The following is a 97660-nucleotide window of genomic DNA, read 5'->3' as shown; positions in this document are numbered from 1 at the left end:
CCTCCCGCCCCGCCCCCCCGGCCGTACCCGAGGGGAGCCATGAGCGACGCAGCCATCCACACCCAGGGGCTGACCAAGACCTTCCGCGGCGGACAGGTGGCCGTGGACCATCTGGGACTGACGGTTCCCGGCGGCAGCGTCTTCGGCTTCCTCGGCCCGAACGGCTCGGGCAAGACCACCACCATCCGCATGCTGATGGGTCTGATCGAGCCGACCTCGGGCACGGCCCAGGTCCTCGGCCGGCCCATGCCGCGCTCCGCCCGGACCGTCCTCCCGCACGTCGGCGCGCTCATCGAGGGGCCCGCGCTGTACGGGTTCCTCTCCGGCCGCGACAACCTGCTCCGCTACGACTCCGCCGACCCGACCGCCGACCCGCGCACCCGGCGTACGCGGGTCGCGGCCGCCCTCGACCGGGTGGGGCTCGCGGCCGCCGCCGGCAAGAAGGCGAAGGCGTACTCGCTGGGCATGAAACAGCGGCTGGGCCTCGCGGCGGCCCTGCTCCAGCCGCGTCGGCTCCTCGTCCTCGACGAGCCGACGAACGGGCTCGACCCACAGGGGATGCGTGAGATCCGCACCCTGGTACGGGAGTTGGCGTCCGACGGCACCACCGTCTTCCTCTCCTCCCACCTCCTCGACGAGATCGAGCAGGTGTGCACGCACGCCGCCGTCATGGCGCGGGGCCGGCTCATCGTCCAGGGCGCGGTCGCCGACCTGGCCGCCGGCGCACGTGGCCGTCTCGTCGTCACCACCCCCGACACGGCGGACGCGGCCCGGGTGCTCAAGGAGCAGGGAGTCGCCGACGTGGTCGTGGTCGAGGGGGCGGAGGGTGCCGGGACCGAGACGGGAGGCCGGGTGACGGCGGAACCGCCGCCGCCCGGCCGGGACCTCGCCGAACTGAACGCCGCACTGGTCACCGCGGGCGTGCGCGTCCGCGGGTTCACCCTCGAACGCGCCTCCCTGGAGGACGCGTTCGTGGCACTCACGGGGGAGGGTTTCGATGTCGCGGGCTGACACACCGGGGGCAAAGGCCCTGCCGGAGACCACCGCGCAGGCCGCCACCACACACGTCACCCCCGGGCCGACCGCCCCCGTCCGTGCGCCCAGCCTCCTGTGGACCTTCGGGCTGTTCCGCAGCGAGTTGCTGACGACCTTCCGGCGGTGGCGGACGATCGCGCTGCTGGGTGTGCTCGCGGCGGTGCCGATCCTCGTCGGGATCGCGGTGCGGATCGAGACGGGCGACGGGTCGTCGATGGGCGGCGGACCGGACGGAGGGGGCGGCGGTGGTGGTGGGCCCGCGTTCATCGCGCAGATCACCAACAACGGCCTGTTCCTGGTGTTCACGGCGCTGGCCGCGACGCTCCCCTTCTTCCTGCCGATGGCCGTCGGCGTGATCGCCGGGGACGCGATCGCGGGCGTGGGTGCTCAAGGCCGGCACCATGTGCGATGTCATCAAACCGGCGGTGATCGCCGCGCAGATCGAGGCCGAGTCGGGCTGGAACCCGAACGCCAAGTCCCCGGTCGGCGCCGAGGGGCTGAGCCAGTTCATGCCCGGCACCTGGCCGAGCTGGGGCAAGGACGACGACGGCAACGGCCGTGTCTCGCCGTACGACCCCGGCGACGCGATCATGGCTCAGGGCCGCTACGACTGTGCCCTCGCCAAGCAGGTCCAGGGCTACAAGGACAGCGGCCAGGCGACCGGCGAGACCCTCGATCTGGCGCTCGCCGCGTACAACGCCGGTCCGGGAGCCGTGCAGAAGTACGGCGGCATCCCGCCCTACACCGAGACCCAGAACTACGTCGCCCGCATCAAGTCCCTGATCTCCAAGTACGAGTCGGTCGACGACCCGCCGGGCAAACTCCCGGCCGGCCGGGAGATGGCGATGCCGCTCCCCGGCAACCCGCCCGTGACCTCACCGTACGGCTGGCGCATGCACCCCACGCTCGGGGTCCGCAAACTCCACACCGGCATCGACTTCGGCGCGGCCGCCGGCACGCCGGTCCTCGCCGCCCGTGACGGCGAGGTCACCTTCGCCGGCTGGAGCAACGGCTACGGCAACCGTGTCGTCATCTCCCACGGCACCATCAACGGCGACACCATCTCCACCACCTACAACCACATGCTGTCCGGCCTCAACGTCGGCGTCGGTGACAAGGTCAAGGTCGGCCAACGCGTCGGTCTCGTCGGCTCGACCGGCTACTCGACGGGCGCCCATCTCCACTTCGAGGTGCAGCAGAACGGGGCGTACGTGAATCCGGCGCCGTGGCTGGGGCTGTAGTGGTGACGAGGGCGAAGTGGGCGGCGCGGAACCGCCGTTCGGCGTGGACGACCGGTTCGACGGGGCAGGACACTGAGGTGAGCAGGGGAACGAGGGTGAACACGATGCGTGATGCACGCGGGGGGCGCGAGGAGCGTGACGCGCGCGGGGAAGCGCGGGTGCAGGGCGGACCGCACCTGCCCGGTGCCCGGTACGGAACCGGTGGCGGGCTGATCCGACGAGCCGGCGTTGTCCGACGAGCCGGCGTTGTCCGACGAGCCGGCGTTGTCCGTCGGGCGGGTGTGGCCGTGCTCGCGACGGTGACCGGTGTGGCCGTCCTCACCGCCTGCGGCCTGGAGGACCACCGCGAGACGGCGGGCGGCTCCACGGCCACGTCCGAACCGCCGTTCACCCCCAAGGCCCCCCTCCCCTCCGGGAAGTCGCTCGGCCCGGACGCCCACGTCCCGAGCCCCACCGGCGTCGACGAGACGGACGCGACCGCCGTGGCCGAGGCCTGGACCGAGGTCGCGTACGGCTACGACACCAAGTACGACACCGGCCCGCACGACGCCGTCCTGCGCTCCGCGCGCTGGTTCACCGCCGCCAAGGCGAAGGCCGAGCGCTCGTACCGCCCCGCGAGCGGCGCCGGTGAACAGTGGAACTCCTGGGCCGCGCACAAGGCGTGGACCACGGTCGACGTGGAACCGGACGACGACGGGGACGCGCCCTCCGACTCGGCCAGGGACGCCTACCGTGCCCTCTTCGTCGACGGCACGGCACACGGCCGCGACGGCTGGACGGGGACCGGCCCTCAGGCCACGGTGTACGTGAAGCTGGTGCGCGCGGGCAAGGGCGAGCCGTGGCGGGTCGACGAAGTGCGTACGGTGGAGGCAGCGATACCGACACCGGACCCGTCCAACCCGGCCTCAGCCGCCACCCCCACAGCTCCTCTTCCTCCTTCTCCTTCTGCCCGACCCGAGTGAGGGAACGATGACTCGACTCAGCCGCGAACAGAAGCGGGAACTCAAGCGCGCGGGACGTGGGCCGGCCGGGCTCACTCCGATCGACGTCCGTGTCTCGGCCGAGGCCGGTGCGACGGTCGGCGGCATGCCGGTACCGCCGGCCGCCGGGGAGTCCCTCCAGAGCGCCGCCCTCGACTACCTCCACCGCCTGGCCCTCGCCACCGGCCATCCCGTCCTCGCCACCGTCCACGACGAACGCATCGGCTTCGTCGTCCCCCTCCAGATCCACGTCGACGGCTCCAGCAACTACGCCGGCGAGCCGGTGCGGGTGGGCGAGCCGAGGGGGTTCGCGGCAGAGGGGGCGTCAGCCATGCGCGAGGGCGCGGCGGTACGCGAGGGAGAGGGGCGGATCGCGCCGGGTACGGCCGCGCCGGCCCACCTCGGCGAGGGCACGGCCGCGTGGACAGCACCGGAACCGCCTGCTCCTGCTCCTGCCCCTGCTCCTGCCCCTGCCCAAGCCCCGCGCCGCGACAGGTCGACGCATGTGCTGCGCGCGGTGCCGGAGTCGGCGGCGGCAGGCCAACTCCCGCAGGAACAGGGCGACTCGCACGGCGCACACCTGCGGGAACAGGGCGGCCCGCACCCCGCACACCCGCAGGCTCACACCTCGGCACACCCTCACCAGGACCCGAACCGGCAACCCCGCCCCGTGCAGCACGAGCAGGCCGACCCCGGGCGGGAGCCGCAGGGTCGGCCCGGGCGGGAGCCGCAGGTCGACGGTGAGCCACGGGCTCGGTCGGCCGAGTGGCAGGCACAGTCGGTCGGGCAGGCCCCGGCCCGGGTTCCGTCCCAGCCCGAGGCGCAGCAGGAGTGGCAGCCTCAGGCGGGGCCGGAGGGTTCGGCGTACCCCGAGCAGCACCGACCGCGCCAGCAGCCGACCGCCCAGCCCGACGCACGGCCGGACGCGCGGCCCGAGTCGCAGGCGCACTCCCAGGGGCAGGCGAAGCGGGAGCCGAGCACGATGCGGTTGGCCGCGGGTGAACCGGCGCCCTCGGCGGAGCCGGTCGCCGCCACCCCGCAACCCGAGCGCCCGAAGCGAGAGCCCAGCACCCTTCCGCTGACGGCGGCGAAGCCCACACCCGCGCCCACACCCGAGTCGGCCGTGGCTTCCCCGTCTGCCGTGGCTTCCCCGTCGGAGGCGGCGCAGCCCGTGAAGCGGGAGCCGCGGACGATGCCGCTCACGGCGGCGAAGGAGAAGCAGGGCGAGCAGGAGGCACAGGGCGTGCAGGGCGACGCGCCCCGCCCGGCGTCGGGCGGGGTCGTTCCGTCGACCTTCGTGCTGCGCGCGGTGCCGGAACCGAAGGACGGACCCTTGGCGCGGCCACCGCACACCCCGGGCCTCCCCCTCACCCTGCCGGGCGTCCCGGTGGACTCGGAGGCCCGACCCTCGGCACCCGAGCCCGCCCAGGACCTCGCCCCGGCCGTCGGCACCGTCTCGCCCCCGACCGGCGAGTTCGGCCCGCTCACGGACCCCGAACCGGCCCCGACCGGGACGGACTCCCCGTCCTGGCACCAGGACCGAGCCGCAGCTCCGCCTGAGCCTCCGACCACCCCCACCAGCGCCCCCCGCTCGGCCCCGGCCTCCCTGAACCCGCAGCCGTGGCCCCCGGCCCCGACCGACGCCCCCACCCCGGAGCCGACACACACCCCGTCCCAAGGTCCCACCCCGGAGTCCGGGCCCGCCTCGCTGGAACCCCAGCCCTGGCCGCCGACTCCGGCACCGGCCCCGATGCCGATCCACCCGCAGCCCACCGCCCCCACCCCGGAACCCGCACCCCCCACCACCCTGGCCCCTCCGGCGGAGTCCGCGTCCGACGCGTACTCCGCCCCCGAGTGGAAGGTGCTGGAGGAGGACACCGCGCCGAAACCCGCGCCGGTACGGGAGTTCGACGCGGTGGCCGAGGCGGTGCTGGACCCGGCGGAGGAGGACGGCGGCACCCCGTCACCGTTCGCGGAGCCCGTCTCGCGCATCAACGAGGCCGTGAAACTGGGCCGGATCCAGGAAGCCGCGGAGATGGCCGAGCAGACGGTCGCACAGGCGACGGCGGCGCTGGGCCCCCAGCACCCCGAGGTCCTGAAACTCCGCGAACTCACCGCCTACATCGCCTACTTGGCGGGTGACGCCCTCCGCTCGTTCCACCTCTCCCTCGACCTCGCTGGTCTCCGCCACCGCATGCGCGACCAGCGTGCCGCGTACGGCAACATCCAGAGCGCGGCGGCCGCCTGGCGGGCGGTCCGCGACCCGCTCCAGGGTCTGCACCTGGGCCGCGACCTGATCGCCGTCTGGACCGACCTCGCCGCGGACGCGGGCCCCGCCGCCGACGACCTGGAGCAACTGGAGAAGGCCCGCACCCGCATGACCCGCCTCACCGACCGGGCCCGCGCCCTCGACTCCGCCCCCTACGCCCATGGCCAGTAACGCCGACAACTCCGGCAATCCCAGTAACCCCACCGGAGGCCACCGACATCGCCCCGGCCGCGCGTCCGACGGCCCCGGCGACGCGCTCGGGCGCCCCGGCCGCGCCCCCGACATCTCCGACATCTCCGACGACGCACTCCACGGTCCGACCGACCGGTCCCGCGCGGCCCGCCACCGTTCCCTCTCCCCAGCGTCCCCAGCGTCCCCGACGTCCCCGACGTCCACCGGACACCACCCCGGACCGCGTCCCCGAGTCGAGGTCACCGTCAACGAGCTGACCGGCACCGTGAGTTGGCGCACCCTCGCCCGCCCGACACACGCCCCGGCCGCCCAGGACGGCACCCCCGGTACCGTCGGCGCGCCCGGCACTCCTCACCGCCGTACGACCGCGACGGAGCCCCAAGCGGCCGCCCCCTCCAGCGCCCGCGCCGCAGCCTTCCGCTCCGCCGGCCTCGACCCCTCCCGCGCCCCCGCGAAGGGCGCCGCCCCCATCCCGACGCACCCCGGAGCCGTACGGGCCGCGCTGAGTGCCGACGTAGGAGCGCTCACCCCGGAGCGTGGCAGCAGCCGGCTGGCCCGGATCGGCGCGCTCCGCTCCGCCGTGGCCGCCGACCTCGCCCGCGGTGCCGGTATGCCCACCTCGGTCGCGTCCCGCCTCAGGTCGACGACCGCGACCCCGGCACACACCCACGCCCTCACGGCCCGCCACGCCACGGCCGTGACCCGCCCTCCGACCCCTGCCCCCACCCACCACCGGTCTCTCTGACCCGCACGCGCACCCGTGCCCGCACGCGCACCCGTGCCCGCACGCGCACCCGTGCCCGCATCCGCGCACCCTCCCGCCCGGGCACACCCGCCCCCACGCGCCCGGGGCCGACCGCGGCGCTCCCCACCGCCGGCCGACCCCGGAACGACAACCGTCCCCCGGAGCGTCACCTACCGGGCGTCACAGCTCACTGACAACCTCACTCCCAGGTCACGCCGACCTCACTCCGACAACTCCCACACCGCGTACGCCAGCGCGTCCCCGTTCCGGTCGAGTGCCGTGTCGTTGATGTTGGCCGTGGTGTCGCAGGACGAGTGGTAGCAGCGGTCGAAGGCCTGGCCGGAGGTACCGCCCCACTTGGCGACCTGCGCGGCGGTCTTCGTACGGCTCGCCCCCGTGAAGAGCCCGCCGACGGGCACGCCGGCGCTCTTGAACGGCGCGTGGTCGGAGCGGCCGTCGCCCTCGGTCTCGATCTCGGTCGCGACGCCGATCCCCGCGAAGTAGTCCTTGAAGGTCTGTTCGATGACGGGGTTGTCGTCGTAGACGAAGTACCCGGGGTTCGGCGAGCCGATCATGTCGAAGTTGAGGTAGCCGCTGATGCGGGCCCGGTTCGCGGCGGAGAGGTTGTTGACGTAGTAGCGGGACCCGACGAGGCCCAGCTCCTCGGCGCCCCACCAGGCGAACCGCAGATGCTTCGTGGGCTGGTAGTTCGTGCGCGCCACGGCCAGCGCGGCCTCCAGCACGGCGGCGGACCCGCTCCCGTTGTCGTTGATGCCCGCGCCCGAGGAGACACTGTCCAGGTGTGAACCGGCCATGACAACCTGATTCGCGTCGCCGCCGGGCCAGTCCGCGATCAGGTTGTAGCCGGTGCGCCCGCCGGAGGTGAAGGACTGCACGGTCGTGGTGAAGCCCACCGCGTCGAGCTTGCCCTTCACGTAGTTCAGTGACGCGAGGTAGCCGGCCCGGCCGTGCGCTCTGTTGCCGCCGTTGGCGGCGGCGATGGACTGGAACTGGGTCAGGTGGGCCTTGACGTTGGCCACGGGCAGGTCCGGTGCCGCGGCGATCGTCGCGGAGGGAGCGGCGGGAGCGGTGTCCGCCCGGTCGGGGGCGGGGGCCGCCCCCGCTATGGAACCGGTGGTGAACAGCGTGGCCACCGTGACGGCGGCGGCGACGGCGGCACGTCCCGTGACTGGAACGGAGAGCTTCATAGTGGGGGGCTCCGAATTCCATGGGTCCGCCCCGGACGACACTGTTGATGTGTCCATGGCAAACCCGGTGAATGAGGTGCCTGGATGGTGCGGTCGGGACTGACTCTCCGTCAAGGGTGCTATTTGGCCAGCGGGGTTCGCGCCTCGACGGCCTCCGGGGCGACGCTCAGCTCCTCCAGCCGCCTCCGCGCCGTCCGGGCCGTCCGCAGCGCGTCCCACGTCAGCAGGGACAGTGCCAGCCACACCAGCGCGAAGCCCGCCCACCGCTCGGGCGGCATGGCCTCACCGAAGTAGAGGACGCCCAGCAGGAACTGGAACACCGGCGCCAGATACTGCAGCAGCCCCAGCGTGGACAGGGGCACCCGGATCGCGGCCGCCCCGAAGCAGACCAGCGGCAGGGCGGTCACCAGTCCGGTCGCGGCGAGCAGCAGCGCGTGCCCCGTCCCCTCCGGGCCGAAGGTGGCCTGCCCGCGCGATCCCAGCCACAGCAGAAAGGCCAGCGCGGGCAGGAACTGGACCGCGGTCTCGGCGGCGAGCGACTCCACGCCGCCGAGGTTGACCTTCTTCTTCACCAGCCCGTACGTGGCGAAGGAGAAGGCGAGGCAGAGGGAGATCCACGGCGGCCGTCCGTAGCCGATCGTGAGGACGAGGACCGCCGCGAAGCCCACACCGACCGCCGTCCACTGCACGGGCCGCAGCCGTTCCTTCAGCAGCAGGACGCCGATGGCGATGGTGACGAGCGGGTTGATGAAGTACCCGAGGGAGGCCTCGACGACCTGGTGGGCGTTGACGGCCCAGATGTAGACGCCCCAGTTGACGGTGATCGTGGCCGCCGCGACCGTGATCAGCCCGAGCCTGCGCGGCTGTCGCAGCAGCTCGCCGGCCCAGGACCAGCGCCGCAGCACCAGCAGCACGACAGCGACGACCGCGAGGGACCAGACCATGCGGTGGGCGAGGATCTCCAGCGCGCCGGAGGGCTTCAGCAGGGGCCAGAAGAGCGGGACGAGCCCCCACATCCCGTACGCGGCGAAGCCGTTCAGCAGCCCTATCCGGTGTTCGCCCCTCGACTGCGCCGCCACGGCCCCTCCTCCTCGCCCGGCCGCACCGCCGCGACCCCGAACCCTCGGTCTCCCGAAGGTAACGCCGAGCACCCCCAGCTGTCATGCCCGTATCGGGATACGGTCATGACAGCCGGGGGTGGGTGCCCGGAGGGGGAGTCCGGGGGGTCGGCCGGGGCGCGCGGCCCGGGGTGCGGAGGCTCAGCCCCGGCCGGTCACGCCTTCAGCGCCGCCGTGATCGACTCCTCGATCGGCGTGGTCGGGCGGCCGATCAGGCGGGAGAGGTCGCCGGAGGAGACGACCAGCTCGCCCTTGGCGGCGGCCGCGTCGACGCCCGCGAGGATCTCGGCGAGGAACCCGGGGAGCCCGGCGCCGGTCAGGATGCCGGTGAGCACCTCGACGGGGACGGGGTTGTTCGCTATCTCCTTGCCGGTCTGCTTGCTCAGCTCGGCCGCGTACTCGCCGAAGCTCCACGCGGTGTCGCCGCCCAGCTCGTAGGTCTGGTTCTCGTGGCCCTCGCCGGTCAGCACGGCGACGGCGGCGGCCGCGTAGTCGGCGCGGGCCGCGGAGGAGACCCGGCCCTCGCCGGCGGCGTGGGTGACGGCGTTGTACTCCAGCACGGGTGCGAGCTGCTCGGTGTAGTTCTCGTTGTACCAGCCGTTGCGCAGCAGGGTGTACGGCAGCCCGGAGGCGAGCAGTGCCTTCTCGGTGGCCCGGTGGTCGTCGGCGAGCGCGGCCTTCAGGCTGCCCGGAGCGCTGGTGTACGCGAGGAGCGCCACGCCCGCGGCCTTGGCGGCGTCGATCACGACCTTGTGCTGGCCCACCCGGTCGCCGCCGAGCTCGCTGCCGGAGATCAGCAGCACCTTGTCACCGGCGGCGAACACGCCGTCGAAGGTCTCGGGGGCGCTGTAGTCGGCCACGGCGATCTTCACGCCGCGCGCCGCGAATCCGGCGGCCTTCTCCTCGCTGCGGACGACGGCCGTGATCTGCTCGGCCGGTACCTTCTCCAGCAGGCCCTCGATGACGAATGTGCCGAGGTGGCCGGTGGCTCCGGTGACGACGATGCTCATGGTGAAACTCCTCCAGGGGGGCGGGTGCGTCACTCACCCTAGGGGGTGCACTAACTCTTCGAAAGTACCCACTTTGAAGTAAGGTACTGGCATGGCCGTAAGCAAGGTGTCACCGCAGCCCGTGAACACGTCCGAGACGGGCGTCGAGGGGATGTGCCCCTATCGCCTCGTCCTGGAGCACGTCACCAGCCGCTGGGGCGTCCTCGTCCTGATCGAGCTGCTGGAGCGGCCGTACCGCTTCAGCGAGCTGCGCCGGGCCATCGGCCGGGTCAGCGAGAAGATGCTCACCCAGACCCTGCAGACCCTGGAGCGCGACGGCCTCGTCCACCGCGACGCCAAGCCCGTCATCCCGCCCCGCGTCGACTACTCCCTCACCGACCTCGGCCGCGAGGCCGCCGAACAGGTGCGCGCCCTGGCGGGTTGGACGAAGGACCGCATGGACGAGGTGGAGCGGGCCCGGCGGGCGTACGACGAGGCCCGGGGCTGATCCTGCCCCGGGCCTCGTCGCTCCGTCGTCGTCCTCGGTGGTCGGCCGCGGCTCAGCCGACCACCGTCCAGGTGTCCCCGCCGGCCAGCAGCGCCGAGAGGTCGCCCTTGCCGAACCGGTCGACGGCCGAGTCGAGCTGGTCGGCCATCTGCGTGTCGTAGACGGGCCGTTCGACGGACCGCAGGACACCGATCGGGGTGTGGTGCAGGGTGTCCGGATCGGCCAGCCGCGACAGTGCGAACGCGGTGGTGGGCGACTCCGCGTGCGCGTCGTGGACCAGGATCCGGGACTCGTTCTCCGCGGTCACGGTGACCACCTTCAGATCACCGGTCACCTCGTCCCGCACGACGCCCCGGCCCCCGTCCGCCCCGAAGCGGATCGGCTCGCCGTGCACCAGCCGGATCACGGCCTCCTCGGCCTGCTGCCGGTCCTTGAGGACCTCGAAGGCGCCGTCGTTGAAGATGTTGCAGTTCTGGTAGATCTCGACGAGCGCCGTGCCCGGATGGGCTGCGGCCTGCCGCAGCACCTCCGTCAGATGCTTGCGGTCGGAGTCCACGGTCCGCGCCACGAACGACGCCTCCGCCCCGAGCGCCAGCGACACCGGGTTGAACGGCGCGTCCAGCGATCCCATCGGCGTCGACTTGGTGATCTTCCCGACCTCCGACGTGGGGGAGTACTGCCCCTTCGTCAGACCGTAGATCCGGTTGTTGAAGAGCAGGATCTTCAGATTCACATTGCGCCGCAGGGCATGGATCAGGTGGTTTCCGCCGATGGAGAGCGCGTCCCCGTCTCCGGTCACCACCCAGACGGACAGATCACGCCGCGAGGTGGCGAGCCCGGTCGCGATCGCCGGCGCCCGCCCGTGGATGGAGTGCATCCCGTAGGTGTCCATGTAGTACGGGAAGCGCGAGGAGCAGCCGATGCCCGAGACGAAGACGATGTTCTCCCTGGCCAGACCCAGTTCGGGCATGAAGCCCTGGACGGCCGCGAGGATCGCGTAGTCACCGCAGCCGGGGCACCAGCGCACTTCCTGGTCGGACTTGAAGTCCTTCATGGACTGCCGGGCCGTGGCCTTGGGCACGAGGGAGAGCGCCTCGATCGTGCCGCCCGTACCCGCGGTCTCCGTGGACCTCTCAGCCATCGATCGCCTCCTTGAGAGCCGTGGCGAGCTGCTCCGCCTTGAACGGCATGCCGTTCACCTGGTTGTACGAGTGGGCGTCGACCAGGTACTTCGCCCGGACCAGCGTGGCGAGCTGCCCGAGGTTCATCTCGGGGATCACCACCTTGTCGTAATGCCGCAGCACCGCACCGAGATTCCGCGGGAAGGGGTTGAGGTGCCGCAGATGGGCCTGCGCGATGGACTCCCCGGCCGTACGCAGCCGCCGTACCGCCGCCGTGATCGGCCCGTACGTCGATCCCCAGCCCAGCACCAGCGTGCGCGCCTCGTGCGGATCGTCGACCTCGACGTCGGGCACGTCGATCCCGTCGATCTTCGCCTGCCGGGTGCGCACCATGAAGTCGTGGTTGGCCGGGTCGTAGGAGATGTTGCCCGTGCCGTCCTGCTTCTCGATGCCGCCGATCCGGTGTTCCAGCCCCGGCGTCCCCGGCACGGCCCACGGCCGGGCCAGGGTCTGCGGGTCGCGCTTGTACGGCCAGAAGACCTCGGTGCCGTCGTCGAGCGTGTGGTTGGGCCCCTGGGTGAACTGCACGGTGAGGTCCGGCAGTTCGTCGAGCTCGGGGATGCGCCAGGGCTCGCTGCCGTTGGCCAGGTAGCCGTCCGACAGCAGGAACACGGGCGTGCGGTACGTCAGCGCGATCCGGGCGGCCTCCAGGGCCGCGTCGAAACAGTCGGCCGGGGTGCGCGGCGCGACCACCGGCACCGGGGCCTCGCCGTTGCGCCCGTACATGGCCTGGAGCAGATCGGCCTGCTCGGTCTTGGTCGGCAGCCCGGTGGACGGGCCGCCGCGCTGGATGTCGACGACGAGGAGCGGCAGTTCGAGCGAGACGGCGAGCCCGATGGTCTCCGACTTCAGCGCCACACCCGGCCCGGAGGTCGTCGTGACCGCGAGGGACCCCCCGAAAGCGGCCCCCAGCGCGGCCCCGATGCCCGCGATCTCGTCCTCCGCCTGGAAGGTCCGCACACCGAAGTTCTTGTGCCGGCTCAGCTCGTGCAGGATGTCCGAGGCCGGGGTGATCGGGTACGAGCCCAGGTAGAGCGGCAGATCCGCCTGCCGCGAGGCCGCGATCAGCCCGTACGACAGGGCCAGGTTCCCGGAGATGTTCCGGTACGTCCCCACCGGGAACGCCTGGGTCGCCGGGGCGATCTCGTAACTGACCGCGAAGTCCTCGGTGGTCTCCCCGAAGTTCCAGCCCGCGCGGAAGGCGGCGAGGTTGGCGGCCGCGATGGCCGGCTTCTTGGCGAACTTGGCCGCCAGGAACTTCTCCGTGCCCTCGGTCGGCCGGTGGTACATCCATGACAGGAGGCCGAGCGCGAACATGTTCTTGCTGCGCTCGGCCTCCTTGCGACTGAGGTCGAATTCCTTGAGTGCCTCGACGGTGAGGGTGGTCAGCGGCACCGGATGGAGGCTGTACCCGTCCAGCGAACCGTCCTCCAGCGGGCTGGTCGCGTACCCGACCTTCTGCATCGCCCGTTTGGTGAACTCGTCCGTGTTGACGATGACCTCCGCGCCGCGCGGCACGTCCCCGATGTTCGCCTTGAGAGCGGCCGGGTTCATCGCGACGAGCACATTGGGCGCGTCACCCGGGGTGAGGATGTCGTGGTCGGCGAAGTGCAGCTGGAAGCTGGAGACGCCCGGCAGGGTGCCGGCGGGGGCGCGGATCTCGGCGGGGAAGTTCGGCAGGGTGGAGAGGTCGTTGCCGAAGGTGGCGGTCTCGGAGGTGAAGCGGTCGCCGGTGAGCTGCATACCGTCACCGGAGTCCCCGGCGAACCGAATGATCACCCGATCGAGTCGACGGACGTCCTTCGTTCCCGCCGGATTGCGCTGTTCCCTCAGTTCTCCCAGAGCGGACTCGTCGGCCTGCTCCGCTGGGCTGCTGACCTGGCTGGTCACTGAACTGGACCTCCCTTGAGGCGGCTGTCCGGGAACGGCCGTCCCGCCGACCCTCCCAAGACCAACCCTACGTCGGGGAGGCTGGAGGATGCCTCGATCGCCCCATCTGACACGGTGTCAGACAATCATGAATTCAGATAGGTGAGCACCGCCAGAACCCGGCGGTGGTCCCCGTCGCTCGGGGACAGCCCGAGCTTCAGGAAGATATTGCTGACGTGCTTCTCGACGGCCCCGTCGCTGACGACCAGCTGCCGGGCGATCGCCGAGTTGGTCCGCCCCTCCGCCATCAGCCCCAGCACCTCACGCTCCCGAGGGGTGAGCCCCGTGAGCACGTCCTGCTTCCGGCTCCGCCCGAGCAACTGCGCGACCACCTCCGGGTCCAGCGCCGTACCGCCCCGCGCCACCCGCACCACGGCGTCGACGAACTCCCGTACCTCGGCCACCCGGTCCTTCAGCAGGTACCCGACGCCACGACTGGACCCCGCGAGCAACTCGGTGGCGTACCGCTCCTCCACGTACTGCGACAGCACGAGCACGCCCAGCTCCGGATGCGACTTCCGCAGCTGTACGGCGGCCCGCACGCCCTCGTCGGTGTGGGTCGGCGGCATCCGCACATCCGCGACGACCACGTCGGGGAGGTCCCCCTGCGCCGCGAACTCGGTGATCGTCTTGATCAGGGCGTTCCCGTCCCCGACCCCCGCGACGACATCGTGCCCCCGGTCGGTCAGCAGGCGCGTCAGCCCCTCTCGCAACAGCACCGAATCCTCGGCGATGACCACCCGCACCCTGTCCTCCACGCCTGTTTCCCCCCACTGCACCCCGCACTGCACCCGCAGTGCGACAGCCCCCAGCATTCCAGCATCGGAACGCCCGGGATCGGCTCCGGTGAGAAAACAGGGGTAGGAAACGCGCACGCCGGGATGAAAAGCAAGGGGCGTAGCCCCTGCTTCCCAGGGGCGCGGGGAACTGCGCGAGAAGCCCCACGCACCCGCACCCACCCACGGCGACAAACCACCCACGGCCCCGCAGGGAGTCGCTCAGGCCGCCCGCCAGGGCAGCTCCGCCGTCACCCGGGTCGGGCCGCCGGTCGGCGAGTCGACGACCAGGATGCCGTCGACCGCGCCGATCCGCTCGGCGAGCCCCGCCAGCCCCGAACCGCCCCCCGTGGCGGCGCCGCCGACGCCGTCGTCCATGACCTGGAGCATCAGCCGGTTCTCGACCCTCCAGACGTCCACGGTCGCCCGCGAGGCCCCCGCGTGCTTGCTGACGTTCTGCAGCAGCTCGGACACGGTGAAGTACGCGATGCCCTCGATCGCCGGCACCGGTCGCGCCGGCAGGTCCACCTCCACCACCACCGGCACCGCGCACCGCGAGGCGACCGCCGACAGCGCCGCGTCGAGGCCCCGGTCGGTCAGCACCGCGGGATGGATCCCCCGCGCCAGATCCCGCAGCTCCCGCAGCGCCGTCTTGACCTCCCCGTGGGCCGAGTCGACCATCACCGCCGCCGCCCGCGGGTCCTCCGCCAGCTTCTCCTTCGCCAGCCCCAGATCCATCGCCAGCGCCACCAGCCGGGCCTGCGCCCCGTCGTGCAGATCCCGCTCGATCCGCCGCAGATCGGCCGCCGCCGTGTCGACCACGACCCCACGATCCGACTCCAGCTCGACGACCCGCGCCCCCAGCCGCGACGGCCCCAGCAGCGTGACCACCATGCCCCGGTCGACCATGGTCAGACCCCGCACGATCCACGGCGTGGCCATCGTGAAGAGCAGCCCCACCAGCGCGGTCACGGTCACCTCGAACGGATTGTCCAGATACACGGAGTGCGTCTCGTCCCCGTAGAGCTGCAGCCCGTCCTGCCCGACCCACACGGGGAACACCCAGAACCACAGCGGATACGTCAGTGCTGCCCACCCGTACGTCCAGAAGGTCACCGCCACCACGAACGAGAACACCGACCACGGGAACTGCGCGACCGCGTACAGCAACTGCCGCCACGACGACCCGCTGCGCAGCACGGCGCCCATCCACGCCATCGCCCCGCGCCCCCTCGTCCGCAGCGGCTCCGGCGCGGCCACCTCCACCCCGAGCAGCGCCCGCGCCCGCGCCCGCTCCATCGCGCCGAACCCCCGGCACCCGGCCAGCCCCGCCGCCAGCACCGGCACCCCGAGGAACGTGATCAGCAGCCCGGCACCGACCGACACCATCGTCACGGCGTACGTGAACAGCAGGATCCCGACCGGCAGCCCCAGCAGCACGTACCCGAACTCCCGCCAGCTGCGCGCCTCGAACGGCGCCCGCAGCCCGGCCGGCATCCGATGCCGCCGCTCCTCGCCCCAACCCCCGTACCCGTGTCCGTGCCCGTACTCCGTGGCCATGACGTCGCCCGCCTCCGCTGATCCCGCACTCCCGATGTCGTACCCCTACCTTGCTGGCCCCCGCCCGACGGGACCATGGAGCGGGTCGGCGTCTCGGTAGGGGGGTTTTCCCCACCCTGCTTCTCAGGGGCGCGGGGAACTGCGCGAGAAGCCCCAAGCACCCGCACCGGGACCCGCATCGCACCAGCACCCGCACCCGCACCGGGCCCTGCACCCGCACCGGCACTCGCACCCGCACCGGCGCCCGCACCCGGACCCGCACCGGGCCCCGCGCCGGCACCCGCACCCGCACCCGCACCCGCACCCGCGCACGCCGGAGGGGCGCCTACGACGAGTAGGCGCCCCTCCCCACCGCTGCGCGCGCTACCGCCCCCGCCAGGGCAGCTCCGCGGTCACCGTCGTCGGCCCACCCACCGGCGACTCGATCACGAACAACCCGTCGACCGCGTCGAGCCGCTCCGCCAGCCCGGCGATCCCGCTCCCCCCGTCGAGCCGCGCACCCCCACGCCCGTCGTCCCACACCTGGATCAACAGCCGCTCGTCGGACCGCCACACGTCCACCGCCGCGGCCTTCGCCCCGCTGTGCTTGCTGACGTTCTGCAACAGCTCCGAGACCGTGAAGTACGCGATCCCCTCGATCGCCGCGGCGGGCCGCGCGGGCAGATCCACGGTCACCTTCACCGGCGCCGTACACCGCGAGGCGACCGCGGACAGTGCCGCGTCGAGGCCCCGGTCGGTCAGCACCGCCGGATGGATCCCCCGCGCCAGGTCCCGCAGCTCCTGCAGCGCCAGCTTCACCTCGCCGTGCGCCTCCTCCACCATCGTGGCGGCCGCGTCGGGATCCTCCAGCAACTTCTCCTTCGCGAGCCCGAGCCCCATCGCCAGATTCACCAGCCGGGCCTGCGCCCCGTCGTGCAGGTCCCGCTCGATCCGCCGCAGATCGGCCGCGGCCGTATCGACGACGACCCCCCGATCGGACTCCAACTCGGCGATCCGCCGCTCCAGTTCGTCGGACGGCGACAACAGCGACCGCACCATCACCCGGTCCACGTTCGTCAGCCCCCGCACGATGTACGGCAGCACCGGCCACGCCACGAACAACCCCGTCAGAGTGATGACGAACGTCGCGACGGCCCACGGCATCCGGATCAGCTCGTACAGCATCGAACGCCAGCCGACCGGATCCTTCACGCTCATCCACACCTGCGCGATGAAGCCCTCGTCGGCCCGCCGCCCGCTCCCACGGAACGGCAGCGGACTCGGCTCGTCCACCCGCACCCGCAGCAACGCCCGCGCCCGCATCCGCTCCAGCCGCCCCAACTGCCTGGCGCCCATCAGGGCGGCGGCGAGCAGCGGAAAACCGATCACCGTCAGTGTCAGGAAGGCGCTGGTGAACAGCACCGTCGTCACGTACACGAACCCGAGCAGCGCGAACGGCAGATTCGCCAGCAGATGCGCGATCTCCCGCCAGGTCTGCCCGCCGAACGCGAACCGCGCGGGCGGCAGCGGATCGGAGGGCGTGTGACTGGAGGGCAGCGGACGGCCGTGCGGCCGTCCGGAGCCGGTCGGAGAGGAGAGGGGTTCGGTCATGCCCACCAGCCTGCCCGCCCGCTCACGCCCCGCGCCATGAGGCGGACCGCCCCGGCCGCCCTGGGGAAAACCCCACCCCGTTCCATTCCCGCCCCCTCCCGACCCGATCACGGCGGCACTCGGGCGTGCCGACCTGTGACGGGCTGCTTACGCTCTCTTTAGCAGGGCCTAGACTCCCGTGCGTACAGATCGTCGAACAGCGAAGTACGTACGGCGTCCCACATCCCGTACGTACGTATCGCCAGGCCAGGGAGCGAGGGACGGACGTGCCGGAACCGACCGTCGCCGTAGCGGCAGAGCCGAGCGTCGCCGTAGCGGCGGACTACTTCCAGTCCTACTCGGTGGTCGGACTGCTCGCCGCCGTGGGCGTGCTCTTCGTCGCCGTCGCCTTCGGCGCGGGACGCCTGCTGCGCCCCGAGGTCCCCACCCGGGAGAAGCTCCTGACGTACGAGTGTGGCGTCGACCCCGTCGGCGAGGGCTGGGCCCACACCCAGGTCCGCTACTACGTCTACGCCTTCCTCTACGTCATCTTCGCCATCGACTCGATCTTCCTCTTCCCCTGGGCGACGGTCTTCGCCGACCCCGGCTACGGCGCGACCACCCTCGTCGAGATGTTCGTCTTCCTCGGATTCCTCGCCGTGGGCCTGCTCTACGCATACAAGAAGGGCGTCCTGACATGGACGTGACGCCAGAAGTGAACCCGCCGGAGCCGGGTGCCGCGCAGCCGGTCCTCCTCCCGGAGCCGAAGCGGCTGGGCGCGCTCGCCCGCCTCGCCCCCGAGCCGATGAAGGTGATCCTGAACTGGGGCCGCCGCTACTCGCTCTGGGTCTTCAACTTCGGTCTCGCCTGCTGCGCGATCGAGTTCATCGCCGCGTCCATGGCCCGCCACGACTTCATCCGCCTCGGCGTCATCCCGTTCGCCCCCGGCCCGCGCCAGGCGGACCTCATGGTCGTCTCGGGCACGGTGACGGACAAGATGGCCCCGGCCGTGAAGCGCCTTTACGAGCAGATGCCCGAGCCGAAGTACGTCATCTCCTTCGGCGCCTGCTCGAACTGCGGCGGCCCCTACTGGGACTCCTACTCCGTCACCAAGGGCGTCGACCAGATCATCCCGGTCGACGTCTACGTCCCCGGCTGCCCGCCCCGCCCCGAGGCCCTCCTCCAAGGCATCCTGAAACTCCAGGAGAAGATCGCCAGGGAATCCCTCGGCGAGCGCTACGGCACGGCCCCCCGCCCGTCGACGGCGGCACTGCAGAGCGCGCTGGTGCAGCCACCGACGACGACCGAGGCGCGAGCGGGGGACAAGTGACCGGCTGGCTGCCCACCCCCGTCGAGGAACTCTTCGGCCCCGAGGCCACGGCCGAGGAGTCCTACGACGTCCTCACCGTGGACGTCCCGCCCGCATCATGGACCGAGGCGCTGCGCACGGCCCACTCCACCCTGGGCTGCACGTACTTCGACTGGTTGAGCGCGGTGGACGAGCCGGGCACGGGCTTCCGCGTCGCGGCCCACGTGGTGGCCCTGGCCCCGGTCCGACGCCTCCTGCTGCGCACCACGGTCCCCCACTCCGACCCGCTCCTGCCGACCGCCGTCGACGTCTACGCCGGCGCGGCCTGGCACGAACGCGAGACGCACGAAATGTTCGGCGTCCGCTTCGAGGGCCACCCCGCCCTGGACCACCTCCTCCTCCCGGAGAACTTCGAGGGCCACCCCCTCCGCAAGGACTTCGTCCTGGCCGCCCGGGTGGCCAAGGCCTGGCCCGGGGCGAAGGAGCCGGGGGAGTCCGCGGCAGGTGCGGCCCATGGCGGCCCCAGGCGCCGCCAGATGCTCCCTCCCGGCGTCCCCGACCCCAACGAGTGGGGTCCCCTCAAGGGCCAGCTCCCCCCGGCCCCGGCCCGCCCCGCCCGAGGCGCGACCGCCGACCGCCCGACTCGCCGCACCCGCTCGGCAACATCAGGCTCAGCGAGCCAGCCTGCCTCCGGGCCCACTTCCGAATCCCCGACCACCTCTCCACCCACGCCACCGCGCCGGGCGCGCTCGACGGCGGACGGTTCGACAAGCCAGCCTGCCTCCGGGCCGGCTTCGGACGCTCCGTCCACGTCCGCGTCGACGCCGCCGCGTCGGGCGGGTTCGGCGGCGGATGGTTCGGCGAGCCAGTCGGCGGCTGGGTCGGCTTCGGATGCTCCGGTCGGTTCTGCGTCGACGCCGCTGCGTCGGGGTCGTTCGGCGGCGGACGGTTCGGCGAGCCAGTCGGCATCCGGCGCGACCTCCGACGCGCCGGAGAGCCCCACACGCCCGCGCCGCGCCCGCACCGCGTCGGAGGGCTCGACGAGTCAGCGCGCCACCCCCGCCCCCTCGCCCCAGCCACGCCGCACCTCGGGCAGCCCGGACGCCCCCTGGCACCACGCCCGCCCGGCTTTCGACACTCCCACGACGGAGCCGGAGGCGACTGCGGGAGCAGGGCCGGAGGCGCAGCCGAAGCCCGAGACCGGGCGGGAGCCCGCGCCGGAGTCACAGTCCGCGCCGGAGCCGGAGCCGGAGTCGCAGTCCGCGCCCGCGCCGCAGCCCACGTTGAAGCCGAAGCCGAAGCCGGCGACCGGGCTGGAGACCGGGCCAAAGCCCGAGCCGGAGTCAGGTGCGGAGCCGACGCCCGCGCTCGCGCCGTCCCCCGAGCCGGAGCCGGAGCCGGAGCCGCAGCACGAGCCGGAGCCCGAGCGGGAGTCAGGTGCGGAGCCAACGCCCGCGCCCGCGCCGTCCCCCGAGCCGAACCCGGAGCCGCAGCCCCAGCCGAAGCCCGAGCCGAAGTCAGGTGCGGAGCCGAAGGCTGCGCCCGCACCGCCCAGCGACCCCGACCCCGACGGAACGCCCGCCGAGCCCACCCCCGCCGAGCCCGACCCCGAACCCCCCACCGGAGGCACGCAGTGAACGACGCTCTGGACGTCGCCCTGCGACTCCTCATCGTCTTCGTCGTCTTTCTGACCTTCCCCTTGATCATCGGCCAGACCGAACACAAGGTGATGGCCCACATGCAGGGCCGCCTCGGCCCCATGTACGCCGGCGGCTTCCACGGCTGGGCCCAACTCGTCGCGGACGGCGTCAAGTTCGCCCAGAAGGAAGACGTCGTCCCGGCCGGGGCGGACCGCCGGGTCTTCCAACTCGCCCCGGCCGTCGCCCTCCTCCCCTACCTCCTCGTCCTCCTCGCCATCCCGATCGGCCCGGGCGAGGGTGCCGTCGGCGAGGTCATCGACGCGGGCGTCTTCTTCGTCCTCGCCGTGATGGGCGTGGGCGTCCTCGGCTCACTGATGGCCGGCTGGGCCTCCGCCAACAAGTTCTCCCTCCTCGGCGGCCTGCGCACCGCCGCCCAGCTGCTCGCCTACGAACTCCCGATGCTGCTCACGGCGGCCTCCGTGGCGATGGCGGCCGGCACGGTCTCCCTCGTCGGCATCGTCGACGCCTTCGAGTGGTGGTGGCTGCCCTGGCAGATCGTCGGCGCGATCGTCTTCTTCGTCGCCGGCCTCGCCGAACTCCAGCGCCCGCCCTTCGACATGCCCGTCGCCGACTCGGAGATCATCTTCGGCGCCTACACCGAGTACACCGGCCTCCGCTTCGCCCTGTTCCTCCTCGCCGAGTACGCCGGCATCGTCGTCCTGTGCGGTCTGACCACCGTCCTCTTCCTCGGTGGCTGGCACGGCCCGTGGGGCGCCGAGGGCCTCGGCTGGGTCTGGACCCTCCTGAAGGCCGCCGTCCTCGCCTTCGTCGTCATCTGGCTCCGCGTGACCTACCCCCGCCTGCGCGAGGACCAGCTCCAGAAGCTCTCCTGGACCCTCCTCGTCCCCCTCTCCCTCGCCCAGATCGCCCTCACCGGCACCATCAAGGTGGTGTTCCTCTGATGTCCCGCCCGTCGCCAGACCACCACCCCGCAACGACGCCCTCCGGGCGGCCCCGTCCGTCGATCCCTGGCTCCGGCCTCGCCAAGGGCCTGGCCGTCACCCTGCGCACGATGACGCGCAAGACCGTCACCGAGCAGTACCCGGACGTGCAGCCGGAGCTTCCGCCCCGCACCCGTGGCGTCATCGGGCTCTTCGAGGAGAACTGCACGGTCTGCATGCTGTGCGCCCGCGAGTGCCCGGACTGGTGCATCTACATCGACTCCCACAAGGAGACGGTCCCGCCCGCCGCCCCCGGCGGCCGCGAGCGCAGCCGCAACGTCCTGGACCGTTTCGCCATCGACTTCTCCCTCTGCATGTACTGCGGTATCTGCATCGAGGTCTGCCCCTTCGACGCCCTCTTCTGGTCCCCGGAGTTCGAGTACGCGGAGACCGACATCCACGAACTCACCCACGAACGCGACAAGCTCCGCGAGTGGATGTGGACCGTCCCCTCGCCACCGGCCCTCGACCCGGCCGCCGAGGAACCCAAGGAAGTGACCGCCGCCCGCAAGACAGCCGAGAAGCTCGCGGCCGCCCAGGCCGAACCGGCCGACACCGAGGGAGAAGCCACATGACCCTCACCCGGGCACCTCACAGCCTCCTCGCCCAGGCACCGCAAGGCTTCCTGTCCCCGACGGGGGTCGAGGTCGCCTTCGTCCTCGTCGGCCTCGTCACCTTCGGCGCCGCGCTCGTCACCGTCACCACCCGGCAGCTCGTGCACGCCGCCCTGTGGCTGGTGGTGGCGCTCGGCGGACTCGCCGTCGAGTACCTTCTGCTCACCGCCGAGTTCATCGCCTGGGTACAGGTGCTCATCTACGTCGGTTCCGTCGTCGTCCTCCTCCTCTTCGGCTTGATGCTCACCAAGGCCCCCATCGGCCGCTCCCCGGACGCCGACTCCGGCAACCGCTGGGCCGCCCTCACGGTGGCCGTCGCCTCGGCCGCCGCCCTCGTCTGGGTCGTCGTCGACGCCTTCCGCACCACCTGGATCGACCTGGACGGCCCCGCCGCCGGCTCCACCGAGGCCACCGGCGAGAGCCTCTTCCAGAACTGGGTCCTCCCCTTCGAGGCCCTCTCGGTCCTCCTGTTGGCCGCCCTGGTCGGCGCGATCGTCCTCTCCCGCAAGGCGAAAGCGGACACGCCCCCCACGGACAAGGCCCGCGAGACCCCGAAGATCCCGAAAGCCCCCACCGAGCCCACAGCCTCCACCGAGCCAGCGGCCTCCACCGAGCCCACAGCCTCCACCGAGCCAGCGGCCTCCACCGAGCCGAAGGCACCCGCCACACCCACGGCACCCACCGCACTCACCGATTCCACGGCACCCACCGACCCCACGGCACCCACCGACCCCACAGGCCCCGCGTCAGCCAAGGGAGGCGCCCGCTGATGCACCTCGCCTATCCCGTCGTGCTCTCCGCCCTCCTCTTCTGCACGGGCCTGTACGGCGTCCTCGCCCGCCGCAACGCGATCCTCGTCCTGATGTCCGTCGAACTGATGCTCAACGCGGTCAACCTCAACCTCGTCGCCTTCGACGTCTGGCTCAGCAGGACCGCCGAGGAGACCCTGCACTCCGGGCAGGCCCTGACGCTCTTCACGATCACCATCGCCGCCGCCGAGATCGGCATCGGCCTGGCGATCGTCCTCGCGGTCCACCGCAACCGAGGCACCGCGGACATCGACAAGCTCCGCGACACCGCCGAGCACCCCGACGACCCGGACGGCACCCCCGACCCCGACGGCACCCGGAAGCACGGCCTGCCCGGCCGACCCGAGCGGAGCGAGAAGGCTGAGGCCACCGCGTGACCACGACCACCCTCGCCGTCCTCGTCCCCCTCCTCCCGTTCCTCGGCGCCGCCGCCGGCCTGCTCCTCGGCCGCACCGCCCCCGGCTTCGTCCGCCCCCTCGCCGTACTGCCCACCCTGACGGCCTTCGCCCTGGCCGTCCTGGTCGCCGTACGCCAGGGCGGCGACAAGCCCCTCGACGCGGCCACGCAGCTCACCCCGACCGGCTCGGTCCCGATCGACCTCGCCCTGCACATCGACGGCTTCGCCGCCCTCGTGGCCGTCCTGGTCGGCCTGGTCGCCACCTGTGTGCAGATCTACTCGACCGGCTATCTCCGCGACGACCCGCGCTACCCCTCCTACGCCGCCCTCGTCTCCCTCTTCACCTCCGCGATGCTGCTCGTCGTCTACTCCGGCGACCTGATGGTGCTCCTGGTCGGCTGGGAGATCATGGGCATCTGCTCGTACTTCCTGGTCGGCCACTACTGGGAGACCCCGGAGGCCCGCGCCGCCTCCCTGAAGGCCTTCCTGGTCACCAAGCTCGGTGACGTCCCCTTCCTGATCGGTCTGTTCGCCCTCGCCACGGACGCCGGGTCGTTCCGCATCACGCGGATCCTCGCCACCGTCGCCGACGGCGGCCTCGACCACCCCACCCTCGTCGCCCTCCTGCTCCTCGCCGGAGTCGCCGGCAAGTCGGCACAGTTCCCCCTCCACACCTGGCTCCCGGACGCGATGGCGGGCCCCACGCCCGTCTCCGCGCTGATCCACGCCGCGACGATGGTCGCCGCCGGTGTCTACTTCGTCGCCCGTCTCCTCCCGGTCTTCGCCGCCTCCTCGGCGGCCCTGGTCGTCCTCGCCGTCATGGCCGCGCTCACCATGGCGGGCTCGGGGCTCGCCGCACTCGCCCAGGACGACATCAAGCGCGTCCTCGCCTACTCGACCATCGGCCAGCTCGGCTACATGACCGGCGCCCTCGCCGTCGGCGACCGCGGCGCGGCCGTCTTCCACCTCCTCTCGCACGGCGCCTTCAAGGCCCTGCTGTTCCTCGCGGCCGGCGTGATCATCCACGCGTCCGGCACCAACTCCCTGGCCGCCATGTCCCGCATGAGCCATCTGCGCGCCCGCGTCCCCGACGCCTTCTGGACGATGACCGTGGCGCTGCTCGCCCTCGCGGCGATCCCACCCTTCAGCGGCTTCTTCTCCAAGGAGTCCGTCCTCGGAGCCGCCGAGCACGCTGCCACCGGCCACACCCTCACCGGCCCCGTCGAGCACGTCCCGGCCGCCGCCGGCTGGACCGTCCTGGTCGCCGGCCTCCTCACGGCCCTGCTCACCGCCGCCTACGCCGCCCGCCTGTGGCTGCTCGCCTTCCGCGGCCAGGGCACCGACGCCCCCGACCACGGCCGGCAGCCGCTCCCCATGACGGTCGTCCTGTGGGTGCTCGCCGTCCCCTCCCTCGCCCTCGGCAGCCTCGCCTACGGCAGGCTCCCCGACTGGTTCGACGGCGACGACCTGGCCCCCACCCTCACCACGTCCGTCCTCGGCACGGGCGCCGCCCTGATCGGCGCCCTGGCGACGTACGCGGCCTGGCGCTCCGCCAGGGCCCGGGCGGCGCGCGCACCGCTGGGCGCCGTCGCGGCCCACCCCGACGCGGACGCAGCCACCGTCGAGGCGGAGGCCATCGCCAGCCACACCCCCGCCTACGGGGACGTGGCCTCGGCACCCGACCCGGCGGACCCGGGCCGCCTCCTGCTCGGCCCGCTGCACCGCCACGCCGCAGTCGGCTTCCACCTGGACGCCGTCTACTCGGCGCTCTTCGTCCGCCCGGTCCGGGCCGGCGCGAGTCTCGTCCGGTTCCTCGACCGCGAGGTCGTCGACACCTACGTGAGCGGCGCGGGCGCCCTGCCCCGCCTGCTGGGCGCGGCCGTACGCAAGGCCCAGACCGGCAACGTCCAGACCTATGTGAGCGCGCTGCTCGCCGGCACCGTCGTCCTGGTGGTCGCCGCCCTCGTCGTCGCCACGGGAGCGTGAGCAGGCGTGATCGATATCAACGAGTCCGTGATGCAGGTCCTTCTGGCGTTGATCGTCGTCGGGCCGCTCCTCGGCGCCGCCGCCGCTCTGCTGCCGGCTCCGCCCGGACTGAAGGGGAAGTCACCGGAGCAGGCCGTGCTGCGCCACGGGACGACCGTGACCGGCGTGGTCCTCATCGCCGCGATCGTCCTCGCGCTCGGCTTCGACCACGACCAGCCGTCGAAGATGCAGGCGAGCACGGACATCAGCTGGATCCCGGCACTCGACGTGCGCATCCACCTCGGCATCGACGGCATCTCCCTCCCCCTCCTGGTCCTGACCGCGCTGCTGACCTTCCTCTGCGCGCTCTACTCCTACTTCAAGCTGCCCACGGGGCCCTCCCCGAAGGCGTTCGTCGCGCTCCTGCTCGTCCTGGAGTCCGGCACCCTCGCGACCTTCGCCGTCCTCGATCTGCTGCTGTTCTTCCTCGCGTTCGAGATGGTGCTCATCCCGATGTACTTCCTCATCGCCCGCTGGGGCGGTGAGCAACGCACCCGGGCCGCCTGGAAGTTCATCCTCTACACCCTGCTCGGTTCCGTGGTCATGCTGCTCGGCCTGCTCCTGATCGGACTCAGGGCGGGCACATTCGACATGGTGGCACTCGCCACTGACAGTCACCCCGCGCTGACCGCATCCGTGCAGGTCATCGCCGTTCTGTCGATCGGGATCGGACTCGCGGTCAAGACCCCGATGTGGCCGCTGCACAGCTGGCTGCCGGACGCCCACACCGCCGCCCCGACCGTCGGTTCGGTCCTGCTGGCCGGCGTCCTGCTGAAGATGGGCACGTACGGGTTCGTGCGGATCCTGCTGCCGATCACACCCGACGGGTTCCGCACCTTCGCGCCGTACCTCGCCGCCTTCGCGGTCGTCGGCATCATCTACGGTTCCCTCGCCTGCCTCGCCCTCGCCCGGCAGGGCGCCAAGGGCGACCTCAAGCGCCTGATCGCGTACTCCTCCGTCGGCCACATGGGCTTCGTGCTCCTCGGCATCGCCACGATGACCCCGACCGGCGTGAACGGCGCGCTCTTCGCCAACATCGCCCACGGCCTCATCACCGGTCTGCTGTTCTTCCTGGTCGGCGCGTTGAAGGACCGCACGGGCACCACCGACCTCGACACCCTCGCGCAGGAGACCGGCGCCGCCCTCTACGGCAGGGCCCCCCGCCTAGGCGGCCTGCTGGCCTTCGCCGCCGTCGCCTCCCTGGGCCTCCCCGGACTCGCCGGGTTCTGGGGCGAGATGCTGGCCCTGTTCGGCGCGTTCGAGCCCGCCGAGGGCCTCAGCCGCCCGGCCTTCCTCACCTTCATGACGATCGCCGCGTTCGGCACGCTCCTCACCGCCGCGTACCTGCTGATCGTGGTCCGCCGCGTCTGCATGGGCGCCGTCCCCAAGGAACCACAGCAGGGGGCGCGACTCGCGGACGTACAGACGTACGAGTTCGCGGCCTGGACCCCGCTCGTCGCCCTCACCGTCCTCGCCGGCCTCTGGCCCGCGGCCCTCCTCGGTCTGACCGACCCGGCCGTGCAGCAGCTCCTCGCAGGAGGCACCCGTTGAGCCCCTTGGCCCAGCCGCCGGTCCAGGCCCAGACCCACGACCTGCCCCAGACCCTGGCCGAGTCGGTCGTCCAGTCCGTCGACTGGCTCGCGATCGCGCCGCCCACCGTCGCGGCCGTCGTGGGCCTCGCGGTGCTCGTCGCCGACCTCTTCACGGACGACCGCAGGAAGGCCCTGCTCGGCTGGGCCTCCGTCGCGGGCCTCGCCGTCTCCCTGCTGGCCCTCGTGCCCCTCCTGGACGCCGACCGCGCCACCTTCTGCCTGACCGGTGACCCGGACGTGTGCAGCTACACCGCCGACCGGTTCACCCTCGTCGTCCAGTTCCTCGTCCTCGGCGGCGCCCTCCTCGCCGCCCTGCTGTCCATGACGGCCCTGAAGGACGACCGGAAGAACCTCCCCGAAGGGGAGTTCTGGTTCCTGCTGCTGTCGTCCGCGGCGGGAGCCGCGCTCCTGCCCGCCTCGCGCGACCTCGCGACCCTCGTCGTCGCCCTGGAGGTCGCCTCCCTGCCCGCCTTCGCCCTCGTCGGCATCCGACAGGGCGACAGACGGTCCTCCGAGGCGGCTCTGAAGTTCTTCCTGTCGTCCGTGACCGCGACCGCCGTCAGCCTCCTGGGCATCAGCTTCGTCTACGCCACGACAGGAACCCTCTACCTCACCGAGATCGCCGACCGAATCCAGGACGTCGACGGCCAGCTGCACACCCTCACCCAGGCCGGCGTCGTCCTGACCCTCATCGGCTTCGCCTTCAAGACGGCCGCCGTCCCCTTCCACTTCTGGGTCCCCGACACCTATGTGGGCGCGCCCCTGCCCGTCGCCGCCTACCTCTCCGTGGTCGGCAAGGCGGTCGGGTTCTCCGGCCTCATCCTCGTCACCGTCGTCGCCCTCCCGTCGTACGCCGACGTCTGGGGCCCCGCCGTGGCCGTGCTGGCAGCCCTCACCATGACCGTCGGCAACGTCGGCGCGCTCGCACAGCGCTCCACGCGCGCGTACAGCGCGGTCCGGCTGCTCGCCTGGTCCTCCGTCGGCCAGGCCGGCTACCTCCTCGTACCGATCGCGGCGGCGGCGTACGCCGACGACACCGCCGACGCCGAGAAGGCCGTCGGCTCCACCGTCGCCTACGCCCTGATGTACGCCGCCGTGAACCTCGGCGCCTTCGCCGTGGCCGCCCTCGTCGGCCGTACGAAGTCCCTGAACCGGCTGAGCGACTACCGGGGCCTCTACGCGTCGAGCCCACTGTCCGCCCTGCTCCTGGCCTTCTTCCTGCTCTGCCTCGCCGGACTGCCGCCGGGGATCATCGGCCTGTTCGCCAAGGTCACCGTCTTCTCGGCGGCCGTGGACGCGGGCCTCGGCTGGCTCGCCGTCGTGATGGCCGTCAACGTGGTGATCGCCCTCTTCTACTACCTCCAGTGGACGGCCCTGCTGTTCCGCGCCCCGCAGGGCGACACCGGCGGCGCCCCCGAACCGCACCGAGTCCCCGCCCCGCTCACCCTGGCCCTCGCCCTCACCGGAGTCGTCGGCATCGCCCTGTCCGGCGCCCCCCAGCTCGTCCTGCGCTTCGCCGACATCGGCCTCTTCTAGCGCACGCGGGCCTCGCCCTCACCCGCCCGGCCCACCGGCCGGGCCGGGCGCACCAGGGAACTCGCGCTCCCCACCTGGCGTTGACCAGTACGGGAGGGTCCACTGAGTAGTGGAGTCGACAGCAACAGCGAGCAAAGGGTTCCCCTGCCGCACGACCTGGAGGGCGTACCGTGCACCGCCGGCACAACGGGCTCAGGACCGCCGTACTCCTCGGGGGACTGTCCGCACTCATCATCGTCATCGGAAGCCTCTTCGGCCGTACGGGCCTGATCGTCGCGGTCTTCGTCGCCCTCGGCACGAACGCGTACGCGTACTGGAACAGCGACAAGCTGGCTCTACGCGCGATGCGCGCGCGCCCGGTCAGCGAGTTCGAGGCGCCGGCGCTCTACCGCATGGTCCGCGAGCTCTCCATGCAGGCCCGCCAGCCGATGCCGCGCCTGTACATCTCCCCGACGGACGCCCCGAACGCGTTCGCCACCGGCCGCAACCCGCGCAACGCGGCCGTGTGCTGCACCGACGGCATCCTCCGCCTGCTCGACGAGCGCGAACTGCGCGGTGTCATCGGCCACGAGCTGAGCCATGTCTACAACCGCGACATCCTCATCTCGTCGGTCGCCGGCGCCCTCGCCTCCGTGATCATGTTCCTGGTGAACTTCGCCTGGCTGATCCCCATCGGCCGCTCGGACGACGACGACGGCCCCGGCCTCCTCGGCATGCTGCTGATCATGATCCTGGGGCCGCTCGCCGCGTCCCTCATCCAGCTCGCGATCAGCCGCTCCCGGGAGTACGAGGCGGACGCCTCCGGCGCCCAGCTCACCGGTGATCCACTTGCTCTCGCCAGTGCCCTTCGCAAACTGGAAACGGGTACCAAGCAGCTTCCGCTGCCCCCCGAGCCCCGGATCGAGACCGCGAGCCACATGATGATCGCGAACCCCTTCCGGCCCGGCCGGGGATTCTCCAAGATGTTCTCGACCCACCCGCCCATGGCGGAACGCATCGCCCGACTCGAGAAGATGGCAGGTCCCCCGCAGTGAAGACCGTACTGAACATCATCTGGCTGATCCTCAGCGGCTTCTGGCTCTTCCTCGGCTACCTGTTCGCAGGGTTGCTTCTGTGCATCACGATCATCGGCATCCCGTTCGGCATCGCGTCGTTCCGCATCGGCCTCTACGCCCTGTGGCCCTTCGGGTACAGCGCCGTCGAGCGCCGTGACGCGGGAGCGCCCTCCTGCCTGGGCAACGTCCTGTGGCTGATCCTGGCGGGCTGGTGGCTGGCGCTGACCCACATCGTCACCGGCCTCGTCCTGTGCGTCACGATCATCGGCATCCCCTTCGGCATCGCCAACTTCAAGCTCGTCCCGGTCTCGCTGATGCCCCTGGGCCGCGAGATCGTCCGCTCCGACCAGCCATTCGCCCAGCAGCGCTGGTAGCGCGTCAGGCGTCCCGTACCGACACGTCGGCAGCGCGGCGGCGCGGCACACGCACACCCCGGTCGAGCCGGCCGGCTCAGCCGCTCCCCACCGGCCCCCGCCGCGCCCACCACCGCCGTACGCCGTACACGGCCGCCCCCACACCCAGTACGGCCGCCCCCACGCCCACCGACGACGAGGGCAGCGAGAACGCCAGGACAGCGCACCCGACGAGCCCGACCACGGGCACCACCCGGGCCACCGGCGCCGGACTCAGCGTCCAGGCGGACGCGTTGGCGACCGCGTAGTACGCGAGGACCCCGAAGGACGAGAACCCGATCGCGCCGCGCACGTCGACCGTGGCGGCCAGGACGGCGACCACCGCTCCGACGGCCAGCTCGGCCCGGTGCGGCACCTGGAAACGGGGGTGCACGGCGGCGAGCGAGGCGGGCAGGTGCCGGTCGCGGGCCATCGCGAGGGTCGTGCGGGAGACACCCAGGATGAGCGCCAGCAGCGACCCGAGTGCGGCCACCGCGGCCCCCACCCGCACCACGGGCACCAATCCCGGCACCCCGGCCGCCCGTACCGCGTCGGCCAGCGGAGCCGAGGCCCGTCCCAGCCCACCGGAGCCCAGCACGGCCAGGGCGGCGACCGCCACGGCCGCGTACACCACCAGCGCGATGCCCAGCGCGAGCGGGATCGCGCGCGGAATGGTGCGCGCCGGGTCCCGTACCTCCTCACCGAGGGTCGCGATCCGCGCGTACCCGGCGAACGCGAAGAACAGCAGCCCGGCCGCCTGCAGCACCCCGCCCACGCCGCCCGACGCGCCGATGTCCAGCCGCCCCGCGTCGGCTTCGCCGGACCCCAGGCACACGACCACGACGGCGGCGAGGACGGCCAGCACGACGGCCACGATCGCCCGCGTCAGCCAGGCCGACTTCTGCACGCCGCCGTAGTTCACCGCCGTCAGCGCCACCACGGCCGCCACCGCGACGGCGTGCGCCTGCCCCGGCCACACGTACGCCCCCACGGTCAGCGCCATCGCCGCGCACGAGGCCGTCTTGCCCACGACGAACGACCAGCCGGCCAGATACCCCCAGAACTCGCCGAGCCGCTCACGCCCGTACACATAGGTGCCGCCCGACGCCGGATACACGGCCGCCAGCCGCGCCGACGACATCGCGTTGCAGTACGCGACCACCGCCGCGATCCCGAGTCCGAGCAGCAGCCCCGACCCGGCGGCGCGCGCCGCCGGGCCCAGCGCGGCGAAGATCCCCGCGCCGACCATCGCCCCGAGTCCGACGACCACCGCGTCCCCGACGCCGAGCGTGCGGCGCAGCCCGGCGCCCGATCCGGCTTGTGTCATGTGCCGCACCCTACTGATCAGCGCAACCACCAGGTGTCACGGAGACGTCCTCGCGGACAACAAGGGCAGGACAGACATCAGGCACGGCCGGGCCGTCCGTCCGCTGCGGGGGGAAACACAGCACAGGCAAGGCACGAAAGGGCAGGTGCACCGCATGAGCATCATCGGCTGGATCGTTCTGGGGCTGTTGGCCGGCGCCATCGCCAAGTTCCTGCTGCCGGGCCGCGACCCGGGTGGCTTCATCGGCACGACCCTCATCGGCGTCGCGGGCGCCTTCATCGGAGGCTGGATCTCCGCCCGCTGGCTGGACCACCCGATCTCCGAGAACTTCTACGACGGCGCCACCTGGGCGGCCGCGATCGGCGGTTCCCTGGTCCTGCTGGTGGGCTACCGCATCCTGTTCGGCCACTCCCGCCGCTGACCGCGCATCACACGCACGAAATGGGTGGGCACCACGGCGACACCGTGAGGCCCACCCTTTCGTCGTACGGGCTCTACCTGCCGCTCGTCACCGGTAGTTGACGAACTGCACCGCGAAGTCGAAGTCCTTGCCCTTGAGCAGGGAGATCACGGCCTGCAGGTCGTCGCGGCTCTTGGAGCTGACGCGGAGCTCGTCACCCTGGACCTGGGCCTTGACGCCCTTGGGACCCTCGTCACGAATGATCTTCGCCACCTTCTTGGCGTTCTCCTGGGAGATGCCCTCCTCGATCGACGCGAAGATCTTGTACTCCTTGCCGGACAGCTGGGGCTCACCCGCGTCCAGCGACTTCAGGGAGATCCCGCGCTTGATCAGCTTGGACTGGAAGACGTCGAGGATGGCCTTCACCCGGTCCTCGGAGTTCGCCTCCATGAGGATCTTCTCGCCGGACCACGAGATCGAGGCGCCGACGCCCTTGAAGTCGTAGCGCTGCGAGATCTCCTTGGCGGCCTGGTTGAGGGCGTTGTCGACCTCCTGCCGCTCGACCTTCGAGACGATGTCGAAACTGGAGTCGGCCATGTCCTGTGGCTCCTTGTATCGGTGTATCAGGGGGCGACAAGCCTAGCCACCCAGCCCCCGCGAGTACTGATCAATCAGGTGGCGAAGCACCCCCGAGCATCAGGTATCGTTTACGTCGTCGCCACGGAGCACCGCCGAAAAGCGGTTCGAAGGGCGACGAATCCCAGGCGGTGTGCCCGAGTGGCCAATGGGAGCGGACTGTAAATCCGTCGGCTTAGCCTACCCAGGTTCGAATCCTGGCGCCGCCACGTGGAAAAGACGGCCCCTGAGCTGCGGAAACGCAGCGCAGGGGCCGTCTGTGTATGGGGCGCGAGTCGGCTGGACTGTCTCGCCGTGTCTCGCTCTTTCCCGCTCTCTACCAGTAGTTCTGGACGGGGCGTGGACGGGGATTTGAGCCCCGACCAGGGGTTATGAGGGTGGTGGGCCCTCAGCCGTCCAGACGGGCGGAGATCTTGGCGTTGGCGGCATCGTCTCCACCCCGGAGGAACTTCGCGTACACCCGGAAGAGGACGGCCACACTGTGCCCGGCGCGGGCGGCCACGATCTGCGGTTCGACTCCAGCACTGAGCCACGTGGACACGGCAGTGTGCCGAAGATCATATGGACGCTTGGCAAGCTTCGTCGCGCACTCCTGCGGACTCAGCACCTCTTGCCGAGCGCTCGCCCACACCTCGCCGTAGCCGCTCTCCTGCACCATGCCGCCGCGCGCCGTACGGAACAGTCGGCCGTCGGGCGCGACGCCGTGGACGGTGATGTGCCAGCGGAGGAGCGCCACCAGCCGGGGCGGGATGGGTACCGGCCGCACGGCCTTGCGGGAACGGTGCTTGAGCCCTTTCCTGTCGTGAGCCTCGCCGGAGTCGGTCCATGGTCGGCCGGCTCGCGGTCGGCTTTCTCGGAGCATGATCCGGCCCCACCCGCGACGGGGCAGATGTACGTCTGACTCCAGCAGGCCGACCGTTTCGCCGGGGCGCGCCGCTGAGTAGAGGATGCAGCCGAAGAACGCTTCCAGGTGGCGACCGCGGGCCCCTTGCGCGCGCACGCCGGCCAGGAGCCGTTCCGCCATCTCCGGATCAGGGACGCACTCGGGGTCGACTTCCTCGTCTACCTTCTCGGGTGCCTTCCACTGGAGTGCATGCATGGGGTTCTCAGCCAGCATCTCCGCGTCGACCGCGTAGCCGAGAGCCTGATGGAAGATGGCTCGCTTCCTGGCGATCACGGACCCTGCGGAAGTCTTGCCGTCCATCCGCTTGGTGCAGGCATTCAACGCCCGGCGGACCAGCATCTTTTCCGAGAGAGCCGAGACGGGAAGCGACTTCCGCTCGAACCACGCCAACACATCCTTGACCTCCGGCGGTGGCTCCTCGTCCCACCGCTTGACGTTGAAGGCCCAGCTATAGAGTGCGCGTCGCACGAGATGGTGATCCGCCATGCCTCGCGTGTCCTTCACGATGATGGGGGTCACGGTGGCCATGGCCTCAGCGAGGTTCTTGCGGGTGGTCGCCGGCGAGTGGTCCCACTTCATCTCGATGTAGTCCCGAGCGTGCTGGTACCAGGGGATGTCTTTCTCCTTCTGGACCATCGACTTGGGCAAACCGCTCTCCACGTCGAACGGCTCGCCCTCCCGTGTCGCCGTGACGAGCTGGGCTCGCCTGCTCTCGGCGAGCCCGGAAGTGAGGAACGATTCCGAGTGCGGGCGGGTGCCGACCTGCCAGCGGAGCTGATAGGGCTTGCGGTACGGGCGCTTGCGGATCGCCCAGATCCGCACGGTGTAGCTCCACTCGGTCACGCGACCTCCAGATCGTTGAGAAAGGCGTCTAGGACGCTTCGGCGCATGCGTAGGTGGCCGTTCGGCAGACGGCGGACTTCCGGGGCGTAGCCCCGGTCGCGCCAGCGGTAGTAGGTGGCGCGGCTGATGCCGATTTCATCGAGAGCATCGGACAGCGGAACCCATGGATCGGCAGGGGAGCGGCGCCGACGGGATGCGGCAGACATGGCGAGATCTCCTCAGGGTGTGAAGAGGGCAACCAGGGGATGTGATGGGAGCGAGATCAGGGGTGAATGCCGCCGCACAAACCGCAATATCCGCAGAAAACCCGGGGAGGGGCGTTGACCTGCGGTGATGTGGTGCGCGGGTGGCGGCGGGCGGTGCTCCGCAGAAATCCGCGATATTCCGCAAAAATCAGGGGCGGCCGTCGGCCGGTCCCGGCGGGCGGGGGCGCTCGACTTTTTTGCGGAATATCGCGGGATTGTGCGACGGACCCTCGCCCCACCCCGGAGCGGGGGTCCGTCGCAGGTCAGCGGGGGTGTCCTGGGTTTCTGCGGATTTTGCGGTTTGTGCGGGACGGGTCGTGTGCGCGGGCGGGGTCACCGGCCGCCGTGGCGCAGGGACGGGTGGGCAGTGAGGCGGGGTGCCGGTGGGCGTCCGCGCTTGCCGGTGCGCTCGGGCTGGTAGGACCGCAGGTATCCGTGGTCTTCCAGCAGCGCGAGGGCCGGTTCGAGGTCCGCGACGGTCGGTACCTCGCTGCGGGACAAGACGGTGAACACATCCCGCCGGCTGACGTCCTCCCATCCGTTGTCCCTCAGCGCTTCCAGCACGCTGCGGGCGCGGGACAGGACAGGGTCGGCGCCCATGACGTCGAACACAGCGAGGGCATGGGCGGTGTAGTAGTCACCCAGCTCGATTGCCGCGCGCATGGTGTCTTCGGTGACGGGGTGGGCGTAGCCGTTGCCGCCGTGTTCGGCGAGGTGCAGCAGCGCGGCCATGCGGGCGGTCGCCCCGGCAAGCTTTCCGGCCCAGTTGGAGATGTGGCCCAGCTTGCCGCCGCGTGCCTTGAGCTGCGGTTCGATGCGCTTCTGATAGGCGATCAGGGCCGCGTCGGCTTCCGGGGTGAGCTGGATGACGGCCGGGTCGGTCCACTCCGCCAGGGACAGGGTGAGGTCGATGACCCGGGCGGTGTAGGTAGCGGCCGTCGCTTCCGGGACCGGGTCGGTGATGATCTCGCGGTCACCGACCGTGGACACCGGCAGGGAGTACAGGAAGCGGGCCAGTAGTCCGCGTCCCTCGAACCCCTTCACCTTCCCGATGTCCCGCAGCACGTCCGGCTGTACGGCGAGGCCGATGGTCAGGGCGGGGGCGTCGATGTACTCGCGGCGGGTCTGCCGGTTCACCCTCAGCCGGTCCCCGGCATGCCCCTTCAGGAAGACTTCCATGTTGGGGGCCCCGGAGTAGCGGCCGGCGATGATGTCGAAGATGCCGCCCTCCGCACTCATCACCGACAACCGCCCGCCCTGTTCGGCCATGAGCGAGGTGACCGTCTCGGGTGTGGAGTCGTCCGCCAACAGGACCGGTTCGGCCGGGACGGTGAGCGTGTCGGCGGTCTGCGCGAGGCCGACGGCGGTGGCCACCATGTCATCGCGTTTGTCGCCGTCTGCGGACGCGGCCTTGGCGGCGGCCTTGTCCGCCGCTTCCTTGGCCAGCCTCGCCGTCAGCTCCGCTTCCACGATCACGGGCTTCATCGCGGTCTTGAGCTGTTTCTCCGCCTCGTACAGGGGGTTGGTCAGCAGTGCGAAGACGGCGGACTTGCGGTTGGCGGGCGGGAGCGCCACCACGGTGTAGAGGTTGGTGGGCTCTCGCCAGTTGCCGCGTACGTGGACCACCGACCGGCCGCCGGCGGCCGTGGCGAGCACGGCAAGGGCAACCGATCCGGCGAGATCCACCGGGGTCTGTGTCTCCTCCGCGACCGCCGTCACGAACTCCCCCAACCAGGCGGGCAGCACGTGAGCAGGGAACGACGGACGCTCACGGCGGCCGGTGAGGGGAATGGGGTCCTCCCACACGTCCGGGGCCGTGTCGTCCTCGCCGGGCGGGTCTTCCAGGGTGGGCAGTCCGGCCCACAGGTCGGGGCTGTCCACAGGCTGTGGAGTCATGAGGCCGCCCTCCCCTCGGCGGTGGTGGTGTGGGGGCAGATGCCGACGATGACGCGGGCTTGCAAGGCGATGACGGCGGCGCGGCCCCGTGCGCGTTCGTGGTGCCCACAGGCGCAGAGCCAGTCCGCGACCGGTACGCCGTCGCACTGGATCTGAATCCCCGGGGTGATGCCGGTGACGGTGACCGTCTGCGGGTCAGAACCGACGGCAGAAAGGACGCCCTTGCGGGCGACGCCCTTCGGTTCGCCCACGGTCAGCCGTGGCGGGCCCTGCACTGCGTTCTGAGGGCAGTTCGAGGGGGTTCGGGATGCTTTGTTCATGCCGCACGCTCCACAGCCGTCTCAAGGCCGTTGGCGACCGCGCGGCGCGCGTAAGCCTCCGGGACGCCCACGGCGACGGCGGCCGTCACGATCTCCTCTCCGATCGCCGCGAGTCCGCAGGGTCCGGGACAGGCGGTGTGCTGGGCAGCGAGGAACCGGGCAACGCCGAACGCCTGTGATCCGGCGCCGGTTTCGGTGCGGGCACGTACGAGGGCGAGGCCGCGTTCCAGGCCGGTGCGGACGTAGCGCTCGGTGTGTCGGCACCCGGTGGCCACCTGCCGCGACCACGGGGTGCGGGTGGGAAGGGAAGAGGCCACCTTCCCCGGGGCGGGGGTGGTGTCTTCCTTCACCAACAGGGCGCGCATGGCCGCCGGGAGGATGGCCATTGGCCCGGTGCCGGGTCCGAGCCAACGGGCGTACTGCATGAGCGACTTGACGTCGACACCGGGCCGGACGGCGTTCGCGGACGGCATGGCGCCCCGGTAGAGCCAGTGCTCACCGCGAGTCGTCGGCACGACGCGGGTGGCGGGCAGGCTCTCGCGGGCCCATTCGACGGCCGCCGCGTTGTCCAGGTCGACGACGGTGAGCCCGGCCCCTCCGGGGTGGTAGGCGACGGCCACAGCCTCACGCCACACCGGCGCCCACACGGGCGAGGTGAGAACGTGCGGGTCGGTGGTCCCGGCGGCCCACGCGTGGCACGGCGCCGGGCAACGGCAGGGCCCCGCGCTCTTCATGTTCGGCCGTCCGCCGCACCGGGGCGGGCGACCCGCGCAGGTACGGCAGTTGCCGAACGGGACCTTGCCCCGACGCAGCGGCAGGACCGGGACGCCGGCCGCCGCGAGGGCGAGGGCGACCCGCAGAGGTTCGGGCGTCGCGCTCATGCCGCCGCCCCCAATGTTCCGGTGGCCGCGAAGTAGGCGCGGCCGATGAACTCTGTGTAGGCGGGCGGGATCGCCTCCGTCAGTTCCTCGCGCAAGTCGGTCCACGTGATGCCCATGGCCGTCTGGAGTTCGGGGACGGACGGCTTGCCGCCGCCGTTGCCGTACGCGGCCACGTACGGGCCGTCGTAGAAGCGGCCATGCCGGTAGCCGCGTACGCGTCCCCGATGCGGGACGTGCGCCGGCCGCGCGGCCGTCCATCCGCCCAACTCGAAGTTGCGGTGACGGATGACCCCGAGACCGAACATCTCGCCACACAGCGTCAAGTCCTTGCGGATCTTCGCGCGGCCGTTCGGTTGCTCGATCACGTACGGCAGACCGGTCGCGTCCAAGAGGTCACGGACGGGGGCCACCAGGTCGACGTGCGTGCGGCCCCACCCCTGTGAGGCATTGGTGCCCACGGTCAGGGCGCACCCGTGCTGGCACGGCGGCGAGGCATGGACGAACACGTACCGGCGGATCTCGCCCGACTCGATCAGGTCGGCGAGGTAGGCGAGGGCATCGCCCCGGTGCTGGGGGAAGGGGTAGTTCGGACGGGCGGCGATGTCGCAACCGTCCACCGCGAACCCGGCGCGGTGGTAGCCCATCGCGGCACCACCGGCACACGAGAACAGATCCAGCAGACGCGGCCGGGAGGCACCTCGCCGGATCGGGATGGGTTGGGTCATGCTGGGGGTCTCCTGTTTCTGTCGAAGGGACGGAGAACCGGGCGGGCGCGGTCTTTGGCGAGAGGCGCCCGCCCGGGTGCAGCTACTCGGGGCGGTGTGCGGCGCGGCGGATCAGGCTCGCGATGGTGGCCACGGTGGGGTAGTCCCACCCGGCGATCCACTCCACGATCCGGTGGTCGTAGGTGCCCAGTTCGACGCCCGCGTTGTCGAGTTCGGCGTACAGGGCCTCGCGCTGCAAAGACTCGGGCGAGAAGCCGAACGGGGCGCCGTTGAGCGGGCCGTCAGAGATGGGGTCGTTGCCGCGGTAAGACATCGGGCTCCCTCTGTCAGCCGTAGAACTTGTTGCGCTTGATGACGGCCTTGCGGATGTTGACCGTGGTTCCGCCGCCGTGGCCGCCCGCGCTGAACACCTGCACGGCGATCCAGCCGCCGAAGACGACGGCGGCGAGGATGACGAGCTGGGTCACCAGCGCGGTCAGGGCGGTGATGAACGTGGTGAGCATGAGCAGTCCGCCGCACACGGCGAGGAACCCCACGCCCCCGAGCGCGATGTTCACCGCCGCCCGGGAGACGGCCGGCTTGTGCGCGACCGGTTCGGGCTTGGCCGGCTCGATGGCGTAGCCGGTGACGACGCGGCCGTCGGGGAGGACGACGCTCGCCACGGCCGGGATGGTGCCCGGCTGCATGGGCATGAGCGGGGCGGTGTGGGCGGGGGCGAGCGGGGTGGGGGTGTGGACTTCCACGGCCGCCGTCTCGTGTCCGGCGGTCCGGCCGTACGGGGTGGGTTCGTTCACGGTGCTGGTCTCCCTTCGGATCAGCGGGTGATGCCGGGTAGGGCGTCGGTGAACGCGGTGACGAGCTGGTTGACGGTGTCGGCCGCGCCGGTGTGAGCGAGGTAGAAGCCGAAGAGCGCGACGACGACGGCCGCCCCGGCGCCTACTGCCTTGAAGCGCAGCAGCAGCGCGACGCCGACGGCGAGCAGCAGAACGAGCGAGATGGTGATGTCCACGGGACCTCCGGGGGTCAGCGGTGGGTGCCGGCGCGGTAGGTGCGCGCGGCGCGGTTGTAGATCCAGCGGCCGACGCGTATGCGCTTGCCGGTGGCGTGGCAGCGGCGGCAGTCACGGCCGCGCTTGGCCTTGCCCTTGCGGTCGGTCTTGAAGCCGTGGCCCATGCCGTCGCACTTGCGGCAGTCCCCGAACGGGCTCAGCCAGCACTTGACGATGTAACCGAGGGTGACTGTCAGGAGGAATGCGGTAGCGAGGGCTGCAAGGCTCATCAGGGGCCTTTCAGAGGGGGTTGATGGGGTTTTCGCAGGTGGGCCGCTATGTGCTAGCGGCCTGATCAGGGGCGGTTTGGGTCGCTAGCAGGGTTGCTACCGGTAGCGACGTCTGCCGCTACCGGTAGCAGACTGTGAGACCTATCCGGCGTCCCTCTTTTGGTTGCGCTGTGTAATCACGGTGGCGATGTCGTCGCGCTTGATGCCGCGCTTGTTGAGCTGTTCGCCGTCAATGCGGCGGCTGATCTGCACCGTGCCGATCCCGAACGGCTTGAGCGCGGCGGTGAGCGCTTCCGCCTTGGGTTTGGCCTCCAGCTCCGCCCACGGCCCGTAGACCTCCGGGCGCAGGTCGGCAAGCCGGTCCACGATGGTCTCCGACCACACCTTGGCCTCGCCCTTGCCCAGCACGGCCGCGACGTCGTCGAGGATGGTCGCGGATGTCTCGGGGGCGGGGGCTTCGCCGGCCGCGTCGCCGGACAGCGTTCCCTCGGCCTCGCGCAGCGCGGCGGCGCGGCTGAGGATGCGTTCGGCGTCGCGGCCGTCGGCGAGGTACGTGCGCACGATCCCGGCATCGTCGGACATGCCCTTGAGCAGACCCACGCCCTTGTGGGACTTCAGCAGCTTGGACGCGTCCAACCCCTCCGAGTAGGAACCCGCACCGAGGATGGTGTCCGAGACCTGGTAGGCGCCGACCCGCAGGGCGAACCGGGCCTGATGCTGGTCGCGCAGCTCCGACGGGCACGCCTTGTCGTCCGGCTTCTGCGTCGCCGTCATCACCGACACACCCACCGCCGGGGCGACCCGGGCGAGGTAGACCATGAGGGACAGGATCTCCTTGCCGTGTTCGGGGTGGGTCAGGTACTCCTGCACCTCGTCCACCACGAACAGCGTGAGCGGCATGTTCAGCTTCTTGTCCCGGCTGATCTCCGGGGTGAGCTTGCCCTCGGGGCAGACGTGCAGCGGCAGTTCGGAGAGCCGGTGGTACCGGTCTTCGACGTCCGCCTTCAACTCGCGCAGCGAGGTCAGCAGATGCGAGACGGGGTCGATCCCGTTCTTCGGGACGATGCCGAACCCGACGCGGTGAGCGACCTTGGTGAACGCCCGCCAGTCCGGCGACGCCTTGCCGTCGAACACGTACAACCTGACGTACGGGTCCAACGCGGCGGCGAGCGCGATCGTGCGGGCAGAGAACGTCTTGCCCTGACGCGGCACGGCGCCCACCAGCAGCGACAGCCACAGCATCGTGGCCATGACCGGGTTGCCGCGCTCGTCGACACCCCACGGGAACGGCTTCCAGAAGTCCACCCGCGTCGCCCCCAGCAACGGGGACTTCCCCGACGGCACGGCGAGCGGGTCACGGTCGGCGATCCAGTACGACACCCGCCGCCCACTCGTCTCGTCCTTGTCGAGGAAGAGCTGAGTCGGGGCGATGTCCATACCGGAGGCGAGCCGTGCGTGAGCCTTCATGGCGTCCTCGAACGTCTTGCCGTACGGCAGATCCACCACCACCCGCCAGCCGTCCCCGTCCCGGCCGATTGGCCGGGGGAAGGCGATCGTCTGATCCCTGGTGGTCAGTCCGGACGCGTCGTGTGCGCGGATGACGATGTCGGAGGACAGTTTGCGCTTGCGGAACGTCACCTTGGCCAGGTCGATCAGCGGCCGGTCGGCCGGCGCCCCGACCACACCGAGGGTGGTGGTCAGCGTCGCCACGGCCAGCATGAGCAGCCACGACGGCGCCATGACGTACAGGGTCAACGCGGCGGCCAGACCGACGAACCCGCCCACGGTGGCCACGATCCCGCGCAGACGGACACGGTCGTTGCGCTGCCGCGACAGCTTCAGGTACTCCGCCGCGTCCTCGTTCGCCACGGACGCTAGGCGCAGGGCCTTGCCCTCCGCGTCGAACACCCACCGGCCGATCGCCGTCGACCACCGCCATGCCCCGCGCGGCGAGTAGGCGCAGACCTTCGGGGTGTAGACGAACGGCAGCCGCACGGCGTGATAGCCGACCACGGCGGAGTAGTGCCGGAACGCCCACTTACGGACGGCCGCGCGCTGGTCAGGGAGCTTGACCCAGTCCGGCAGCACCGGCATACGGGCCTTGTCCTTGGCCTCCATCCACTCCGCCACCGAGGGCGGGTAGACCTCGCGCGGCGGGTCGACCGGGGCCCCCTCGCTCAGTCCGTCGGCCTCCGGGTCGTCGGTGTCGGGGAGTTCGGCCTCCCACTCACCCGGCTTGGCCTCGCCCTCGCCGGGCGCGGCCGGGTCGGTCGGGGCGGGCTTCTTCAGAGGGAACGGCACGATGTCGGCCGTCCGCTGTTCGGTGCCCTCCGGGTCCTGAGGGGGCGGGAAGGCGGTGGTTTCCGTCACGACGTACCTACTCCTTCGGGAGTCGAAGGGTCCGGCCGGCTTGCTGTGGAAGGTCGGGCGGCCGGACCCGAGAACGATCGTGAAGCCCTGCAAGGGCCGTAACTAGCCTGGGTTTGGGCTAATTCTGGCCTTAGCTTCACTCTGCGTGTTCGTCGAATTGGTAGTACTCAGGCAGCGCGCTGTTCCTCGGGGTAGGCGCAGGTCACGCAGGTTCCGAGCGTGGGCGGGATGACGTATCCGGCGTCCTGGCCGCACTCGGGGCAGCGGCGGCGGGCGGCATTGGCCTTGGCGAGCGCCGCCCACCTCGCGGGGGTCATCGGCCGCACCGGGCGGGCGAGGTCGACCCGGTACAGGTACGCGGTCAGCGGTTCGCGCCGACGGCGCGGCCTGAGGATCTGAGCGGCGATGTCCTGACCTCCCGGCCGCAGTCCCCGGACGCGGAGTTGGCGGCGGGTGGCCAAGTCGTCGGGGGCGTAGCGCCACGGGTAGGTGGGGATGCCGAAGCGCTCGCCGGTGGGGTCGAAGCAGTCGGCGAGGGTCAGCCGGCTCATGCGGCTTCAGCGCCGTCGGCGGCGCGCTCAGCGAGGATCGTGTCCCGCAGCGTCCGCGCGTTCGCTGGCGAGGTGTGGATCTCGCGGCGGATGCCCTCCGCTGTGATCCGGCTGTCCGGCCAATCGGCGGTCGCGGTGCGGGCCTCAGCCAGCAACTGATCCGCTGTCCGCTTCGGCCGGGGCGGCCGGGCCACGGCGGGAACCTTGCCGGTCGCCCGACGGGATCGGGGAGAGTCGGCCGCCACCGCCCGCCGACCGGTCGACGCCGGATCGGCCTTGACCGGGTCGGCCGCCGGGGCGATCGCGGGTACGGGCTTGAGCGGGAGGGTCGGCTTCACGAAGTCGACCGCCACCGGATCGGGCACCGAGAATCGAGTCAGTACGACCGACGGCGCGGGGGCCGATTCCCGCAGGTCAGCCATAGACCGTTTCCTCGTGGTCTCGGTGGATTCCTCCGCATTCGCGTGTGGGGTGGGGATCGGGTCGGTGCCGCCGAACATCGAGGCGAGCGCGGCGTTCGCACCGGCGGTGACGCGGTCGCGCTGGACGTCCAGCAGCCTCGATCCGAGTGCGGTGTCCCCGACTCCGACCTTGCGGGCCAGACGCCATGACTTGCGCTCCGACCACCACTTGACCCGGTCACTGGGGTGGTGGGCGGCGCGGGCCTGGTGGTAGGCGAGGGCCTGGACGATGTCGGCGTTACGGCGCTCGGTCTCCGCGTCGCGGCCGTCGGTGTGGACCACGATGCGGCGGGCGAGGAACGCCATGCCCTCCGCAGAGACGGACATGCCCATGGGGGTCAGGGCGTAGATGACGGTGCGGCCCAGGTCCGGTGCGGCCATGGCGCCCATGACCGACGCGGCGGCCGGCAGCGCCCACAGCCCGATACGGACGACGTGCGGGGAGGACTGGCCCAGCATGGTCAGTCCCAGCAGAACCAGGGCCAGGACGGCGGTCGCGCCCTCACCGGCGGCGAGCGCCCCGAGCGCGGTGCCCTTGCCGTAGGAGTGCCCGATGTTGCTGTACGTGCCGATACCGCCGATCACACCCGTGGCCAGCATCGGCACGAACGCGGCCGACAGCACACCGATCTGAACCTTCGTCAAAGGCTTGCGGGTCTCGCTCATGCCGCACCCCCCACGGCGAACACGACAGCCAGGATGAGCAGAGCGCCGCCCGCGCACGTCAGGTCGACGGCACGGCGCAGGCAGGTGAACTTGGCGACCGCCAGACGGGACAGGCCCGCGATGTCGGCAGCGAGGTCCCGGGACGCGGCAACGTCGGTGATCTCCTGCGCGGTGAGCGTGGCCCACAGCGGGAAACCGTGCCGCCCCTTGATGTTGGGTCGCACCGACCGCAGCAACAGCCCGGCCGCCGCGACCAGCACCGCCAACCCGCACCCGCCCGCCACGTAGGCCGGGACGTTCAGTGGCAGGTCACGGGCGACCGTCCACGCGCCGGCGAGCACCGCGCCGACGAACGCCAGCAACAGCGCGGTCTTGGCGTCGGTCCGCACGATCTCCGCCTTCACCTCAGCGTGCGCGGCCGTCAGGTTCTGCGTAGTGGCGGTGTTCATGCCGCTTCCCCCGTCCCCGACCGGTGGCCGCGAACGGAACGCAGGAACGGAACCGTACGGGTCAGCGCGTCGGCGTACAGGGCGTCCCAACCGGCGATCTCGTCACCGGCCTCGCCCATCGCGACCAGGTCGGCGAACACGTCACGGGCCGCGTCCTCACGGGCCGCACGCTCGTCGTCCGTCTCAAACTCCAGCGGGCCCCGGAACAGGTCGATGTCGATACCGAGGGCCAGTTCAGCGAACTCGGCCTCACCGTGGGCCTCTTGGCCCCCCACAAAGGTGCGCATGCGCATGACAGAACTCCTGACGTCGAAGGGATGCCGGTGCGGTCGCGGTCCTTGGCGAGAGGCGACCGCCCGGAAAGCCGGGCCGCGAATGCGGCGGAAGGTGGGGCACTGTTCCGGCTCCCCTCCACCCCGCCCGTACGAGTCCCGCGCAGTACGCGGATCCGGACGGGCGAGGGAGGCAACCGGCCGCAGCGCTAGCCGCTGCGATAGCAGGAAGAGATCGGACCGGATTGGCCGTGAGCGCGCGTTCCGCTCACGGACCGAGAGGTCGTACAGGCGCCGCCGACCGGTCCGTCACGGCGGCGCCCAACGCGTTCGTCGGTACACCAGGGGTCCACTCAGTCGAGATCAACAGGGGTGAAGCACTGCAAGGGGGACCGTGTCCCCACTCTCCGGCCGTTGCTCGCGGTCGCCGGGCCACCTCGCCAATACGGGCCGAAACCCTGTTGTGCATGGCCTTTAGCGGGATTGCAGCGTCCCCGCCCTCTGCGTTTGCGCGCCGTGAATCGGTTGCGATCCCTGTATCTGGTGCGCACCAGAAGGTTGGCATCTGGTGCGCACCAGAGTCAAGGGGCTTCCCTGGTTCGGGCGGGAGTTGCTCGCCCTGGCGCACTTCCAGGAGACAGTTCGAGACGGGGGTTCCGGTAGCCAACAGGGCTTAACATCGGCCCTGTTAACCCCTGTTGACCTGCGGCGATGTGAGGCATGCTGGCAAGGGCAGCGAGTGAACCTATTGCCGGACGGTGGCTTGTGAGTTCAGGACTTCGAAGCGCGCGAACGGGGCGAGGCTGGTCTCAGGAACGACTGGTTCGCGAGATCGAGCAGTACGCCCGACGGCATGTCACCGATGTGGCGTCGACCGCGAGTTTGCGGGTGTACGTGTCCGAGTGGGAGAACGGAAAGCGCACGATCTCGGATCGATACGCGGCGATACTGCGACAGCTCTTGGGCGTGACAGACACAGAGCTGAGAGGTGGCCCAACGGCGGTCGCTCTGCCGGTGGCCGACGGGTACGACGAACTCCTCAGCAGGATCGATTCGGCGAGCAGCGTCGACGAATCCATGGTTCAGGCGTTCAATGATCAGACCGAACTACTGCGAACCATGGACCGACGAATGGGCGCAGCGAGCCTTGTCGACCAGGTGGCAGGTCATCTCGCCGCCCTTGAAGACGCGCTGAGCTTCGCCGTACTGCCCCACACACGCCGCCCCGTGGCCCTCGCCCTCGCCGGGGCGTCAACGATGGCTGCATGGCAGGCAATCGACGCAGGGGCGGTGGAACGGGCTTGGCGACACTACGAGTTGGCGAAGCGGGCGGCACGCGATGCAGAGTCACCGATGTACCTCGCCCACGCCATGGCAGAACAGGCGTACGTACTGTGCGAGGCTGGTCGGCCGGCGCTCGGCGTCGATCTGGTCCGTGACGCGCAGCGGACCCTTGGCCAAGCCGGATCACGTCGCCTCAGGGCGTGGCTGTATGCCGCTGAAGCCGAGATGTGCGCCCACGCCGGAATGCCGGACGACTGTCGACGCGCCCTCGATTCGGCCGTCGCGAGCATTCCGGCGGGTCCCGTCGACCGCGACCCGGACATGTTGAGCATCTTCCTCAACGGCTCACACCTGGCTCGATGGCGCGGAAACGTGCTCGCCTTGCTTGGCGACGACGAAGCGGTGACCAGCCTGTATGACGCCCTGGAAGTGGCGGATCCGACCTTCGTCCGAGCGAAGGCCGGATTGCACACGGATCTCGCACAGGCCCACCTGGCGCGAGACGAGTACGACGACGCGAACACCCATCTCCGCCAAGCGCGGTTACTGGCGAGCCGTACGGGCTCCGTACGGCAACGGCGCCGCGTCGATCTCCTCAGTGAGCGGCTGTAATCCCTTGCTTGCCCCGGCTCGCCAGGATGTGAAGCAGGGCAACGAGGGTGCCGGAACCCATCAGCTCACCGCGCGCCATCAGCCCGGGAATATCGGCGAGGGGCACCCACTCGATGTGCCCCGCTTCTTCGAGGTCCGTGGGCGAGCCCACTTGCTCGGCCCCATGGCCCACGAAGATCTCGTGAGGAGAGTCCACCATGCCGATCATGGGCTGATACGTGACGACGTGTTCCAGCTTCTTCGGGCGCCAACCGGTCTCTTCTACGAACTCCCTCAGCGCCGTGTCGGCGGGGTCCTCGCCGGCGTCGACGATGCCGCCGGGGAGTTCCCATCCCCATTGCTGCGGGACGAACCGGTACCGCCACATCATCAACACGCGTTCCTGATCGTCCAGGACTGCGGTGATGGCCACGTGGTGCAGCTTCACCACGTGATGCTCGAAGCGCTCCACGCCGGGTGGCTCCACGTCCCAAAGCTGAAGCTTGACCCAACGGTTGTCGTAGAGATCCCGCTCGCCGTGGATGCGCCACGGTTCGAGCCCCTCGGGCGCCTTGACGCTCACACCGCCAGGCACCCGGTACGAACTCCGGCCCCGCACTTCCAGGGCACCCTCAGTCAGGAGTCGGGCCAAGACCTGCCGCAGGGCCGTTCGGCCAATTCCGAGTTCCTCGGCGAGTGTCCGCTCTGAGGGCATCTTGTCACCGGGTGCGTACTCGCCTGACGCGAGCCGCGCACGAATCGTTTCGTAGACCTTCGCCGTCTTGGGACCCATCCCGGGAACACTCTCCTATCTGCCGTGGTGCGTACCAGCGTAGCGGCGAACTGGACCTGTCAGATAGATCTAACCCTCGGGTAGGAAAGTGGTCAGTGGTGCATCAAACCTGCCTTCGGTGAGCCTGAGGATGTTGGAGTGGGCCAGAACTGTACCGACGCTAGTGAGGGACAATTGACCAAATGAGGTGGATTGCCATTTCTCGCCGAGGTCGATTATTCCTGGAATGGTTTCCTCCATTTCTCGAAGCACGTCATCCTCGCTCATCAGGTTTGCCGTCAGCAGGTTTTCCAGCATTGCTCGTTCATCAGGGTCCGCCCCCATGCTTTTCATCTTCGCTTCAAGCAATTCTTCATCCACGCTGGATACTTGTGTCTTCTGTCCATCCCTGAGGCAGGGAATGAAGTAGGGGGCGGGAATTTTCTTTACGGCTGGATTGTCCAACTCGAAGCCGAGGGAGAAGAACCCTGGGTACGTTCCTAGGGCGAATCGCGGGATGCTGGTGGATATGGGGTGTAGGGTGGCGCATCCAGTCGCAACTAGGTGTTGCGCGTCTGTGCGCGTGACGGCTGCCTCCGTAATTACGGGCGCGAGATTGTCGCGCCACTTCTCATGTAGCCCCTTGATTGTCTGAGCGCCAAATTTGACATGACGGAGAAGGAAGATGAGTGACAATGAAGAGTACTGGCGAAACGTGAGTTTCTGTGCGACGTTGATGGACTCGCTGAGTGCCAGTTGGACAACGTTCCGTTCCATGGTGACAGTTCGCTGAGCAAGGATGTCTACAAGGAGCGACCCGAGGTCGTCGTCCCCGGTCTTTGCGTATGCTGCTTCTGCCTCCAGAATTGCGGCCTGAACGCCTGGATCTTTGATGTTTTCGATCGCCTTCGGCGAGTCCTTTATGAGTTGCTCAATGTACGTCTGAGCGAAGACTTCGACTCGCTCCTTCATTACCTGGAAAGCATCTCTGGAGTAAGCCGAGAAAACTTCCATTGCCATATTCTTTGAGATGTACTCGACGTCCTGTACGCCGAGCCCAATGTTAATGTTATTGGCCTGCAATAGAGCCGAGTTATCTCCGCCCCGCTGGCGTTGCCACATCATCTTCCGCCGAACTTGTTGTTATTGCCGATGTTGATGTCATTGGTTGATTGGATATTGACGGAGTTCGGTCCGCTGTGCTGAGTTTGCCTTGACGGGCTCTGTGCGGGGGGATTGGCCGATCTGGCTTGTACAATCGATACGGTCGAAATTCCGATCCCGATGAGCGAAAGAAACGGGCCCGAGATTCCGGCCAGTTGATTCGACTTTTCTAGCCCCACGTGAAGGAAGTAGGCGCCCAGCGCTGCCATCGCTAGGCCCAGTACGGCACCGCCGATCCACAGCCATCTACGAGTCCTCTGTGTCATGGCGCTCATTGTGACGGAAAGCGCCCATGCAGATGGGGGGTTTGCGGCCTTCCTGGGGCCTCAGCCGCGCGGCTCGCCAGCAAGCGCGCGCTAGCTGTGTGGACGAGGTGTGGACGAGGAAGGCCCCAGGCGTGGGCAGAAGAGAGATGTGCGCAGGTCAGAGGCGGTCTTCTCGTCGCGTCCACGGAAGTCTGTAAATCCGTCGGCTTAGCCTACCCAGGTTCGAATCCTGGCGCCGCCACGCGGAGAGAAGCCCCTTCCTGACTGTGAGAGCAGTTCGGAAGGGGCTTCTTCGTGTACGGCGCCGGTGGGGGCCGTCGGCGGCCAGGCACACTGACTGCATGTCATCGCGTCGCAGGAACTGCCCCGAGTGCCGTCGTGAGATCGCCGTCGTGGCGGGGCGGTTCGCGCGGCACGATCCGCCGGGGGCGAGCGGGGAACTGGTGTCGTGTCCCGGGTCACGCAGGCCGGCCCGGATCGGGGCGGCCCAGCCCGCGCTCGACGGTTTCGTGGTCCCTGAGTTCCCCGGTCAGCTGCCCCTGTTCTGACCCGAGGCGCCGCAGGTCCGGGCCGAGGCGCCGCAGGTCCGGGCCGAGGCGCCTCGGGGCGTCCCGTTCAGTTTCCCGCCACCGACTTCACCGCCACCGACACCGGCGTCGAGCCGCTGATCAGCTCCAGCGTCAGGCCGGCGGTGGCGGGGGTGTCGAGGAGTTCGACGAGCGTCGCGGCCACGTCGTCGCGGGGGATGGGACCGCGTCCGGTGGACGCCTCCAGACGTACGAGGCCCGTGCCGGCGTCGTCGGTCAGCATGCCGGGCCGCAGGATCGTCCAGTCCAGGGCGTCCAGGCCACGCACATAGGCGTCGGCCTCGCCCTTCGCCCGCTGGTACACGTCGAAGACGTCGTCACCCTCGTGCTCCGGGTCCGCTCCCATGGACGAGACGACCAGGTGACGTCGTACGCGCGTCCGCACCGCGGCGTCCGCGAACAGGACTGCCGCCCCGCGGTCGACCGTGTCCTTGCGGGCCGTCCCACTGCCCGGACCGGCGCCCGCCGCGAACACGGCCGCGTCCGCGCCCTGCAGATGCGCGGCGACCTCCTCCACCGACGCCGACTCCAGATCGCACAGCACCGGTTCGGCACCGACCGCGCGCAGATCGTCCGTCTGTTCGGCGCGGCGGATGAGCCCCGCGACCTCGTCACCACGCGCGGCGAGCAACCGCTCCAGCCGCAGCGCGATCTGACCATGACCTCCAGCGATGACAATGCGCATGTTTCCGACCGTACGCCCGACGGGACGCGTTTGCCGCGCAACCATTCGGCCGTCCCGGGTGTCTCAACGATGTTCGCCGTAGCGGCGAGCGCCGGAAATCACGGGGGGACCCAGCACCGTCATGTCTCATGCCATGCCCACGACCGTCGTACGTACGTCCATGAAGCGCGCATCCGTCGCGGCTGCACCCGCGGCCCGCCGGGCCTTCACCGGGGTCGGCTGTGCCGCGGCCGTGCTCGTCACGGTGGCGGCCTGCGGCACCGTGCAGAACCTGACCGCCGGCCAGAAGGTCGACAACGCCGTCGAACAGCTGGGCGAGCAGAAGTCGTTGGCCTTCGGCATGCGGCTCGACGCCGACCCGGACGACCTCGTCGCGCTGATGGGCGAGGACAGCGAGGAGGCGCCGCCGGAGATGGCGGAGTTCTTCACCGGACTGCGCGTCGACGTGTCCGTCAGGTCGAAGAAGCCGCTGGCCGACTCCGGTGAGAAGGACGTCACCGGAATGGGCATGAAGATCTCGGGCAAGGAGGGCGTGTTCGCCGAGTACCGACTCGTCGGCGACTACACGTACTACCGCGCCGACATGCAGGCCATGGGCGACGCGATGGGCATGCCCTTCCCCACCGCCGACGAGCTCGACGACCTCCCGGAGAGCGAGCAGCACATGCGGCCGCTCCTGGAGGGCGACTGGGTCAAGGTCAACACGGCCGACCTGCAGGACGCCGCCGAGGACGCGGGCGCCGGCTCCGGCTCGGGCGGCTCCGACGAACTCGACGCCAAGACCCAGAAGAAGATCCTCGACGCCGTCCGCGGGGTCGTCGCCCGCGAGGTCGACTTCAAGACGAAGAACGGCGAGGACGGCACCGAGGTCATCACCGCCAAGGCGAACTTCCGCGACCTGCTCACCGGAATCGTCGACAAGCTCCAGCCCATCGAGGGCGATCTCCCGCCGGGCGCCGAACTCCCCACGGGCGAGGACATGAAGGACGTCCCGAACAAGAAGGTGGCGGTCGACTTCACCCTCAAGAACGGCGACCTCACCCGGATCGAGACCGACCTCGCGGTGCTCGCCGACGACGCGAAGGGCGCCAAGGCCCCCCTCGTCCTCACCTTCGGCAAGGCCGGCGACATCAGCGCGCCCAAGGGCGCCTCGGAGATCCCGGTCGAGGAGTTCGGCGGCCCGTTCGGCAGCGGCATGTTCAGCGTCTGACCGGCTGCGTCCGCAGGCACGCGCGCGTGGAGACCTACGCAACTCACGCGCGCGTGCCCGCACGCCCCCGCGCGCTTCTCACCACGGCCCGCACCGCCACCCCACCACCCGGCTCCACCCCACCCCTCAGGACGGCTCCCCCCGCCCCTGCCGAGGCAGCTCCGGTGCCGCGCTCGTCGCCCAGCCGCAGTACTCGCGCACCGCGCTGGTGCGCGCCACGACGCGCCCCCGGTGCACGACGATCCGGCTGTACGCCAGGGACAGCACGCCCGCGAGCCGCGCCCCTCGCACGGCGAGAAGTTCGGCGGGGAAGCCGGCCTCGACGCGGACCTCGGGAAGGCCCAGGGCGGCACGCGCGGCCCCGCTGACGGTCTCGTACGCCTCCTCGGGCCGCAGCCCGTACCGCGAGGCCAGCAGGTACGCCGCCTCCAGGGGGTCGCCGCGGCCGACCGGGTTCGACATGTCCCGCAGCGCCCCGCTGCCCGCCGCGACGCGCACCCCGGCCGCGCGCAGCAGCCGTACGGGCGCGGTGCCCCGGCGGTCCACGCTGCCGCAGCCGCCCTGGGGGAGGCAGACGACGGTCACCCCCGCCGCCGCGAGCTGGTCGGCGGCGCGGCCGGCGGCCTGGGAGGGAAGGCGGGCCAGGCCGCCGCACGGGCCGAGCGTCACGCCGGGCCGCAGACCGCCCGCCATGGCCGCGAGCCGCGCGAGCCGGGCCGGGTCGTCGCCCTCGGTGTGCAGGTCGACCGGGCAGTCGTGCTCGGAGGCGATCTCCAGGACGGCCTCCACGTACCCGGTGGGATCGGGGTCCAGATCCGGGCAGCCGCCGACCACCGAGGCGCCCATCTTCACCGCGTCCCGCAGGATCGCGAGCCCGTCCGCCCCGGCCACCCCGGTCAGCACGCGGGGCATCGCCACCGTCGTCACCTCGACGAGGCCACGCAGCGCCCGCCGCGCCTGGAGCACCGCGGCCAGCGCCCCCAGCCCCTGCACGCCGCCCACGTGGACGTGCGAGCGCAAGGCCGTCGCGCCGTGCCCGAGTTGCAGCAGCGCGGCCTCGGTGGCCCGCCGCTGGACGTCCAGGTCGTCGTACGGGACGGGCCCCTCGAAGTCGGCCGACAGGGCCGTGTCGCCGTGCGCGTGCGGCTCGACGGGGGCCGGCAGCAGCAGATGGCCGCCGAGGTCCACCCGGGCGGCGGACACCCCGGACGCGGCGGGCCCGGGGCTCAGGCTGCCCGCCGTGCCGACCGCCTCGATCCGCCCGCCGCCCAGCCGTACGTCCACCACCCGGCCGTCGGTCAGTCGCGCCCCGCACAGCAGCAGGGCACCGGCCTCGTCCGGGCCCGACGGCGGGCCGGAGGAGGAGGGGGACGGCTGCGGGCGGCTGTCGGGCATCGCGCTCCTGGGGCTACAAGATCACGCAGAGTGAGTCGAGCCTAGGCGGGCCGCCCGCCCTCGTCGCGGAGGAGCGCAATAGTCGTACCGGTGCGGTTCACCTGCCGGGAGCCGGCGGGCGGACCGCCGGGAGAGCTGGGAACCGTGGTGTGCGTGAGACCCGCGCGGCCTGCGGAAACACGGTGGACGGTGGCTCCCGGAGCCTCGGCGAAGGCCCGTGGACGACGTGTGGACGGCCCCGGGACGGGCCATGGATGCGGGCCGGGAAACGGATTTGGGTGAACGGCGGTGGGGCGTGTAATGTCTTCATCGCTCGCCCCAATAGCTCAGTCGGCAGAGCGTCTCCATGGTAAGGAGAAGGTCTACGGTTCGATTCCGTATTGGGGCTCTGGTGTGAATGGTTCCCGTCGCGAGACGGGATCCGCTCGCATCACAGCGGTGTAGCTCAGTCGGTAGAGCAAGCGGCTCATAATCGCTGTGTCACCGGTTCAAGTCCGGTCACCGCTACTGACAGTAGCCGATTGCGGGGTCGGTCCTTCGATCGGCTACTCTTCTGTGCGTTGAACCCTGTCCCATCCGTTCGTCAAGGAGCACTCACGTGGCTGCCACCGACGTCCGCCCGAAGATCACGCTGGCCTGCGTGGAGTGCAAGGAGCGGAACTACATCACCAAGAAGAACCGGCGTAACAACCCGGACCGACTGGAGATGAAGAAGCACTGCCCGCGTTGCAACGCGCACACCGCGCACCGCGAAACGCGATAAAACAGGCTCGTACACGAGGCCGTCCCCGAGTGATCGGGGGCGGCCTCGCGTCGTTAGATCGACCGGTACCGGTCAGTACCGCCGTATCCGCAGCAAGCAGGAGGTAGCGAGCCCATGGCGCTCGACCAGTCCTTCGTGGGGCGTTCCTACCCGCCCACCGACCCCTACGAGGTCGGCCGGGAGAAGATCCGCGAGTTCGCGGAGGCCGTGGGGGACACCAACCCCGTGTACACGGACCCCGAGGCGGCCAAGGCGCTCGGGTACGCCGATGTGATCGCCCCGCCGACCTTCGTGTTCTCCATCACCTTCAAGGCGGCGGGACAGGTCGTCCAGGACCCTCAGCTGGGCCTCGACTACAGCCGGGTGGTGCACGGCGACCAGAAGTTCGCCCACAAGCGCCCGGTGCGCGCCGGTGACCGCCTCACCGTCACCTCCACCATCGAGGCGATCAAGTCCCTCGCGGGCAACGACATCCTGGACATCCGCGGCGAGGTCCACGACGAGTCCGGCGAGCACGTCGTGACCGCCTGGACCAAGCTCGTGGCCCGCGCGGCCGAGGAGGCGTGAGAACCCGATGACCGCGAAGATCTCCTACGACGACGTCGAGGTCGGCACCGAACTGCCTGCCCAGACCTTCGACGTGACCCGCGCCACCCTCGTCCGGTACGCGGGTGCCTCCGGCGACTTCAACCCGATCCACTGGAACGAGAAGTTCGCCAAGGAGGTCGGCCTCCCGGACGTCATCGCGCACGGCATGTTCACCATGGCCGAGGCGATCCGCGTCGTCACCGACTGGACCGGTGACCCGGGCGCGGTCCTCGAGTACGGCGTCCGCTTCACCAAGCCCGTCGTCGTCCCCAACGACGACGAGGGCGCCACCATCGAGGTCAGCGCCAAGGTCGGCGCCAAGCTCGACGACCACACCGTCCGCGTGGACCTCACGGCCATGAGCGGCGGCCAGAAGGTCCTCGGCATGTCCAGGGCGGTCGTACGACTGGCCTGACGGCCCCCGCGGCGCGGCCGCACCCCACGGTCCCCCGCCCCTCCCGGGTGCGGGGGTCTCGTACTCTTGAGCCCGTGCAGGAACTCCACGACGCCCCCCTCGCCCCGCTGACCACCTTCCGGCTGGGCGGGCCCGCGCGGCGGCTGATCACCGCGACCACCGACGACGAGGTCGTCGCCGCCGTCCGCGAGGCCGACGACACGGGTACGCCGCTGCTGCTCATCGGGGGCGGCTCCAACCTGGTGATCGGGGACCAGGGCTTCGCCGGAACCGCGCTGGTCCTCGCCACGAAGGGCTTCGCGCTCGACGGGACGCGGCTGGAATTGGCGGCCGGCGAGGTGTGGACCGACGCGGTCGCCCGGACCGTCGAGGCCGGGCTCGCCGGGATCGAGTGCCTGGCCGGCATCCCCGGCTCCGCGGGCGCCACACCGATCCAGAACGTCGGGGCGTACGGCCAGGAGGTCGCCTCCACCATCACCGAGGTCGTCGCCTACGACCGCCGCACCCGCGAGACGGTCACCGTCCCGAACACCGAGTGCGCCTTCTCGTACCGCCACAGCCGCTTCAAGGACGAGCCCGAGCGGTACGTCGTCCTGCGGGTCCGGTTCGAACTGGAGGACGCGGGCGGCCTCTCAGGACCGATCAAGTACGCCGAGACGGCACGCACGCTCGGCGTCGAACCCGGCGACCGGGTGCCCCTCGCCGACGCCCGCGAGACCGTGCTGAAGCTGCGCGCGGGGAAGGGCATGGTGCTCGACCCCGAGGACCACGACACCTGGTCCGCCGGATCGTTCTTCACCAACCCGATCCTCACCGCCGAGCAGTTCGCCGCGTTCCACGCGCGCGTGCGCGAGCGCCTCGGGGACGACGTCACCCCGCCCGCCTACGCCGCCGGCGACGGCCACACCAAGACCTCCGCCGCCTGGCTGATCGACAAGGCGGGCTTCACCAAGGGATACGGCACCGGCCCCGCCCGGATCTCCACCAAGCACACCCTGGCCCTCACCAACCGGGGCGCCGCCACCACCGAGGACCTGCTCGCCCTGGCCCGCGAGGTCGTCACCGGGGTCCGGGACGCCTTCGGGATCACCCTGGTCAACGAGCCGGTGACAGTCGGCGTCCGCCTCTAGGACGCCCCGGCCGGGCGGGCGAGCCAGTCGTCCACCCCGGACAGCAGCTTCGTCCGCTCCAGCTCCGGTGCCGCCGACGCCCGGATCGACTGACGGGCCAGCTCCGCCAACTCCTCGTCCGTGAAGCCGTGGTGGTGGCGGGCGATCTCGTACTGAGCCGCGAGGCGCGAGCCGAACAACAGCGGGTCGTCCGCGCCGAGCGCCATCGGCACACCGGCCTCGAACAGAGTTCGCAAGGGGACGTCCTGGTGTTTCTCGTAGACACCGAGCGCGACGTTCGAGGCCGGGCAGACCTCGCAGGTGATCCCCTGCTCGGCGAGCCGCTTCAGCAGGCGCGGGTGCTCCGCCGCCCGTACCCCGTGGCCCAGCCGGTCCGCGTGCAGGTCGTCCAGGCAGTCCCGCACCGACGACGGTCCGCTCAGCTCACCGCCGTGCGGCGCCGACAGCAGGCCACCCTCACGGGCGATCGCGAACGCCCGGTCGAAGTCGCGCGCCATGCCCCGGCGCTCGTCGTTGGAGAGCCCGAATCCGACCACGCCCCGGTCCGCGTACCGCACCGCGAGCCGGGCCAGCGTGCGCGCGTCCAGCGGGTGTTTCATCCGGTTCGCCGCCACCAGCACCCGCATCCCCAGCCCGGTCTCCCGCGACGTCCTGTCGACCGCGTCCAGGATGACCTCCAGCGCCGGGATCAGTCCGCCCAGCCGGGGCGCGTACGACGTCGGGTCCACCTGGATCTCCAGCCAGCCCGAACCGTCCCGCACATCCTCCTCCGCGGCCTCCCGCACCAGCCGCTGGATGTCGTCGGGCTCCCTGACGCACGAGCGCGCCGCGTCGTACAGCCGCTGGAACCGGAACCACCCTCGCTCGTCCGTGGCCCGGAGCTTCGGCGGTTCGCCGCTGGTCAGCGCCTCCGTCAGCGCCTCGGGCAGCCGCACCCCGTACTTGTCGGCCAGTTCCAGCACGGTCGTGGGCCGCATCGACCCGGTGAAGTGCAGATGCAGATGGGCCTTGGGCAGTTCAGAGAGATCACGTACACGCTCCATCGCCCGATCCTGCCGCACCTTCACGCCGTCCCGGAAGCGGAATCCTCGAACGTGGTCTTGCTCGCACACGGACTCGCCCACGGCAAAGGGCGGGTCACCCCCGAAATTTCGGAGGTGACCCGCCCCGGTGAGCAGCGCGCGACGTCAGTCCGTCGCCTCCGCCAGCAGCTTCTGGATGCGGGAGACGCCCTCGACGAGATCCTCGTCACCCAGGGCGTACGACAGACGCAGATAGCCGGGGGTGCCGAAGGCCTCACCGGGGACGACCGCGACCTCGGCCTCCTCCAGGATCAGCGCGGCCAGCTCGACCGTGTTCTGCGGGCGCCGGCCCCGGATCTCCTTGCCGACGAGGTCCTTCACCGACGGGTAGGCGTAGAACGCACCCTCGGGCTCCGGGCAGAGGACACCGTCGATCTCGTTGAGCATCCGCACGATCGTCCTGCGGCGGCGGTCGAAGGCCTCCTTCATCTTCTCGACGGCCGACAGGTCGCCGGAGACGGCGGCCAGCGCGGCCACCTGCGCCACGTTGGAGACGTTCGACGTGGCGTGCGACTGGAGGTTGGTCGCGGCCTTGACGACGTCCTTGGGGCCGATGACCCAGCCCACGCGCCAGCCGGTCATCGCGTACGTCTTCGCGACACCGTTGACCACGATCGTCTTGTCCGCGAGCTCGGGCACGACCACCGGCAGCGAGTGGAACTCCGCGTCGCCGTAGACCAGGTGCTCGTAGATCTCGTCGGTCAGGACCCACAGGCCCTTCTCGGCGGCCCAGCGGCCGATCTCCTCGACCTGCGCGCGGGTGTAGACGGCGCCGGTCGGGTTGGAGGGGGAGACGAAGAGGAGCACCTTCGTGTTCTCCGTGCGGGCCGCCTCCAGCTGCTCGACGGAGACCCGGTAGCCGGTGGTCTCGTCGGCGACCACCTCGACCGGGACACCGCCGGCGAGACGGATCGACTCCGGATACGTCGTCCAGTACGGCGCCGGGACGATGACCTCGTCGCCCGGGTCGAGGATCGCGGCGAACGCCTCGTAGATGGCCTGCTTTCCGCCGTTGGTGACGAGGACCTGCGAGGCGTCGACCGCGTAGCCGGAGTCGCGCAGGGTCTTCGCGGCGATCGCGGCCTTCAGCTCCGGCAGACCGCCCGCCGGCGTATAGCGGTGGTACTTCGGGTTCTTGCAGGCCTCGACGGCCGCCTCGACGATGTAGTCCGGGGTCGGGAAGTCGGGCTCACCGGCGCCGAAGCCGATCACCGGGCGCCCGGCGGCCTTGAGTGCCTTGGCCTTGGCGTCCACGGCGAGGGTGGCGGACTCGGAGATCGCGCCGATGCGCGCGGAGACCCGGCGCTCGGTGGGAGGGGTTGCAGGGCTCATGGACCCCATCGTTTCAGACAGGAAACGCGCCGGGCACGCGGGTTTCACAGACTGAACAGGCACGGAACAACCGTCCGTATCCGCGGCCGGAAACAGTCGATCTTCGACGAGCAACGCCCCTGCGGACGCTTTCTGTTCGACGACAGGCCTCGGACCACGTATGCTCTCTCCTCGTTGGCCTTCACCGGCCGCGCCCGGCAGGTGCACACCGAGCACTCGGTCGGATGCGGTACGTTGGGGGAGAACCGCAAAGGGTCGTAGCTCAATTGGTAGAGCACTGGTCTCCAAAACCAGCGGTTGGGGGTTCAAGTCCCTCCGGCCCTGCTACACACTCCTCACGCCAGGATGTGTGCGCATGTACGTACAGCAATGTTCCGCCGTGCGGCTCAGACCGGGCGCGGCACGGCCACGACCCGGACCGGAATCAGGTGAGGATGAATGACGGACGCCGTGGGCTCCATCGACACGCCTGATGCCCAGGACGAGGTGCCCGAGGACAAGAAGAAGACCCGCAAGGGCGGCAAGCGTGCCAAGAAGGGCCCGCTGAAGCGCCTCGCGCTCTTCTACCGCCAGATCGTCGCGGAGCTGCGGAAGGTCGTCTGGCCGACCCGCTCCCAGCTGACGACCTACACCACGGTGGTCATCGTCTTCGTCGTCATCATGATCGGTCTTGTCACCGTGATTGACTTCGGCCTCGACAAGGCCGCCAAGTACGTCTTCGGCTGAGCCGAGAGCGAAGGGCGCCGTTACCTGGCGCCCCTTTCGCGTGTTCCACCCCCATGATCCAGGAAGAAGCAGCCACGTGTCTGACCCGAACCTGAAGGACGCCATGGAGCCTCGCGGTGAAGGTGCCGAGTCCGTGGACGACGAACTCGACATCGTCGAGGGAGCAGACTCCGAGGACGGTGTCGACGAGTTCGAGGCTGCCGAGGCCGAGGCGGGGGAGCCGGCCGAGGAAGAAGCCCTGCACGTCGAGGACGACTCCGCCGAGGCGGACGCCGACGAGGACGAGGACGAGGCGACCGAGGAGGTCGCCGAGGAGGAGCCCGAGCCGGTCGACCCCGTCGAGGCCCTCCGTGAGGAACTGCGGACCCTGCCCGGCGAGTGGTACGTCATCCACACGTACGCCGGTTACGAGAACCGTGTGAAGACCAACCTCGAACAGCGTGCCGTCTCGCTGAACGTCGAGGACTTCATCTTCCAGGCCGAAGTGCCGCAGGAAGAGGTCGCGCAGATCAAGAACGGCGAGCGCAAGACGATCCGCCAGAACAAGCTTCCCGGATACGTCCTGGTCCGCATGGACCTGACGAACGAATCCTGGGGCGTCGTCCGCAACACCCCCGGCGTCACCGGCTTCGTGGGCAACGCCTACGACCCGTACCCGCTGACCCTGGACGAGATCGTCAAGATGCTCGCGCCGGAGGCCGAGGAGAAGGCCGCCCGCGAGGCCGCCGAGGCCGAGGGCAAGCCGGCGCCCGCCCGCAAGCTCGAGGTCCAGGTGCTGGACTTCGAGGTCGGCGACTCGGTCACCGTCACCGACGGCCCGTTCGCCACGCTGCAGGCGACCATCAACGAGATCAACGCGGACTCGAAGAAGGTCAAGGGCCTCGTGGAGATCTTCGGCCGCGAGACCCCGGTCGAGCTGTCGTTCGACCAGATCCAGAAGAACTGAGTTCTTCGGGGCGATACAACCCACGCTTCCGACCAGGTCGGACAAGCTCTCCGCAGCTTGTCTGACCTGCTCGGTTTTTGGCCGCGCATCTATACCCGCTATCGTTGTGCGGTATGCCTTCATCTGGCCGCGAACCGGATGAGGGCGCACTCGAATCGAAAGGACCCGGAGAGTAATGCCTCCCAAGAAGAAGAAGGTCACGGGGCTCATCAAGCTCCAGATCCAGGCCGGTGCGGCCAACCCGGCTCCGCCGGTCGGCCCGGCCCTGGGTCAGCACGGCGTCAACATCATGGAGTTCTGCAAGGCCTACAACGCCGCGACCGAGTCGCAGCGCGGGTGGGTCATCCCGGTGGAGATCACGGTCTACGAGGACCGCTCCTTCACCTTCGTCACCAAGACGCCCCCGGCCGCCAAGATGATCCTCAAGGCCGCGGGTATCGAGAAGGGCTCCGGCGAGCCGCACAAGACCAAGGTCGCCAAGATCACCGAGGCGCAGGTCCGCGAGATCGCCACGACGAAGATGCCCGACCTCAACGCCAACGACCTGGACGCCGCCGCGAAGATCATCGCCGGTACCGCGCGTTCCATGGGCGTCACGGTCGAGGGCTGAATCCCACCTTCGTAGAACCATGCGGCTCACGGAGCCGCACGTGGTAGGGCCTGCTCGGTCCGTACACCACGACTCCTTTCAGAACACACAGGAGCAGTTGTGAGCAAGCGCAGCAAGGCTCTCCGCGCTGCGGACGCCAAGGTCGACCGGGACAAGCTCTACGCCCCGCTCGAGGCCGTCCGTCTCGCCAAGGAGACCTCCACGTCCAAGTTCGACGGCACCGTCGAGGTCGCCTTCCGTCTGGGTGTCGACCCGCGCAAGGCCGACCAGATGGTTCGTGGCACCGTGAACCTCCCGCACGGCACCGGTAAGACCGCCCGGGTCCTGGTCTTCGCGACCGGTGACCGTGCCGAGGCCGCCACCGCCGCCGGCGCCGACATCGTCGGCTCCGACGAACTGATCGACGAGGTGGCGAAGGGCCGTCTGGACTTCGACGCCGTCGTCGCCACCCCGGACCTCATGGGCAAGGTCGGCCGCCTCGGCCGCGTGCTCGGTCCCCGTGGTCTCATGCCGAACCCCAAGACCGGCACCGTGACCCCGGACGTCGTGAAGGCCGTCAACGACATCAAGGGCGGCAAGATCGAGTTCCGCGTCGACAAGCACTCGAACCTGCACTTCATCATCGGCAAGACGTCGTTCGACGACACCAAGCTGGTGGAGAACTACGCCGCGGCGCTGGAGGAGATCCTCCGTCTGAAGCCGTCGGCCGCCAAGGGTCGTTACATCAAGAAGGCCGCGATCAGCACCACGATCGGCCCCGGCATTCCGATCGACTCCAACCGCACCCGCAACCTCCTCGTCGAGGAGGACCCGGCCGCCGTCTGAGCCTGACGCTCACCGGCAGCCGCGTCGCGGACGCAGAGTCCGAGGACGAGCCCCGCACCTTTCGAGGTGTGGGGCTCGTCCCTTTCCGGCATACGGGCCCGGTGCGGGTCTTTCGGCGTACGGGTGGGCATACGCGCGCGAATGTGCTGCCCTGGTGTGCGGAGCACGGTGAATCTCCCGGGGGGTGGGGACGGATGACCAGGACGACCACGTGTCGCCGTACGGCTGTGTCGTTCGCGGTGGTGGCCGCGCTGACGGGGGTGGTGGCCTGCGGCTCCTCGGACTCGGGCGGGGACGGCGGGGGTGATCCGTTCGCGGCGCTGAGGCTCGCGGACGAATCCACCCGCGACGCCGACTCGTCGCGGATCGAGTCCACCGGCGACCTGGGCGAGCTGATGTCCATCGAGGCGGACGGAGAGGTCGACTGGGCCGACGGCCTGGACGGCACCATGACCATCACCTACACGGGCGGCCAGGCGGCCGACCAGATGCGCCGGCTGGGCATCACCTCGACCGAGGCCCGCTATCTGCCGGACGCCTACTACGCGGACATGGGCGATCTGTTCGCCGGGCAGTACGGCGGCAAGCGGTGGATCAGGTACGCGTACGAGGACATGGACGAGATGATCGGCGGGGCCTCCGGCGCCTATGTGCAGGAGCACTTCAAGAGCGTCACACCGAACCAGTCCGTCCGGCTCCTGCTGGCCTCCGGTGATGTCGAGAACGTCGGCGAGGAGGACGTACGCGGGGAGCGGACCACGCACTACTCCGGCACCGTGGACGTCGCCGACCTCCAGGAGCGGAACGCGAACCTCGGCGAGGAGATGCGGGCCCAGTTGGAGGAGCAGCTCAAGGCGTCCGGCATCACCACCGTCGACATCGACCTCTGGATCGACGGCGACGACCTGCTGGTCAAGAAGGTCGAGAACGCCGACACCGCGAACGGCACGGTGAACTCCACGGTCCACTACAGCGACTACGGCGTCGACGTCTCCACCGAGGAGCCGCCGGCCGCCGAGACGGTCGACTACAAGGACCTGATGAGCGGCCTGCCGACGAGCTGAATTCGCAGGACAGCCACATTCGGGTGGCGCTAGTGTCCCAGCCGTCCCGCAAGGGTGGGGCGTGAGGTACGAGGGGGACACATGAGGTTTGCCGCACGCGACTCCGTAGGTCGTCGCAGAGCTGTCGGCATCGCCGTGGTGGCCGCGCTGTTCGGCGGTGCCACCGCCTGCGGCACACAGGCGGTGGCCGAGGCGGAACCGAGGACGCCCGCCGAGGCCGTGGCCCGGGCCGCCGAGCGGACGACGGACGTCGCGTCGCTGCGGTACCGGGTGAGCGGGACGCTGCCGGAGCACGGGAAGCTGCGGGTCGAGGCGGCGATGACCGTACGGCCGACGGCCATGCGTATGGAACTGACCGGACTGGGCGAGAGCGGGAAGAAGCCCCTGGACGTGCGGTTCGCCGACGGGGTGATCTACGCCGAGGGGGACGCGGCCGCCGTCGGCGGCCCGGCGGACAAGGAATGGATCAGCGCCGGCCCGGCCGTGTGGGGACGTGGCGCGGCGGACAACAACACGTACCGCGTCCTGCCCGCGCCGCTGGAGGCGAGTCCGCTCGCGCAGTCCACGCTCCTGACCGGCGCGAAGGAGGTCCGCGAGGTCGGAGCCGAGACGGTCGACGGAAGCGGGACCACGCACTACCGGGGCACGGTCACCACGAAGAGCCTGCGGGCCGCCCAGTCGGCCGCCCCCGACGAGCCGACCCGGAAGCTGCGGACGGACAGCCTCGACCAGTTCATGATGCTGGGCATCGAGGAGACGCTCACCGTGGACCTGTGGGTCGACGACGACGGCCGGGCCGAGCGGTACCGGCTGCGGGGCGAGACCCACGCCCTGAAGGAGGGCCGCCTGGTCGACACGGGCCCGCTCGACCTGACCGTCACCCTCCTGGACGTCGACCGGCCGGTGACCGTCGAGACCCCGGCGGCCGAGGACACCGTGGACCTCGCCGAGCGGGTGGACGGGGCGGGAGAGGGCTGAGTGGCGGCCTCCGGGAGCGGATTTGCTTGACAGGGATACGGTCCCGTACTCTTCCGGAGAAGCCAAAGACCGCTGGTCGTTGCCGTGTGCTCGTGAGAGGGCGCGGTGGCCGAAGGATCCGCTGAACTGCGGACGACCCGCGCAGGTGACTGTGGAAGTTGCTCCTGGTCCGGTTCCGTGATCGTACGGAATTCGTCCGGTCGAGCTACGCCCCGTGCGCCTGCGCCGGGGCGTTTCGTTGTGTTCAGCCCCTTCTGAGCGGTCCTCATCACCCGGAAGGAGGCCGACGCTCTATGGCAAGGCCCGACAAGGCTGCCGCGGTGGCCGAGCTCACGGAGCAGTTCCGTAGCTCGAACGCCGCTGTGCTGACCGAGTACCGGGGTCTCACTGTGGCGCAGCTCAAGAACCTGCGCCGTTCGCTCGGTGAAGACGCCCAGTACGCCGTGGTGAAGAACACGCTGACCAAGATCGCGGCCAACGAGGCCGGGATCTCTACGCTCGACGACCTGTTCAACGGTCCGACGGCGGTTGCCTTCATCACCGGTGACCCGGTGACGTCGGCGAAGGGTCTTCGTGACTTCGCCAAGGACAACCCGAACCTCGTCATCAAGGGCGGTGTCCTTGACGGCAAGGCGCTGTCCGCCGACGAGATCAAGAAGCTTGCGGACCTCGAGTCCCGCGAGGTTCTGCTCTCCAAGCTGGCGGGTGCCTTCAAGGGCAAGCAGTCCCAGACTGCTCAGCTCTTCCAGGCGCTTCCCTCGAAGCTCGTCCGCACCGTGGACGCTCTTCGCGCCAAGCAGGACGAGCAGGGCGGTGCCGAGTAACTCGGCTCGCGCATTGATCCGCGCCGCCTGACGCGCGGGTCGTAGCGGGCCGTAAGTACGCCCGCCGTTTCGATACAACCGGCACCTGCCGACATTAGTGGAAGGATCGCCCATCATGGCGAAGCTCAGCCAGGAAGACCTGCTCGCGCAGTTCGAGGAGATGACCCTCATCGAGCTCTCCGAGTTCGTGAAGGCGTTCGAGGAGAAGTTCGACGTCACCGCCGCCGCGGCCGTCGCCGTCGCGGGCCCGGCCCAGGGTGGCCCGGCCGCCCCGGTCGAGGAGGAGAAGGACGAGTTCGACGTCATCCTCACCGGTGCCGGCGACAAGAAGATCCAGGTCATCAAGGTCGTGCGTGAGCTGACCTCCCTGGGCCTGAAGGAGGCCAAGGACCTCGTGGACGGCGCCCCGAAGCCCGTTCTCGAGAAGGTCGCCAAGGACGCCGCCGAGAAGGCCGCCGAGTCCCTCAAGGGCGCCGGCGCCTCCGTCGAGGTCAAGTAAGGCCCACGGGTCCCCACGGACCCGCTCCCGCGCCGCTCCGGCAACCGGGGCTGTAACGCGGACGCACTGAAGGGCGATCACCCATGTGGGTGGTCGCCCTTCGGCGTTCGGGGACGTCGAGTGACGGCTGCCTTGCACTGTCGGTGGCGGCGAGTATGGTGATCTTCGTCGTGCCTCCGAGCACCCCTGGTGACCGGCCGCGAGTGACGATCGCAGCATCTGGTTCGGGCATGGGGGGCCTTGACGAACTGCACGCAGCGCGCAATTCTCAGGACGCGTCGTCACACGGATCCGAACTCCGAGGCATGGATCGACGGCGAAGAGGGCAGTATCGATGTGCATCGAGGGCGTGGCTTGCCGCAGGCGTTGAGGAACAACGAGGGTTTCCGAGGGTCCGTAAACCCGCACTGGACATCAGTGGGCCAATTGGCTACACTGACCCTTTGCGCTGCCTGTTAGCTGCCTCCTGCCCGTCACCAGGGGCATGCCCTCGCTCGAGCACCGACGATTGAACGTCCCTCACCTGGGGCTTTCCATCTCCGCGCCCGGTCGAGGGGGCCGGTACGCGCGTAGTGAGTCCGAGCCCTCGGAAGGACCCCCTCTTGGCCGCCTCGCGCAACGCCTCGACCGCGAATACGAACCCCGCCGCCAGCACCGCCCCGCTGCGCATCTCTTTTGCAAAGATCAAGGAGCCTCTCGAGGTTCCCAACCTGCTCGCGCTGCAGACCGAGAGCTTTGACTGGCTGCTCGGCAACACCGCCTGGCAGAGTCGGGTCGAGGAGGCTCTGGAGAACGGACAGGACGTCCCCACCAAGTCCGGTCTGGAGGAGATCTTCGAGGAGATCTCCCCGATCGAGGACTTCTCCGGGTCGATGTCGCTGACGTTCCGCGACCACCGTTTCGAGCCGCCGAAGAACAGCATCGACGAGTGCAAGGACCGCGACTTCACGTACGCGGCACCGCTCTTCGTCACCGCCGAGTTCACCAACAACGAGACCGGCGAGATCAAGTCCCAGACGGTCTTCATGGGCGACTTCCCGCTCATGACCCACAAGGGCACCTTCGTCATCAACGGCACCGAGCGTGTCGTGGTGTCGCAGCTGGTCCGTTCGCCGGGTGTCTACTTCGACTCCTCCATCGACAAGACGTCCGACAAGGACATCTTCTCCGCCAAGATCATCCCGTCCCGGGGTGCCTGGCTGGAGATGGAGATCGACAAGCGCGACATGGTCGGTGTGCGTATCGACCGCAAGCGCAAGCAGTCCGTGACCGTCCTCCTCAAGGCACTCGGCTGGACCACCGAGCAGATCCTGGAGGAGTTCGGCGAGTACGAGTCCATGCGCGCCACCCTGGAGAAGGACCACACCCAGGGGCAGGACGACGCGCTGCTCGACATCTACCGCAAGCTGCGTCCGGGCGAGCCCCCCACGCGTGAGGCCGCGCAGACGCTTCTGGAGAACCTGTACTTCAACCCCAAGCGCTACGACCTCGCGAAGGTCGGCCGCTACAAGGTCAACAAGAAGCTGGGTGCGGAGGCTCCGCTCGACGCGGGCGTCCTGACCGTCGAGGACGTCATCTCGACGATCAAGTACCTGGTGAAGCTGCACGCGGGCGAGACCGAGACGGCCGCCGACAACGGCCAGACGATCGTCGTCGAGACCGACGACATCGACCACTTCGGCAACCGTCGTCTGCGCAGCGTCGGCGAGCTCATCCAGAACCAGGTCCGTACGGGTCTGGCGCGTATGGAGCGTGTCGTCCGCGAGCGCATGACGACCCAGGACGTCGAGGCGATCACGCCCCAGACCCTGATCAACATCCGGCCGGTCGTCGCCTCCATCAAGGAGTTCTTCGGCACCAGCCAGCTGTCGCAGTTCATGGACCAGAACAACCCGCTGTCGGGTCTCACCCACAAGCGCCGTCTGTCGGCTCTTGGCCCGGGTGGTCTCTCCCGTGAGCGGGCCGGCTTCGAGGTCCGTGACGTGCACCCGTCCCACTACGGGCGCATGTGCCCCATCGAGACGCCCGAAGGCCCGAACATCGGTCTGATCGGTTCGCTCGCCTCCTACGGCCGGGTCAACGCGTTCGGTTTCGTGGAGACGCCGTACCGCCGGGTCACCGACGGTGTCGTCACCGACGAGGTCGACTACCTGACGGCCGACGAAGAGGACCGCTTCGTCATCGCGCAGGCCAACGCCACGCTCGACGAGGGCATGCGCTTCACCGAGAACCGCGTCCTGGTCCGCCGTCGTGGCGGCGAGGTCGACTACGTCCCCGGTGACGACGTGGACTACATGGACGTCTCGCCGCGCCAGATGGTGTCGGTCGCGACCGCCATGATCCCCTTCCTGGAGCACGACGACGCCAACCGTGCCCTCATGGGCGCGAACATGATGCGTCAGGCCGTGCCGCTCATCAAGAGCGAGTCCCCGCTCGTCGGCACCGGCATGGAGTACCGCTCCGCCGTCGACGCCGGCGACGTGGTCAAGGCCGAGAAGGCGGGTGTGGTCCAGGAGGTCTCCGCGGACTACATCACCACGACCAACGACGACGGCACGTACATCACGTACCGCCTGGCCAAGTTCGCCCGCTCCAACCAGGGCACCTCGGTCAACCAGAAGGTCATCGTCAACGAGGGCGACCGGATCATCGAGGGCCAGGTCCTGGCCGACGGTCCGGCCACCGAGAACGGCGAGATGGCCCTCGGCAAGAACCTGCTCGTGGCGTTCATGCCGTGGGAGGGTCACAACTACGAGGACGCGATCATCCTGTCGCAGCGCCTCGTGCAGGACGACGTCCTCTCCTCGATCCACATCGAGGAGCACGAGGTCGACGCCCGTGACACCAAGCTCGGCCCCGAGGAGATCACCCGGGACATCCCGAACGTCTCCGAGGAGGTCCTCGCCGACCTCGACGAGCGCGGCATCATCCGCATCGGTGCCGAGGTCGTCGCCGGCGACATCCTGGTCGGCAAGGTCACGCCCAAGGGTGAGACCGAGCTGACCCCGGAGGAGCGTCTGCTCCGCGCGATCTTCGGTGAGAAGGCCCGTGAGGTCCGTGACACCTCGCTGAAGGTGCCGCACGGCGAGATCGGCAAGGTCATCGGCGTCCGCGTCTTCGACCGCGAGGAGGGCGACGAGCTTCCCCCCGGTGTGAACCAGCTGGTGCGCGTGTACGTGGCGCAGAAGCGGAAGATCACCGACGGTGACAAGCTCGCCGGCCGTCACGGCAACAAGGGCGTCATCTCCAAGATCCTGCCGATCGAGGACATGCCGTTCCTGGAGGACGGCACCCCGGTCGACATCATCCTCAACCCGCTCGGCGTGCCGTCCCGAATGAACCCGGGACAGGTCCTGGAGATCCACCTCGGCTGGCTCGCCAGCCGCGGCTGGGACGTCTCCGGTCTCGCCGACGACTGGGCGAAGCGCCTGCAGGTCATCGGCGCCGACTCCGTCGCCCCCGGCACCAACGTCGCGACCCCGGTCTTCGACGGTGCCCGCGAGGACGAGCTGGCCGGTCTGCTCCAGCACACCATCCCGAACCGCGACGGCGAGCGCATGGTGCAGCCGACCGGTAAGGCGAGGCTGTTCGACGGCCGCTCCGGTGAGCCGTTCCCGGACCCGATCTCCATCGGGTACATGTACATCCTCAAGCTGCACCACCTGGTCGACGACAAGCTGCACGCCCGGTCGACCGGTCCGTACTCGATGATCACCCAGCAGCCGCTGGGTGGTAAGGCCCAGTTCGGTGGCCAGCGCTTCGGTGAGATGGAGGTGTGGGCGCTGGAGGCTTACGGCGCCGCGTACGCCCTCCAGGAGCTGCTGACCATCAAGTCCGACGACGTCACCGGCCGCGTGAAGGTCTACGAGGCCATCGTCAAGGGCGAGAACATTCCCGAGCCCGGCATCCCTGAGTCCTTCAAGGTTCTCATCAAGGAGATGCAGTCCCTGTGCCTCAACGTGGAGGTGCTGTCCTCGGACGGCATGTCCATCGAGATGCGCGACACCGACGAGGACGTCTTCCGCGCTGCGGAGGAGCTTGGCATCGACCTGTCCCGGCGCGAGCCGAGCAGCGTCGAAGAGGTCTGACGGGAGTTCGGCGGCCTTCGCCATGAAGGCCGCCGGCCCCAGGACCCCCGTATCAGACCCCATGACTTACAACCCTGAGAGGGATTGACGCATAGTGCTCGACGTCAACTTCTTCGACGAGCTCCGGATCGGTCTGGCCACCGCTGACGACATCCGTCAGTGGAGCCACGGCGAGGTCAAGAAGCCCGAGACGATCAACTACCGCACGCTCAAGCCCGAAAAGGACGGACTCTTCTGCGAGAAGATCTTCGGTCCGACCCGGGACTGGGAGTGCTACTGCGGCAAGTACAAGCGTGTCCGCTTCAAGGGCATCATCTGTGAGCGCTGTGGCGTCGAGGTCACGCGCGCCAAGGTGCGTCGTGAGCGGATGGGCCACATCGAGCTGGCCGCTCCCGTCACCCACATCTGGTACTTCAAGGGCGTTCCGTCGCGGCTGGGCTACCTGCTCGACCTCGCCCCGAAGGACCTGGAGAAGGTCATCTACTTCGCGGCGTACATGATCACGTACGTCGACGAGGAGCGCCGCACCCGCGACCTGCCCTCCCTGGAGGCCCACGTCTCCGTCGAGCGGCAGCAGATCGAGAACCGTCGCGACGCCGACCTCGAGGCCCGCGCCAAGAAGCTCGAGACCGACCTGGCCGAGCTGGAGGCCGAGGGCGCCAAGGCCGACGTGCGCCGCAAGGTGCGCGAAGGTGCCGAGCGGGAGATGAAGCAGCTGCGCGACCGTACGCAGCGCGAGATCGACCGTCTCGACGAGGTGTGGACCCGGTTCAAGAACCTCAAGGTCCAGGACCTGGAGGGCGACGAGCTCCTCTACCGCGAGCTGCGTGACCGCTTCGGCACGTACTTCGACGGTTCGATGGGTGCCGCGGCGCTGCAGAAGCGCCTGGAGTCCTTCGACCTGGACGAGGAGGCCGAGCGCCTCCGCGAGATCATCCGCACCGGCAAGGGCCAGAAGAAGACCCGTGCGCTCAAGCGCCTCAAGGTCGTCTCCGCGTTCCTGCAGACCAGCAACAGCCCCAAGGGCATGGTGCTGGACTGCGTGCCGGTCATCCCGCCGGACCTCCGCCCGATGGTGCAGCTGGACGGTGGCCGCTTCGCGACCTCCGACCTGAACGACCTGTACCGCCGTGTGATCAACCGGAACAACCGTCTGAAGCGGCTTCTCGACCTCGGCGCGCCCGAGATCATCGTGAACAACGAGAAGCGCATGCTCCAGGAGGCCGTCGACGCGCTGTTCGACAACGGCCGTCGTGGTCGTCCGGTCACCGGTCCCGGTAACCGCCCGCTGAAGTCCCTCAGCGACATGCTGAAGGGCAAGCAGGGTCGATTCCGTCAGAACCTGCTCGGCAAGCGTGTGGACTACTCCGCGCGTTCCGTGATCGTCGTCGGTCCGCAGCTGAAGCTGCACCAGTGCGGTCTGCCGAAGGCGATGGCGCTGGAGCTGTTCAAGCCGTTCGTGATGAAGCGGCTCGTGGACCTCAACCACGCGCAGAACATCAAGAGCGCCAAGCGCATGGTCGAGCGTGGCCGCACCGTCGTGTACGACGTCCTCGAAGAGGTCATCGCCGAGCACCCGGTGCTGCTGAACCGTGCGCCCACCCTGCACCGCCTCGGTATCCAGGCCTTCGAGCCGCAGCTGGTCGAGGGCAAGGCCATCCAGATCCACCCGCTCGTCTGCACCGCGTTCAACGCGGACTTCGACGGTGACCAGATGGCCGTGCACCTGCCGCTGTCCGCGGAGGCGCAGGCCGAGGCCCGCATCCTGATGCTGTCCTCGAACAACATCCTCAAGCCCGCCGACGGCCGTCCGGTGACGATGCCGACCCAGGACATGGTCCTCGGTCTGTTCTTCCTCACTACCGACGGCGAGCTGCGTGACACCAAGGGCGAGGGGCGTTCGTTCGCCTCCACGGCCGAGGCGATCATGGCGTTCGACGCCGGCGAGCTGGCGCTGCAGTCCGCGGTGGACATCCGCTTCCCGGTGGGCACCATCCCGCCGCGCGGCTGGACCCCGCCGGAGCGCGAGGAGGGCGAGCCGGAGTGGCAGCAGGGTGACAGCTTCCGTCTGAAGACCACGCTCGGCCGTGCGCTCTTCAACGAGCTGCTGCCCGAGGACTACCCGTTCGTCGACTACTCGGTGGGCAAGAAGCAGCTCTCCGAGATCGTCAACGACCTGGCCGAGCGCTACCCCAAGGTCATCGTGGCGGCGACGCTCGACAACCTGAAGGCGGCCGGCTTCTTCTGGGCGACCCGCTCCGGTGTCACCGTGGCCATCTCCGACGTCGTCGTTCCCGAGGCGAAGAAGGAGATCGTCCGCGGGTACGAGGCGCAGGACGAGAAGGTTCAGAAGCAGTACGAGCGCGGTCTGATCACCAAGGAAGAGCGCACGCAGGAGCTCATCGCGATCTGGACCAAGGCGACCAACGAGGTCGCCGAGGCGATGAACGCGAACTTCCCCAAGACCAACCCCATCTTCATGATGGTCGACTCGGGTGCCCGAGGAAACATGATGCAGATGCGGCAGATCGCGGGTATGCGCGGTCTGGTGTCGAACGCGAAGAACGAGACCATCCCGCGTCCCATCAAGGCCTCGTTCCGTGAGGGTCTGTCGGTGCTGGAGTACTTCATCTCCACGCACGGTGCCCGTAAGGGTCTGGCGGACACCGCCCTGCGTACCGCCGACTCGGGTTACCTGACCCGTCGTCTGGTGGACGTCTCGCAGGACGTCATCATCCGCGAGGAGGACTGCGGCACCGAGCGCGGTCTGAAGCTGCGGATCGCCTCGAAGGACGAGACCGGGGTCCTGCGCAAGGCCGAGGACGTCGAGACCAGCGTCTACGCCCGCATGCTCGCCGAGGACGTCGTCATCGACGGCAAGGTGATCGCGCCGGCCAACGTGGACCTGGGCGACGTGCTCATCGACCAGCTCGTGCACCACGGTGTCGAGGAGGTCAAGACCCGCTCGATCCTGACCTGTGAGTCCAAGGTCGGCACGTGCGCCATGTGCTACGGCCGCTCCCTGGCCACCGGCAAGCTGGTCGACATCGGTGAGGCGGTCGGCATCATCGCCGCCCAGTCCATCGGTGAGCCCGGTACCCAGCTGACGATGCGTACCTTCCACACCGGTGGTGTGGCCGGTGACGACATCACGCAGGGTCTGCCGCGTGTCGTGGAGCTCTTCGAGGCCCGTACGCCCAAGGGTGTCGCGCCGATCTCCGAGGCGGCCGGTCGCGTCCGCATCGAGGAGACGGAGAAGACCAAGAAGATCGTCATCACGCCGGACGACGGCAGCGACGAGACGGCGTTCCCGATCTCGAAGCGTGCCCGTCTGCTGGTGAGCGAGGGCGAGCACGTCGAGGTGGGCCAGAAGCTCACCGTGGGTGCCACCAACCCGCACGACGTGCTGCGCATCCTGGGTCAGCGTGCGGTCCAGGTCCACCTGGTCGGCGAGGTCCAGAAGGTCTACAACTCGCAGGGTGTGTCGATCCACGACAAGCACATCGAAATCATCATCCGGCAGATGCTCCGCCGCGTGACGATCATCGAGTCCGGCGACGCCGAGCTGCTGCCCGGTGAGCTGGTCGAGCGGTCGAAGTTCGAGACCGAGAACCGTCGTGTGGTCCAGGAGGGCGGTCACCCGGCCTCCGGTCGTCCGCAGCTGATGGGTATCACCAAGGCCTCGCTGGCGACGGAATCCTGGCTGTCGGCCGCCTCCTTCCAGGAGACGACCCGAGTCCTGACGGACGCGGCGATCAACGCCAAGTCCGACAGCCTCATCGGCCTCAAGGAGAACGTCATCATCGGTAAGCTCATCCCGGCCGGTACGGGTCTGTCCCGCTACCGCAACATCCGGGTCGAGCCGACCGAGGAGGCCAAGGCCGCGATGTACTCGGCCGTCGGCTACGACGACATCGACTACTCGCCGTTCGGCACGGGCTCCGGCCAGGCCGTTCCGCTGGAGGACTACGACTACGGTCCGTACAACCAGTAGGCGAGCGGTTGTCATCGCTTGAGTTGAGGGGCGGTCACCTTCGGGTGGCCGCCCTTCGGCGTTCGGTGGGGTCCCGTCGGCCCAGGAGATCAGCGCCCGCGCTCCAGATGGGACCGCAGGTGGTGGAGCCGGGTGTGCGGGTCCGGGTGGGAGGCGAGGAGCCGTGCGATCACTCCCTCCTCCTCGACGCGGACGCCCAGGGCCGAGGCGTCGGCGTGTGCGGTCGCCTCGCGGTGGAGATCCTCGCTCAGCACGGTCATCAGATGCTCCGCGAAGCCGAGTTCGGCCGCGTGTTCGTCCGCGCGAAGTTCCGCGCGGCGGGATACGGCAGCCACCAGGCAGGGCGTGATCAAGGGCAGGAGGACCAGGCCGTATGTGGCTGCGGCCAGGGCGAACATGGTGGCGCCGAAGAGGCCGATCATCAGGGCGGCGACGCCCACGGACACACGGTCGACGCGTGCGGCCAGCCACCGCAGCAGGCGCCAGGTGATCCGCGCGGGCAGTGTGTACCAGAAGGTGAGCAACGAGGCCCAGGAGTGCCCTCTCACGTGATGGCCCAACTCGTGCGCGAGTACGCCGGCGAGCTGGGCGGGGGTGAGCGTCCTGAGCGAATGGCTGGTGACGCCGACGATGTGGCCCGCGGCCGCCATGGCGTTGATCCCGGCGCTGTCCTCGACCCACAACTGGTACGTGTCCCCGTCCACGCCGGCTCGGGCGGTCACCTGGCGCCAGACCGACGCCAGCTTCCGGTACTCCTCGGGCGTGGGGTAGCGGAGCCGGTACAGCCACCGGGCCAGGAGGCGTTCGCAGGGCCGGTGGAAGGCCAGCCCTCCGCTGACCACCCAGCAGCCGAACGGGATCCACCAAGGTGGCCCGAGCAGGACGGCGACGGCGTACGACACGACGAAGACGACGGCCGAACTTGTCAGCACCTGCGGCAGCTGGAGCGTCAGGTGCCCGAGTGTGGTGGCGTCGACACCGCGGTGGCGGGCCGATATGTGGACGCGTCCGGCGCGGGAGGAGAGATTGTCCATGGGGTCCGGACGCTTTCGGCGGTGCTCGGATTCGTAGGGGACGGACATGACACTCCTTGTCGGGTTCCGGAGGCGGGGCGAGGGGGACTCAGGCCATGAGTGCGGAGCCGGGGAGCAGCACCGCGGCGCAACCGAAGGCGATCAGTCCCGTTCTGATCCAGAGGTGTTTGCGGGCCACGATGCGGCTGGTCTCGGCCAGCGCCAGGAAAAGGCCGAGGGTGGGGTCGCGCCCTGTCTCCGCCACGGCCGCGGCAAGGCTTCCGGTCCGGGCGGCGCGCCGTACGTCACCGAAGTAGGTCAGGGGCAGACCGGGCTCCCAGGTGCTCCTGCGGTAGCGGGGCAGAACCGCGAGCAGCAGCGCGAACAGGGCTGCGACCAGCGACGCCACGCCCAGCCACCACACGAGCGCGGCGGTGGGGGAGAGCGCGGGGGGACTCCATCGGTGTCCGCCGAGCAGACCCGCCATGATGCCCAGGGCCCCGGCAAGGACGGAGGCCTTGGTGTCGGCGCGGGCGATCTCGGCGCGGAGGTCGCCCAGCAGCAGCGTGCCCGCCTGTACCTCCGGGGCGGCCACCGGTGGGGGTACGGCACTCACGCAGGCGTCTCCGGAGCCTCGTCCTCGGGCGACGCGCCCGACTTCAGGACGGTCGTCATCCACCTGGCGGTGAGCTCCCGGGGCTCCTGGAGCTGGTAGCTCTCCAGCCCTTCCTTGTCGAGCACCCGGTCGATCAGGTGGCGCTGCGTCTCGATGAGTACCTTGCGCTCCTCACCGAGGTGCTGGAGGACGAGCCGGGTGTCGTCGGGATGCTCCGTCAGATGCAGCGCCAGGGCGGCGGTGTCACCCCTGGCCAGGCAGTCCTCGTAGAACTTGATCTTTTCTGCCCTGATGCGAGCCTCGAGCTGCTGTCGCTGGACCGACACCTCGTGCTCCGGCGTGGCGGCCTCCGCCTCGTGTCGTGCGGCACGTAGCCGCTCCTGGTGGGTGCGTTCGGTCGCGTCGAGCCGCAGCCGGACCGTGACGGTGGCCCGCAGGCCCTGGTCGCCGACGATCTGCGCGGCCTCGTCGAGTGCCTGCTGCACTGCCCGCTCGGCCAACGGGCTCTCGGTGATGGCGTGACGGCGGCTCGCCGCCCGCATCGTCGGGACGAGTTCGCGTGCGAGGAGGCCGGGTACGTCCCGTTCGTGGCTGGTGACGAAGCGGGCCGGGTCCGTGACCCGCCAGGTGATCTCGGCGAAGGCTTCGAACTCGAAGCTGTCGACCCGACTGGGCAGGTGTTCCCGTAGGTGCAACGTGTGCGGGTCGGTGTCCACTTCGTAGAGGGCGACGTAGCGGCGGACGGAGGTGGGCCGGGCAGGCGGTGGGAAGGTCTCGTAGGCACCCTTGTGGGTGACGCAGACCAGGGTGTGATCGATCCGGCCGACGTGACGGCGGCCGCCGAGGCGCAGACGCGGCAGCTGCCGGACCCTGAGGACCGGGTCGAAGAAGGGGGTGGGCTGCGGAAGAAGCCCCTCCGCCGACCGGTCGGGTTCGTCGGGCTGAAGGCACAGGGCATCGGTGTCCATGGACATGCTCCAGGTGACGGGGGAGGGTCAGACGGTGCGCACGGCCGTGTCCAGCCGGTCGGCCACATCCAGGGCGTTCTCGTCGGCGTCGCGCACGGTGCGCAGAAGATGGGTGATGCGCTGGTGGTTGCCCGGCGTCGCGGCGAGCGCCGGGAGCAGCGTGGTGAGCGCGATCTCGGACTTGCTGTCCTCGTCGGCCGTGAGCACCCAGCCGCGCAGGACGCGCAGGGCCCGGGAGGTCAGCTCCTGGTCACCGAGAACGGCGCTCCAGAAAGCGGTCAGGTGCCGGACGTCCACCATCTCGTCGGCGGCCAGGGCGCGGGCGTACCAGTCGAGGACGATCGGGCGGTCGCCCTCCTCCTCATACTGGTCACAGGCCTGGACGAAGGCGCGCAGCGCGTGGGAGCGGACGGCACGATCATGGCGTGGGCCCTGGGGATCGAGACGCTCGGCCAGCGCGTGGAGCACCGGGCTCTGCACCGTGAGGAGCAGCAGTTCCAGGGCGTCCGCGAACTGCTTGTCCTCCTCCCTCCTGGCCTTCGCCTTCTTCTTCTCCCTCTTCGTCTCGTCATCGTCGTCGTCCGTGTCCTCCTCCTCGACGGGGCGGCGGACGGCGTCGAGCAGGGCGCGCAGGGTGATCTCGTGGTGGGCGGCGCCCAGCAGGCCGTAGGCGCGGATGGCCGTCCACCGGCGGCTGTGGTGATCGCCTGTGCACCAGTCGTGCAGGACGTCGAAGGCCGGGGGGACCTCCAGTAGTACGGACAGGGTCAGGGCGTTCGCGGCGATCAGCCAGGCGTTGAAGCTGTTCGAGTCGGCCCAGGGTTCGATGAGGTGGGCCATCGCGGACGGGAAGTCGGCCTGCGCGAACAGCGCGGCGGCGCCGGCCGCCCGGGTCCGCACGAGCGGACGTCTGTCCTTGGCGAGCTGCCGGATCCAGCTGACGAGCGCCGGTCGGGCCGAGGGGTGAAGGTTCCACACCTGGTGCAGCAGAAGTGGCGCGATCAGCTCGTCCTGGAAGCGGGCGACGAAGTGGTCGACCACGCCATGATCGGTGAGCTCGGTTTCGATTTCGCCTAGCGCGCGGGCGAGCTGGAGGCGGTCGGCACGGGAGGTGCCGAAGACGGGGATGCGCGGGGACTCGTCCGGGTTCTCCGTCCGATGGAAGAGCTTGAAGAGTTGGTCGCTGAGTTCGGCGGCCACCGCGTACGGGGCACCGTCGAATACGGACAGTGAGACGAGGAACGCCTTGTCGAAGAGGTTCGGAGTCTCTCCGGTGAGCCACCGGTCTATCTGGGTCCGTGCGGCCGCCTCTCCGTGGGCGGCCAGCTCCTGCTCGTCGATCTCGCCCCGATGCAGCGCGACCACACGCGTCGCGAACTGCGCGGTCTCGTAGGGCGGATGCTCCCGTTCGAGGAACTCCTTGACGTACGGCAGTCCGCTCAACCCGGTCCAGGGTGCCTCGCCCACGGCCCGGGTGACATGGGAGTGCAGCACGTCCGACGTCAGCGGCGGCTCCCACCGTACGGAGGGGATCTCGCTCGGCAACGTGGACGACTCGACTGTGATGACCAGGTGGCCACCGCCACGCTCCAGTTGCTCGCGCAGCCCTGACAGGTGCGGGGTCCGCAGCGGATGGCGGTGGCGGGTGGTCCAGTCGCAGAGGACGTACCCGAGGGGCGAGTCCAGTTCGTCGAGCAGAGCGGAAGGGGAGCTGGGCGGCTCCAGTTCCCGTAGCTGCTCGATGCCGAGCCTGGACAGCAACATCAGCGCGGCTGACCGGCGTCCCGTCGTCTGCCCGCCGCTCAGGATGACGACGCGCTCGGCACGCAGCCGCATGAGCGCATCGTGGAAGGAGACGCCTTCCCGGAAGACGGCGGTCACCTCGTCGAGCTCTGTCCGGGAGACCGGACCGGACGCGTGGCGGGGTGCCTTGCCGAAGCCTCCGGCATGAATGATCGTGTCGCCGAAGTGCGTGCCGCCGGTCTGCCCGAACTGGTCGCCGTCGACCAGGGTCGACGCGAACGTACGGGCCGCGTGCCTGACCAGATCCTGTCGTGCTTCCCAGGCCTTCTGCCGCTGCTCCGGAGGCTGGGAGAACTCCTCCTGTTTCTCCTCCTCCTTCGGTTTCTCCGCGGTCTTCGCCGAGCCGAGCGCCGTGTCCTGGCTCATCGCCGCTCACCCCGGTCGGGTAGGCCGAAGTTGAGGTCGCCTAGGACGGTGCCACCGGTCACGCCGTACTGGTCGCCGCCGATGTGTGTGTGGGAAGTCGAAGGGCCGAGGCTCGTGGCCGTCGGAGTTCCCTCACCGGAGGGCCCGCCGGTACCCGCGGCCGTCTCCGCACCCGGCTCACCGTGCAGCCAGGCCACCGTCGGTCCCTCCTTCGTCTCCACGGTGACGCGATGGAAGTCGCCGGGGCGCACGCCCAGGGGACCGTGGCGTACGACCCCTTGATAAACAGCCTCGGACACGCCCAGGACGCTGCCCGCGTCCGACTGCTTGAGGGCGTCGCGCAGCGGGTCGGAGTTCAGCAGCCGTACCGCGTGGTTGAGGTCCGAGCCGACCCAGCCGTCGAGCTCGTCCACGGCGACGTAGCCGGAGGAGAGCACGATGCGCAGCCGTATCCGCGCGCTGCTCGCGAGCAGGCGGTTCTTGTTGTGCAGAAGCGCCGGCGTCTCGGTCAGGAGCGTCTTCAACAGCGTCGGCACGGAGACCTTGGCGTCGATGAGTTCCATGACGGAGTCACCGCGGTCGGCGCGCAGCCGGGCGGTCTCGTCGACACCCGCGTCGACGAACGTGGCGTCGACGATGTCGTACAGGACCCGACGCAGGAACGCCTGTTCCACGTCGTCGCGGCTGCCGAACTGCTCGATGTCGAAGAGGAGGATCGTGCGGAACACGGGGTCGGCCATGTCTGTCCCTGTCTGTCTTCGCTTCCGCGAGTCGGTCCGTTGTCGGCACGCAGCACGATGGCGGGCGTACGGCGTGCGGCGGAGGGCCGATGACATGGACGATCTGTGACCGTGTACGCAGAAGAACAGCCGGAGATGTGCGTCAGGCGGAGCTCCCGCCGATGATGCGGCGCAGGACGTCGGGGCGCAGGACGACGATGCGGCGGCGTCTGGTGACCACCACCTGCCTGGCCCTCAGCTCCTTCAGCAGCCGGGCGACCGCCTCACGGGAGGAGCCGACCGAGCCCGCGAACTCCTGCTGGCTGAGCCCGATGGTGAGTTCGACGCCCTCGTCGGTCCGGCTGCCATGGGTGCGCATCAGTTCGAGCAAGAGGACCGCTAATCTTTCGCGCACGGTGAGGGCGGCCCACTCGAGCCGTCGACGGTCGGTCGACCGCTGACGGTCGGTGGCCAGGCCGAGCAGTTGCAGGGAGACCTGGGGGCTGCCCGAGAGGAACGCGGTGAACCGGGCCTGGTCGATGGCGACTGCCTCGACGGGATCCATGGCCGTCACGGTGGCCGCTCGGTGCCGCCCGCTGAGCGCGGCGCCCTCGCCGATGATGTCACCGGGGCCACGCAGGGCGAGCAAGGCCTCGTAGCCGTTGGCGGCGAGGGCCGTCACCTTGGTCCAGCCGTGCAGGAGCAGCAGCACATGGGTGGACGGATCGTTCTGGTGCATGAGCACGGCGCGCGCCCGGAAGCGCAGTGGACGACCGGCCGCCAGCAGGGCGACGCGGTCCTCCTTCTCCAGACGGGCCAGGAAGGGCACACGGTCGTCGAACCCGTCGTCGTCCCACGCGCGCGTACGGCCCCCAGCCATCCTGCCCCCCGTCTTCACCTGCGCCGATGTCGTTGATCCGCGACCAGTCAACGTACTTGAGGCAGCCGGCCGGGGAAGGAGCAGCAATCAGCCTCTGGCCGACAGTCGCTGTCGCGCCGTCCCGCCGAGCGGTAGCAGAACCGGGACAGAAGTGGTGCGGGGAACCGGTGCCGTACGCCGTGCGTTGCCGCATCATGGAGGAACTACCAGTCCGGGGGAGTGTTTCTCGTGTCGAACCCGTCGTGGCAGCCGATGCCGTGGCAGCAGGCGCAGGGCAGTAGCCCGTCCCTGCTCGCCGCCCATGCGGACCGTGAACGTGCCGTCGATGTGCTCAAGGCGGGCTTCAGTGAGGGCCGCCTCCCGCAGGACGAGTACGAGAGGCGCGTCGAGAGGGCCTATCAGGCGCGCACGGTGGGGGAGCTGGCTCTCCTGGTCGCCGACCTGCCACAGGGGCCCTCAGCGATGCAGCCGAGCGCGATGGCGCCCATGGCGCCGATGGTCCCGAGAACCTTCATGCCGGCGCCCGTGCTGCCCCCGCCTACCAACGGCAAGGCCGTGGGCGCGATGGTCTGCGGTGTGCTCACGACCATGACGGTGGGGCTCACCGGCATCCCGGCCGTCATCCTCGGTCACACCGCCCGCGCCGAGATGAAGCGCACGGGCGAGGGCGGGGAGGGCTTCGCGCTGGCCGGCCTCATCCTCGGCTGGCTCTCCGTGGCGGGCTGGGCCTTCTTCCTCATGATCCTCATGATCGCGGGAGTGTCGTCGAGCAGCGGAACCTGAGCGTCGGCGGGGGTTCGGCGGTGCGGACGCGTCCACCCTTGAACCCGGGATGCGTCCACCCCTAAACCCGCGCCTGCCCATTTGTTTTGACCATAGCGAATGAGGTAGGTACGCTCAGACCTTGTGCCTGGGGTGTGCCCTGGCTCTCGTGCGTGCCTTCAACCGCACAGGGGGAGCCGTAAGCGGCCACCGTACTCTGCGCCCTTTCTGCCTTGCGGCGGGAGTCAGCAGTTTCGACACACCCGACCGCGTGGGTCGGCGAATGTTCCGGGTTAGCTTCACCATTCGGCACACAGAAACCGGAGAAGTAGTGCCTACGATCCAGCAGCTGGTCCGGAAGGGCCGGCAGGACAAGGTCGAGAAGAACAAGACGCCCGCACTCGAGGGTTCGCCCCAGCGTCGCGGCGTCTGCACGCGTGTGTTCACGACCACCCCGAAGAAGCCGAACTCGGCCCTGCGTAAGGTCGCGCGTGTGCGTCTGACCAGCGGGATCGAGGTCACTGCTTACATTCCGGGTGAGGGACACAACCTGCAGGAGCACTCCATCGTGCTCGTGCGTGGTGGCCGTGTGAAGGACCTGCCGGGTGTTCGCTACAAGATCATCCGCGGTTCCCTGGACACCCAGGGTGTCAAGAACCGCAAGCAGGCCCGCAGCCGCTACGGCGCCAAGAAGGAGAAGTAAGAATGCCTCGTAAGGGCCCCGCCCCGAAGCGCCCGGTCATCATCGACCCGGTCTACGGTTCTCCTCTGGTCACCTCGCTCATCAACAAGGTGCTGCTGAACGGCAAGCGCTCCACCGCCGAGCGCATCGTCTACGGCGCCATGGAGGGCCTGCGTGAGAAGACGGGCAACGACCCGATCATCACGCTGAAGCGCGCTCTGGAGAACATCAAGCCGACCCTCGAGGTCAAGTCCCGCCGTGTCGGTGGTGCGACGTACCAGGTTCCGATCGAGGTCAAGCCCGGTCGCGCCAACACGCTCGCGCTGCGCTGGCTGGTCGGTTACTCCCGCGCCCGTCGCGAGAAGACCATGACCGAGCGTCTGCTCAACGAGCTTCTCGACGCCTCCAACGGCCTCGGTGCCGCTGTGAAGAAGCGCGAGGACACGCACAAGATGGCCGAGTCCAACAAGGCCTTCGCGCACTACCGCTGGTAGTCGCAGACCCCATCGAGACCGAGAGAAGACTGAAGCCTTATGGCTACCACTTCGCTTGACCTGGCCAGGGTCCGCAACATCGGGATCATGGCCCACATCGACGCGGGCAAGACGACCACCACCGAGCGGATCCTGTTCTACACCGGCGTTTCGTACAAGATCGGTGAGGTCCACGACGGCGCCGCCACCATGGACTGGATGGAGCAGGAGCAGGAGCGTGGCATCACGATCACCTCTGCTGCCACCACCTGTCACTGGCCGCTCGAGGGCGTCGACCACACCATCAACATCATCGACACCCCGGGTCACGTCGACTTCACCGTCGAGGTGGAGCGTTCGCTCCGCGTCCTCGACGGTGCCGTGACGGTGTTCGACGGCGTTGCCGGCGTGGAGCCGCAGTCGGAGACGGTGTGGCGTCAGGCCGACCGTTACGGCGTGCCCCGCATCTGCTTCGTCAACAAGCTGGACCGTACCGGCGCCGAGTTCCACCGCTGCGTGGACATGATCTCGGACCGCCTGGGCGCCCAGCCGCTCGTCATGCAGCTCCCGATCGGCGCCGAGGCCGACTTCAAGGGCGTCGTCGACCTCGTGACGATGAAGGCCCTGGTCTGGTCGGCCGAGGCCGCCAAGGGTGAGATGTACGACGTCGTCGACATCCCGGCCACGCACACCGAGGCTGCCGAGGAGTACCGCGGCAAGCTCGTCGAGGCGGTCGCCGAGAACGACGAAGAGATCATGGAGCTGTACCTGGAGGGCGTCGAGCCCACCGAGGAGCAGCTGTACGCCGCGATCCGTCGCATCACCATCGCGTCCGGCAAGTCCAACGACACCACGGTCACCCCGGTGTTCTGTGGCACCGCGTTCAAGAACAAGGGCGTCCAGCCCCTGCTCGACGCGGTCGTGCGCTACCTGCCGACCCCGCTCGACGTCGAGGCCATCGAGGGCCACGACGTGAAGGACCCCGAGCTGGTCGTCAAGCGCAAGCCGTCCGACGACGAGCCGCTGTCCGCGCTGGCGTTCAAGATCATGAGCGACCCGCACCTCGGCAAGCTCACCTTCGTCCGGGTCTACTCGGGCCGCCTGGAGTCCGGCACCGCCGTGCTGAACTCCGTCAAGGGCAAGAAGGAGCGCATCGGCAAGATCTACCGCATGCACGCGAACAAGCGTGAGGAGATCGAGTCGGTGGGCGCCGGCGACATCATCGCCGTCATGGGTCTGAAGCAGACCACGACCGGTGAGACGCTGTGCGACGACAAGCAGCCGGTGATCCTGGAGTCCATGGACTTCCCGGCGCCGGTCATCCAGGTCGCCATCGAGCCCAAGTCCAAGGGTGACCAGGAGAAGCTGGGTGTCGCCATCCAGCGTCTCGCGGAGGAGGACCCCTCCTTCCAGGTCCACTCGGACGAGGAGACGGGCCAGACCATCATCGGTGGTATGGGCGAGCTGCACCTCGAGGTGCTGGTCGACCGTATGCGCCGTGAGTTCAAGGTCGAGGCCAACGTCGGTAAGCCGCAGGTCGCCTACCGTGAGACGATCCGCAAGGCCGTCGAGCGCGTGGACTACACGCACAAGAAGCAGACTGGTGGTACCGGCCAGTTCGCCAAGGTGCAGATCGCGATCGAGCCGATCGAGGGCGGCGACGCCTCGTACGAGTTCGTGAACAAGGTCACCGGTGGCCGTATCCCGAAGGAGTACATCCCTTCGGTGGACGCCGGTGCGCAGGAGGCCATGCAGTTCGGCATCCTCGCGGGCTACGAGATGACGGGCGTCCGCGTCACGCTCATCGACGGTGGCTACCACGAGGTCGACTCCTCCGAACTCGCGTTCAAGATCGCCGGTTCGCAGGCCTTCAAGGAGGCCGCGCGCAAGGCCAGCCCCGTGCTGCTCGAGCCGATGATGGCCGTCGAGGTCACCACGCCCGAGGACTACATGGGTGAGGTCATCGGCGACATCAACTCCCGCCGTGGCCAGATCCAGGCCATGGAGGAGCGGGCCGGTGCCCGCGTCGTGAAGGGCCTCGTGCCCCTCTCGGAGATGTTCGGCTACGTCGGAGACCTCCGCAGCAAGACCTCGGGTCGCGCAAGCTACTCGATGCAGTTCGACTCCTACGCCGAGGTTCCGCGGAACGTCGCCGAGGAGATCATCGCGAAGGCCAAGGGCGAGTAACGCACCGCGTTCCACGCACCGCGTCCACACGCTTTAGGCTTGACTCCGGAGCCTCAGGGGGCAAACACCCGCGAACACGGGTGTTTGCCCAAGGACCCGGACTTTCCAGCAAAGATCACCTGGCGCCGATGAAGCAAGGCGTTCCAGAACCACTCCCAGGAGGACCCCCGTGGCGAAGGCGAAGTTCGAGCGGACTAAGCCGCACGTCAACATCGGCACCATCGGTCACATCGACCACGGTAAGACGACCCTCACGGCCGCCATTACCAAGGTGCTGCACGACGCGTTCCCGGACCTGAACGAGGCCTCGGCGTTCGACCAGATCGACAAGGCTCCCGAGGAGCGCCAGCGCGGTATCACCATCTCCATCGCGCACGTCGAGTACCAGACGGAGACCCGTCACTACGCCCACGTCGACTGCCCCGGTCACGCGGACTACATCAAGAACATGATCACGGGTGCGGCGCAGATGGACGGCGCCATCCTCGTTGTCGCCGCCACCGACGGCCCGATGCCGCAGACCAAGGAGCACGTGCTCCTGGCCCGCCAGGTCGGCGTTCCGTACATCGTCGTCGCCCTGAACAAGGCCGACATGGTGGACGACGAGGAGATCCTGGAGCTCGTCGAGCTCGAGGTCCGTGAGCTGCTCTCCGAGTACGAGTTCCCGGGCGACGACCTGCCGGTCGTCAAGGTCTCGGCGCTCAAGGCCCTTGAGGGCGACAAGGAGTGGGGCCAGTCCGTCCTCGACCTGATGAAGGCCGTCGACGAGAACATCCCGCAGCCCGAGCGTGACGTCGACAAGCCGTTCCTGATGCCGATCGAGGACGTCTTCACGATCACCGGTCGTGGCACCGTCGTCACCGGTCGTATCGAGCGTGGTGTCCTCAAGGTCAACGAGACCGTCGACATCGTCGGTATCAAGCAGGACAAGACCACCACGACGGTCACCGGCATCGAGATGTTCCGCAAGCTGCTCGACGAGGGCCAGGCCGGTGAGAACGTCGGTCTGCTCCTCCGTGGCATCAAGCGCGAGGACGTCGAGCGCGGCCAGGTCATCATCAAGCCCGGTTCGGTCACGCCGCACACCGAGTTCGAGGCCCAGGCCTACATCCTGTCCAAGGACGAGGGTGGCCGCCACACGCCGTTCTTCAACAACTACCGCCCGCAGTTCTACTTCCGTACGACGGACGTGACCGGCGTGGTGACCCTCCCCGAGGGCACCGAGATGGTCATGCCCGGCGACAACACGGAGATGAAGGTTGAGCTCATTCAGCCCATCGCCATGGAAGAGGGCCTGAAGTTCGCCATCCGTGAGGGTGGCCGGACCGTGGGCGCCGGCCAGGTCACCAAGATCAACAAGTAGTTCCGTTGGTCTGACCTGGTAGCTCCAGCACCAGCTGAGCTCCTGAAGGGGCCCGTACGACTTCGGTCGTACGGGCCCTTTCGCTTGTCCCGTGACGCCTGCTCATGACGGGCACCCCGTAACGCTTCCCGCGCGCCGGGCCAAGTAGGGGTGACAGCACGACCGACGACGAGAGGTGCACACCTTGGCACCGCACGAGAGAAGCAGGGGCGGTCCGCCGGGAGAGATGTACGACCCGGCCGCGTTCGAGATCTTCTACCGCCGCCACGTCGACGCCGTCACGCGCTTCATGGCCCGCCGGGTCACCGATCCGCACACCGTCGCCGACCTCGCCGCCGAGACCTTCCTCGCGGTGATCGACTCCGCTCGCGCCTACCGGCCCGACCTCGGGAGCGAGACGGCCTGGCTGTACGGCATCGCGCGCAACGTGGTGGCCGCGGAGGCGCGGCGCAGCGCGCGGCAGAGCGCGCTCGGCAGCCGGATCGCCGGGCGGCGGCTGCTGGAGGCCGACGACATCGGCCGGCTGGAGGAGAAGCTCGACGCGGAGGGGGCCGGCCGCCGGGCACTGGCCGCCCTGGAGGGCCTGCCCGACGGGGAGCGTGCGGTGATCGAACTCGTCGCCGTCGACCAGTTGAGCGTCACCGAGGCCGCCCAGGCGCTGGGCATACGCAAGGTCACCGCACGCGTACGGCTGCACCGGGCGCGCAGGGCGCTGCGGTCGGCCGCGGCGGGCGGGGACGGCGGGCACGCGGCAGCACTCACGTACGCAGGGGGCGAGGCATGAGCGGGAAGACGGTGAAGACCTTCGAGGACCGGCTGCTGGACGAGCTGCGGCGTGAGATCGCGCTGCGGGGCGAGGACGGGCCGGAGCCGGTGGTGCGGCGCAGGATCACCCCGCGGCGTGCGGTGGTCGCCCTGGTGGCGTGCGTCGCGGCGGCGGGGGCGGTGGTCGCGCTTCCGTCGTCGCAGGGCGGGTCCAGCGCGTACGCCGTCGAACGGCACGAGGACGGCAGCGTCACGGTCAGCATGCGGGACATCGTGTTGAGCGGCGACGACAAGAGGGAGCTGCGGGAGCGGCTGCGCGCCGACGGCATCAGCGTGACCGTCGACAGGCCCAGGAGTGGCTATGCCTGCGCGCAGCCTCGTGGTGAGGCCTATCAACCGGCCTGGGCCGTGGGGTCGGGTGACGCCCCGGTGATGCCCGTCCACGCGTTCACTCTGCGTCCTGGTGATTCCCTGGTGTTCGAGGAGCCGCAATGGGGGACCCGCGGCCGTGCACCCGCTTCGGTCGTGTACGCCTTCAAGGGGCGGGTCGAACCCTGCCAGGAGGTTCCCTGGGACGGATCCGGCGCCCGTAGGGATTCCTTCGAGGAGCAGTAGGCCGAGCGGCCTGTACGGCGCCGGCCGTACAGGCCGCTCGACGCTCCGGCCTTCGAAACTATTCGGCGCGTCCGACCCGTTGTCCCCTCGCCTCACTCCCTTCACCATTTGTCATGTCGCTGAGCAAATTCCGTTTGCGGGATTGACCGGTCGAGGGGTGTGGCATGTCCGCGGACGTCAGTCGGAGAATCGTTCTGGGGGCGGGTGCGGGGCTCGCCGTGTCGCCCGCCCTGCCGGGGGTCGCGCGGGCGGAGGAGGCGTCGGCGGAGGTGCTGCCGGGGGCGCTGAGGGTCTCCGACCCCGGCGCGTACCTCTCCTTCGCGCCTGTGCCGGGGGCGTTCGCGCTGGTCGGCGCGGCTGTGGTGGTGAGCCCCGAGGACCACCCCGGAGTCGTGAGGGTCGCGGGGGATCTGCGGGACGACATCGAGCGGGTGACGGGGGTGCGCCCGGGGGGCGAGCTCGCGCGGGAGGTGGTCCTGGTGGGGACCATCGGGCGCAGTCCGCTGATCGACGGGCTGATCGACGCCGGGAAACTGGACGTCGACGGGGTGCGGGGGAAGTGGGAGACCTCGCTGCACACGGTCGTCGAGCGGCCGATGCCCGGGGTGCGGCGGGCCTTCGTGATCGCGGGCAGCGACCCGCGCGGCACGATCTTCGGGGCGTACGACGTCTCGTACGGGATCGGGGTCTCGCCCTGGTACTGGTGGGACGACGTGCCGCCGGTCCGCCGGGAGGCGGTGTACGTGCGGCCGGGCCGCTTCAGCCAGGGGACGCCGGCCGTGAAGTACCGGGGCGTCTTCATCAACGACGAGAACCCGGCGCTCGGGACGTGGGCGCCGGCGTACTTCGGGCCGGGGAAGGCGCCGGGGTACCCCGGGGGCTTCAACGCGGACTTCTGGGCCAAGGTCTTCGAGGTGCTGCTGCGGCTGAAGGGGAACTACGTCTGGCCGGCGGTGTGGGGGCGGGCCTTCGCCGAGGACGATCCGGAGAACCACGCGCGGGCGAAGGCCTATGGGGTTGTCATGGGCACGTCTCATGAGGCGCCCATGATGCGGGGGATCGAGGAGTGGAACCGGCATGCGGTGCCGGCGGTCAGGGACGCGTCCGGGAACGTGGTCACGCCCGGACGGGACCCCTACGGGGGCACCGGGGAGTGGTCGTACCGGCGCAACGCCGAGGCCATCCGTGCGTACTGGCGGGACGGCATCCGCCGCATGGTCGACGAGGACTTCGAGGGCGTCGTCACGCTGGGGATGCGCGGGAACGGCGACACGAGCCTCCCGGACGGCGACGGCATCGAACTGATGCAGGAGATCATCGCGGCGCAGCGCAGGATCATCGAGGAGGTGACGGGGCGTCCGGCGTCGGAGACCCCGCAGGTGTGGACCCTCTACAAGGAGGTCCAGCGCTACTGGGACCGGGGGCTGCGGGCGCCGGAGGACGTGACCGTCGTCCTCACGGACGACAACTGGGGGAACATCCGCAAGCATCCGGACCCCGGGGAGCCCGTACGACCGGGGGGTTACGGGCTGTACTACCACTTCGACTACGTGGGGGTCGGGCGCAACTACAAGTGGGTCGACACGGCCAACCTGGCGAACCTCTGGGAACAGCTGCACGAGGCGGACGCCTACGGCAACCACGGCCTGTGGGTGGTGAACGTCGGTGATCTGAAGGGCAACGAGCTGCCGACCGGCTTCTTCCTCGACTACGCCTGGAATCCCGGGCGTTGGGGGCTGGAGAACCTGCAGGAGTGGGAGCGGCGGTTCGCGCGGCAGCACTTCGGGGAGGCGGCCGCCGCGGCGATCGCCGAGGTGCTGAGCGCGTACGGACAGCTTCAGGCGCGCCGCAAGCCCGAGTTGCTGAACCGGCGGATCACCCTCGACACGATGAAGGACCCCACGAAGGACGAGCGGGCGATCGTCTACGACGACCAGGAGACGCCGTACTACTTCGGCCACCGTGAGCTGGAACGCGTCACCGAGGAGTGGCGGGCGTTGGCGAAGCGGGCGGAGCGGGTGGGGCGGCGGCTTCCGGCGGCCCTGCGGGACGCGTGGTTCGAGCTGGTCGGGTACGAGGTGGAGGCGACCGCGAACCTGTACGGGCTGCGGGAGGCCGAGTTCCACAACCTGCTGTACGCGGGGCAGGGGCGGGCGGCGACGAACCGTATGGCGGCCGAGGCGGAGAAGGGTCTGGAGCGGGACTTCGAGCTGGCCGATCGCTTCAACTCCGAGGTGGCGGGCGGGAAGTGGCGGGGCTTCCAGACCCAGCCGCACATCGGGTACGGGGACGTGGAGCGGTACGGGCCCAACGCCGGATGGCAGCAGCCGGAGAAGGACCATGTGGCGCTGCCGGACGAGATCTTTCCCAAGGTGCGGCGGATCGAGGTGCCGGAGGCCGCGGAGCTCGGGGTGTCGGTGGACGGTGCCGAGGACGCGGGGGAGTGGTGGCCGGGATCGGCGACGCAGGCCGTCCTTCCGGTGTTCAGCCCGTACCAGACCCGGCCCCAGCAGTACGTGGAGATCTTCAACCGGGGGCGTACCCCCTTCTCGTACCGGATCGAGTCGTCGGTGCCGTGGCTGGTGGTGGAGCGGGCGCGGGGGCGGGTCGAGGAGCAGGTACGGGTGGCGGTGCGGGTGGACTGGGGGCGGCTGCCGGACGGTGGGGGCCGCCTGGAGGGCGCGTTGACGGTGAGCGGGGCGGGGGCCTCGGTCACGGTGAAGGCCGTCGCACAGAGGCCGTCGGCACGGGTGGAGCGTGGGCTGCGGGGGTTCGTCGAGGCGGGCGGCTATGTGGCGATCGACGCGGAGCACTACGCGCGGGCGGTGGGGTCGGCCGACGGGCGTGTGCGCTGGCGCCGGATCGACCGGATCGGGCGTACGGGGGCCGGGGTGACGCCGTGGCCCGTGACGGCGGCTCGGCAGACGCCGGGCGGGGCGGGGCCGCGGCTGGAGTACGAGGTCAGTCTCCTGTCGGCCGTGGACGAGGTGACGGTCCGGGCGTACCTCTCGCCGAGGAATCCGACGCTTCCGACGGGCGGTCTGCGGTACGCGGTGTCGTTCGACGGCGGGGAACCCCAGGTCGTCGACATCAACGCCGCCACCGGGGCCGACGACGGGCTCATGAACAAGCAGTGGGCCCGCAACACCTCGGACAACGTGAACGTGACGGCGACCCGGCACGCGATCGCCGGGCCCGGGGTGCACCGGCTGACGTTCTGGATGGTCGATCCGACGGTGGTGCTGCAGCGCCTGGTGATCGACACGGGTGGGTTGACGTCGACGTATCTGGGGCCGCTGGAGAGCCGCCGGATCTGAGAAGGGACCTGAGGATGACGTACCTGAACCGCTTTCGCCTGCCCGTGCTCGGGGTGGTCGCCGGAGCCCTGCTGTCCACGGCCGTGGCCGTGCACCCGGCCTCGGCGCAGGGGCAGGGACAGCCCGGCCCGTCGTTGCGCGCGCTCGCCGACCGGGCCGGCGTACGTGTCGGCACGGCCGTCGACATGGCGGCCCTCGCGGACGACCGGACGTACCGCGGAACCACCGCGCGTGAGTTCAACTCGGTGACCGCCGAGAACGTCATGAAGTGGGAGTCGGTGGAGCCGCAGCGGGGCGTGTACGACTGGAAGGCCGCCGACGACCTGGTCCGTTTCGCGCGGGCGAACGGGCAGGTGGTGCGCGGCCACACCCTGGTCTGGCACAGCCAGCTGCCGGGCTGGCTGACGGCCGGGGTGGCGGACGGCTCGATCGGGGCGGCGGAGCTGCGCGGGATCCTCCGGAAGCACATCACCACCCAGGTGAAGCGGTACAAGGGGAAGATCCAGCAGTGGGACGTGGTGAACGAGGTCTTCGAGGAGGACGGCAGCCTGCGGAACTCGATCTGGCTGCAGCAGCTCGGCCCCTCCTACATCGCCGACGCCTTCCGTTGGGCCCACGCCGCCGACCCGAAGGCGAAGCTCTTCCTCAACGACTACAACGTGGAGGGCGTCAACGCGAAGTCCACGGCGTACTACGAACTGGCGAAACGGTTGCGCGCGGAGGGCGTGCCGGTGCAGGGCTTCGGCGCTCAGGGGCACCTCGCGATCCAGTACGGCTTCCCGGGGCAGGTCGCCGAGAACCTGGCCCGCTTCGAGGCGCTGGGCATGCGGACGGCGTTCACGGAGGTGGACGTGCGGATGATCCTGCCGGTGGACGAGGCGAAGCAGGCCACCCAGGCGTCGTACTACCGGAAGCTGCTGGACGCGTGTCTGGGGGCGCGGAGTTGCAGGTCGTTCACGGTGTGGGGGTTCACGGACCGGTACTCATGGGTGCCGGGGGTGTTCGAGGGCCAGGGCTCGGCCACGCTGATGGACGAGGAGTACGGGCGGAAGCCGGCGTACGGGGCTCTGCGGGAGGGGCTGGCGGCCGGGAGGTGACGGGCGTCGCCCTCAGCCCTTGTCCGGGTAGCGGGGCAGGTTCTCCGTGGAGATGGTCCAGTCGGCGATGGTGACGTCCTCGCCGTAGACGAAGTCCTTGCGGGTGGCGTAGCGGGGCCCGTCGGGGGTGGCGTGGATGTCGGTGAGGACGGCGCCGGTGCCGGTGCGGGGGTCGAAGATCGAGTAGACGGGAATGCCCATCAGCGGGTAGTCGCGAGCTTTACCCACCCAGTCGTTGTCCGGGTTGGAGCGTGAGACGACCTCGATGGCGGCGATGAGAGAACGGGGATCGAAGGATCCGTCGACATCCATGTCCTCTTCGACGATCACCATCACGTCGGGGCGGCGCATGATGTTTTCGGGTTCGTCCTCCACATCGGGCTCGCCGGTATGGGCCACGATCTCTTCCGGCATGACCTTCTCCAGGCGCTTCCGGAGCCGCAGCGTCGTGAGCTCGTGACGGCCGCTGGGCGACATCATGTCGTGGACGATCCCTTCCTTGGTGATCTCGAATTTGCCGGGGAGGGTGTCGTCCATCGACTGAACGAAGTCCCGCATGGCCCGGTAGGGGTGAGAGGCGCCGTGCCGTGCGTTGTCCGGGGTGATGGCCATGGCACTCGCTCCTCGTCTGTGCCCGAAGGCAAGGATCGTCACGTTCATGCTAGGTGGCCCCCATGAGGTCGGGCGTGGCGTGGTCGGGCCCGCAGTCGCGGCAGCGGCTCCCCCTCGGGCCCCGGAAGCCGCGGTCGCAGCCGTCGCAGTTCGTCATCCCGTAGTGGACGGGCGGCGGTGACGCAGGGGTCCGGAACGGCGGCGGGGGTGGCAGCTGAGCCGTGAGCCGGTGGGCCAGGAGGGCGGCCGGGCGGTGCAGCGGCTCGTCCGGGAGATCACCGGTCAGGGCGTGGCGTACGGCGGTGGGGGTGAGGTCGCGCTCCAGCCAGGCTGCCACGCCCGGGGCGAGGTGCGCGGTGTCGCAGGCCGAGAGGAGGAGGCGGGGGTCCGTGCGGCGCAGGTCGGCGAGGAGATCGGTGGCGGTCTGGAGGAGGGTGGGGGAGCGGTAGGCGGGCTGGGGGACGGCGGGGAGGGGCTTGCGGGGGGCCTTTTTCTGCCGGGGTGCGCTGTTACGGCGTACGTCGTCCCGGCGTACGGGCTCGCCCTCCGCGCGGGTGCGGCCGGGCTGGTTGCAGGAGATCGTGCGGGTGATGATCCGGCCGCCGGGGACGCGTTCGCGTTCGCGGCGCAGGTAGCCGTGGGCTTCGAGTTCGCGCAGGGCGGCGGCGATACGGGTCGTGCCCTCCTGGAAGCGACCGGCGAGCGTCTTGATATCGACGCGGGCGCCCTTCGGGAGCGACTGGATGTGCGCGGCCAGCCCGATCGCGACGAGGGACAGCTCGGGGTGCTGGGCGAGGTGGTTGCCGATCACCGTGAAGCGGGTGGTGTGGCGGGTGTGGTCGTGGATCAGACCGCCGGAGTGCCCGGAATGAGGGCCCCGATTCGGGTGTTCGTCGGCGGTAACCCGGCCTTGGGCGCGCGAGGGCGCGCTAGGGTGCTGCGTATCCATTGGGAAGGGTCTCGTCCTTCTCGGTGGTCAGGCCCTCGCACTGGGATTGCCGTCCCGGCGGGGGCCGTCGTATGTCCGCTGTCCGCGGTTGTGTCGCGCTGAGCGTAAGCGCAACAACCGTTCCCGAAGCCAGCCGAGTTGGCGATGTTCACCTACGTGGGTGACCGCACTGACGGGCGGGAGGGGAGGGGTGGGGTTTGGTGGGGTTCTTTCAGCCTTGAGTTCTTTGGTGGTGACAGCCCGTGGCACCGGAGCACAGATTTCTGGGTGCCGGTGGGAAGGTGATCTCGGCCCAGACGGTCTTGCGTGGCGGGCGCCCGGGAGTGGTTCCCCAGCGGTCGGCGAGCGCCTCGACGAGGAGGAGACCCCGGCCGGACTCGGACCCGGCGTCGGGGGCGGGATGTTGAGCTTGGGGCAGCCGTTCATGGTGCGTGTCCGTCACCTCGATACGGAGGGTGCGGCCGATGACGTAGAGCGTCAGGTCGAAATCGCGCCCCTGGACCCGTCCGTGCGTCGCCGCGTTGGCCGCCAGCTCCGCGACGATGTGCTCCGCCGGGTCGGACGGCAGCCCCCAAGTGCGCAGTTGCTCGGTCGCGAGCAGCCGGGCGAGGCGGGCTCCGCGTGGTGTGGAGGACAGTCGCAGACTGAAGTTGCGGATGGGGCTGTGGTGTTCGGAGCCAGGGCCGACGGTTTCCGTATTCACATCACTCAGCGTGGTGGCGCATGCCTACTGTGAACAGTGACTACGCCGATACGTACGGTGACTGTCTTGGACGTTGTCCGGTCGTGTCGGGCCTGTCCGGAAGGGCCGTACGGGTAGGGGGCGTTGAGGCGCGACGGTACGGCGGAGAGGTGCGCGATGTTGGTGGACGGGGACGCGGGGCGGCTCAAGACGGAGGCCGACGAGCCGGGCTGGGTGGTGGATCCGGACGACGAGTGGGGAGTCGCGGTCATCGCCACCGTCGGGCGGCAGTTGAAGCTGCGGCGGGAGGCGGTGGGGATGAGCGCCGCCGACTTCGGGCGGGCTGTCGGGTACGGCGAGGACCTGGTCTACAAGATCGAGGGCGGGAAACGGATTCCCCGGCAGGAGTATCTGGACAAGGCCGACGAGGCGCTGGACGCGGGCGGGCTCATCGCGGCGACCTGGGAGGACGTGAAGAAGGTCCGGTACCCGAAGAAGGTGCGGGCACTGGGGGAGATGGAGGCGAAGGCGGTCGAGATCGGGGTGTACGAGTGCAACAGCGTCCATGGGCTGTTGCAGACGCCGGAGCATGCGCGGGTTTTGATCGAAGCAGCGCAGCCGCCGTACTCACCGGATGACGTGGAGCGCATGGTGGCCGCTCGTCTCGCTCGGCAGGCGGTCTTCGAGCGCGACCCTGCCCCGTCGATTCACTTCGTCCTGGAAGAGGCCCCGCTGCGACGCCCGCTCGGAGGCACAATGGTGTGGCGACAGCAACTCGAACGTCTGCTGGAGGTCGGGCGGATGCGCCACGTCACACTCCAGGTGATGCCGACACGCGTTGAGGTCCACTCCGGTTTGGACGGCCGGATCGAGTTGCTGAAGTACATGGACGGCACGGCGGTCGGACGTTCCGACGGAGCATTCAGCGGGCGTCCCGTCTCCGACCCGAGGCAGCTCCGCATCCTTGAGCTGCGGTATGGCACCATCCGAGCGCAGGCTCTCCCTCCTTGGGAATCGCTGGCCCTCATCGAGCAACTGCTGGGAGAGACATGATCAGTAAGGCCTCCGCCGGGGACGCCTCCGAACCGGCCTGGTTCAAGAGCAGCTACAGCAGCGGCAATGACGGCGAGTCCTGCGTCGAGATCGCCACCACCCCCGGCACCGTCCACGTCCGCGACTCCAAGGACCTCGCCGGGCCTCGGCTCGCGCTCGCGCGGGACGCGTGGGCGGAGTTCGTGACGTACGCGTCCGGGAGCTGACCGTCCCGACGGGACGCCGGGATCGTCCCGTCGGCTTTCCAGGGTGTCTGACCTGTGGAATCGCCGTGCAATCACCCTTGGTACTCTGCCGCTTCCTGTAGAGCATCCGTTCGAAGAGGTGTGAATGAACGCAGGCAGACGAACCGTCGCGGTGGCCACGCTCGCGGGAGCGCTGGCTCTCTCGGTGCTGAACGCGCCGGCGGCCAACGCGGCGGACACCGGTATCACCGTGTCGGACATCGTCATCAACAAGGGCAAGCCGATCGTGGTCGGCACGTCGAATGTGGTGGAGCCCTCCCTCTCCTTCAGCATCACCCTGCCCACCGGGTACAGCACCGCCGACCCGTCCCGCTACGAGGCGTATCCGTTCCTCTACCGCGGCACCATGAGCACGGCGACCGACACCGGGGAGAACTTCATCGGGCCGGGCAGCTACACCTGCTACGAGATCGACTCCAAGCACGCCCGCTGTGAGGGCAACCTCTACATCGACCCGCACCCGAGCCAGGAGCACGTCGACTCCAACAGCGACGCCACGACGTGGAAGGTCGGCGTCGCGCTGCGGCTGTGGAAGGCGGACGGCGGTCTCAAGGCTGAGGAATACGAGACGCGGTCCAAGACCGCCCAGCTCAAGCGTGCGGCCAGGGCCACCACCAACGCCTCGCCGGAGCCCGTCGCCAAGGGCAAGGCGATCACCGTCACGGGCAGGCTGACCCGGGCGAACTGGAGCACGAAGGAGTATGACGGCTACGGAGGTCGTACCGTGAGCCTCCAGTTCAAGGCCAAGGGCACCGACACCTTCACGACGGTCAAGAAGGCCACCACCAGCAGCACGGGGGCGCTGAAGACCACGGTCACGGCCTCCGCCGACGGCTCGTACCGCTGGGTCTACTACGGCAACAGCACGACCGGCGTCGCCACCAGCGCGTCGGACTACGTCGACGTGCTCTGACGGCCCGGACCCCCTCAGTACAGGGTCGGCACCTCGCCGCCCTCGGCCCGGGTGAGCGTGACCCCCGCCAGACCGTGTAGCCGGCGTTCGGCCACGGCGGTCAGGTGGTCGCTGGTCGGCGGGGTCTGCCCCAGGCCGATGGCATAGCGGGCGGGAGCGGTGGCGAAGGGGCGGGGCCAGGCGTGGCACTCGGGTGCCGCCTCCGCGAGGTCGGTGATCAGGGCTCGCATCCTGCCCCGGACGCGGCCCTCGTCCGCGCCCTCGCCCCCGCTCCCGCCCGAACCCACGGTCACGACGGCCCAGGCCGCGTGGCGACGGTGGAGCGGGGGAGGGGCGAGGAGGTCGGGGAACGAGCCGCCTTCCTCCAGCAACCCCCAGGCGCGGAACAGCTCTTGTGCCACGAGGTCGCGCATCCCCTCCGTGACCTGCTCCGTGCAGGAACGGACCGGGGCGGACGGGGTCGCGACGGTGAGGGGACCGGCGGAAACCCCGCCGGATTCTCCCACCGGCTCGCGCCAGTCCCACGCCGCCCACGTCGCGAAGAAGTGCCGGAGAAGGTCGGCCGGTGACAGGTCACCGGCCTCGCCCGTCCGCCTGTCGCCCATCTCCCTCGCCGTGCGGGCCGCCAGCACGGACCAGGCCAGCCCCGGCAGACCGCCGAACGGCGCCGAGTCCAGGCCCCGCGCCTTCGCCCACGCCTTGACCTGTCGGGCCAGCCGGACGAACGCCGGGCCCTGGGCGCCCGCCGAGGCGAGCACCGCCTCCGCGTCGCTCACCGCGCTGAGCGCGATCGCCGCCGCCTCGCCGAGCTCGGCCCGCCGGGCCACCGCCTCGCCGGGATCCATCGCGCCGGTCGCCACGACGACCAGGTCCACGTCCAGCCCGTACAGCCGCAGCCGGAGCCCGGGTACACGGGCGCCGACCACTTCGCGCAGGCCGGCCGTCTCGGGCAGGGCTGCGGTCAACTTCGCTTGTATGGAGGGGAGTTCGGCCGAACCGGGCAGCGCCGCCACCAGGTCCAGATCCGCGCCGGGCAGCGCACAGCCCATCCGCCGGGAGCCGACGACGTGCACGACACCGTCAGGGAACGCGTCCGCCACGAGACGCGTGACCCGGTCCGCGACGGCGAGGTCGGCGTCGGTGTGCTCGCCGCCCCCGTCCGCCCCGTACGGCGTCGACTCCTCCCGCCACCGCACCTCGCCCGTCCCCAGGGCCACCGTCCCCCGCACCCGCATCGGTTCGTCCCCGCGCCTCGACAGCAGCGCCAGCTCGCCGACCCTGGCCGACAGGGGCGTGAGCCGGGCCGCGCACGCGGCCGCCAGCGCGTTCGGGTCGGTGGTGCGGCCCAGGCTCAGGTGCGGGGTGAAGCCCTCGTGCCGGCCCCGACAGCGCGGGAAGTGGCGTACGAGGGTGCTGTGCAGCTCGGCCCAGGGTCCCTCCCCGTCCGCCGCCGGGTCGAGCCACACCGTCGCGTCGTCCCGGTGGCCGAACCAGTGCACGCCCTCCAGCCGGATGTCGAACGGAGCGGTCGTGGCCCCCGCGAGCGTCGAGGCCGCCTGCTCGAAAGCGTGTTCCGGTACGAAGCCGAAGAGGACGTTCACATGCGGGGGCCAGCGGTGGATCTGCGGGTCGTGCTCCCGGCGGATGTCCTGCAACGGCGGCCACAGCTCCTCGGGAGGCAGCCAGGCCAGTGCCGTACGCGCCGTCGGACGGACGTCGAGGCTCGCGGGGGTGTCCGTGTCCGGGCCGGCCGGGGCCACCTCCGCCCGCACCCCGTAGTGGTCCGAGATGTACAGCCCCTCCGGCGTGGGCGCGTCCCCGTAGAGCTCGGCCCGTGCCACCCGCAGCCCTTCCCCGCGCAGCAGGACCCGGTCCAGACGGGACGCCCGCCCCGACAGGGAGGAGATCGCGGCCAGGGGGTTCGCCCCCGGGTCGAAGGTCGGGGTCGCGTCGGCGGCGCCGTGGGTCTCGCTCCAGGCGTCCCGCATGCCGAGGCTCGTCTGCGGGGTGTCGCCGCCGTCGTTGAAGTCGCCCAGCAACAGCAGGTCGGCGTCCAGCCCCGCCAATCCCTCGGCGACACGGGCCAGTTCGGCGGCGCGGCGGCCGGCGCCGTCCGTGGAGTGGTCACTGCTCAGGTGCGTCACCGCGACGACGAGGGGGCGTGCGCCGGCCTCCACGACCACGGCGGTCACCGCCTTGTGCGGGCCCAGCGCGTGGAAGGCGGCCTCGCGCACCGGCAATCGGCTCAGCAGGAGCAGCCCGCACTCCGCCACGTCCCGGCCGCGCGGGTCCGACCCCAGCGTCCAGTCCTCCCGCACCCAGGGTTCGCGCAACAGCATGGCCAGCAGCTCCGGCTCGACCTCCTGCAACGCGATCACGTCCACCTCGGCGTCGCGCAACGCCCGCAGCAGCAGCGGCCTGCGCCGGGCGCTGTCGATGCGGTCGGCGTCGTAGCGGTCCCAGAGGGTGTTCCAGGTCAGCACCCGTACGGTTTCTGAGGCGACTCCTCGCGGCGAGCGCGTGGGGGCCCAGCCCTCCCCGTCCCACACGCACGGCGTGCGCGCCGTGAAGAACGGCGCACGCAGCAGCCGGGCCTCGCGGACGCGCCCGGCCTCCGTCGCGTCGATCCGGTCCACTCCCGTCGTCCGGTCCCAGACCAGCTCGCCGTCCGCCTCGAAGAACAGCACCCGGTGCCATGGGATCTCGCCGCCGGGCACGAACGCGGGCAGCGGCACCCGCTTGGGCGCGGCGCCCCGCTGGAGGACGCCGAGCACGAAGCGCGCCGGGTCGAAGCGCGCGTCCCAGCGCACCCGGTGGTAGATCTCCTCGCTCGTCCGCACGGTCGCTCAGCCCTCTTCCTCAGACCTCGTCCTCTATGGTCCCGCTCGCCCCGACGTACCAGGTGCGGTGCGCGTCGCCCGGATACGGCGGGGCGAAGCGGCGCAGCTGGCCGGTGAGTACCTCGTGCGGCACCGGATGCTCGCGCCGGGTGTTGCGCCGTGCCAGCTCGTCCTCGTCGACCAGGACCACGGCGTGGGTGAGCAGGGCGTCGCGGCGGTGGGCGACCGCGTGCACCAGCGAGCGCTGCTGGTGGGTGAGGGAGGTGGCGTCCCACACCGTCGTCCCGCCGGCGGCCAGCGCCCCGTCCAGCCGGTCGAGCCCCTCGCGCAGGACGTCCGCGTTGGCCCGCTGGTCGGCGCGCGCGCCTCGCGCCTCGCGCAGATCGTCCAGCGAGACGTACGCGTCCACGCCGGCGAGCCCTCGCGCGAAGGTGCTCTTGCCGCTGCCCGCCGGACCGACCAGTTGGACCAGCTTCGGAAAGTCCCCCGACCGCCACCGCCACGTCGCCGCGACGGCCTCCCCGGCCCCGGCGGAACCACCCGCGGCGATACCGTCCCCAGCGCCACCGTTCGCACCAATGCGCCCCCGGGCGTACGCCTGCCGCGCCTCGGCCCGGCACCGGACCGCCGCGTCGGCCGGCAGCTCGGCGAACGCCTCCGTCAGGGCCCCCTCGTCGAGGCCCCACACCTCCTCCGCGTGCAGCGCCGACCACTCCACCTGTTCGCGCGCCTCGTTCGTCGCCGCCGTGGCGCGGGCGACCGCGTGCAGCAGGCCGAGATCGGCGGCCAGGGACAGCCGGGCCAGACCGGTCCGGCGGTCCTCGTCCGGATACGGCCGGTGCAGCGCGGAGTGCAGCCCCACGAGGTCGGCCACCCGCCGCGCGAGCGGCATCCCCACCGCCCCGGCCAGTCGGCCGGCGACCCGGGCCCGCCGCCCGCCCGGGGCGTGCTCGTGCAGCAGCGCGGCCAGGACGCCGGCGAGCCGCTCGTCCCCGGTCCGCCCCTCCGGGGCGAAGCGGGCCACGGCC

The 97660-nt window shown here is 70.0% G+C and carries 91 protein-coding genes, 4 tRNA genes and 1 pseudogene (1 of these 96 running past the window's edge); 53 read left to right on the top strand and 43 right to left on the bottom strand.

The genetic code is table 11. The features are described from left to right. The first annotated feature begins 39 nt into the window (after positions 1-39). From RM704_RS25560 to RM704_RS25535, 6 genes and pseudogenes are all read left to right on the top strand, one after another. Positions 40-1011: an ABC transporter ATP-binding protein gene (locus RM704_RS25560; protein WP_033528381.1), complete on the top strand. Its 972-nt coding sequence runs from the start codon at positions 40-42 to the stop codon at positions 1009-1011. Beyond that, a pseudogene (locus tag RM704_RS25555) lies at positions 998-1429 on the top strand (ABC transporter permease); the annotation flags it as partial. The gene RM704_RS25560 and the pseudogene RM704_RS25555, both read left to right, overlap by 14 nt. 7 nt (positions 1430-1436) lie before the next feature. Next, positions 1437-2276, top strand: a complete 840-nt coding sequence (locus RM704_RS25550) for a peptidoglycan DD-metalloendopeptidase family protein (protein ID WP_311591267.1) — start codon at positions 1437-1439, stop codon at positions 2274-2276. A 287-nt stretch (positions 2277-2563) separates the two neighbouring features. Continuing rightward, positions 2564-3238 (top strand): hypothetical protein, encoded by a 675-nt coding sequence (locus RM704_RS25545; RefSeq protein ID WP_311591266.1) that lies wholly within the window; start codon positions 2564-2566, stop codon positions 3236-3238. A 7-nt stretch (positions 3239-3245) separates the two neighbouring features. Next, positions 3246-5696: a tetratricopeptide repeat protein gene (locus tag RM704_RS25540; RefSeq protein WP_033528273.1), complete on the top strand. Its 2451-nt coding sequence runs from the start codon at positions 3246-3248 to the stop codon at positions 5694-5696. Further along, complete coding sequence (locus RM704_RS25535; protein WP_078937193.1) at positions 5686-6462, top strand: hypothetical protein; 777 nt, start codon at positions 5686-5688, stop codon at positions 6460-6462. The genes RM704_RS25540 and RM704_RS25535 overlap by 11 nt, the downstream gene beginning before the upstream one ends. 221 nt (positions 6463-6683) lie before the next feature. Here the strand turns inward: RM704_RS25535 and RM704_RS25530 are convergent, their stop codons facing one another. The 3 genes from RM704_RS25530 to RM704_RS25520 form a co-directional block, all read right to left on the bottom strand. Beyond that, on the bottom strand, positions 6684-7670 hold the full coding sequence (locus RM704_RS25530) for a M28 family metallopeptidase (RefSeq protein WP_033528274.1): 987 nt from the start codon (positions 7668-7670) through the stop codon (positions 6684-6686). A gap of 119 nt (positions 7671-7789) precedes the next feature. Continuing rightward, positions 7790-8749 carry an EamA family transporter RarD gene (rarD, locus tag RM704_RS25525; protein WP_033528275.1) on the bottom strand — a complete coding sequence of 320 codons (960 nt, stop codon included), beginning with the start codon at positions 8747-8749 and terminating at the stop codon, positions 7790-7792. Between the two features lie 194 nt (positions 8750-8943). Next, complete coding sequence (locus RM704_RS25520; RefSeq protein WP_033528276.1) at positions 8944-9798, bottom strand: SDR family oxidoreductase; 855 nt, start codon at positions 9796-9798, stop codon at positions 8944-8946. Positions 9799-9889: 91 nt separating this feature from the next. Here RM704_RS25520 and RM704_RS25515 point away from each other — a divergent pair, with 91 nt between their 5' ends. After that, the gene (locus RM704_RS25515) at positions 9890-10285 is read left to right on the top strand and encodes a winged helix-turn-helix transcriptional regulator (protein WP_052146121.1); all 396 of its coding nucleotides are present in this window, start codon (positions 9890-9892) and stop codon (positions 10283-10285) included. Positions 10286-10337: 52 nt separating this feature from the next. Here the strand turns inward: RM704_RS25515 and RM704_RS25510 are convergent, their stop codons facing one another. The 5 genes from RM704_RS25510 to RM704_RS25490 all read right to left on the bottom strand — a co-directional run bounded on the left by RM704_RS25510 (position 10338) and on the right by RM704_RS25490 (position 17321). Then, positions 10338-11426 carry a 2-oxoacid:ferredoxin oxidoreductase subunit beta gene (locus tag RM704_RS25510; protein ID WP_033528277.1) on the bottom strand — a complete coding sequence of 363 codons (1089 nt, stop codon included), beginning with the start codon at positions 11424-11426 and terminating at the stop codon, positions 10338-10340. Beyond that, positions 11419-13356 (bottom strand): 2-oxoacid:acceptor oxidoreductase subunit alpha, encoded by a 1938-nt coding sequence (locus RM704_RS25505; protein WP_033528278.1) that lies wholly within the window; start codon positions 13354-13356, stop codon positions 11419-11421. The genes RM704_RS25510 and RM704_RS25505 overlap by 8 nt, the downstream gene beginning before the upstream one ends. A gap of 125 nt (positions 13357-13481) precedes the next feature. Beyond that, the gene (locus tag RM704_RS25500) at positions 13482-14141 is read right to left on the bottom strand and encodes a LuxR C-terminal-related transcriptional regulator (protein WP_311591270.1); all 660 of its coding nucleotides are present in this window, start codon (positions 14139-14141) and stop codon (positions 13482-13484) included. 252 nt (positions 14142-14393) lie between these two features. Then, entirely contained in the window at positions 14394-15731 is a 1338-nt protein-coding gene (locus tag RM704_RS25495; protein ID WP_033528280.1) for a sensor histidine kinase, read from the bottom strand. 363 nt (positions 15732-16094) lie between these two features. Next, positions 16095-17321: a sensor histidine kinase gene (locus RM704_RS25490; protein ID WP_033528281.1), complete on the bottom strand. Its 1227-nt coding sequence runs from the start codon at positions 17319-17321 to the stop codon at positions 16095-16097. Positions 17322-17587: 266 nt separating this feature from the next. Here RM704_RS25490 and RM704_RS25485 point away from each other — a divergent pair, with 266 nt between their 5' ends. From RM704_RS25485 to RM704_RS25430, 12 genes are all read left to right on the top strand, one after another. Then, on the top strand, positions 17588-18007 hold the full coding sequence (locus tag RM704_RS25485; RefSeq protein ID WP_033528282.1) for an NADH-quinone oxidoreductase subunit A: 420 nt from the start codon (positions 17588-17590) through the stop codon (positions 18005-18007). Beyond that, complete coding sequence (locus RM704_RS25480) at positions 17998-18630, top strand: NADH-quinone oxidoreductase subunit B (protein WP_033528283.1); 633 nt, start codon at positions 17998-18000, stop codon at positions 18628-18630. Before RM704_RS25485 ends, RM704_RS25480 begins: the two co-directional genes overlap by 10 nt. Continuing rightward, positions 18627-20246 carry an NADH-quinone oxidoreductase subunit C gene (locus RM704_RS25475; protein WP_033528284.1) on the top strand — a complete coding sequence of 540 codons (1620 nt, stop codon included), beginning with the start codon at positions 18627-18629 and terminating at the stop codon, positions 20244-20246. Before RM704_RS25480 ends, RM704_RS25475 begins: the two co-directional genes overlap by 4 nt. Then, a complete protein-coding gene (locus RM704_RS25470; protein ID WP_033528285.1) occupies positions 20243-21211 on the top strand; it encodes a complex I subunit 1/NuoH family protein in 969 nt (322 codons plus the stop codon). Before RM704_RS25475 ends, RM704_RS25470 begins: the two co-directional genes overlap by 4 nt. A gap of 110 nt (positions 21212-21321) precedes the next feature. Next, the gene (locus RM704_RS25465; protein WP_052146133.1) at positions 21322-21825 is read left to right on the top strand and encodes a NuoI/complex I 23 kDa subunit family protein; all 504 of its coding nucleotides are present in this window, start codon (positions 21322-21324) and stop codon (positions 21823-21825) included. After that, positions 21822-22634, top strand: a complete 813-nt coding sequence (locus tag RM704_RS25460; RefSeq protein WP_078937194.1) for an NADH-quinone oxidoreductase subunit J family protein — start codon at positions 21822-21824, stop codon at positions 22632-22634. Before RM704_RS25465 ends, RM704_RS25460 begins: the two co-directional genes overlap by 4 nt. Beyond that, a complete protein-coding gene (gene nuoK / locus RM704_RS25455; protein ID WP_033528286.1) occupies positions 22634-23050 on the top strand; it encodes an NADH-quinone oxidoreductase subunit NuoK in 417 nt (138 codons plus the stop codon). Before RM704_RS25460 ends, nuoK begins: the two co-directional genes overlap by 1 nt. Then, the gene (locus tag RM704_RS25450) at positions 23047-25056 is read left to right on the top strand and encodes an NADH-quinone oxidoreductase subunit 5 family protein (RefSeq protein ID WP_033528287.1); all 2010 of its coding nucleotides are present in this window, start codon (positions 23047-23049) and stop codon (positions 25054-25056) included. Before nuoK ends, RM704_RS25450 begins: the two co-directional genes overlap by 4 nt. Before the next feature lie 6 nt (positions 25057-25062). Next, positions 25063-26646: a complex I subunit 4 family protein gene (locus RM704_RS25445; protein ID WP_033528288.1), complete on the top strand. Its 1584-nt coding sequence runs from the start codon at positions 25063-25065 to the stop codon at positions 26644-26646. Beyond that, positions 26643-28223 (top strand): NADH-quinone oxidoreductase subunit N, encoded by a 1581-nt coding sequence (locus tag RM704_RS25440; RefSeq protein WP_438828948.1) that lies wholly within the window; start codon positions 26643-26645, stop codon positions 28221-28223. The genes RM704_RS25445 and RM704_RS25440 overlap by 4 nt, the downstream gene beginning before the upstream one ends. A gap of 170 nt (positions 28224-28393) precedes the next feature. Then, on the top strand, positions 28394-29257 hold the full coding sequence (gene htpX, locus RM704_RS25435) for a zinc metalloprotease HtpX (RefSeq protein WP_033528289.1): 864 nt from the start codon (positions 28394-28396) through the stop codon (positions 29255-29257). After that, positions 29254-29652 carry a YccF domain-containing protein gene (locus RM704_RS25430; protein WP_033528290.1) on the top strand — a complete coding sequence of 133 codons (399 nt, stop codon included), beginning with the start codon at positions 29254-29256 and terminating at the stop codon, positions 29650-29652. Before htpX ends, RM704_RS25430 begins: the two co-directional genes overlap by 4 nt. A gap of 76 nt (positions 29653-29728) precedes the next feature. Here RM704_RS25430 and RM704_RS25425 read toward each other — a convergent pair whose 3' ends face one another. Next, positions 29729-30997, bottom strand: coding sequence for an APC family permease (locus RM704_RS25425; RefSeq protein WP_033528291.1), 1269 nt, complete (start codon positions 30995-30997; stop codon positions 29729-29731). Between the two features lie 154 nt (positions 30998-31151). Here RM704_RS25425 and RM704_RS25420 point away from each other — a divergent pair, with 154 nt between their 5' ends. Then, positions 31152-31418 (top strand): GlsB/YeaQ/YmgE family stress response membrane protein, encoded by a 267-nt coding sequence (locus tag RM704_RS25420; protein ID WP_033528292.1) that lies wholly within the window; start codon positions 31152-31154, stop codon positions 31416-31418. A gap of 87 nt (positions 31419-31505) precedes the next feature. On the opposite strand, the gene RM704_RS25415 is transcribed toward RM704_RS25420, so the two are convergent. Then, positions 31506-31994, bottom strand: a complete 489-nt coding sequence (locus RM704_RS25415; protein WP_033528293.1) for a YajQ family cyclic di-GMP-binding protein — start codon at positions 31992-31994, stop codon at positions 31506-31508. A gap of 166 nt (positions 31995-32160) precedes the next feature. On the opposite strand from RM704_RS25415, the gene RM704_RS25410 reads away from it, so the two are divergent. Beyond that, positions 32161-32242 (top strand) — tRNA-Tyr (locus RM704_RS25410). Between the two features lie 179 nt (positions 32243-32421). On the opposite strand, the gene RM704_RS25405 is transcribed toward RM704_RS25410, so the two are convergent. The 15 genes from RM704_RS25405 to RM704_RS25335 all read right to left on the bottom strand — a co-directional run bounded on the left by RM704_RS25405 (position 32422) and on the right by RM704_RS25335 (position 43909). After that, a complete protein-coding gene (locus tag RM704_RS25405; RefSeq protein WP_311591258.1) occupies positions 32422-33759 on the bottom strand; it encodes a tyrosine-type recombinase/integrase in 1338 nt (445 codons plus the stop codon). A gap of 17 nt (positions 33760-33776) precedes the next feature. After that, positions 33777-33986 carry a helix-turn-helix transcriptional regulator gene (locus RM704_RS25400; RefSeq protein WP_078937195.1) on the bottom strand — a complete coding sequence of 70 codons (210 nt, stop codon included), beginning with the start codon at positions 33984-33986 and terminating at the stop codon, positions 33777-33779. A gap of 372 nt (positions 33987-34358) precedes the next feature. Continuing rightward, positions 34359-35906, bottom strand: coding sequence for a YfjI family protein (locus RM704_RS25395; RefSeq protein WP_033528295.1), 1548 nt, complete (start codon positions 35904-35906; stop codon positions 34359-34361). An 11-nt stretch (positions 35907-35917) separates the two neighbouring features. After that, on the bottom strand, positions 35918-36241 hold the full coding sequence (locus RM704_RS25390) for a hypothetical protein (RefSeq protein ID WP_311591256.1): 324 nt from the start codon (positions 36239-36241) through the stop codon (positions 35918-35920). Then, a complete protein-coding gene (locus RM704_RS25385; RefSeq protein ID WP_033528296.1) occupies positions 36238-37122 on the bottom strand; it encodes a bifunctional DNA primase/polymerase in 885 nt (294 codons plus the stop codon). The genes RM704_RS25390 and RM704_RS25385 overlap by 4 nt, the downstream gene beginning before the upstream one ends. Further along, positions 37119-37847 (bottom strand): DNA cytosine methyltransferase, encoded by a 729-nt coding sequence (locus RM704_RS25380; protein ID WP_033528297.1) that lies wholly within the window; start codon positions 37845-37847, stop codon positions 37119-37121. Before RM704_RS25380 ends, RM704_RS25385 begins: the two co-directional genes overlap by 4 nt. A gap of 82 nt (positions 37848-37929) precedes the next feature. Next, entirely contained in the window at positions 37930-38160 is a 231-nt protein-coding gene (locus RM704_RS25375; protein ID WP_033528298.1) for a hypothetical protein, read from the bottom strand. Between the two features lie 13 nt (positions 38161-38173). Next, on the bottom strand, positions 38174-38641 hold the full coding sequence (locus tag RM704_RS25370; protein ID WP_033528299.1) for a hypothetical protein: 468 nt from the start codon (positions 38639-38641) through the stop codon (positions 38174-38176). Positions 38642-38661: 20 nt separating this feature from the next. After that, positions 38662-38856 (bottom strand): hypothetical protein, encoded by a 195-nt coding sequence (locus RM704_RS25365; RefSeq protein WP_033528300.1) that lies wholly within the window; start codon positions 38854-38856, stop codon positions 38662-38664. A gap of 14 nt (positions 38857-38870) precedes the next feature. Continuing rightward, on the bottom strand, positions 38871-39125 hold the full coding sequence (locus RM704_RS25360) for a hypothetical protein (protein ID WP_033528301.1): 255 nt from the start codon (positions 39123-39125) through the stop codon (positions 38871-38873). Positions 39126-39266: 141 nt separating this feature from the next. After that, positions 39267-41495 (bottom strand): cell division protein FtsK, encoded by a 2229-nt coding sequence (locus tag RM704_RS25355; RefSeq protein ID WP_033528302.1) that lies wholly within the window; start codon positions 41493-41495, stop codon positions 39267-39269. A gap of 167 nt (positions 41496-41662) precedes the next feature. Continuing rightward, the gene (locus RM704_RS25350) at positions 41663-42046 is read right to left on the bottom strand and encodes an RRQRL motif-containing zinc-binding protein (protein WP_033528303.1); all 384 of its coding nucleotides are present in this window, start codon (positions 42044-42046) and stop codon (positions 41663-41665) included. Beyond that, positions 42043-43173 (bottom strand): hypothetical protein, encoded by a 1131-nt coding sequence (locus RM704_RS25345; protein ID WP_033528304.1) that lies wholly within the window; start codon positions 43171-43173, stop codon positions 42043-42045. Before RM704_RS25345 ends, RM704_RS25350 begins: the two co-directional genes overlap by 4 nt. Continuing rightward, positions 43170-43622, bottom strand: a complete 453-nt coding sequence (locus RM704_RS25340) for a Pycsar system effector family protein (protein WP_033528305.1) — start codon at positions 43620-43622, stop codon at positions 43170-43172. The genes RM704_RS25345 and RM704_RS25340 overlap by 4 nt, the downstream gene beginning before the upstream one ends. Then, positions 43619-43909, bottom strand: coding sequence for a hypothetical protein (locus tag RM704_RS25335; RefSeq protein WP_033528389.1), 291 nt, complete (start codon positions 43907-43909; stop codon positions 43619-43621). Before RM704_RS25335 ends, RM704_RS25340 begins: the two co-directional genes overlap by 4 nt. A gap of 750 nt (positions 43910-44659) precedes the next feature. Here RM704_RS25335 and RM704_RS25330 point away from each other — a divergent pair. After that, positions 44660-45790 carry a helix-turn-helix transcriptional regulator gene (locus RM704_RS25330; protein ID WP_498076440.1) on the top strand — a complete coding sequence of 377 codons (1131 nt, stop codon included), beginning with the start codon at positions 44660-44662 and terminating at the stop codon, positions 45788-45790. On the opposite strand, the gene RM704_RS25325 is transcribed toward RM704_RS25330, so the two are convergent. The 3 genes from RM704_RS25325 to RM704_RS25315 all read right to left on the bottom strand — a co-directional run bounded on the left by RM704_RS25325 (position 45774) and on the right by RM704_RS25315 (position 47971). Continuing rightward, positions 45774-46562 (bottom strand): NUDIX domain-containing protein, encoded by a 789-nt coding sequence (locus RM704_RS25325; protein ID WP_078937196.1) that lies wholly within the window; start codon positions 46560-46562, stop codon positions 45774-45776. The genes RM704_RS25330 and RM704_RS25325 overlap by 17 nt on opposite strands. Before the next feature lie 69 nt (positions 46563-46631). Continuing rightward, entirely contained in the window at positions 46632-47624 is a 993-nt protein-coding gene (locus tag RM704_RS25320) for an LPO_1073/Vpar_1526 family protein (RefSeq protein ID WP_157856710.1), read from the bottom strand. Positions 47625-47662: 38 nt separating this feature from the next. After that, positions 47663-47971: a hypothetical protein gene (locus tag RM704_RS25315; RefSeq protein ID WP_157856711.1), complete on the bottom strand. Its 309-nt coding sequence runs from the start codon at positions 47969-47971 to the stop codon at positions 47663-47665. Positions 47972-48312: 341 nt separating this feature from the next. Here RM704_RS25315 and RM704_RS25310 point away from each other — a divergent pair, with 341 nt between their 5' ends. Continuing rightward, positions 48313-48519 carry a hypothetical protein gene (locus RM704_RS25310; protein ID WP_033528306.1) on the top strand — a complete coding sequence of 69 codons (207 nt, stop codon included), beginning with the start codon at positions 48313-48315 and terminating at the stop codon, positions 48517-48519. A 67-nt stretch (positions 48520-48586) separates the two neighbouring features. Here RM704_RS25310 and RM704_RS25305 read toward each other — a convergent pair whose 3' ends face one another. Continuing rightward, positions 48587-49243 (bottom strand): SDR family oxidoreductase, encoded by a 657-nt coding sequence (locus RM704_RS25305; protein ID WP_033528307.1) that lies wholly within the window; start codon positions 49241-49243, stop codon positions 48587-48589. 133 nt (positions 49244-49376) lie between these two features. Between RM704_RS25305 and RM704_RS25300 the strand changes: the two genes are divergently transcribed. Beyond that, positions 49377-50453 carry a hypothetical protein gene (locus tag RM704_RS25300; RefSeq protein WP_311591252.1) on the top strand — a complete coding sequence of 359 codons (1077 nt, stop codon included), beginning with the start codon at positions 49377-49379 and terminating at the stop codon, positions 50451-50453. A gap of 126 nt (positions 50454-50579) precedes the next feature. Here RM704_RS25300 and RM704_RS25295 read toward each other — a convergent pair whose 3' ends face one another. Next, positions 50580-51848 carry an amidohydrolase family protein gene (locus RM704_RS25295; protein WP_033528308.1) on the bottom strand — a complete coding sequence of 423 codons (1269 nt, stop codon included), beginning with the start codon at positions 51846-51848 and terminating at the stop codon, positions 50580-50582. 315 nt (positions 51849-52163) lie between these two features. Between RM704_RS25295 and RM704_RS25290 the strand changes: the two genes are divergently transcribed. The 6 genes from RM704_RS25290 to RM704_RS25265 all read left to right on the top strand — a co-directional run bounded on the left by RM704_RS25290 (position 52164) and on the right by RM704_RS25265 (position 54744). After that, positions 52164-52236, top strand: a tRNA-Thr gene (locus RM704_RS25290). Between the two features lie 46 nt (positions 52237-52282). Next, positions 52283-52355: transfer RNA gene (locus RM704_RS25285), tRNA-Met, on the top strand. 91 nt (positions 52356-52446) lie between these two features. Then, positions 52447-52611 (top strand): 50S ribosomal protein L33, encoded by a 165-nt coding sequence (gene rpmG / locus RM704_RS25280; RefSeq protein ID WP_003948671.1) that lies wholly within the window; start codon positions 52447-52449, stop codon positions 52609-52611. A gap of 114 nt (positions 52612-52725) precedes the next feature. Then, positions 52726-53178: a MaoC family dehydratase N-terminal domain-containing protein gene (locus tag RM704_RS25275; RefSeq protein WP_033528309.1), complete on the top strand. Its 453-nt coding sequence runs from the start codon at positions 52726-52728 to the stop codon at positions 53176-53178. 7 nt (positions 53179-53185) lie between these two features. Beyond that, positions 53186-53614, top strand: coding sequence for a MaoC family dehydratase (locus RM704_RS25270; RefSeq protein ID WP_033528310.1), 429 nt, complete (start codon positions 53186-53188; stop codon positions 53612-53614). A 74-nt stretch (positions 53615-53688) separates the two neighbouring features. Continuing rightward, positions 53689-54744 (top strand): UDP-N-acetylmuramate dehydrogenase, encoded by a 1056-nt coding sequence (locus RM704_RS25265; protein ID WP_033528311.1) that lies wholly within the window; start codon positions 53689-53691, stop codon positions 54742-54744. Here RM704_RS25265 and RM704_RS25260 read toward each other — a convergent pair. After that, a complete protein-coding gene (locus tag RM704_RS25260; RefSeq protein ID WP_033528312.1) occupies positions 54741-55787 on the bottom strand; it encodes an adenosine deaminase in 1047 nt (348 codons plus the stop codon). The genes RM704_RS25265 and RM704_RS25260 overlap by 4 nt on opposite strands. A 144-nt stretch (positions 55788-55931) precedes the next feature. After that, positions 55932-57158: a pyridoxal phosphate-dependent aminotransferase gene (locus tag RM704_RS25255; protein ID WP_033528313.1), complete on the bottom strand. Its 1227-nt coding sequence runs from the start codon at positions 57156-57158 to the stop codon at positions 55932-55934. Between the two features lie 251 nt (positions 57159-57409). Between RM704_RS25255 and RM704_RS25250 the strand changes: the two genes are divergently transcribed. The 11 genes from RM704_RS25250 to RM704_RS25200 all read left to right on the top strand — a co-directional run bounded on the left by RM704_RS25250 (position 57410) and on the right by RM704_RS25200 (position 71712). Then, a tRNA-Trp gene (locus RM704_RS25250) sits at positions 57410-57482 on the top strand. 114 nt (positions 57483-57596) lie between these two features. Then, complete coding sequence (gene secE, locus RM704_RS25245; RefSeq protein WP_033528314.1) at positions 57597-57884, top strand: preprotein translocase subunit SecE; 288 nt, start codon at positions 57597-57599, stop codon at positions 57882-57884. Between the two features lie 76 nt (positions 57885-57960). Further along, the gene (nusG, locus tag RM704_RS25240) at positions 57961-58830 is read left to right on the top strand and encodes a transcription termination/antitermination protein NusG (protein WP_033528315.1); all 870 of its coding nucleotides are present in this window, start codon (positions 57961-57963) and stop codon (positions 58828-58830) included. Positions 58831-59005: 175 nt separating this feature from the next. Next, complete coding sequence (rplK, locus tag RM704_RS25235; protein ID WP_033528316.1) at positions 59006-59440, top strand: 50S ribosomal protein L11; 435 nt, start codon at positions 59006-59008, stop codon at positions 59438-59440. 99 nt (positions 59441-59539) lie between these two features. Further along, positions 59540-60265 (top strand): 50S ribosomal protein L1, encoded by a 726-nt coding sequence (gene rplA / locus RM704_RS25230; RefSeq protein ID WP_033528317.1) that lies wholly within the window; start codon positions 59540-59542, stop codon positions 60263-60265. A gap of 194 nt (positions 60266-60459) precedes the next feature. After that, the gene (locus RM704_RS25225; RefSeq protein WP_033528318.1) at positions 60460-61329 is read left to right on the top strand and encodes an SCO4651 family lipoprotein; all 870 of its coding nucleotides are present in this window, start codon (positions 60460-60462) and stop codon (positions 61327-61329) included. 81 nt (positions 61330-61410) lie between these two features. Beyond that, the gene (locus tag RM704_RS25220; protein ID WP_052146123.1) at positions 61411-62307 is read left to right on the top strand and encodes an SCO4651 family lipoprotein; all 897 of its coding nucleotides are present in this window, start codon (positions 61411-61413) and stop codon (positions 62305-62307) included. Positions 62308-62600: 293 nt separating this feature from the next. Then, complete coding sequence (gene rplJ / locus RM704_RS25215) at positions 62601-63131, top strand: 50S ribosomal protein L10 (protein ID WP_033528319.1); 531 nt, start codon at positions 62601-62603, stop codon at positions 63129-63131. A gap of 115 nt (positions 63132-63246) precedes the next feature. Continuing rightward, positions 63247-63630 (top strand): 50S ribosomal protein L7/L12, encoded by a 384-nt coding sequence (rplL, locus tag RM704_RS25210; protein ID WP_030039747.1) that lies wholly within the window; start codon positions 63247-63249, stop codon positions 63628-63630. Between the two features lie 602 nt (positions 63631-64232). Further along, positions 64233-67718: a DNA-directed RNA polymerase subunit beta gene (gene rpoB, locus RM704_RS25205; protein WP_033528320.1), complete on the top strand. Its 3486-nt coding sequence runs from the start codon at positions 64233-64235 to the stop codon at positions 67716-67718. A 94-nt stretch (positions 67719-67812) separates the two neighbouring features. Then, the gene (locus RM704_RS25200; protein WP_033528321.1) at positions 67813-71712 is read left to right on the top strand and encodes a DNA-directed RNA polymerase subunit beta'; all 3900 of its coding nucleotides are present in this window, start codon (positions 67813-67815) and stop codon (positions 71710-71712) included. 89 nt (positions 71713-71801) lie between these two features. Here RM704_RS25200 and RM704_RS25195 read toward each other — a convergent pair whose 3' ends face one another. The 6 genes from RM704_RS25195 to RM704_RS25170 form a co-directional block, all read right to left on the bottom strand. Then, complete coding sequence (locus RM704_RS25195) at positions 71802-72794, bottom strand: M48 family metalloprotease (RefSeq protein ID WP_033528322.1); 993 nt, start codon at positions 72792-72794, stop codon at positions 71802-71804. Between the two features lie 40 nt (positions 72795-72834). Further along, a complete protein-coding gene (locus tag RM704_RS25190; protein ID WP_033528323.1) occupies positions 72835-73341 on the bottom strand; it encodes a Pycsar system effector family protein in 507 nt (168 codons plus the stop codon). After that, the gene (locus tag RM704_RS25185; RefSeq protein ID WP_033528324.1) at positions 73338-74309 is read right to left on the bottom strand and encodes a hypothetical protein; all 972 of its coding nucleotides are present in this window, start codon (positions 74307-74309) and stop codon (positions 73338-73340) included. Before RM704_RS25185 ends, RM704_RS25190 begins: the two co-directional genes overlap by 4 nt. A gap of 27 nt (positions 74310-74336) precedes the next feature. Then, a complete protein-coding gene (locus RM704_RS25180) occupies positions 74337-76478 on the bottom strand; it encodes a hypothetical protein (protein ID WP_033528325.1) in 2142 nt (713 codons plus the stop codon). Then, positions 76475-77218, bottom strand: coding sequence for a hypothetical protein (locus RM704_RS25175; RefSeq protein ID WP_033528326.1), 744 nt, complete (start codon positions 77216-77218; stop codon positions 76475-76477). Before RM704_RS25175 ends, RM704_RS25180 begins: the two co-directional genes overlap by 4 nt. A gap of 142 nt (positions 77219-77360) precedes the next feature. Next, positions 77361-78077, bottom strand: coding sequence for a Crp/Fnr family transcriptional regulator (locus RM704_RS25170; RefSeq protein ID WP_033528327.1), 717 nt, complete (start codon positions 78075-78077; stop codon positions 77361-77363). A 252-nt stretch (positions 78078-78329) separates the two neighbouring features. On the opposite strand from RM704_RS25170, the gene RM704_RS25165 reads away from it, so the two are divergent. The 9 genes from RM704_RS25165 to RM704_RS25125 all read left to right on the top strand — a co-directional run bounded on the left by RM704_RS25165 (position 78330) and on the right by RM704_RS25125 (position 89338). After that, the gene (locus RM704_RS25165; protein WP_192829696.1) at positions 78330-78860 is read left to right on the top strand and encodes a DUF1707 and DUF4190 domain-containing protein; all 531 of its coding nucleotides are present in this window, start codon (positions 78330-78332) and stop codon (positions 78858-78860) included. A gap of 310 nt (positions 78861-79170) precedes the next feature. Next, entirely contained in the window at positions 79171-79542 is a 372-nt protein-coding gene (rpsL, locus tag RM704_RS25160; protein ID WP_003948652.1) for a 30S ribosomal protein S12, read from the top strand. A 2-nt stretch (positions 79543-79544) separates the two neighbouring features. Beyond that, positions 79545-80015 carry a 30S ribosomal protein S7 gene (gene rpsG, locus RM704_RS25155; protein ID WP_003992340.1) on the top strand — a complete coding sequence of 157 codons (471 nt, stop codon included), beginning with the start codon at positions 79545-79547 and terminating at the stop codon, positions 80013-80015. A gap of 39 nt (positions 80016-80054) precedes the next feature. Further along, on the top strand, positions 80055-82181 hold the full coding sequence (fusA, locus tag RM704_RS25150) for an elongation factor G (RefSeq protein ID WP_033528328.1): 2127 nt from the start codon (positions 80055-80057) through the stop codon (positions 82179-82181). Between the two features lie 169 nt (positions 82182-82350). After that, positions 82351-83544 carry an elongation factor Tu gene (gene tuf / locus RM704_RS25145; RefSeq protein ID WP_033528329.1) on the top strand — a complete coding sequence of 398 codons (1194 nt, stop codon included), beginning with the start codon at positions 82351-82353 and terminating at the stop codon, positions 83542-83544. A gap of 226 nt (positions 83545-83770) precedes the next feature. After that, positions 83771-84328: an RNA polymerase sigma factor gene (locus tag RM704_RS25140; protein ID WP_033528330.1), complete on the top strand. Its 558-nt coding sequence runs from the start codon at positions 83771-83773 to the stop codon at positions 84326-84328. Continuing rightward, the gene (locus tag RM704_RS25135; RefSeq protein WP_033528331.1) at positions 84325-84924 is read left to right on the top strand and encodes a hypothetical protein; all 600 of its coding nucleotides are present in this window, start codon (positions 84325-84327) and stop codon (positions 84922-84924) included. The genes RM704_RS25140 and RM704_RS25135 overlap by 4 nt, the downstream gene beginning before the upstream one ends. A 164-nt stretch (positions 84925-85088) precedes the next feature. Then, a complete protein-coding gene (locus RM704_RS25130) occupies positions 85089-88241 on the top strand; it encodes a glycosyl hydrolase 115 family protein (RefSeq protein WP_192829692.1) in 3153 nt (1050 codons plus the stop codon). 14 nt (positions 88242-88255) lie between these two features. Then, complete coding sequence (locus RM704_RS25125; RefSeq protein WP_033528332.1) at positions 88256-89338, top strand: endo-1,4-beta-xylanase; 1083 nt, start codon at positions 88256-88258, stop codon at positions 89336-89338. A 12-nt stretch (positions 89339-89350) separates the two neighbouring features. Here the strand turns inward: RM704_RS25125 and RM704_RS25120 are convergent, their stop codons facing one another. From RM704_RS25120 to RM704_RS25110, 3 genes are all read right to left on the bottom strand, one after another. Continuing rightward, positions 89351-89950, bottom strand: coding sequence for a Uma2 family endonuclease (locus tag RM704_RS25120; protein WP_033528333.1), 600 nt, complete (start codon positions 89948-89950; stop codon positions 89351-89353). Between the two features lie 49 nt (positions 89951-89999). Then, positions 90000-90899: a DNA-binding protein gene (locus tag RM704_RS25115; protein WP_033528334.1), complete on the bottom strand. Its 900-nt coding sequence runs from the start codon at positions 90897-90899 to the stop codon at positions 90000-90002. Between the two features lie 211 nt (positions 90900-91110). Further along, a complete protein-coding gene (locus RM704_RS25110; protein ID WP_033528335.1) occupies positions 91111-91602 on the bottom strand; it encodes an ATP-binding protein in 492 nt (163 codons plus the stop codon). 156 nt (positions 91603-91758) lie between these two features. Here RM704_RS25110 and RM704_RS25105 point away from each other — a divergent pair, with 156 nt between their 5' ends. From RM704_RS25105 to RM704_RS25095, 3 genes are all read left to right on the top strand, one after another. Then, positions 91759-92634 (top strand): helix-turn-helix domain-containing protein, encoded by an 876-nt coding sequence (locus RM704_RS25105; RefSeq protein WP_033528336.1) that lies wholly within the window; start codon positions 91759-91761, stop codon positions 92632-92634. Then, the gene (locus RM704_RS25100) at positions 92631-92840 is read left to right on the top strand and encodes a DUF397 domain-containing protein (RefSeq protein ID WP_033528337.1); all 210 of its coding nucleotides are present in this window, start codon (positions 92631-92633) and stop codon (positions 92838-92840) included. Before RM704_RS25105 ends, RM704_RS25100 begins: the two co-directional genes overlap by 4 nt. A gap of 124 nt (positions 92841-92964) precedes the next feature. Beyond that, complete coding sequence (locus RM704_RS25095; protein WP_052146124.1) at positions 92965-93792, top strand: hypothetical protein; 828 nt, start codon at positions 92965-92967, stop codon at positions 93790-93792. 14 nt (positions 93793-93806) lie between these two features. Here RM704_RS25095 and RM704_RS25090 read toward each other — a convergent pair whose 3' ends face one another. Next, positions 93807-96632 (bottom strand): RNA repair domain-containing protein, encoded by a 2826-nt coding sequence (locus tag RM704_RS25090; protein WP_033528339.1) that lies wholly within the window; start codon positions 96630-96632, stop codon positions 93807-93809. Positions 96633-96651: 19 nt separating this feature from the next. Next, positions 96652-97660: the 3' portion of an RNA ligase family protein gene (locus RM704_RS25085; RefSeq protein WP_033528340.1), read on the bottom strand. It continues 710 nt past the right edge of the window; only the last 1009 of its 1719 coding nucleotides appear in the window; its start codon lies off the right edge, out of view; it ends in the stop codon at positions 96652-96654.

It is taken from the genome of Streptomyces gottesmaniae (assembly GCF_031845845.1).
Lineage (GTDB): Bacteria > Actinomycetota > Actinomycetes > Streptomycetales > Streptomycetaceae > Streptomyces > Streptomyces akebiae.
This window is presented reverse-complemented; position numbering and strand designations above follow the sequence as displayed.

Coding starts and splice junctions, on each gene's coding strand:
- RM704_RS25560 (WP_033528381.1), top strand. CDS start 40: ATGAGCGACGCAGCCATCCACACCCAGGGGCTGACCAAGACCTTCCGC.
- RM704_RS25550 (WP_311591267.1), top strand. CDS start 1,437: ATGTGCGATGTCATCAAACCGGCGGTGATCGCCGCGCAGATCGAGGCC.
- RM704_RS25540 (WP_033528273.1), top strand. CDS start 3,246: ATGACTCGACTCAGCCGCGAACAGAAGCGGGAACTCAAGCGCGCGGGA.
- RM704_RS25535 (WP_078937193.1), top strand. CDS start 5,686: ATGGCCAGTAACGCCGACAACTCCGGCAATCCCAGTAACCCCACCGGA.
- RM704_RS25530 (WP_033528274.1), bottom strand. CDS start 7,670: ATGAAGCTCTCCGTTCCAGTCACGGGACGTGCCGCCGTCGCCGCCGCC.
- RM704_RS25520 (WP_033528276.1), bottom strand. CDS start 9,798: ATGAGCATCGTCGTCACCGGAGCCACCGGCCACCTCGGCACATTCGTC.
- RM704_RS25515 (WP_052146121.1), top strand. CDS start 9,890: ATGGCCGTAAGCAAGGTGTCACCGCAGCCCGTGAACACGTCCGAGACG.
- RM704_RS25510 (WP_033528277.1), bottom strand. CDS start 11,426: ATGGCTGAGAGGTCCACGGAGACCGCGGGTACGGGCGGCACGATCGAG.
- RM704_RS25495 (WP_033528280.1), bottom strand. CDS start 15,731: ATGGCCACGGAGTACGGGCACGGACACGGGTACGGGGGTTGGGGCGAG.
- RM704_RS25490 (WP_033528281.1), bottom strand. CDS start 17,321: ATGACCGAACCCCTCTCCTCTCCGACCGGCTCCGGACGGCCGCACGGC.
- RM704_RS25480 (WP_033528283.1), top strand. CDS start 17,998: ATGGACGTGACGCCAGAAGTGAACCCGCCGGAGCCGGGTGCCGCGCAG.
- RM704_RS25465 (WP_052146133.1), top strand. CDS start 21,322: ATGACGCGCAAGACCGTCACCGAGCAGTACCCGGACGTGCAGCCGGAG.
- RM704_RS25460 (WP_078937194.1), top strand. CDS start 21,822: ATGACCCTCACCCGGGCACCTCACAGCCTCCTCGCCCAGGCACCGCAA.
- nuoK (WP_033528286.1), top strand. CDS start 22,634: ATGCACCTCGCCTATCCCGTCGTGCTCTCCGCCCTCCTCTTCTGCACG.
- RM704_RS25425 (WP_033528291.1), bottom strand. CDS start 30,997: ATGACACAAGCCGGATCGGGCGCCGGGCTGCGCCGCACGCTCGGCGTC.
- RM704_RS25420 (WP_033528292.1), top strand. CDS start 31,152: ATGAGCATCATCGGCTGGATCGTTCTGGGGCTGTTGGCCGGCGCCATC.
- RM704_RS25415 (WP_033528293.1), bottom strand. CDS start 31,994: ATGGCCGACTCCAGTTTCGACATCGTCTCGAAGGTCGAGCGGCAGGAG.
- RM704_RS25400 (WP_078937195.1), bottom strand. CDS start 33,986: ATGTCTGCCGCATCCCGTCGGCGCCGCTCCCCTGCCGATCCATGGGTT.
- RM704_RS25390 (WP_311591256.1), bottom strand. CDS start 36,241: ATGAACAAAGCATCCCGAACCCCCTCGAACTGCCCTCAGAACGCAGTG.
- RM704_RS25385 (WP_033528296.1), bottom strand. CDS start 37,122: ATGAGCGCGACGCCCGAACCTCTGCGGGTCGCCCTCGCCCTCGCGGCG.
- RM704_RS25380 (WP_033528297.1), bottom strand. CDS start 37,847: ATGACCCAACCCATCCCGATCCGGCGAGGTGCCTCCCGGCCGCGTCTG.
- RM704_RS25375 (WP_033528298.1), bottom strand. CDS start 38,160: ATGTCTTACCGCGGCAACGACCCCATCTCTGACGGCCCGCTCAACGGC.
- RM704_RS25360 (WP_033528301.1), bottom strand. CDS start 39,125: ATGAGCCTTGCAGCCCTCGCTACCGCATTCCTCCTGACAGTCACCCTC.
- RM704_RS25350 (WP_033528303.1), bottom strand. CDS start 42,046: ATGAGCCGGCTGACCCTCGCCGACTGCTTCGACCCCACCGGCGAGCGC.
- RM704_RS25345 (WP_033528304.1), bottom strand. CDS start 43,173: ATGAGCGAGACCCGCAAGCCTTTGACGAAGGTTCAGATCGGTGTGCTG.
- RM704_RS25340 (WP_033528305.1), bottom strand. CDS start 43,622: ATGAACACCGCCACTACGCAGAACCTGACGGCCGCGCACGCTGAGGTG.
- RM704_RS25335 (WP_033528389.1), bottom strand. CDS start 43,909: ATGCGCACCTTTGTGGGGGGCCAAGAGGCCCACGGTGAGGCCGAGTTC.
- RM704_RS25325 (WP_078937196.1), bottom strand. CDS start 46,562: ATGGGTCCCAAGACGGCGAAGGTCTACGAAACGATTCGTGCGCGGCTC.
- RM704_RS25315 (WP_157856711.1), bottom strand. CDS start 47,971: ATGACACAGAGGACTCGTAGATGGCTGTGGATCGGCGGTGCCGTACTG.
- RM704_RS25310 (WP_033528306.1), top strand. CDS start 48,313: ATGTCATCGCGTCGCAGGAACTGCCCCGAGTGCCGTCGTGAGATCGCC.
- RM704_RS25305 (WP_033528307.1), bottom strand. CDS start 49,243: ATGCGCATTGTCATCGCTGGAGGTCATGGTCAGATCGCGCTGCGGCTG.
- RM704_RS25300 (WP_311591252.1), top strand. CDS start 49,377: ATGCCCACGACCGTCGTACGTACGTCCATGAAGCGCGCATCCGTCGCG.
- RM704_RS25295 (WP_033528308.1), bottom strand. CDS start 51,848: ATGCCCGACAGCCGCCCGCAGCCGTCCCCCTCCTCCTCCGGCCCGCCG.
- RM704_RS25275 (WP_033528309.1), top strand. CDS start 52,726: ATGGCGCTCGACCAGTCCTTCGTGGGGCGTTCCTACCCGCCCACCGAC.
- RM704_RS25270 (WP_033528310.1), top strand. CDS start 53,186: ATGACCGCGAAGATCTCCTACGACGACGTCGAGGTCGGCACCGAACTG.
- RM704_RS25260 (WP_033528312.1), bottom strand. CDS start 55,787: ATGGAGCGTGTACGTGATCTCTCTGAACTGCCCAAGGCCCATCTGCAT.
- RM704_RS25255 (WP_033528313.1), bottom strand. CDS start 57,158: ATGAGCCCTGCAACCCCTCCCACCGAGCGCCGGGTCTCCGCGCGCATC.
- secE (WP_033528314.1), top strand. CDS start 57,597: ATGACGGACGCCGTGGGCTCCATCGACACGCCTGATGCCCAGGACGAG.
- rplK (WP_033528316.1), top strand. CDS start 59,006: ATGCCTCCCAAGAAGAAGAAGGTCACGGGGCTCATCAAGCTCCAGATC.
- RM704_RS25225 (WP_033528318.1), top strand. CDS start 60,460: ATGACCAGGACGACCACGTGTCGCCGTACGGCTGTGTCGTTCGCGGTG.
- RM704_RS25220 (WP_052146123.1), top strand. CDS start 61,411: ATGAGGTTTGCCGCACGCGACTCCGTAGGTCGTCGCAGAGCTGTCGGC.
- rplJ (WP_033528319.1), top strand. CDS start 62,601: ATGGCAAGGCCCGACAAGGCTGCCGCGGTGGCCGAGCTCACGGAGCAG.
- rplL (WP_030039747.1), top strand. CDS start 63,247: ATGGCGAAGCTCAGCCAGGAAGACCTGCTCGCGCAGTTCGAGGAGATG.
- RM704_RS25195 (WP_033528322.1), bottom strand. CDS start 72,794: ATGTCCGTCCCCTACGAATCCGAGCACCGCCGAAAGCGTCCGGACCCC.
- RM704_RS25185 (WP_033528324.1), bottom strand. CDS start 74,309: ATGGACACCGATGCCCTGTGCCTTCAGCCCGACGAACCCGACCGGTCG.
- RM704_RS25180 (WP_033528325.1), bottom strand. CDS start 76,478: ATGAGCCAGGACACGGCGCTCGGCTCGGCGAAGACCGCGGAGAAACCG.
- RM704_RS25175 (WP_033528326.1), bottom strand. CDS start 77,218: ATGGCCGACCCCGTGTTCCGCACGATCCTCCTCTTCGACATCGAGCAG.
- RM704_RS25170 (WP_033528327.1), bottom strand. CDS start 78,077: ATGGCTGGGGGCCGTACGCGCGCGTGGGACGACGACGGGTTCGACGAC.
- RM704_RS25165 (WP_192829696.1), top strand. CDS start 78,330: ATGCCGTGGCAGCAGGCGCAGGGCAGTAGCCCGTCCCTGCTCGCCGCC.
- rpsG (WP_003992340.1), top strand. CDS start 79,545: ATGCCTCGTAAGGGCCCCGCCCCGAAGCGCCCGGTCATCATCGACCCG.
- fusA (WP_033528328.1), top strand. CDS start 80,055: ATGGCTACCACTTCGCTTGACCTGGCCAGGGTCCGCAACATCGGGATC.
- RM704_RS25140 (WP_033528330.1), top strand. CDS start 83,771: ATGTACGACCCGGCCGCGTTCGAGATCTTCTACCGCCGCCACGTCGAC.
- RM704_RS25135 (WP_033528331.1), top strand. CDS start 84,325: ATGAGCGGGAAGACGGTGAAGACCTTCGAGGACCGGCTGCTGGACGAG.
- RM704_RS25130 (WP_192829692.1), top strand. CDS start 85,089: ATGTCCGCGGACGTCAGTCGGAGAATCGTTCTGGGGGCGGGTGCGGGG.
- RM704_RS25125 (WP_033528332.1), top strand. CDS start 88,256: ATGACGTACCTGAACCGCTTTCGCCTGCCCGTGCTCGGGGTGGTCGCC.
- RM704_RS25120 (WP_033528333.1), bottom strand. CDS start 89,950: ATGGCCATCACCCCGGACAACGCACGGCACGGCGCCTCTCACCCCTAC.
- RM704_RS25115 (WP_033528334.1), bottom strand. CDS start 90,899: ATGGATACGCAGCACCCTAGCGCGCCCTCGCGCGCCCAAGGCCGGGTT.
- RM704_RS25105 (WP_033528336.1), top strand. CDS start 91,759: ATGTTGGTGGACGGGGACGCGGGGCGGCTCAAGACGGAGGCCGACGAG.
- RM704_RS25100 (WP_033528337.1), top strand. CDS start 92,631: ATGATCAGTAAGGCCTCCGCCGGGGACGCCTCCGAACCGGCCTGGTTC.
- RM704_RS25095 (WP_052146124.1), top strand. CDS start 92,965: ATGAACGCAGGCAGACGAACCGTCGCGGTGGCCACGCTCGCGGGAGCG.